The sequence below is a fragment of the Ruegeria sp. CDSC052 genome (assembly GCF_059610685.1).
This window is the reverse complement of sequence record NZ_JBXWOB010000005.1, coordinates 1-111,690: the sequence shown is the minus strand read 5'-3', so window position 1 is coordinate 111,690 and position 111,690 is coordinate 1. Positions and strand designations below refer to the sequence as shown.

117 protein-coding genes (1 of these 117 only partly in view) are annotated in these 111,690 nt (G+C 57.4%); 54 read left to right on the top strand and 63 right to left on the bottom strand.

Annotated elements, in window-relative coordinates; all coding sequences use genetic code 11:
* The 7 genes from AC2FIM_RS10800 to AC2FIM_RS10770 form a co-directional block, all read left to right on the top strand.
* Positions 1–435 carry the final stretch of an N-acetylmuramic acid 6-phosphate etherase gene (locus AC2FIM_RS10800; protein WP_496677688.1) on the top strand. The gene continues 450 nt to the left of window position 1, outside the view, so the window shows 435 of its 885 coding nt (coding positions 451–885); the start codon falls outside the window, past its left edge; its stop codon occupies positions 433–435.
* A gap of 24 nt (positions 436–459) precedes the next feature.
* The gene (locus AC2FIM_RS10795; protein ID WP_282021497.1) at positions 460–1,713 is read left to right on the top strand and encodes an ABC transporter substrate-binding protein; all 1,254 of its coding nucleotides are present in this window, start codon (positions 460–462) and stop codon (positions 1,711–1,713) included.
* A 65-nt stretch (positions 1,714–1,778) separates the two neighbouring features.
* Positions 1,779–2,693, top strand: coding sequence for a carbohydrate ABC transporter permease (locus AC2FIM_RS10790; protein ID WP_142636674.1), 915 nt, complete (start codon positions 1,779–1,781; stop codon positions 2,691–2,693).
* A gap of 10 nt (positions 2,694–2,703) precedes the next feature.
* Complete coding sequence (locus AC2FIM_RS10785; protein ID WP_271949335.1) at positions 2,704–3,543, top strand: carbohydrate ABC transporter permease; 840 nt, start codon at positions 2,704–2,706, stop codon at positions 3,541–3,543.
* Positions 3,540–4,574 (top strand): Gfo/Idh/MocA family protein, encoded by a 1,035-nt coding sequence (locus AC2FIM_RS10780; RefSeq protein ID WP_271949334.1) that lies wholly within the window; start codon positions 3,540–3,542, stop codon positions 4,572–4,574. The genes AC2FIM_RS10785 and AC2FIM_RS10780 overlap by 4 nt, the downstream gene beginning before the upstream one ends.
* On the top strand, positions 4,571–5,566 hold the full coding sequence (locus tag AC2FIM_RS10775) for an ABC transporter ATP-binding protein (RefSeq protein ID WP_142636668.1): 996 nt from the start codon (positions 4,571–4,573) through the stop codon (positions 5,564–5,566). Before AC2FIM_RS10780 ends, AC2FIM_RS10775 begins: the two co-directional genes overlap by 4 nt.
* 206 nt (positions 5,567–5,772) lie before the next feature.
* On the top strand, positions 5,773–7,662 hold the full coding sequence (locus tag AC2FIM_RS10770) for a PhoX family protein (protein WP_271949332.1): 1,890 nt from the start codon (positions 5,773–5,775) through the stop codon (positions 7,660–7,662).
* A 47-nt stretch (positions 7,663–7,709) separates the two neighbouring features.
* Here the strand turns inward: AC2FIM_RS10770 and AC2FIM_RS10765 are convergent, their stop codons facing one another.
* Together AC2FIM_RS10765 and AC2FIM_RS10760 are read right to left on the bottom strand one after the other, a co-directional pair.
* Positions 7,710–8,276 carry a tetratricopeptide repeat protein gene (locus AC2FIM_RS10765; RefSeq protein WP_271949329.1) on the bottom strand — a complete coding sequence of 189 codons (567 nt, stop codon included), beginning with the start codon at positions 8,274–8,276 and terminating at the stop codon, positions 7,710–7,712.
* 30 nt (positions 8,277–8,306) lie between these two features.
* Positions 8,307–8,789, bottom strand: coding sequence for an Lrp/AsnC family transcriptional regulator (locus AC2FIM_RS10760; protein WP_271949327.1), 483 nt, complete (start codon positions 8,787–8,789; stop codon positions 8,307–8,309).
* A gap of 108 nt (positions 8,790–8,897) precedes the next feature.
* Between AC2FIM_RS10760 and putA the strand changes: the two genes are divergently transcribed.
* Positions 8,898–12,299: a bifunctional proline dehydrogenase/L-glutamate gamma-semialdehyde dehydrogenase PutA gene (gene putA / locus AC2FIM_RS10755; RefSeq protein ID WP_496677683.1), complete on the top strand. Its 3,402-nt coding sequence runs from the start codon at positions 8,898–8,900 to the stop codon at positions 12,297–12,299.
* A gap of 42 nt (positions 12,300–12,341) precedes the next feature.
* Positions 12,342–13,085 (top strand): rhomboid family intramembrane serine protease, encoded by a 744-nt coding sequence (locus AC2FIM_RS10750; RefSeq protein ID WP_281972692.1) that lies wholly within the window; start codon positions 12,342–12,344, stop codon positions 13,083–13,085.
* On the opposite strand, the gene AC2FIM_RS10745 is transcribed toward AC2FIM_RS10750, so the two are convergent.
* Positions 13,050–13,892, bottom strand: a complete 843-nt coding sequence (locus tag AC2FIM_RS10745; protein WP_281972691.1) for an IclR family transcriptional regulator — start codon at positions 13,890–13,892, stop codon at positions 13,050–13,052. The genes AC2FIM_RS10750 and AC2FIM_RS10745 overlap by 36 nt on opposite strands.
* A 189-nt stretch (positions 13,893–14,081) precedes the next feature.
* Here AC2FIM_RS10745 and bhcA point away from each other — a divergent pair, with 189 nt between their 5' ends.
* Genes bhcA through bhcD form a run of 4 tightly spaced genes read left to right on the top strand, consistent with a single transcriptional unit; the run spans position 14,082 to position 18,424 of the window.
* Entirely contained in the window at positions 14,082–15,272 is a 1,191-nt protein-coding gene (gene bhcA / locus AC2FIM_RS10740) for an L-aspartate--glyoxylate aminotransferase BhcA (RefSeq protein WP_496677681.1), read from the top strand.
* Between the two features lie 11 nt (positions 15,273–15,283).
* Positions 15,284–16,255: a beta-hydroxyaspartate dehydratase BhcB gene (bhcB, locus tag AC2FIM_RS10735; RefSeq protein WP_496694737.1), complete on the top strand. Its 972-nt coding sequence runs from the start codon at positions 15,284–15,286 to the stop codon at positions 16,253–16,255.
* 11 nt (positions 16,256–16,266) lie between these two features.
* Positions 16,267–17,430, top strand: coding sequence for a 3-hydroxy-D-aspartate aldolase BhcC (gene bhcC, locus AC2FIM_RS10730; protein ID WP_496677677.1), 1,164 nt, complete (start codon positions 16,267–16,269; stop codon positions 17,428–17,430).
* 13 nt (positions 17,431–17,443) lie between these two features.
* Positions 17,444–18,424, top strand: a complete 981-nt coding sequence (gene bhcD / locus AC2FIM_RS10725) for an iminosuccinate reductase BhcD (RefSeq protein WP_496677675.1) — start codon at positions 17,444–17,446, stop codon at positions 18,422–18,424.
* Positions 18,425–18,478: 54 nt separating this feature from the next.
* On the opposite strand, the gene AC2FIM_RS10720 is transcribed toward bhcD, so the two are convergent.
* Positions 18,479–19,264, bottom strand: coding sequence for an inositol monophosphatase family protein (locus AC2FIM_RS10720; protein WP_142636646.1), 786 nt, complete (start codon positions 19,262–19,264; stop codon positions 18,479–18,481).
* A gap of 96 nt (positions 19,265–19,360) precedes the next feature.
* Positions 19,361–20,266, bottom strand: a complete 906-nt coding sequence (locus AC2FIM_RS10715) for a LysR family transcriptional regulator (RefSeq protein WP_142636644.1) — start codon at positions 20,264–20,266, stop codon at positions 19,361–19,363.
* 93 nt (positions 20,267–20,359) lie between these two features.
* Between AC2FIM_RS10715 and metF the strand changes: the two genes are divergently transcribed.
* Together metF and AC2FIM_RS10705 are read left to right on the top strand one after the other, a co-directional pair.
* A complete protein-coding gene (metF, locus tag AC2FIM_RS10710) occupies positions 20,360–21,226 on the top strand; it encodes a methylenetetrahydrofolate reductase [NAD(P)H] (protein WP_271949306.1) in 867 nt (288 codons plus the stop codon).
* 213 nt (positions 21,227–21,439) lie between these two features.
* Entirely contained in the window at positions 21,440–22,102 is a 663-nt protein-coding gene (locus AC2FIM_RS10705; RefSeq protein ID WP_142636640.1) for a J domain-containing protein, read from the top strand.
* Positions 22,103–22,155: 53 nt separating this feature from the next.
* Here AC2FIM_RS10705 and AC2FIM_RS10700 read toward each other — a convergent pair whose 3' ends face one another.
* Positions 22,156–22,674 (bottom strand): YHS domain-containing (seleno)protein, encoded by a 519-nt coding sequence (locus AC2FIM_RS10700; RefSeq protein WP_142636638.1) that lies wholly within the window; start codon positions 22,672–22,674, stop codon positions 22,156–22,158.
* 246 nt (positions 22,675–22,920) lie between these two features.
* Between AC2FIM_RS10700 and yghU the strand changes: the two genes are divergently transcribed.
* Positions 22,921–23,799: a glutathione-dependent disulfide-bond oxidoreductase gene (yghU, locus tag AC2FIM_RS10695; RefSeq protein ID WP_271949300.1), complete on the top strand. Its 879-nt coding sequence runs from the start codon at positions 22,921–22,923 to the stop codon at positions 23,797–23,799.
* Positions 23,800–23,844: 45 nt separating this feature from the next.
* On the opposite strand, the gene AC2FIM_RS10690 is transcribed toward yghU, so the two are convergent.
* Together AC2FIM_RS10690 and AC2FIM_RS10685 are read right to left on the bottom strand one after the other, a co-directional pair.
* Positions 23,845–24,633, bottom strand: coding sequence for an SseB family protein (locus AC2FIM_RS10690; protein ID WP_271949298.1), 789 nt, complete (start codon positions 24,631–24,633; stop codon positions 23,845–23,847).
* The gene (locus tag AC2FIM_RS10685; RefSeq protein ID WP_271949296.1) at positions 24,626–25,213 is read right to left on the bottom strand and encodes a uracil-DNA glycosylase family protein; all 588 of its coding nucleotides are present in this window, start codon (positions 25,211–25,213) and stop codon (positions 24,626–24,628) included. The genes AC2FIM_RS10690 and AC2FIM_RS10685 overlap by 8 nt, the downstream gene beginning before the upstream one ends.
* 228 nt (positions 25,214–25,441) lie before the next feature.
* On the opposite strand from AC2FIM_RS10685, the gene AC2FIM_RS10680 reads away from it, so the two are divergent.
* From AC2FIM_RS10680 to AC2FIM_RS10665, 4 genes are read left to right on the top strand one after another with little or no spacing between them, the layout of a single operon-like run.
* Positions 25,442–26,101 carry an ABC transporter ATP-binding protein gene (locus tag AC2FIM_RS10680; protein WP_142636630.1) on the top strand — a complete coding sequence of 220 codons (660 nt, stop codon included), beginning with the start codon at positions 25,442–25,444 and terminating at the stop codon, positions 26,099–26,101.
* Complete coding sequence (locus AC2FIM_RS10675) at positions 26,079–27,653, top strand: KpsE/RkpR family capsule polysaccharide export protein (protein ID WP_496708123.1); 1,575 nt, start codon at positions 26,079–26,081, stop codon at positions 27,651–27,653. The genes AC2FIM_RS10680 and AC2FIM_RS10675 overlap by 23 nt, the downstream gene beginning before the upstream one ends.
* A 5-nt stretch (positions 27,654–27,658) precedes the next feature.
* Positions 27,659–28,492: a 3-deoxy-8-phosphooctulonate synthase gene (gene kdsA / locus AC2FIM_RS10670; protein ID WP_142636626.1), complete on the top strand. Its 834-nt coding sequence runs from the start codon at positions 27,659–27,661 to the stop codon at positions 28,490–28,492.
* Positions 28,493–28,506: 14 nt separating this feature from the next.
* A complete protein-coding gene (locus tag AC2FIM_RS10665) occupies positions 28,507–30,003 on the top strand; it encodes a phosphomannomutase/phosphoglucomutase (RefSeq protein WP_271949287.1) in 1,497 nt (498 codons plus the stop codon).
* Between the two features lie 31 nt (positions 30,004–30,034).
* Here the strand turns inward: AC2FIM_RS10665 and AC2FIM_RS10660 are convergent, their stop codons facing one another.
* Positions 30,035–31,993, bottom strand: coding sequence for an AsmA family protein (locus AC2FIM_RS10660; protein ID WP_496677666.1), 1,959 nt, complete (start codon positions 31,991–31,993; stop codon positions 30,035–30,037).
* A 96-nt stretch (positions 31,994–32,089) separates the two neighbouring features.
* Here AC2FIM_RS10660 and rimO point away from each other — a divergent pair, with 96 nt between their 5' ends.
* Positions 32,090–33,478 carry a 30S ribosomal protein S12 methylthiotransferase RimO gene (gene rimO / locus AC2FIM_RS10655; RefSeq protein ID WP_496708122.1) on the top strand — a complete coding sequence of 463 codons (1,389 nt, stop codon included), beginning with the start codon at positions 32,090–32,092 and terminating at the stop codon, positions 33,476–33,478.
* Positions 33,479–33,512: 34 nt separating this feature from the next.
* On the opposite strand, the gene AC2FIM_RS10650 is transcribed toward rimO, so the two are convergent.
* Positions 33,513–33,869, bottom strand: a complete 357-nt coding sequence (locus AC2FIM_RS10650; protein WP_496708121.1) for a diacylglycerol kinase — start codon at positions 33,867–33,869, stop codon at positions 33,513–33,515.
* Positions 33,870–34,000: 131 nt separating this feature from the next.
* Complete coding sequence (locus AC2FIM_RS10645; RefSeq protein ID WP_142636616.1) at positions 34,001–34,189, bottom strand: hypothetical protein; 189 nt, start codon at positions 34,187–34,189, stop codon at positions 34,001–34,003.
* A 226-nt stretch (positions 34,190–34,415) separates the two neighbouring features.
* On the opposite strand from AC2FIM_RS10645, the gene AC2FIM_RS10640 reads away from it, so the two are divergent.
* A complete protein-coding gene (locus tag AC2FIM_RS10640; RefSeq protein WP_142636614.1) occupies positions 34,416–34,658 on the top strand; it encodes a CDGSH iron-sulfur domain-containing protein in 243 nt (80 codons plus the stop codon).
* On the opposite strand, the gene AC2FIM_RS10635 is transcribed toward AC2FIM_RS10640, so the two are convergent.
* The 5 genes from AC2FIM_RS10635 to AC2FIM_RS10615 form a co-directional block, all read right to left on the bottom strand.
* Complete coding sequence (locus AC2FIM_RS10635) at positions 34,659–34,916, bottom strand: DUF6455 family protein (protein ID WP_271949278.1); 258 nt, start codon at positions 34,914–34,916, stop codon at positions 34,659–34,661.
* Complete coding sequence (locus tag AC2FIM_RS10630) at positions 34,913–35,185, bottom strand: DUF6455 family protein (RefSeq protein ID WP_271949276.1); 273 nt, start codon at positions 35,183–35,185, stop codon at positions 34,913–34,915. The genes AC2FIM_RS10635 and AC2FIM_RS10630 overlap by 4 nt, the downstream gene beginning before the upstream one ends.
* Positions 35,186–35,195: 10 nt before the next feature.
* Positions 35,196–35,447, bottom strand: a complete 252-nt coding sequence (locus tag AC2FIM_RS10625) for a DUF6455 family protein (RefSeq protein WP_271949274.1) — start codon at positions 35,445–35,447, stop codon at positions 35,196–35,198.
* A 70-nt stretch (positions 35,448–35,517) separates the two neighbouring features.
* Positions 35,518–35,886: a YigZ family protein gene (locus AC2FIM_RS10620; RefSeq protein ID WP_496677662.1), complete on the bottom strand. Its 369-nt coding sequence runs from the start codon at positions 35,884–35,886 to the stop codon at positions 35,518–35,520.
* Positions 35,883–36,590: a M48 family metallopeptidase gene (locus AC2FIM_RS10615; protein ID WP_271949271.1), complete on the bottom strand. Its 708-nt coding sequence runs from the start codon at positions 36,588–36,590 to the stop codon at positions 35,883–35,885. Before AC2FIM_RS10615 ends, AC2FIM_RS10620 begins: the two co-directional genes overlap by 4 nt.
* 122 nt (positions 36,591–36,712) lie before the next feature.
* Between AC2FIM_RS10615 and AC2FIM_RS10610 the strand changes: the two genes are divergently transcribed.
* Positions 36,713–36,958, top strand: coding sequence for a DUF8831 family protein (locus AC2FIM_RS10610; protein WP_496677661.1), 246 nt, complete (start codon positions 36,713–36,715; stop codon positions 36,956–36,958).
* Here the strand turns inward: AC2FIM_RS10610 and AC2FIM_RS10605 are convergent.
* Entirely contained in the window at positions 36,949–37,224 is a 276-nt protein-coding gene (locus AC2FIM_RS10605) for a DUF167 domain-containing protein (protein WP_271949266.1), read from the bottom strand. The genes AC2FIM_RS10610 and AC2FIM_RS10605 overlap by 10 nt on opposite strands.
* Positions 37,225–37,360: 136 nt before the next feature.
* Here AC2FIM_RS10605 and AC2FIM_RS10600 point away from each other — a divergent pair, with 136 nt between their 5' ends.
* A complete protein-coding gene (locus tag AC2FIM_RS10600) occupies positions 37,361–37,939 on the top strand; it encodes a nitroreductase family protein (protein WP_271949263.1) in 579 nt (192 codons plus the stop codon).
* Positions 37,936–38,634 carry an EI24 domain-containing protein gene (locus AC2FIM_RS10595; protein ID WP_185956679.1) on the top strand — a complete coding sequence of 233 codons (699 nt, stop codon included), beginning with the start codon at positions 37,936–37,938 and terminating at the stop codon, positions 38,632–38,634. Before AC2FIM_RS10600 ends, AC2FIM_RS10595 begins: the two co-directional genes overlap by 4 nt.
* Before the next feature lie 3 nt (positions 38,635–38,637).
* Here the strand turns inward: AC2FIM_RS10595 and AC2FIM_RS10590 are convergent, their stop codons facing one another.
* Positions 38,638–38,913 carry a DUF1467 family protein gene (locus AC2FIM_RS10590; protein ID WP_142636598.1) on the bottom strand — a complete coding sequence of 92 codons (276 nt, stop codon included), beginning with the start codon at positions 38,911–38,913 and terminating at the stop codon, positions 38,638–38,640.
* 17 nt (positions 38,914–38,930) lie between these two features.
* Entirely contained in the window at positions 38,931–39,335 is a 405-nt protein-coding gene (gene mce, locus AC2FIM_RS10585) for a methylmalonyl-CoA epimerase (protein WP_271949260.1), read from the bottom strand.
* A 134-nt stretch (positions 39,336–39,469) separates the two neighbouring features.
* Between mce and AC2FIM_RS10580 the strand changes: the two genes are divergently transcribed.
* Positions 39,470–40,186 carry a response regulator gene (locus AC2FIM_RS10580; RefSeq protein WP_496708119.1) on the top strand — a complete coding sequence of 239 codons (717 nt, stop codon included), beginning with the start codon at positions 39,470–39,472 and terminating at the stop codon, positions 40,184–40,186.
* Positions 40,187–40,381: 195 nt separating this feature from the next.
* On the opposite strand, the gene aspS is transcribed toward AC2FIM_RS10580, so the two are convergent.
* From aspS to AC2FIM_RS10560, 4 genes are all read right to left on the bottom strand, one after another.
* Positions 40,382–42,157 (bottom strand): aspartate--tRNA ligase, encoded by a 1,776-nt coding sequence (gene aspS / locus AC2FIM_RS10575; protein ID WP_496708118.1) that lies wholly within the window; start codon positions 42,155–42,157, stop codon positions 40,382–40,384.
* Between the two features lie 79 nt (positions 42,158–42,236).
* Positions 42,237–42,908: a CPBP family intramembrane glutamic endopeptidase gene (locus tag AC2FIM_RS10570; protein ID WP_142636590.1), complete on the bottom strand. Its 672-nt coding sequence runs from the start codon at positions 42,906–42,908 to the stop codon at positions 42,237–42,239.
* The gene (locus AC2FIM_RS10565) at positions 42,905–43,552 is read right to left on the bottom strand and encodes an aminotransferase class IV family protein (protein ID WP_142636588.1); all 648 of its coding nucleotides are present in this window, start codon (positions 43,550–43,552) and stop codon (positions 42,905–42,907) included. The genes AC2FIM_RS10570 and AC2FIM_RS10565 overlap by 4 nt, the downstream gene beginning before the upstream one ends.
* Positions 43,507–44,634, bottom strand: a complete 1,128-nt coding sequence (locus AC2FIM_RS10560; RefSeq protein WP_142636586.1) for an aminodeoxychorismate synthase component I — start codon at positions 44,632–44,634, stop codon at positions 43,507–43,509. The genes AC2FIM_RS10565 and AC2FIM_RS10560 overlap by 46 nt, the downstream gene beginning before the upstream one ends.
* Positions 44,635–44,811: 177 nt before the next feature.
* Here AC2FIM_RS10560 and carB point away from each other — a divergent pair, with 177 nt between their 5' ends.
* Positions 44,812–48,156 carry a carbamoyl-phosphate synthase large subunit gene (carB, locus tag AC2FIM_RS10555; RefSeq protein WP_496708116.1) on the top strand — a complete coding sequence of 1,115 codons (3,345 nt, stop codon included), beginning with the start codon at positions 44,812–44,814 and terminating at the stop codon, positions 48,154–48,156.
* 60 nt (positions 48,157–48,216) lie between these two features.
* Here the strand turns inward: carB and AC2FIM_RS10550 are convergent, their stop codons facing one another.
* Genes AC2FIM_RS10550 through AC2FIM_RS10540 form a run of 3 tightly spaced genes read right to left on the bottom strand, consistent with a single transcriptional unit; the run spans position 48,217 to position 52,780 of the window.
* Positions 48,217–51,267 (bottom strand): efflux RND transporter permease subunit, encoded by a 3,051-nt coding sequence (locus AC2FIM_RS10550; RefSeq protein ID WP_281972672.1) that lies wholly within the window; start codon positions 51,265–51,267, stop codon positions 48,217–48,219.
* 11 nt (positions 51,268–51,278) lie between these two features.
* Entirely contained in the window at positions 51,279–52,316 is a 1,038-nt protein-coding gene (locus AC2FIM_RS10545; protein WP_281972671.1) for an efflux RND transporter periplasmic adaptor subunit, read from the bottom strand.
* Positions 52,313–52,780: a MarR family winged helix-turn-helix transcriptional regulator gene (locus AC2FIM_RS10540; protein WP_496708115.1), complete on the bottom strand. Its 468-nt coding sequence runs from the start codon at positions 52,778–52,780 to the stop codon at positions 52,313–52,315. The genes AC2FIM_RS10545 and AC2FIM_RS10540 overlap by 4 nt, the downstream gene beginning before the upstream one ends.
* 166 nt (positions 52,781–52,946) lie before the next feature.
* On the opposite strand from AC2FIM_RS10540, the gene AC2FIM_RS10535 reads away from it, so the two are divergent.
* Positions 52,947–54,071, top strand: a complete 1,125-nt coding sequence (locus AC2FIM_RS10535; protein ID WP_271949238.1) for a beta-ketoacyl-ACP synthase III — start codon at positions 52,947–52,949, stop codon at positions 54,069–54,071.
* Positions 54,072–54,291: 220 nt separating this feature from the next.
* Here the strand turns inward: AC2FIM_RS10535 and AC2FIM_RS10530 are convergent, their stop codons facing one another.
* Complete coding sequence (locus AC2FIM_RS10530; protein WP_142636888.1) at positions 54,292–54,753, bottom strand: hypothetical protein; 462 nt, start codon at positions 54,751–54,753, stop codon at positions 54,292–54,294.
* A 353-nt stretch (positions 54,754–55,106) separates the two neighbouring features.
* Here AC2FIM_RS10530 and AC2FIM_RS10525 point away from each other — a divergent pair, with 353 nt between their 5' ends.
* Positions 55,107–55,685 (top strand): thymidine kinase, encoded by a 579-nt coding sequence (locus AC2FIM_RS10525; protein WP_142636576.1) that lies wholly within the window; start codon positions 55,107–55,109, stop codon positions 55,683–55,685.
* On the opposite strand, the gene AC2FIM_RS10520 is transcribed toward AC2FIM_RS10525, so the two are convergent.
* From AC2FIM_RS10520 to AC2FIM_RS10500, 5 genes are all read right to left on the bottom strand, one after another.
* Positions 55,682–56,632 carry a 2-hydroxyacid dehydrogenase gene (locus tag AC2FIM_RS10520; protein ID WP_496708114.1) on the bottom strand — a complete coding sequence of 317 codons (951 nt, stop codon included), beginning with the start codon at positions 56,630–56,632 and terminating at the stop codon, positions 55,682–55,684. The genes AC2FIM_RS10525 and AC2FIM_RS10520 overlap by 4 nt on opposite strands.
* Positions 56,632–56,970, bottom strand: coding sequence for a tRNA-binding protein (locus AC2FIM_RS10515; protein WP_282021513.1), 339 nt, complete (start codon positions 56,968–56,970; stop codon positions 56,632–56,634). Before AC2FIM_RS10515 ends, AC2FIM_RS10520 begins: the two co-directional genes overlap by 1 nt.
* Positions 56,963–57,778 carry a pyrroline-5-carboxylate reductase gene (proC, locus tag AC2FIM_RS10510; RefSeq protein WP_496708113.1) on the bottom strand — a complete coding sequence of 272 codons (816 nt, stop codon included), beginning with the start codon at positions 57,776–57,778 and terminating at the stop codon, positions 56,963–56,965. The genes AC2FIM_RS10515 and proC overlap by 8 nt, the downstream gene beginning before the upstream one ends.
* Before the next feature lie 36 nt (positions 57,779–57,814).
* Positions 57,815–58,315, bottom strand: a complete 501-nt coding sequence (locus AC2FIM_RS10505) for a type III secretion system chaperone family protein (RefSeq protein WP_142636568.1) — start codon at positions 58,313–58,315, stop codon at positions 57,815–57,817.
* A gap of 308 nt (positions 58,316–58,623) precedes the next feature.
* Positions 58,624–58,872: an accessory factor UbiK family protein gene (locus AC2FIM_RS10500; RefSeq protein WP_142636566.1), complete on the bottom strand. Its 249-nt coding sequence runs from the start codon at positions 58,870–58,872 to the stop codon at positions 58,624–58,626.
* 97 nt (positions 58,873–58,969) lie between these two features.
* Here AC2FIM_RS10500 and lgt point away from each other — a divergent pair, with 97 nt between their 5' ends.
* From lgt to pgeF, 3 genes are read left to right on the top strand one after another with little or no spacing between them, the layout of a single operon-like run.
* Positions 58,970–59,851 carry a prolipoprotein diacylglyceryl transferase gene (gene lgt, locus AC2FIM_RS10495; protein ID WP_271949224.1) on the top strand — a complete coding sequence of 294 codons (882 nt, stop codon included), beginning with the start codon at positions 58,970–58,972 and terminating at the stop codon, positions 59,849–59,851.
* Positions 59,851–60,918, top strand: coding sequence for a class I SAM-dependent methyltransferase (locus AC2FIM_RS10490; protein WP_271949223.1), 1,068 nt, complete (start codon positions 59,851–59,853; stop codon positions 60,916–60,918). The genes lgt and AC2FIM_RS10490 overlap by 1 nt, the downstream gene beginning before the upstream one ends.
* Complete coding sequence (gene pgeF / locus AC2FIM_RS10485; RefSeq protein WP_496677646.1) at positions 60,915–61,673, top strand: peptidoglycan editing factor PgeF; 759 nt, start codon at positions 60,915–60,917, stop codon at positions 61,671–61,673. The genes AC2FIM_RS10490 and pgeF overlap by 4 nt, the downstream gene beginning before the upstream one ends.
* 241 nt (positions 61,674–61,914) lie before the next feature.
* Here pgeF and AC2FIM_RS10480 read toward each other — a convergent pair whose 3' ends face one another.
* Positions 61,915–62,094, bottom strand: coding sequence for a hypothetical protein (locus tag AC2FIM_RS10480; protein ID WP_185956677.1), 180 nt, complete (start codon positions 62,092–62,094; stop codon positions 61,915–61,917).
* A 305-nt stretch (positions 62,095–62,399) separates the two neighbouring features.
* On the opposite strand from AC2FIM_RS10480, the gene AC2FIM_RS10475 reads away from it, so the two are divergent.
* Positions 62,400–63,182, top strand: a complete 783-nt coding sequence (locus AC2FIM_RS10475; protein ID WP_271949219.1) for a Hint domain-containing protein — start codon at positions 62,400–62,402, stop codon at positions 63,180–63,182.
* Positions 63,183–63,298: 116 nt separating this feature from the next.
* Here AC2FIM_RS10475 and AC2FIM_RS10470 read toward each other — a convergent pair whose 3' ends face one another.
* Positions 63,299–63,799, bottom strand: a complete 501-nt coding sequence (locus AC2FIM_RS10470; RefSeq protein ID WP_142636556.1) for an Lrp/AsnC family transcriptional regulator — start codon at positions 63,797–63,799, stop codon at positions 63,299–63,301.
* A 225-nt stretch (positions 63,800–64,024) separates the two neighbouring features.
* Between AC2FIM_RS10470 and trxB the strand changes: the two genes are divergently transcribed.
* The 4 genes from trxB to AC2FIM_RS10450 all read left to right on the top strand — a co-directional run bounded on the left by trxB (position 64,025) and on the right by AC2FIM_RS10450 (position 69,105).
* Positions 64,025–64,966 (top strand): thioredoxin-disulfide reductase, encoded by a 942-nt coding sequence (trxB, locus tag AC2FIM_RS10465; protein WP_271949214.1) that lies wholly within the window; start codon positions 64,025–64,027, stop codon positions 64,964–64,966.
* A gap of 4 nt (positions 64,967–64,970) precedes the next feature.
* Entirely contained in the window at positions 64,971–65,438 is a 468-nt protein-coding gene (locus AC2FIM_RS10460; protein WP_271949211.1) for an RES family NAD+ phosphorylase, read from the top strand.
* A gap of 60 nt (positions 65,439–65,498) precedes the next feature.
* Complete coding sequence (locus tag AC2FIM_RS10455) at positions 65,499–67,169, top strand: adenylate/guanylate cyclase domain-containing protein (RefSeq protein ID WP_271949208.1); 1,671 nt, start codon at positions 65,499–65,501, stop codon at positions 67,167–67,169.
* Between the two features lie 217 nt (positions 67,170–67,386).
* Positions 67,387–69,105: a bifunctional sulfate adenylyltransferase/adenylylsulfate kinase gene (locus AC2FIM_RS10450; RefSeq protein WP_142636548.1), complete on the top strand. Its 1,719-nt coding sequence runs from the start codon at positions 67,387–67,389 to the stop codon at positions 69,103–69,105.
* A gap of 57 nt (positions 69,106–69,162) precedes the next feature.
* Here the strand turns inward: AC2FIM_RS10450 and AC2FIM_RS10445 are convergent, their stop codons facing one another.
* From AC2FIM_RS10445 to AC2FIM_RS10430, 4 genes are all read right to left on the bottom strand, one after another.
* Entirely contained in the window at positions 69,163–70,023 is an 861-nt protein-coding gene (locus AC2FIM_RS10445) for a hypothetical protein (RefSeq protein ID WP_496708112.1), read from the bottom strand.
* Complete coding sequence (locus AC2FIM_RS10440) at positions 70,023–70,907, bottom strand: PhzF family phenazine biosynthesis protein (protein WP_496706697.1); 885 nt, start codon at positions 70,905–70,907, stop codon at positions 70,023–70,025. Before AC2FIM_RS10440 ends, AC2FIM_RS10445 begins: the two co-directional genes overlap by 1 nt.
* 92 nt (positions 70,908–70,999) lie before the next feature.
* Complete coding sequence (locus AC2FIM_RS10435) at positions 71,000–71,224, bottom strand: DUF1150 family protein (protein WP_142636543.1); 225 nt, start codon at positions 71,222–71,224, stop codon at positions 71,000–71,002.
* A gap of 5 nt (positions 71,225–71,229) precedes the next feature.
* A complete protein-coding gene (locus AC2FIM_RS10430) occupies positions 71,230–71,643 on the bottom strand; it encodes an Hsp20 family protein (protein ID WP_142636541.1) in 414 nt (137 codons plus the stop codon).
* 163 nt (positions 71,644–71,806) lie between these two features.
* Here AC2FIM_RS10430 and AC2FIM_RS10425 point away from each other — a divergent pair, with 163 nt between their 5' ends.
* The 4 genes from AC2FIM_RS10425 (at position 71,807) to AC2FIM_RS10410 (ending at position 74,415) form a co-directional block, all read left to right on the top strand.
* Positions 71,807–72,031 (top strand): YdcH family protein, encoded by a 225-nt coding sequence (locus AC2FIM_RS10425; RefSeq protein ID WP_037308505.1) that lies wholly within the window; start codon positions 71,807–71,809, stop codon positions 72,029–72,031.
* Between the two features lie 76 nt (positions 72,032–72,107).
* Positions 72,108–72,593, top strand: coding sequence for a 5-(carboxyamino)imidazole ribonucleotide mutase (gene purE / locus AC2FIM_RS10420; protein WP_271949196.1), 486 nt, complete (start codon positions 72,108–72,110; stop codon positions 72,591–72,593).
* On the top strand, positions 72,590–73,345 hold the full coding sequence (locus tag AC2FIM_RS10415) for an NAD(P)-binding domain-containing protein (protein WP_496677633.1): 756 nt from the start codon (positions 72,590–72,592) through the stop codon (positions 73,343–73,345). Before purE ends, AC2FIM_RS10415 begins: the two co-directional genes overlap by 4 nt.
* Before the next feature lie 2 nt (positions 73,346–73,347).
* On the top strand, positions 73,348–74,415 hold the full coding sequence (locus AC2FIM_RS10410; protein WP_142636535.1) for a 5-(carboxyamino)imidazole ribonucleotide synthase: 1,068 nt from the start codon (positions 73,348–73,350) through the stop codon (positions 74,413–74,415).
* A gap of 1 nt (position 74,416) precedes the next feature.
* Here the strand turns inward: AC2FIM_RS10410 and AC2FIM_RS10405 are convergent, their stop codons facing one another.
* The 6 genes from AC2FIM_RS10405 to AC2FIM_RS10380 all read right to left on the bottom strand — a co-directional run bounded on the left by AC2FIM_RS10405 (position 74,417) and on the right by AC2FIM_RS10380 (position 80,268).
* On the bottom strand, positions 74,417–75,568 hold the full coding sequence (locus AC2FIM_RS10405; protein ID WP_496677631.1) for an alpha-D-ribose 1-methylphosphonate 5-triphosphate diphosphatase: 1,152 nt from the start codon (positions 75,566–75,568) through the stop codon (positions 74,417–74,419).
* Positions 75,565–76,338, bottom strand: coding sequence for an alpha/beta fold hydrolase (locus AC2FIM_RS10400; RefSeq protein WP_142636531.1), 774 nt, complete (start codon positions 76,336–76,338; stop codon positions 75,565–75,567). The genes AC2FIM_RS10405 and AC2FIM_RS10400 overlap by 4 nt, the downstream gene beginning before the upstream one ends.
* A gap of 38 nt (positions 76,339–76,376) precedes the next feature.
* On the bottom strand, positions 76,377–77,219 hold the full coding sequence (locus AC2FIM_RS10395) for a DMT family transporter (RefSeq protein ID WP_496677628.1): 843 nt from the start codon (positions 77,217–77,219) through the stop codon (positions 76,377–76,379).
* A gap of 239 nt (positions 77,220–77,458) precedes the next feature.
* Positions 77,459–79,099 carry a chaperonin GroEL gene (gene groL / locus AC2FIM_RS10390; protein WP_142636527.1) on the bottom strand — a complete coding sequence of 547 codons (1,641 nt, stop codon included), beginning with the start codon at positions 79,097–79,099 and terminating at the stop codon, positions 77,459–77,461.
* A 55-nt stretch (positions 79,100–79,154) separates the two neighbouring features.
* Positions 79,155–79,442, bottom strand: a complete 288-nt coding sequence (locus tag AC2FIM_RS10385) for a co-chaperone GroES (RefSeq protein WP_120632017.1) — start codon at positions 79,440–79,442, stop codon at positions 79,155–79,157.
* Between the two features lie 151 nt (positions 79,443–79,593).
* Positions 79,594–80,268 carry a DUF2161 domain-containing phosphodiesterase gene (locus tag AC2FIM_RS10380; RefSeq protein WP_142636525.1) on the bottom strand — a complete coding sequence of 225 codons (675 nt, stop codon included), beginning with the start codon at positions 80,266–80,268 and terminating at the stop codon, positions 79,594–79,596.
* Positions 80,269–80,404: 136 nt separating this feature from the next.
* On the opposite strand from AC2FIM_RS10380, the gene AC2FIM_RS10375 reads away from it, so the two are divergent.
* From AC2FIM_RS10375 to AC2FIM_RS10345, 7 genes are all read left to right on the top strand, one after another.
* Positions 80,405–81,385, top strand: coding sequence for a TraB/GumN family protein (locus AC2FIM_RS10375; RefSeq protein WP_282021526.1), 981 nt, complete (start codon positions 80,405–80,407; stop codon positions 81,383–81,385).
* A gap of 100 nt (positions 81,386–81,485) precedes the next feature.
* A complete protein-coding gene (locus tag AC2FIM_RS10370; RefSeq protein WP_142636520.1) occupies positions 81,486–82,406 on the top strand; it encodes a manganese-dependent inorganic pyrophosphatase in 921 nt (306 codons plus the stop codon).
* Between the two features lie 127 nt (positions 82,407–82,533).
* Entirely contained in the window at positions 82,534–83,409 is an 876-nt protein-coding gene (locus AC2FIM_RS10365) for an HAD family hydrolase (RefSeq protein ID WP_496677625.1), read from the top strand.
* A 100-nt stretch (positions 83,410–83,509) separates the two neighbouring features.
* Positions 83,510–83,953 (top strand): MaoC family dehydratase, encoded by a 444-nt coding sequence (locus AC2FIM_RS10360; protein ID WP_074736482.1) that lies wholly within the window; start codon positions 83,510–83,512, stop codon positions 83,951–83,953.
* Between the two features lie 58 nt (positions 83,954–84,011).
* Positions 84,012–84,944 carry a bifunctional riboflavin kinase/FAD synthetase gene (locus tag AC2FIM_RS10355; protein ID WP_142636514.1) on the top strand — a complete coding sequence of 311 codons (933 nt, stop codon included), beginning with the start codon at positions 84,012–84,014 and terminating at the stop codon, positions 84,942–84,944.
* Positions 84,941–85,414 (top strand): YcgN family cysteine cluster protein, encoded by a 474-nt coding sequence (locus AC2FIM_RS10350; protein WP_142636512.1) that lies wholly within the window; start codon positions 84,941–84,943, stop codon positions 85,412–85,414. The genes AC2FIM_RS10355 and AC2FIM_RS10350 overlap by 4 nt, the downstream gene beginning before the upstream one ends.
* Complete coding sequence (locus AC2FIM_RS10345; protein ID WP_142636510.1) at positions 85,414–86,448, top strand: threonine aldolase family protein; 1,035 nt, start codon at positions 85,414–85,416, stop codon at positions 86,446–86,448. The genes AC2FIM_RS10350 and AC2FIM_RS10345 overlap by 1 nt, the downstream gene beginning before the upstream one ends.
* A gap of 16 nt (positions 86,449–86,464) precedes the next feature.
* Here the strand turns inward: AC2FIM_RS10345 and AC2FIM_RS10340 are convergent, their stop codons facing one another.
* Positions 86,465–87,277 carry an alpha/beta fold hydrolase gene (locus tag AC2FIM_RS10340; RefSeq protein ID WP_142636508.1) on the bottom strand — a complete coding sequence of 271 codons (813 nt, stop codon included), beginning with the start codon at positions 87,275–87,277 and terminating at the stop codon, positions 86,465–86,467.
* A gap of 9 nt (positions 87,278–87,286) precedes the next feature.
* A complete protein-coding gene (locus AC2FIM_RS10335; RefSeq protein WP_142636506.1) occupies positions 87,287–87,889 on the bottom strand; it encodes a 2-hydroxychromene-2-carboxylate isomerase in 603 nt (200 codons plus the stop codon).
* Between the two features lie 108 nt (positions 87,890–87,997).
* On the opposite strand from AC2FIM_RS10335, the gene AC2FIM_RS10330 reads away from it, so the two are divergent.
* Positions 87,998–89,017: a ribose-phosphate pyrophosphokinase gene (locus AC2FIM_RS10330; protein ID WP_142636504.1), complete on the top strand. Its 1,020-nt coding sequence runs from the start codon at positions 87,998–88,000 to the stop codon at positions 89,015–89,017.
* A 60-nt stretch (positions 89,018–89,077) separates the two neighbouring features.
* Complete coding sequence (gene rpiB / locus AC2FIM_RS10325) at positions 89,078–89,530, top strand: ribose 5-phosphate isomerase B (protein ID WP_142636502.1); 453 nt, start codon at positions 89,078–89,080, stop codon at positions 89,528–89,530.
* 14 nt (positions 89,531–89,544) lie between these two features.
* Here rpiB and AC2FIM_RS10320 read toward each other — a convergent pair whose 3' ends face one another.
* The 7 genes from AC2FIM_RS10320 to AC2FIM_RS10290 all read right to left on the bottom strand — a co-directional run bounded on the left by AC2FIM_RS10320 (position 89,545) and on the right by AC2FIM_RS10290 (position 95,913).
* The gene (locus tag AC2FIM_RS10320; RefSeq protein WP_142636499.1) at positions 89,545–89,895 is read right to left on the bottom strand and encodes an H-type lectin domain-containing protein; all 351 of its coding nucleotides are present in this window, start codon (positions 89,893–89,895) and stop codon (positions 89,545–89,547) included.
* A gap of 114 nt (positions 89,896–90,009) precedes the next feature.
* On the bottom strand, positions 90,010–90,420 hold the full coding sequence (locus AC2FIM_RS10315; RefSeq protein ID WP_142636498.1) for a F0F1 ATP synthase subunit epsilon: 411 nt from the start codon (positions 90,418–90,420) through the stop codon (positions 90,010–90,012).
* A gap of 12 nt (positions 90,421–90,432) precedes the next feature.
* On the bottom strand, positions 90,433–91,857 hold the full coding sequence (gene atpD / locus AC2FIM_RS10310) for a F0F1 ATP synthase subunit beta (RefSeq protein WP_142636495.1): 1,425 nt from the start codon (positions 91,855–91,857) through the stop codon (positions 90,433–90,435).
* Positions 91,858–91,877: 20 nt separating this feature from the next.
* Complete coding sequence (locus AC2FIM_RS10305; RefSeq protein ID WP_271949166.1) at positions 91,878–92,753, bottom strand: F0F1 ATP synthase subunit gamma; 876 nt, start codon at positions 92,751–92,753, stop codon at positions 91,878–91,880.
* 15 nt (positions 92,754–92,768) lie between these two features.
* Positions 92,769–94,307 (bottom strand): F0F1 ATP synthase subunit alpha, encoded by a 1,539-nt coding sequence (atpA, locus tag AC2FIM_RS10300; RefSeq protein WP_271949164.1) that lies wholly within the window; start codon positions 94,305–94,307, stop codon positions 92,769–92,771.
* Positions 94,308–94,868, bottom strand: a complete 561-nt coding sequence (locus AC2FIM_RS10295) for a F0F1 ATP synthase subunit delta (protein ID WP_142636489.1) — start codon at positions 94,866–94,868, stop codon at positions 94,308–94,310.
* A gap of 310 nt (positions 94,869–95,178) precedes the next feature.
* The gene (locus AC2FIM_RS10290) at positions 95,179–95,913 is read right to left on the bottom strand and encodes a class I SAM-dependent methyltransferase (protein WP_142636487.1); all 735 of its coding nucleotides are present in this window, start codon (positions 95,911–95,913) and stop codon (positions 95,179–95,181) included.
* Positions 95,914–95,974: 61 nt separating this feature from the next.
* Here AC2FIM_RS10290 and gloB point away from each other — a divergent pair, with 61 nt between their 5' ends.
* Together gloB and clpA are read left to right on the top strand one after the other, a co-directional pair.
* A complete protein-coding gene (gene gloB / locus AC2FIM_RS10285) occupies positions 95,975–96,742 on the top strand; it encodes a hydroxyacylglutathione hydrolase (protein WP_496708110.1) in 768 nt (255 codons plus the stop codon).
* Between the two features lie 174 nt (positions 96,743–96,916).
* Positions 96,917–99,241 (top strand): ATP-dependent Clp protease ATP-binding subunit ClpA, encoded by a 2,325-nt coding sequence (clpA, locus tag AC2FIM_RS10280; protein WP_142636483.1) that lies wholly within the window; start codon positions 96,917–96,919, stop codon positions 99,239–99,241.
* 137 nt (positions 99,242–99,378) lie between these two features.
* On the opposite strand, the gene AC2FIM_RS10275 is transcribed toward clpA, so the two are convergent.
* The 3 genes from AC2FIM_RS10275 to AC2FIM_RS10265 all read right to left on the bottom strand — a co-directional run bounded on the left by AC2FIM_RS10275 (position 99,379) and on the right by AC2FIM_RS10265 (position 102,843).
* Positions 99,379–101,058 carry a peptidoglycan -binding protein gene (locus AC2FIM_RS10275; RefSeq protein WP_271949158.1) on the bottom strand — a complete coding sequence of 560 codons (1,680 nt, stop codon included), beginning with the start codon at positions 101,056–101,058 and terminating at the stop codon, positions 99,379–99,381.
* Between the two features lie 3 nt (positions 101,059–101,061).
* The gene (locus AC2FIM_RS10270) at positions 101,062–102,243 is read right to left on the bottom strand and encodes a biopolymer transporter ExbB (RefSeq protein WP_142636479.1); all 1,182 of its coding nucleotides are present in this window, start codon (positions 102,241–102,243) and stop codon (positions 101,062–101,064) included.
* A gap of 69 nt (positions 102,244–102,312) precedes the next feature.
* Positions 102,313–102,843 carry a gamma-glutamylcyclotransferase gene (locus tag AC2FIM_RS10265; RefSeq protein ID WP_142636477.1) on the bottom strand — a complete coding sequence of 177 codons (531 nt, stop codon included), beginning with the start codon at positions 102,841–102,843 and terminating at the stop codon, positions 102,313–102,315.
* A gap of 67 nt (positions 102,844–102,910) precedes the next feature.
* Here AC2FIM_RS10265 and AC2FIM_RS10260 point away from each other — a divergent pair, with 67 nt between their 5' ends.
* Positions 102,911–103,912 carry a DUF2125 domain-containing protein gene (locus tag AC2FIM_RS10260; protein ID WP_142636475.1) on the top strand — a complete coding sequence of 334 codons (1,002 nt, stop codon included), beginning with the start codon at positions 102,911–102,913 and terminating at the stop codon, positions 103,910–103,912.
* On the opposite strand, the gene AC2FIM_RS10255 is transcribed toward AC2FIM_RS10260, so the two are convergent.
* From AC2FIM_RS10255 to AC2FIM_RS10240, 4 genes are all read right to left on the bottom strand, one after another.
* Positions 103,909–104,628, bottom strand: a complete 720-nt coding sequence (locus AC2FIM_RS10255) for an extensin-like domain-containing protein (RefSeq protein WP_271949154.1) — start codon at positions 104,626–104,628, stop codon at positions 103,909–103,911. The two genes, AC2FIM_RS10260 and AC2FIM_RS10255, sit on opposite strands and share 4 nt — an antisense overlap.
* Positions 104,625–105,545, bottom strand: a complete 921-nt coding sequence (locus AC2FIM_RS10250) for a prephenate/arogenate dehydrogenase family protein (protein ID WP_271949152.1) — start codon at positions 105,543–105,545, stop codon at positions 104,625–104,627. Before AC2FIM_RS10250 ends, AC2FIM_RS10255 begins: the two co-directional genes overlap by 4 nt.
* Positions 105,542–106,627 carry a histidinol-phosphate transaminase gene (gene hisC / locus AC2FIM_RS10245; protein WP_496677614.1) on the bottom strand — a complete coding sequence of 362 codons (1,086 nt, stop codon included), beginning with the start codon at positions 106,625–106,627 and terminating at the stop codon, positions 105,542–105,544. Before hisC ends, AC2FIM_RS10250 begins: the two co-directional genes overlap by 4 nt.
* Positions 106,628–106,692: 65 nt before the next feature.
* A complete protein-coding gene (locus AC2FIM_RS10240; protein ID WP_282027584.1) occupies positions 106,693–108,108 on the bottom strand; it encodes an aminotransferase class V-fold PLP-dependent enzyme in 1,416 nt (471 codons plus the stop codon).
* A gap of 103 nt (positions 108,109–108,211) precedes the next feature.
* On the opposite strand from AC2FIM_RS10240, the gene AC2FIM_RS10235 reads away from it, so the two are divergent.
* A complete protein-coding gene (locus tag AC2FIM_RS10235; protein WP_142636466.1) occupies positions 108,212–108,673 on the top strand; it encodes an Lrp/AsnC family transcriptional regulator in 462 nt (153 codons plus the stop codon).
* 129 nt (positions 108,674–108,802) lie between these two features.
* Here the strand turns inward: AC2FIM_RS10235 and rpsD are convergent, their stop codons facing one another.
* From rpsD to AC2FIM_RS10220, 3 genes are all read right to left on the bottom strand, one after another.
* Positions 108,803–109,423, bottom strand: a complete 621-nt coding sequence (gene rpsD / locus AC2FIM_RS10230) for a 30S ribosomal protein S4 (protein WP_058279997.1) — start codon at positions 109,421–109,423, stop codon at positions 108,803–108,805.
* Positions 109,424–109,636: 213 nt separating this feature from the next.
* Complete coding sequence (locus AC2FIM_RS10225; protein WP_282027585.1) at positions 109,637–110,140, bottom strand: hypothetical protein; 504 nt, start codon at positions 110,138–110,140, stop codon at positions 109,637–109,639.
* 282 nt (positions 110,141–110,422) lie between these two features.
* Positions 110,423–111,430, bottom strand: a complete 1,008-nt coding sequence (locus tag AC2FIM_RS10220; RefSeq protein ID WP_496708105.1) for a helix-turn-helix domain-containing protein — start codon at positions 111,428–111,430, stop codon at positions 110,423–110,425.
* Between the last annotated feature and the right edge of the window lie 260 nt (positions 111,431–111,690).

The window sequence follows — 111,690 nt, the reverse complement described above, 5'->3', positions numbered from 1 at the left end:
CGTGCAAAAGGCGCGACCTTGATCGGCATCGCCAATAACGCCAACAGCCCCCTGCTGATACAGGCCAACATCCCGATCCTGCTTGCCACACCGCCCGAATTGATCTCTGGATCAACTCGGATGGGCGCGGGAACGGCACAAAAGATCGCCTTGAATATGCTGTCGTCGCTGATGGCGCTGGACCTTGGCCACGTACATGGCGGCATGATGGTCAACCTGCGCGCAGACAATGACAAACTGCGCGCCCGCGCGGCCGGAATCGTCACCCGCATTGCCGAGGTGGACACAGACGCAGCAAAGCGCGCACTGGAAGCAACGCGCGGTGATGTGAAGCCCGCCGTGCTTGTCGCCGCAAAAGGTGTTTCGGCATCCGAAGCCACCGAACGCCTACGAACATCAGACGGAATCCTAACGGCCGCACTGGCCATAGAATAATAACCATCAATCGGGAGAATATGGATGACTAAGAATAGCTTGAAACTTGCTCTGCTAGGCACGACGCTGATGGCGTCGGCTGCCTATGCGGATGATGTGACCCTGACCATCGAGAGCTGGCGAAATGACGACCTGACCCTATGGCAGGACCAGATCATCCCTGCGTTTGAGGCCAAACACCCCGGCATCAAAGTGCAATTTACACCCTCGGCCCCGGCAGAATACAACGCTGTCCTGAACTCGAAACTGGATGCGGGCTCGGCTGGCGATCTGATCACCTGCCGTCCTTTCGATGCATCACTGGCCCTCTATGAGGCCGGCCACCTGAGCGACCTGTCGGGTGTCGAAGCGATGAACAACTTCTCGGATGTCGCCAAGTCGGCCTGGCAAACGGATGACGGCTCGGCCAGTTTCTGCGTTCCGATGGCGTCGGTGATCCACGGGTTCATCTATAACAAGGACGCGTTTGCCGAACTGGGTATCGAAGTTCCCACAACCGAGGACGAGTTCTTTGCCGCCCTCGACAAGATCAAGGAAGACGGCACTTATATCCCGATGGCGATGGGCACCAACGACCAGTGGGAAGCCGCCACTATGGGTTATAACAACATCGGCCCGAACTATTGGAAAGGCGAAGAGGGCCGCCAGGCGCTGATCGCGGGCGAGCAAAAGCTGACCGATGAAGCCTGGACCGCCCCCTATGCCACCCTGGCCCGTTGGGGCGCTTATCTGGGTGATGGATATGAGGCGCAGACCTATCCCGACAGCCAGAACATCTTTACCTTGGGTCGCGCAGCCGTCTACCCTGCGGGATCCTGGGAAATTTCGGGCTTCAATGCGCAGGCCGATTTCGAAATGGGCGCCTTTAAGCCGCCAGTCCAGAATGCGGGCGATACCTGCTATATCTCGGACCACACCGACATTGGCATTGGTATGAATGCGGCCACCGCGAATCCCGAAGCTGCCGAGACGTTCCTGGCCTGGGTCGCAAGCCCGGAATTCGCCGAAATCTTCGGCAACGCCCTGCCTGGCTTCTTCCCGCTCTCGAACACTCCGGTCGAGCTGCAGGACCCGCTGGCCAAGGAAATCGTAGGCTGGCGCGAAGAGTGTGAATCGACCATCCGCTCGACCTATCAAATCCTGTCGCGTGGCACACCGAACCTTGAAAACGATACCTGGGGCGCTTCGGTTGCCGCCATCAAAGGCGCAAAATCCCCCGAGGAACTGGGTGCCGAACTGCAGGAAGGCCTGGCCTCCTGGTACGCTCCGCATCAGTAAGCTGATCCATACCCGGGCGGTGCCGACCGCCCGGGTAACTCCGACACCCCTTTGAAAGCAATCCCATGACCCGCCCCCGCATCCGCTGGCATATCGTTGTATTTCTGGCACCTGCCGTACTCGTCTATACCGCTGTGATGATTTTCCCGCTGTTCAACACACTGCGCCTTGCACTGTATACAGAGGTTGATCAGGCTCGCGTGTTTGTCGGATTGCAGAATTTCCGGACGCTGTTTTTCGATCCCAACTGGTCGGATCAGTTCTGGAATGCTCTGGGTAATAATTTTTGGTTCTTCCTGATCCATATGTTGGTTCAGAACCCGATCGGCATCGCGCTGGCCGCCCTTCTCAGCCACCCCCGTCTACGGTTTGCGGCCCTCTATCGCTCGGCGATCTTTATTCCTACGATCCTCAGCTTTGTAATCGTGGGCTTTGCCTGGAAACTGATCCTGTCGCCGATCTGGGGCATTGCGCCTTCGATGCTGGATGCTGTTGGGCTTAAGTCCCTCTTTGCACCGTGGCTGGGCAAAGAGGAATACGCACTGACCACGCTGGCGCTGATCTCGGTCTGGCAGTTCGTAGGCATCCCGATGATGCTGATCTATGCCGCCCTGCTGACCATCCCCGAAGAAATCCTTGAGGCCGGAGAGATCGACGGCATCACCGGGGCCTCGGCCTTCTGGAAGATCAAACTACCGCTGATCCTGCCCTCGATCGGGATCATCTCGATCCTGACCTTTGTGGGAAATTTCAACGCATTCGACCTGATCTATGCCTCACAAGGCGCGCTGGCGGGGCCGGATTTCTCAACCGATATTCTGGGCACCTTCATGTACCGCACCTTCTTTGGCTTCCAGTTGCAGCTGGGCGACCCGCATATGGGGTCCGCCATCGCCGGGGCCATGTTCGCAATCATCCTGGTGGGCGTCTGTATCTATCTGTTCGGCATCCAGACCCGGATGCGCCGGTATCAACTGTGAGGGCCAAGTGATGAACAAAGCACGCCATAACCCCCTCAACACCGTAGCGATGCACGCTGGGCTGATCCTGTATACGCTGATCGCTCTGTTCCCGGTCTTTGTGATCCTGATCAACAGCTTCAAAACCCGCCGGTCGATCTTTCGCGAACCGCTGGCCCTGCCCAACGCAGACAGTTTTTCGCTGATCGGCTATGAGACGGTGATGAAGCAGGGGGATTTCTTCCTTTACTTTCAGAACTCGATGATCGTCACCGTGGCGTCGTTGTTCTTTATCCTGCTGTTCGGTGCCATGGCGGCCTATGCGCTGTCCGAGTACCAGTTCAAAGGCAACCTGCTGATGGGCCTGTATCTGGCACTGGGGATCATGATTCCGATCCGCATCGGCACTGTCGCAATCCTTGAGATGATGGTGGCGACCGGGTTGGTGAACTCACTTTGGGCGCTGATCCTGGTCTATACGGCACAGGGTTTGCCGCTGGCAGTGTTCATCCTGTCCGAATTCATGCGGCAGGTCAGTGACGATCTGAAAAACGCCGGGCGCATCGACGGGCTGTCGGAATATACGATCTTCTTCCGACTGGTGCTGCCACTGGTGCGGCCCGCCATGGCGACGGTGGCGGTGTTCAACATGATCCCGATCTGGAACGATCTGTGGTTCCCGCTGATCCTGGCCCCGGCTGAGGAGACCAAGACCCTGACGCTGGGCAGCCAGGTCTTTATCGGTCAATTTGTCACCGACTGGAACGCGGTCCTGTCAGCCTTGTCGATGGCAATCCTGCCGGTCCTGGTTCTCTATGTCATATTCTCACGCCAGCTGATCCGCGGCATCACGTCAGGGGCTGTCAAATGACACGTGTTCTGATCGCAGGTCTTGGCAATATGGGGTTCAGCCACGCGCTGGCCCATCACCATCACCCCGACGCCCAGATCGTGGCGTTGGTGAACCGCTCGGGGCACGTTGAGTACCCTGATCTTGCCGAATACCCGGCCTATTCCGATTTCGAAACCGCGCTGGCCAAAACAAACCCGGATCTGGTCGTGATCGCCACCTATTCCGACAGCCATGCGGATTATGCCTGTGCGGCGATGGAAGCCGGGGCGCATGTCTTTGTAGAGAAACCGCTGGCCACCAATGTCGCTGATGCGCGGCGCGTGGTCGAAACCGCCATCCGACTGAACCGCAAGCTGGTTGTTGGCTACATCCTGCGCCACCACCCCTCGTGGGTGCGGCTGATTGCCGAGGCCCGCAAACTGGGTGGGCCTTATGTATTCCGCCTGAACCTGAACCAGCAATCCAACGGTGCGGAATGGGAGACGCATAAAGCGTTGATGCAGACCACCTCGCCCATCGTGGATTGCGGCGTTCACTATGTCGATGTGATGTGCCAGATCACTGATGCCCGGCCCGTCCGTGTCCACGGAATGGGTCTGCGGCTGTCCGATGAGATCGCGCCCGACATGTACAATTACGGGCAATTTCAGGTGGTTTTCAATGACGGCTCGGTCGGCTGGTATGAGGCCGGCTGGGGCCCGATGATGTCGGAAACCGCATTCTTCGTGAAAGATATAGTGTCGCCCAACGGTTCGGTCTCGATCACCGACGGGAACAAGGGCGCCTCGGCGGATATCGACGGCCACACAAAGGTTGGCGGTCTGCTAGTCCACACACCGCAAGGCGACCACACAATCGACATGCCCGGTGAACCCGGTCACCAGGAACTATGCGATGCCGAACAGGGCTATATGCTGCGCGCCATCGCCGAAGACATAGACCTGACGCGTCATATGAATGACGCTGTCCAATCCCTTGCCATTTGCCTGGCCGCAGATGAAAGCATCCGCACTGGCCAGCCCGTTTCCTTTGAGGAGCAAGCGACATGACCGCCCTGACGCTGAACAAAATCAATAAATCCTTCGGCAATGTGCATGTCCTAAAAGACATCACGCTTGAAGTCGAAGACGGCGAGTTTGTCGTCTTTGTCGGCCCTTCGGGCTGTGGCAAATCCACCCTGTTGCGGGTGATTGCCGGGCTCGAGGATGCATCGTCCGGTGAGATCAACATTGGCGGGCAGCAGGTCAATCTGGTGCCGCCATCCAAGCGCGGCATTGCGATGGTATTCCAAAGCTATGCGCTCTATCCCCACCTCAGCGTTCGGGGCAATATGACCCTTGCACTGAAGCAGGAAAAGCAGCCCAAATCGGAAATCGAAGGCCGCGTGGCCAAAGCCAGCCGGATGCTGAACCTGGAACCCTATCTGGACCGCTTCCCGTCCGAACTGTCAGGCGGTCAGCGTCAGCGGGTTGCCATTGGCCGCGCCATCGTGCGCGAACCCAAACTGTTCCTGTTTGATGAGCCTCTGTCCAATCTGGATGCCGCGCTTCGCATGAATACGCGAATCGAGATCGCCAACCTGCACCGAGCACTGGACGCCTCGATGATCTATGTTACCCACGACCAGACCGAAGCCATGACCCTGGCCGACAAGATCGTTGTTCTGCGTGACGGCCGGGTAGAACAGATCGGCAGCCCGATGGAACTGTATAACAATCCCGCGAACCAGTTCGTAGCAGGGTTCCTCGGCTCTCCGTCAATGAATTTCTTGCCGCAGGGGTTGCTGAACGAAAGCGGTCAGAACACGATTGGCATCCGGCCCGAGGACCTGTTTGTTGCAGATGACGGACCACTCACCGCGCGTGTCAGCCATGTCGAAAAGTTGGGCGGAGACACAAATGTCATCGCGCAGATCAATGAACACGCCATAACCGCCCGGCTGTTTGGCCAGCATGCGATATCCGAAGGGCAGGAATTGCGTTTCGCCTATTCACCGGACAAGGCCTATCGGTTCACTGCGGACGGTCAGCGCCTTACCTGACCGCTTTTCCTGGCAAAAAACCAATAAAAACAAGATGTCATCAGCCCGTTTTGACGGACTGATCCAATCGGCGTATCCTAACGCATCCAAAGTTTATCTGTTTCCTGAGTATCCCGGCACCATTGTTAATGGTGCTGTTATTACCCTGTCACAAATGCCCCCTAAATCCGTTTCATCGACTTTTCACAGACAGCCAGGAGCAATCCATGAAAGACGTTGACCCTACCACACTTTCCGCCGACGATTGGGACGAGCTGCATTTCCCCCGCCCCGAAGAAAACGACTTTGACCGCGTTGTCGAAAGCGCAATTTCCCGCCGTGGATTTCTGGCGGGTGTCGTGGCCTTTGGCTCTGGCGCGGCTGCGATGGGTACTGGCCTACTTGGTTCGACCTCGGCGCAGGCACAGGCAGCATCCCGGTTCGCCTTCACCCCGATTCCCGCACAAACTGATGGCACCGTCCATGTGCCTGAAGGGTTTGAGTGGAAAATCTTGATGCGCTGGGGCGATCCGCTGTTTTCGGATGCCGATGGCTATGACATCGCCGAGGGAGGTCCGGTCGAGAGCTCGGACCGAATATTTGGCGAGAATACAGACGGGATGCATACATTCACGTTCCAGGGCCACCAGCTGATCGCGATCAATCACGAATATCCCAACGGCAAGATCAACCTGCCCGCTGCGCAGGAAGGTGTTCCGGCCAGTGCTGACGACGTGCGCAAACTGCAGAACCTGCAGGGTGTGACCGTGATGGAAATCACCGAAGGCCGCGAAGGTTGGTCCGTGGTCAAGGACAGCCCGTTCAACCGGCGCATCCACCACAACACTGAGATGAACATCGTCGGCCCCGCTGCCGGCCACGACCTGCTGAAGACCGAGGCCGACCCGACCGGCACAACCTCGCTGGGCACCATGAACAACTGTGGTGCAGGCAAGACGCCCTGGGGCACGTATCTGACCTGCGAAGAGAACTTTAACGGCTATTTCGGGTCCAGCGACGAAAACGCCAGCTACGATCAAAAGGTCGCGGACGGCTTCAAGCGCTATGGCGTCAAAGCCGAAAGCTGGAATGGCTACGAACTGTTCGATCCGCGGTTCGACACCTCCAAAAACCCAAACGAGCCGCACCGAGTGGGATGGATCGTTGAAATCGACCCGACCAAACCGGACAGCACCCCGGTCAAACACACCGGTCTTGGCCGTTTCAAGCATGAGAATGCCGAGGTGACTCTGGCCGCTGATGGCCGCGTGGTTGTCTATATGGGTGATGATGAGCGGGGCGAGTATCTGTACAAATTCGTCTCGAACGGCACCTATCAGCCCGGCGGCGAAACCCAGAATCTGTTGAACGACGGCACGCTTTATGTGGCGAAATTCGATGACGACATGACAGGCACCTGGCTGCCGCTGACGCCGGATGCAACCGGCATGGATGCGGCGGATATTGCGATCTTCACCCGATTGGCGGCATCCAAGGCGGGTGGCACGACCATGGATCGCCCTGAATGGGTGGCGTCCAGCCCGGTAGCGGTCGAAGCCTATTGCTGCCTAACCAACAACAAGAACCGCGGCGTGAAACCAAATGCCGGGGGTGATGATACGTCGACCAACGGCCCCAACCCGCGTGAGGCCAACAAATATGGCCAGATTGTCCGCTGGAAACCCGCCGATGACGATCACGCAGCCGACGCGTTCGTCTGGGATCTCTATGTCATGGCGGGAAATCCGACGGTGCACTCTGACGCCCGCGCCGGGTCGGCCAATGTGAACGAGGGCAACCTGTTCAACTCACCCGACGGAATGACCATTGACTCGACTGGTCTGGTCTGGATCCAGACCGACGGCAACGACGACAACGAAGAAGACTTTGCAGGCCACGGCAACAACCAGATGCTGGTCGGCGATCCGGTCACTGGCGAAATCGCCCGTTTCATGACCGGTCCGAAAGGATGTGAGGTCACGGGGCTGGCTTGGTCCAGCGATCTGCGCACCATGTTTGTCGGCATTCAGCATCCCGGCAGCGAATGGCCGGATGGTGGCACGCCGCGCTCATCGGTGATCACGATCAAGCGCACCGATAACGGGCTGGTCGGTTAAGCTGTTCCAGATTGTCCCCGGTCATATGGGTCGGGGACGTCTTTTCCTCAGATATCCTTACCCGGCGGCTCCAACGGTCCGCCCGGAGCCATCAGGTGGCGCTCGGACAGCCAGGGGTTAAGCTCCAAGGCATGTGACAGTGCCGCACGGGCTTCATCGATCCGATGCAAGCCAAGCAGTGTCAGGGCGCGCCCGCTGATCGCCGCGACATGGTTCGGAGACAGCTCGATCGCCTTGTCCAGATCCGGCAGTGCAGATGCGAAATCCTGGCTAAGATAATATGCAAAGGCGCGCTGATTGTACCCCTCGGCATAGTGCGGGCAGTATTCGATGAGCTTGTCAAACTCCTCGATGGCGCCCCGAAGGTCCCAGCCACTGCGGCGGGTCATGCCCCGGTCCAGAACGGCCTGCGCAACAGCGTCGGGCGCATCGGTCCAGAACTCCCATAATTGATTGGAAAATGTCTGGGCTTCGGCCTCGTTTCCAACATCCTGAATTTGCGCGATTACGGCCGAGATGCTTTCGGTATGATCCGGCGAGGACGGGCATTCTTCAGACCAGGCGACACCCGGAGGGGCCGCCAACACTAGCAGAGGGAACACAAAACGCTTCATACGCGTATGGTGACGCGCTCGCGCAATTCGTCAACCCACCCTGTCCAAAGCGCCTGAAACAACGGTTTCCTTAACTGCCTCCATCGCCACAAAGGTCGAGGTATTCGCCACATGCGGAAGCGAGGATATCTTCTCAGCCAAAACGGCGCGGTATTCCGACATTGAACCAGTGCGGATTTTCAGCAGATAGTCGAAATTCGACGCGATCATATGGGCTTGCTCGATTTCGGGCACCTTGCGGACTGCGGTGTTAAACTCGGCCAGTGCCTTCTCTCTCGTGTCGGTCAGGCGCACCTCGACAAAAGCCACATGGTCCAGCCCCAGTCGGATCGGGTCCAGTAAGGCGCGATACCCGGTGATCACCCCGCTAGCCTCAAGTCGCTTTAGACGTGCCTGGGTTGGGGATTTCGACAGCCCGATCCGCCGCGCTAGGTCGGCAACTGATATGCGCCCATCCTCTGAGAGAATCGCCAAGATCGCTCGATCAAACCGATCCAAATCCGGAAAGCTCATTTGCACGGCATTATCCCCTAAAAACAGTCCATCCGACCAGATGAATTAAAAAATACGGCAATCGTCCTGAGAAATCGACATTATATTCAACAAAAGCCTGGAGGATTCATGTCACACAGCCTGAGCACCCATATCGACAGCCAAACCTACGCTGATCAAACCGCCGTTCTCGACAATCTTATCGATCATGCCGCGCTGTCTGAAACTGATCGCGCCCAAATCTGTGCGGCAGCCGCCCAGCTTGTGCGTGATATTCGATCCAGTACATCGCCGGGCATGATGGAGGTGTTTCTGGCCGAATATGGCCTGTCTACCGATGAGGGCGTGGCGCTGATGTGTCTGGCCGAAGCGCTGCTGCGCGTGCCGGATGCCGACACGATCGATGCTCTCATCGAAGACAAGATCGCGCCGTCCGACTGGGGCAAGCATCTTGGGCAATCCTCCTCGCCGCTGGTGAATGCCTCGACTTGGGCGCTGATGCTGACCGGTAAAGTCCTCGACGACGGCAAGCCCTCGCCTGTCAGTGCCCTGCGAGGTGCGATCAAAAGACTGGGTGAACCGGTTATCCGCACGGCCGTCGGGCGCGCAATGAAGGAAATGGGTCGTCAGTTCGTGCTGGGCGAGACCATCCAGTCGGCCATGGAACGTGCCAGCGGGATGGAGGCCAAGGGCTATACCTATTCCTACGATATGCTGGGTGAAGCCGCACGGACCGAGGCCGACGCGGCCCGATATCATTTGTCTTATTCCCGTGCCATCACCGCCATTGCAGAGGCCTGCACCCATGATGACATTCGCGCCAATCCAGGCATCTCGGTAAAGCTGTCAGCACTGCACCCCCGGTATGAGTTGGCCCAGGAACAGCGAGTGATGGCCGAGCTTGTCCCGCGCCTGCGCGCTCTGTGCCTTTTGGCCAAAGCCGCTGGCATGGGCCTGAACATCGACGCCGAAGAGGCCGACCGCCTGTCGCTGTCCCTGCAGGTCATCGAAGCGGTGATGGCCGAGCCTGCACTCGCAGGATGGGACGGGTTCGGAATTGTGGTTCAGGCCTATGGTCCGCGTGCTGGAATCGCTCTGGACGCGCTCTATGGAATGGCCGAGCGCTATGACCGCAAACTGATGGTGCGGCTGGTCAAAGGCGCCTATTGGGATACCGAAATCAAGCGCGCTCAGGTTGAAGGCGTAGAGGGTTTTCCGGTGTTTACCAGCAAGGCCGTGACCGATGTCTCCTATATTGCTAATGCGCGAAAATTGCTGGGCATGACCGACAGGATCTATCCGCAGTTTGCCACCCATAACGCCCATACGGTCAGTACAATTCTGCAAATGGCAACTGATCAGCCTTTCGAATTTCAGCGGCTGCACGGGATGGGAGAAACCCTGCACCATCTGGTTAAGAACGCAAACAACACACGCTGCCGCATATATGCGCCTGTCGGGGCCCATCGTGACTTGCTGGCCTACCTGGTGCGGCGACTGCTTGAGAATGGTGCAAACTCTTCATTCGTGAACCAAATCGTGGATGATACTGTTCCCCCAGAGGAGGTTGCGGCCGATCCGTTTCTCACTCTCCTCGAACCGGCGCGCGCCATTCCAACCGGACCCGAGCTGTTTCAACCCGAGCGGCCCAATTCGCAGGGGTTTGACCTGCGGCACATTCCCACTTTGGACCGGGTCAACGCCGCGCGGGACGCGTTTCGGACGCATCACTGGTATGCGCGCCCGTTGTTGTCCGGCGATGCGCGGCCCGATGACGATCAGCCCATCGTCAACCCCGCACAGTCGCGGGATCGCCCCGGTGCCGTTGCCCCGGCCAGCGCACAAGATGTCGAGCTTGCTTTGACTGCAGCCACCCCCTGGCAGGTAGTGGCAGATCAACGCTCGCAGGTTCTGAATGCCGCCGCCGACCTTTACGAGACCCATTTCGGTGAACTTTTCGCCCTGCTGGCCCGTGAGGCTGGTAAGTCCCTGCCCGATGCAGTCGCCGAACTGCGCGAGGCGGTAGATTTCCTGCGCTATTATGCGGCGAATATACCCGACGCAGAACCAGCGGGTGTGTTCACCTGTATCAGCCCGTGGAACTTTCCGCTGGCCATTTTCACCGGTCAATTATCCGCCGCTTTGGCCACTGGGAATGCGGTATTGGCAAAGCCCGCACCGCAGACACCATTGATCGCGCATCGCGCCGTTGAATTGCTGCACGAGGCCGGAGTGCCACGCAGCGCGCTACAGTTGCTGCCGGGCGGTCCATCGGTGGGCGCAGCCCTGACCTCGGACCCGAGGGTGTCGGGAGTGGCCTTTACCGGCTCGACCGGGACCGCCCTGAAAATCCGTACAGCCATGGCCGGAAACTTGCGACCGGGAACGCCTCTGATCGCGGAAACCGGTGGTCTGAATGCGATGATCGTGGACAGCACCGCCCTGCCCGAACAGGCGGTTCAGTCGATCATCGAAAGCGCATTCCAATCAGCGGGACAAAGGTGCTCGGCGTTGCGCTGTCTTTATGTCCAAGAAGACATTGCCGATGATCTTCTGACTATGCTGACAGGGGCCATGGACGCGCTGCTGGTTGGCGATCCCTGGTTGATTTCAACCGATTGCGGCCCCGTGATCGACGAAGATGCCCGCCTTGGAATCGCTGATCACATCGCATTGGCACGGTCCGAAGGGCGTGTCCTGAAAGAGATGTCCGTCCCTGGCGACGGCACGTTCATCGCCCCAACCCTTATCGAAATCCCCGGCATTGCCGAGTTGGAGCGCGAGGTGTTTGGCCCCGTCCTGCATGTAGTGCGGTTCAATTCCTCGGAGTTGGATCAGATCATCGCCGATATCAACACCACAGGATACGGGCTGACCTTTGGCCTGCACACACGGATCGACGACCGCGTTCAGCACATCACCGAAGCTGTTCATGCCGGAAACATCTACGTCAATCGCAACCAGATCGGCGCCATAGTTGGATCGCAACCCTTTGGCGGCGAGGGTCTGTCGGGGACCGGCCCAAAGGCGGGCGGGCCGAACTACCTGACCCGTTTCTGCGCCCCGGACCGGCAGGTCAGTCCCGAGCAATGGTCCACCGATATGACCGATCTACCATTGCCAGAAGGAAAATCTGCTGAGATCAAGGCGCGGTTGCTGCCCGGTCCGACGGGTGAATCGAACCGCCTGAGTGAATTCTCACGCGCACCGCTATTGTGTATGGGTCCCGGAGTTGAAGCCGCACAAGCGCAGGCCAACGCGGTCAAAGCACTGGGCGGGCGGGCTATCACTGCTATCGGCGCGTTAGACCTGCACCGGCTTGAAAACCTGACTGGCTTCTCGGGCGTTTTGTGGTGGGGCGACGACGCAACCGGTCAGGAAATCGAGCGTCATCTGTCCCGGCGTGCAGGCCCGATCATCCCTCTGATCCCCGGCCAGCCAGATCGCACCCGCGTTCTGGGAGAACGACATGTCTGTGTCGACACCACTGCTGCGGGTGGGAATGCCGCATTGCTGGGGGGTGCGGCCTAAACAGGCCTTGACGCTGGGCAGCCAACCGCCCAGCGTCGCACCATGTTTCCAATTCGTGACCATAACCCTTCGGGACGCACACCGTATGTCATCTATCTGTTGATGGCTGCAAATATCCTGATTTTCCTCAGCTATGCGGGAAGCATGGAGAACCAGCGGCTGATCACCCAGCTGTATACCGACTATGCGGTGGTGCCCGCCCGGATTACGGACGGCTATACGCTTGAGACCCTCGTGACCTCGATGTTCCTGCATGGCGGCTGGATGCATCTGGCAGGAAACATGCTGTTCCTGTGGATCTTCGGCGACAACCTCGAAGACGAGATGGGCCACCTGCCCTTTCTGCTGTTCTATCTTGCCGCCGGTATCGGGGCCGGTCTGATCCACGTCGTCACAGCGCCACAATCTCTGGTCCCTACGATTGGTGCGTCTGGCGCAATAGCTGGCGTCATGGGTGGCTATTTGTTGATGTTCCCCAAAGCGCGCGTGGACATCCTGCTTGTTCTGGTGATCTATTTCCGTGTCTTCTCGATCCCGGCGTTTGTCATGCTAGGCGTGTGGCTGGGTATGCAGTTCATTGGAAGCCTGTCCAGCAACCCCGACGAGGGCGGCGTCGCCTATTGGGCCCATACCGGGGGCTTCCTTGTTGGTTTGCTCTTGTGCATACCCCTTTGGTTGCGGCGCGGCGCGAGTGACTATTGGAACCGCACCCATGGGCATCCGCCCCATCCAGAGCACGAATACAAGCTGTCACAATCCCGCATCCCCCGCATCCCGCGCCGGTAAGCGCCCACCGCTGAGCAAGGTAACCTCTTGCGCGGCGGCTTGTACCAATCGGCCCAATTCCGGCGCGCGTTCAGTGCTGAACCGGGCGGTAGGGCCAGATACGGAAATGCCCGCACAGGGTTCCCCCCGGTCGTTGAAGATGGCCGCACCGATGCATGACATCCCCTCGTATCGTTCCTCCCGATCATGCGACCACCCGCGGGCCCGGGTCTGATCCAGATCGCTTTGCAGTGCATCGCCGGGCACCAGTGTTTGAGGCGTGAAGACCTTTGTGTCCAACGTGCCCAGCGCTTTGATCAATGCAGCCTCGTTCAACGCGGCCAAGATCGCCTTACCGGTGCCCGAGGCATACATCGGTGTCCGCGCGCCCGGAGGAAAAAAGGCCCGGATCGGATTGGCCGTTTCGACCTGCCCCACAAACACCACTTCGGCCCCGTCCGGAACGGCCAGATTCGCCGTTTCGCCGCTATCCTGCATCAGCCGGCGTAAAATGGGCCTTCCGATTTCGATAACACCATTACGGCGTAGAAAGGACGCTCCGGTGCGATAGGTCTCGATCCCGATCATCCATTCTTGACGCTCTTCATCAAAGGCGACGAAACCGTGCTTCTGCAGCGTCACCAGAATTCGGTGTGTTGTGGCCGTGGGCACATCAACTTCGCGCGCCAAATCGCTGAGTGCTGCGCGTTCCAGACTGGCTACTGTGGTCAAAACGCTAAGCGCCCGATCCAGCGATTGCATGGTCCCGGCCGAGCTTTCCTTGAACAGCGATTTTGGTCTGCCGCGTGGCCTTTTCTGCGTTTCCATCCCAGGCATTTCCTTTCAGCTGTCCAAAGTTTCTCGCGTCCGGATTTCTTGTACGTAAAAATGAAAAACGGAAAAGTATAATATATCAGTAGCTTAATATTTATCCTCAATAAATGAAAATATTTTTCAAGAAAATTGCGTAATGCAGCTTTTTCCCGGACACTTATCTCCAAAGCAGAGGAACAAGCCATGTCGAACCAAAACCCGGTTTTCATTCCCGGCCCGACCAACATACCTGATAGATTGCGCCTGGCCATGCAGGTCCAGACGCAGGATCATCGCGCGCCGGACTTTGTCCAGACATTTGCACCCGTACTGGAAGACACCAAGAAGGTCTTTGATACCGCTGCGGCCCAGATCGTTACCTTTCCCGCCAGCGGCACAGGTGGATGGGAGGCTGCAATCACCAACACGCTCAGCCCCGGTGATAAGGTCCTGATAGCGCGCTATGGCGTTTTCAGCCACCGCTGGATTGATCTGTGCACACGTCACGGGCTTGACGTTCAGGTCATCGACTGCCCTTGGGGCAGCGGCGCTCCCGCTGACCAATTTCAGACGGTTCTGACTGGGGACAAAGAGCATGAAATTCGCGCCGTTCTGGTCACTCATAATGAAACGGCGACAGGGGTGCTTTCGGATATCGGGGCTGTAAGGCGGGCGATGGATGCCGCCAATCACCCGGCGCTTTTGATGGTGGACTGCGTCAGCTCTTTGGCCTCTGTACCGTTCGAGTTCGACCGCTGGGGCGTCGACATCGCAGTTTCGGGATCGCAGAAGGGATTCATGCTGGCCACTGGCATGGCCATCCTTTGCGTCAGCCAGAAAGCGCTGGACGCGATGGAAACCGCAGAGCTGCACCGGACCTTTTTCGATTTCCGGGATATGATGGCGGCCAATGCGACCGGAGGGTTTCCCTACACACCACCTCTGCAACTGATCTACGGGCTGCGTGAAAGCCTGAAGATGCTGTTTGAAGAAGGCTTACCTAATGTTTACGCCCGTCATCATCGGCTTGCCGAGGGTGTCCGGCGCGCCGTCGATGCTTGGGGGCTGGAACTGGTTGCTCAATCGCCAGACCTTTACTCGGACACGGTCAGCGCAATCTACGTGCCCGAAGGGTTCGACAGCAACATTCTGACCGACCATGCCTTTAACACCTACGGGATGTCCTTTGGTGTTGGCCTGGGCCAGTTGCACGGCAAGGCGTTCCGTATCGGGCATCTGGGCAGTCTGACAGATGCGATGGTCCTGTCCGGACTCTGTACGATCGAGATGGCAATGGCCGATCTAAGCTATCCGATCACGTTGGGCTCTGGCGTCGCCGCAGCCCAGGAACACTTTCGCGCCACACCCGGCAACCGAACCGATGCCGCGGCGTAAGGAGAATGACAATGTTGGATCACCCCTCTGCCGCGGATCTGACGATCGAGGACATGCGTGTCGCGCATGATCGGATCAAACCGCATATCCGCCGAACTCCGGTCATGGTTTCGGACCACCTGAATGACCTGACCGGCGCGCAGCTGTTCTTCAAATGCGAAAATTTCCAAGAAGCCGGGGCCTTTAAGGTGCGTGGGGCCTGCAACGCTGTATTCGGCCTTGCAGACCATTTGATGCCCAAGGGTGTCTGCACGCATTCCAGCGGCAACCACGCCTTGTCTTTGTCTTATGCGGCCGGCCGCCGCGGTATTCCGTGCAACGTGGTCATGCCGCGCACAGCCCCGCAGGCCAAGAAGGATGCAGTTCGCCGATATGGCGGTACAATCACCGAATGTGACCCTTCGACAAGCTCGCGCGAAGCAACATTTGCCGAGGTTCAGGCCCGAACCGGTGGCGAATTTGTTCACCCCTATAACGACCCGCGTGTGATTACCGGTCAGGCCACCTGCTCCGCCGAACTGCTGGAACAGACTGGTGGTATGGACGCCGTTATCGCGCCCATCGGCGGTGGCGGCATGATTTCAGGCACCTGTCTGACGGTTTCGAACCTTGCGCCCGAGACCGCAATTTATGCAGCGGAACCGGAACAGGCGGATGACGCTTACCGGTCCTTCAAGGCCGGTCATATCATCGCAGATGACGCCCCCAAGACAGTCGCGGATGGGCTGCTGGTGCCCCTGAAAGAAAACACCTGGCATTTCGTATCCAACCACGTGACCGATATTTTTACCGCCTCGGAAGAGGAAATCATCGAAGCGATGAAACTGACCTGGAAGCACCTGCGCGTGGTGATGGAGCCGTCTTCGGCGGTTCCTCTGGCAACCATTTTGAAGAACCCAGAGGTTTTCCGAGGCAAGCGCATTGGCGTCATCGTGACCGGTGGCAATGTAGACTTGGACAAACTGCCCTGGCTGAAAGGGTAAGGAGAAACAACATGAACAAGACCGTAAATTTTGAAGACCTCGAGGTCGGCTTCGACATCCCTGCCGCGATCGGCATGGACGAAAGCGAGATACAGACGCCTTGCCTGATCCTTGATCTGGACGCGCTAGAGAGCAACATCCGAAAGATGGGCGATTTCGCAAAGGCCCATGGGATGCGCCATCGTGTTCATGGCAAGATGCACAAATCGGTCGATGTGGCCAAGCTGCAGGAACGGTTGGGCGGTTCGGTCGGCGTCTGCTGTCAGAAAGTGTCGGAAGCCGAGGTATTTGCCCGTGGCGGCATTACGGACATCCTTGTATCCAACCAGGTGCGCGACCCGGCCAAGCTTGACCGACTGGCACGGCTGCCCAATTTCGGCGCACGTATCATTGTCTGCGTGGACGATATCGACAATATCTCCGACCTTTCGGCTGCCGCTTCGCGTCACGGTACAGAACTGGAAGTGTTCATCGAGATCGACTGCGGCGCAGGGCGCTGTGGTGTAACCACGACACCGGCGGTCATCGAGATTGCCAAAGCTGTGCAAGCAGCGCCAAATCTGAAATTCACCGGCATTCAGGCCTATCAGGGTGCGATGCAACATCTCGATACCTATGAGGCCCGTAAAGAGAAGCTGGATGTTGCCATTGCCATGGTCGAAGACGCTGTCGCCGGGTTGAAAGCAGAAGGGATCGAGTGCGAACTGGTTTCGGGCGGAGGCACCGGTTCCTATTACTTCGAAAGTAACTCGGGCGTTTACAACGAATTGCAATGCGGCTCTTACGCCTTCATGGACGCGGATTATGGGCGGATTCTGGATCAGAACGGCCAGCGGATTGATCAGGGAGAATGGGAAAATGCGCTGTTCATCCTGACCAGCATCATGAGCCATGCCAAAGCAGACAAGGCCATCTGCGACGCCGGCCTCAAGGCGCAATCGGTCGATAGCGGCCTGCCCTTTGTGTTTGGGCGTGATGATGTCGAATACCTCAAGTGCTCGGACGAGCATGGGGTTATCGGGGATCCAGACGGCGTACTGAAGGTCAATGACAAGCTGAGGTTGGTGCCGGGCCACTGTGACCCCACCTGCAATGTCCATGATTGGTATGTGGGCGTACGGGGCGGCAAAGTCGAAGCCCTGTGGCCGGTCTCGGCCCGCGGGAAAGCCTATTGAGATGAGGGATGTTATGAAAAGCGACGGCCTGCTGATTGTAGGCGAAGATCTGTGCGAGAAACTGGTAGGACGCCAGCAGGCCTTTGACGCTGTACAGGCTGTGTTCGGTGCGATGGCTAAAGGTGGCGCGTGGAACTTTCCCGTTATCCGCGAGGCTTTGGGCCATGCCGACGCTCTCTATGGGTTCAAATCGGGATTTGACCGCGACGGTCAGGTGCTGGGCCTCAAATCCGGTGGATACTGGCCGGGCAATGCGGCGAAGGGCCTGACCAACCACCAATCCACGGTGTTTCTGTTCGACCCCGATACCGGGCGATTGTCCGCGCTTGTCGGGGGCAATTACCTGACAGCGGTGCGCACAGCGGCCTCTTCGGCGGTTTCGATCGCGCATCTGGCGCGGCAAGACGCAAGAGTACTTGGTATGGTCGGGGCCGGACATCAGTCAACTTTCCAGCTGCGGGCGGCGGCGGAACAGCGCGACTTCGAAAAGGTCATTGCCTGGAACCCGCATCCCGACATGCTGCCCCGCCTTGCAGCTGTGGCCACTGAGGTTGGGTTGGAATTCGAGGCCGTCAGCCAACAGGAGCTTGGCGCACAGGCGGATGTGATCATCACCATCACCTCGGCTTTTGAGCCGCTCTTGATGAAAGACTGGATCAAGCCCGGCACGCATCTGGCTTGCATGGGCACCGACACCAAAGGCAAACAGGAGGTTGACGCGGATCTCGTCGCTGCGGCGACTGTCTTTACCGACGAGGTCGCCCAGTCCGTGACAATCGGCGAGGCCCAACATGCCATCAGCCTTGGCTCCTTGACCGAGGATGCTATCGCGCCCATCGGCGCCGTCATCAATGGTGACCACCCCGGTCGGACAAGCGACGATCAGATCACTCTGTTTGATGGAACCGGGGTCGGGTTGCAGGATCTTGCAGTCGCCTCAGTCGCTGCACGATTGGCTGAAGAGGCGGATCTAGCCCAGCGCGCGACCCTCTGAAACGAAAAAGCGCGCCTCAATCGGGCGCGCTTGCTTGACCTGTCTGTTGCTGGCTCAGCCCCGGATGACCTTGGAAAACTGATCAAAGATGGGCTCGTTGGAACAGATGACCTCGCCGTCCTCCAGCACGTTACCTTCCGGGTTCAAAGCCTGCACAAAGCCACCGGCCTCTTTCACGATGATGATCCCGGCGGCAACATCCCAGGCATTCAGACGGCGTTCCCAAAAGCCTTCATACCGGCCAGCAGCAACATAAGCCATGTCCAGCGCTGCCGCGCCCCACCGACGTACACCGGCGCAGACTGGCATCAGACGTGCCAGATCCTGCAGGGTCGCTGGCAAGTCAGACCGTCCGCCAAAAGGCAGCCCGGTCGAAAAGATCGACTCGATCATGCGGTGACGACCCGAAACGCGGATACGGGTGTCGTTCATCCATGCGCCTTCGCCATTTTCTGCAAAGAACATCTCGTCCTTGGCGGCGTCATAGATCACACCGGCAACAATTTTGCCTTTATGTTCCAACGCGATCGAGATCGCCCAGTGCGGTAGGCCGTGCAGAAAATTCGTGGTGCCATCCAGCGGATCCACAATCCAGCGGCGGGTGGGATCTTCGCCGGCAATCTCGCCGCCCTCTTCGGCCAGCCAGCCATAGGTCGGGCGCGCGCCAAGCAGTTCCTCTTTCAGGATCGCCTCGGCTGCAATGTCTGCCTTGGACACAAAATCCCCGGCGCCTTTCATCGACACCTGAAGGTTCTCGACTTCACGAAAATCCTTGACCAGTGAACGCCCCGCTTTGCGCGCGGCTTTGATCATGATGTTGAGGTTTGCACTGCCAACCATTGTCCAAAGGCTCCTGTCCGGTCAAACCGCGCGTATACTGGGGCAATGCGCCCTTGCCAAGAGGAATGATACGCATAGCAGACCCGCGTTTTGTGCCTATTGCTCCTGCAGCTTGCGCGCCTCGGTTTTGGCCAGCTTGATCAGCTCTTGCACAAAGGGTTTCTCAAGGTCCTCGGTGCGCACTGCAGCATAAAGGCGACGGGTAATGCCCGCCTTAGTCAGCGGGCGGGTAACATAGTCGGAATTATACTTCACCTCACGCACGACCCAGTCCGGCAGCACAGATATCCCCCGGTTCGATGCGACCAGCAACAGGATCACTGCGGTCAGCTCAACCTGTCGGATCGCGGCCGGTTCGACCCGCGCGGGGATCAGCAACTGGCTGAACACATCCAGCCGTGTGCGTTCGACCGGGTAGGTGATCAGGGTCTGGCCGCGAAAATCTTCGGCCTCAATGAACTCTTTCTGGGCAAGCGGGTGTGTCGAAGCCGCGACAAACACCGCGTCATAGTCAAAGAGTTCGATGAATTCGACACCGGGCAGATCTTCTGGGTCCGAGGAAACAACCAGATCGACCTCTTCTTTTTGCAAAGCCGGCAAGGCATCAAAGGCTAGGCCGGGGCGGATATCGACATCCACATCGCCCCAGGATTTACGAAAGGATTCCAGCACCGGGAACAGCCACTCAAAACAGGCGTGGCATTCAATGGCGATATGCATACGGCCCGTGCGCCCGTCGCGCAAAGAAGAGAACTCCTGCTGTGTCGCCTCGACCTGCGGCAGGATCTGCTCGGCCAGGCGTAACAGCCGCAAACCGGCCGCCGAAAGTTTCATCGGTTTGGACCGGCGCAAGAACAATTCGACCCCGGCCTGATCCTCTAGGCCTTTGATTTGATGGCTCAACGCGGATTGAGTGATGTTCAGTTGATCTGCGGCACGGGCAAGCCCGCCACATTCATGGATCGCCTTGATCGTACGCAGGTGGCGGAATTCGATATGCATTGCGTGGAACTCATGTTGTTCTTGAATAATATGAGTTTGTCTCACAATGCGTTAGCTGGCACAAGGGTCAGAGATTTCACCCGTGAGGCCGAGATGACAAGACCAGAAGTTTCATTTGAATTTTTCCCGCCACAGACGCTTGAGGCTTCATTCCGCCTTTGGGATACGGTGCAAACTCTGGCACCGCTTGAACCGCGCTTTGTTTCTGTCACCTATGGCGCGGGGGGCACCACGCGCGAGCTGACGCGCGATGCGGTGGCCACATTGCACAAGTCCTCTGGCCTGCCTGTTGCTGCACATCTGACTTGTGTGGATGCGTCACGTCAGGAAACACTGGAAATCGCAGATACCTTTGCTCGGGCGGGCGTGGAGAACATCGTCGCCTTGCGCGGTGATCCGCCCAAGGGTCAGGATCGGTTCGCGCCGCACCCGGAAGGGTTCGCGGACTCGGTCGAATTGATCGAAGCACTGGCAGAAACCGAGATGTTCAGTATCCGTGTTGGCGCCTATCCGGACAAACACCCGGAAGCACAGGATTTTGCCGCCGATATCGACTGGCTAAAGGCCAAGCTGGACGCTGGGGCCGACGAAGCCCTGACTCAGTTCTTCTTTGAGGCCGAGACATTTTTCCGTTTCCGCGATGCCTGTGAAAAGGCAGGGATCGACAAGCCCATCGTTCCGGGCATCCTGCCGATCGAAAACTGGAAAGGGGCGCGCAACTTTGCCCGCAGATGCGGGACACATATTCCGGATTGGATCGAGAATGCCTTTGAGAAGGCCATTCGTGACGACCGCGAAGACCTGCTGGCCACCGCATTGTGCACAGAACTTTGTTCAGACCTGATCGAGGGCGGAGTGGACAAGCTCCACTTTTACACCTTGAACCGGCCGGAACTGACCCGGGATGTGTGCTTTGCCCTTGGAGTCACACCAAAGGCCGAGCTTCAGAACGTCGCTTGATATCCGCTTGTTTCAGACTGTGCACCCGAGGCGAAAACCCCGGGTGTTTTTGCGGAATAAGTTGGGATTACCCTGCCTGACTGGGCCACTTGAACAATCCAACTGAAGCCTTAATCATTGTCGCGATAAACCGTTCAATTCTGTTACAAATTTGACTTTAGCAACCGCCCATTCATTGTGGGGCCGTATAGTTTGTTTATGAGTGAATTTAGTATGGAACCTTTTGACAAGGTTAGTGCCCGCGCCAATGCCTTCGGCACACTTGGTCTGGCTCAAAGCGCCAGTTCAGATGACATTCGAGAAGCCTGGCGCAACATCGCATTCGAAGCCCACCCCGACAAGAATGGCGGAGACGGTGCGGCCTTGGCCAACGCCAAGGCGGCCTATGATTTGCTGCGCAGCGAGGGGCTGGCTGGGAAAGGTCTGGCGGGCTCGGCGGCGGGGAAACCACGCCGCCCCCGATTGCGCAAACGCGTTATTCAGCTGGAAACCCAAGATATTGATGCCTGTCGTGCAATGCTGAATACGGCGCTGCCCCACTTGCAGGACACCCCGGTGGACAGTCAAGATGCGGATCGCCTGCAAGATGCTGACCACATTCCGGACGCTGTCGGCTTGCATGGCCGCAACCTGACTTATTTCATTTCCGCACCTGTCTGCGAAGGTGCTAACCGCGTCGCATTGCCGACGAGTGTTCTCGCTGGCTCCAAGCGCGTCAAGACAGAGATTCTGAGCTTTCAGTCCAAAGATGCGGGCACTGGCGAAGTTGTCGTACCCGTTGCGCTTGCGACCAAGAAATTTCCGGGCGCCCGCAGCGTGCGGATCAGATTCAACGCCGACCAGCAAACGCAGGATGAGTACTGGTTGGCCGGATGACAAACAAAAAGCCCGGCAAATCAATGCCGGGCTTTGCATCCGTTGCAGAACTCTCAGTTTGCGACCGGGCCTTCGGAGGTAAACTTCGGGATCACGCTGCTGGAGGCCCCGTCGGCCTCGATGCCCGGCCAGTTTCCTTCAGCCAGATTGATATTGCCGGGAATATCTTCTTCAAAGAACCCGACAACCACATCGGTAATGTTCAGATACAGCTTGTCATCAACAATCCGCCACAAGTTCGGGTTCGCAGGCACCTTGCCACCGCGTGACACGCCATAGGCGCAGTGACCGTCATATTGCGGCGCATAATAAGCAGGGTTTTCCAGGAACTTGTCCCGGTTCTCTTCGGTCGAGAATGCCCAGGTAACGCCGTTGTATTCGGCCGTAATATCTGACCTTCCGCGAACGGCTTCGGGCTGTGATTGACCGACAGCAACCTGATCCAGACTGCGATAGGCAACCACGTCATATCCCGACACCGCATAGCCGGTGCCGTCCACATACTGATCACCTGCAAGGGCAGGCATGGCAAATGCCAAGGTCGCAGCTAAGGTCCAGGCAAATCGTTTCATAAGGGCGGTCCTTTTTTATTGGATGGGTGATCGGCCCGGAATACGGGGCTGTGCAGAGAATAGGTGATTCCTCGATCGAACGCAGTCCCGCTCGCGTCGCTGTGACATCGAATGAGAAAACGTGAAGTCTTTTGCACTGAATGTTACAAAATCTTCCCAACGGGCAGGGTTGGACTTTGCCCTTTGCAATATTAGCTGTTGAAGCGAACGGATAATTCACCCGAACTTTGCTGAGAAAGGCAAGAAATGAGCGAGCAATCGACCTATACGCCCCCGATGGTCTGGACATGGGATAGCCAAAACGGCGGACAATTCGCTAATATCAACCGCCCGATTGCGGGGGCAACTCATGACAAGGATTTGCCTGCTGGGCGCCATCCTCTGCAGCTCTATTCGCTTGCTACTCCGAACGGGGTAAAAGTAACCGTCATGCTGGAAGAGCTTCTGGCGCTAGGCCATGAAGAGGCCGAGTATAACGCCTGGCTGATCAACATCGGCGAGGGAGATCAGTTTAGTTCGGGCTTTGTAGAGGCCAACCCGAACTCTAAGATCCCTGCCCTGTGGGATCGGTCCGGTGAAAAACCTGTGCGCGTGTTCGAAAGTGCCTCGATTCTGTTTCACCTGGCTGAAAGGTTCAACGCTTTCCTACCCGAATCCGGGCCCGAACGGACAGAGGTGATGAACTGGGTTTTCTGGCAAATGGGCAGTGCACCATATCTGGGTGGCGGGTTTGGCCATTTCTACGCCTATGCGCCCGAGAAATGGGAATATCCCATCAACCGCTTTGCCATGGAAACCAAGCGGCAGCTGGATGTTCTGGATCGGGAGCTGTCCGAGAAAACCTATATCGCAGGCGAGGATTACTCTATCGCCGATATCGCGATCTGGCCCTGGTACGGACAACTGGTTCTTGGGCGCCTGTACAGCGCAGCCGAGTTCCTGGACGTCGAATCCTACAAGAACGTCATGCGCTGGGCCAAGGAGATTGACGCCCGTCCCGCCGTGAAACGCGGTCGCATGGTCAATCGTGCCTTCGGCGAAAAGCATACACAGCTTCACGAACGCCACGAGGCCGGCGACTTTGAAACGCGTACACAGGACAAGCTGGAGCCGGCAGCCGAGTAAACAAACCGGGCTTCGCGGATCAATCTGCGAAGCCCCATTCCGCCATTACTTAAGCAAAGGCGGTTTGTCCCGATCGCGCCCAGGAGCGATATGCGCATTCACACGCGCCTCAGGCTGCGGCAGATCGTACCGCAAACCCACCCGCGCCAAAGACGCTGCGGCCGTGTCACTTGATTTGAAAAAACCTACGTCCATTGCCCCAGCTTCGACCCCGGAAAAGGTAAGCGCTTCGGACGCGGCCTTAGCCAGAGCTGTCTCTGCCCCTTCGACGGCATCGACAAAACCCAGCAAATGCCCGAACCTACCTTCAGCCGTTTTGGTGCTGACAAGATAGGCGGCTTGCGCCAACCCAATGGCCGTAGCCAGCTTGGCGTCCAAAGCTGTCAGCAGTTCGTCGGGCAACCCCGATGGAGCCAGGAACTCGGACAGGTGCTGTTGCACCTCTTCGGGACCATGCTGCAAAGTTTCCATCAACCAGCCCAATGCCTCGGGCGGGATCAACATCGAGGACGGGGCAACCTCGAGGTTCAACCCCAGCCCGATCCCCTGCCCCGACAACATAGACGATAAAACCCGCCCCGACAGCGCAACATAGGGCACCGGGCGGTCTGCGAAGCGGGCCAGCCGGTCTTCGCGATCGAATGCCAGCACAAAACGCCCGTCTGCCACGTCGAACAATTCGGGCGAAATATTCTCGTTCTTTGCCTCTTCCGTCAGCATCAGGAACAGCTCACTGTCAGCCAGCCGCTCAAAGAAACGCAGACGGGCCGCATCATCCTGCGGAGCGGCCTCAGCCGCGGCATGGGCGGCGTCCAGAGCCGAAATCTCAGTCATTCAGAACCTCTTGCACCCGTGCACGCAAAACCGGCAACAGATCGGCTTCGAACCACGGATTTTTCTTCATCCATGCCGTATTCCGCCAGGACGGATGAGGCAAGGCAAAGATCCGCGGCGCATAGTCCCGCCAGTTGCGGACGGTTTCGGTGACTGACCCACGTGACTTCAGGTGATATCTATGGGCGTGCCCCCCGACAAGAATGGTCAACGGCACAGGCCCAAGATCCGCCATGACCCGATCATGCCAAGTCTGACCGCATACTGGCGGAGGAGGCAAATCTGCCTTGCGCGCATCATAGCCGGGAAAGCAAAACGCCATTGGAACGATCGAGACACGTGAACGGTCATAAAACAGCTCCTCATCAACACCCAACCACGCCCGAAGCCGATCACCGGAAGGGTCGGTAAAAGGGCGACCCGACGCATGCACTCGTGCCCCCGGAGCCTGACCACAGACTAAAATGGGCGTGTCTTTGCGGAACCAGACAATGGGTCTTGGTTCATGCGCGGTTTCAGTTGCCGCAAATCGGTCAGCACAAATACGGCAGGCCTCTATTTCTTTTTCGAGTGGGTTCATGAGATCGCAATCAGTGCCGCATCAGATGGTTGGTGTTCTGAAAGCAAGATAGGTAACACACATCCAGACGCCAACAGATGCAAAAGTCACATTACCAAAAACGACCCCCGGAACGCATTGATCATTTGTTTCATAATTCGACATAATGTGGCCTATATGGCGCCGTAGAGGTACCGTTCTTTCGCCGATCCGAACGGCGCAACAACAAGATAAACCCGCAGGCCTTGGATGCTTGAGTTTGAAAATGTCAGCAAGTCCTTTTGGACCGGGACGCGCCGAAAGGTGATTCTGGACAGAGTGTCTTTTCGCGTCGAACTTGGCACATCCATCGGTATTCTGGCCCCGAACGGTACCGGGAAAACCACCCTGATCAACATGATGGCCGGACTAGAGAAACCCGACGAAGGGGTCATTCGCAAATCCTGCCGCGTCTCTTTTCCGATGGGATTTACCGGCGGAGTTTCAAACAAGCTGTCGGCTCTGGAGAACTCGCGCTATATCGCCAAGATCTATGGTATGGACCCGGACTATGTCGAGGCATATTGCAGTTGGCTGTGTGGCCTGGGTGAATATTTCAATCAACCGCTGGCGACCTATTCATCCGGTATGCGGTCGCGGTTCACATTCGCGTTGATGCTGGCTCTGGATTTCGACATGTACCTCATCGACGAAGGGATGCCGGCCACAACGGATGTTGAATTCAACAAAAAGGCAGGCGACATTCTGCAGGAACGGCTGCGCACGACAACACTGGTCATCGTCTCTCACAACCCGGCCCTGCTTGAAAAATTCGCGCGTCAGGCGGCGGTATTAGTGGATGGTCAGCTTCACTTGTTCGAAACCTTGGAAGAGGCAAAGCAGTTATATGACTACCAAACCCAGGGCTGATAAATACAACTGGCGCCGCAAACGGCGGTCTGCGGGAAATGCCGAAACGCGCGAAGACGCGATCTCGCGTATTCGCCAGGCCACAAAGGCGCCCGGCCCAGAAAATGAACCGCCAGTAGGGACCGAGATCGACGCTATCAAACGCGAAGGACTGACCGGCCGCCAACTGCGGATGGCACGTCGTCTTGCCCAGAAAAACGGTCTTGCGGCGACTTCGGACTATGATGCAGTTCGGTTGTTGCGCAAAAAGGGAATTGATCCGTTTGAACGCTCCAGTCTGCTGAACCTTGCCTCGGAAAAGAAAACTTCGGACGAGCAGACGAATGATCGCATCACGATCCACCTGCCCCAGACCGTGAAAGATGCACCAGAGAACTTGCCCGGACCCGAGATGAGCCCGGCTGAGCGGCGTGAACGTGAAATCGGACAGATTCAGAGGGACATCGCCCGCCGCCGCCGTCGCAAACTGTTCGCTCTGTTTGCGCGGCTTGCGGTCTTTGTCCTGCTACCTACCTTTGTCGTGGGTCTCTATTTCTATCGGATCGCGACCCCAATGTACGCCAGCAACTCTGCCTTTCTTATCCTTCAGGCGGACGGGGGCGCGGGCTCTATCGGAGGGCTTCTGGCAGGGACCCAATTTGCGACCACGCAGGATTCGGTTGCCACCCAGGAGTTTCTGGAATCGAAAGATGCGCTTGAACTTTTGGACACAGAGGCCGGTTTCGCCGATGTGTTCAAACAGGACTGGATCGACCCCATTCAGCGATTGTCCCCAGACGCCAGTCTCGAAGAGGCTTACAAGCTGTACAAACGCATGATCACGGTCGGATATGACCCGACCGATGGCCTGATCCGGATGGAGGTGGCGACACCTGACCCCCAGACTTCGGCCGCGTTTTCACGAGAACTGATTTCCTATGCCGAGCAACGGGTAAACGCGCTGACCGAAAAGAAACGCGAAGACCAGATGAAAGATGCCCGGGAAGGGTTTGTAAGCGCTCAGGAAGAACGCAAGAAAGCTCAGGAAGACCTGATCGAGCTTCAGCTGCAAGGCGCAATCCTTGACCCTGAAAGCGTCATTGCCGGGTTGCGGGGCCGCATAAACGAAATCGAGACGCTTATTCAGGACAAAGAACTGCAGCTTGCAGCCTTGTTGGACAATCGCCGCCCAAACAAAGCCAAGGTGGATGGCGCACAGGCCGACATCGCACGGCTTACGGTTGTGCTGGAGGAATTGAACGCCGAAATGCTGGATGTCTCTGCCGGCGAGAATTCGCTGGCCAGGCTGAGTGTTCGGATTCAGATGGCACAGGCCGATCTGGCCGCTCGGGATATGATCCTGCAATCAGCTATGCAGCATATGGAGACAACCAGGACCGAAGCCAATCGTCAGGTTCGGTATCTGACGGTTTCCGTCAATCCTGTTCCCAGTCAGGAACCCAGCTATCCGCGCAAGTTCGAAAATACGATTTTGGCTTTCCTGTTGTTTGCTGGTATCTACCTGATGATCTCGCTTACCGCGTCGGTCCTTCGTGAACAGGTATCCTCGTAAGACACATGAAACATGTAAAAATCTCCGATCTCACGGTCGGCAATGATCTTCCGCTGACGATCATCGCCGGTCCCTGCCAACTGGAAACTGCCGATCATGCCCAAATGATCGCAGGAAAAATGAAAGAGGCCTGCGACGCCGCCGGGGCGCAGTACGTCTTTAAAGCCTCGTACGACAAGGCGAACCGAACTTCGCTGTCGGGTGCGCGAGGTATGGGAATAGACACAGGGCTCAAGGTTCTGGATGACATCCGCAAAACCTTGGGTATTCCAGTGCTGACTGACGTACATACCGAAGCCCAGTGCGCGATTGCGGCCGAGGCTGTGGACGTGCTGCAAATCCCTGCCTTTCTATGCCGACAAACAGATATGCTGCTCGCAGCTGGCGAAACCGGCAAGGCGGTTAATGTCAAAAAAGGACAGTTTTTGGCCCCATGGGAGATGGGCAACATCGTGAGCAAGGTCGAAAGCACTGGGAACACAAACATCCTACTGACAGAACGCGGAACTTCGTTTGGATATAATACGTTGGTCGCTGACATGCGCGGCCTGCCGCAGATGGCCAAAACGGGATACCCGGTCGTAATGGATGCCACACACTCGGTACAGCAGCCTGGCGGCAAAGGTGGTTCAACTGGTGGGCAGCGAGAATTCGCGCCTGTGATGGCCCGCGCTGCGGTTTCGCTTGGCATCGGTGCGGTTTTTATCGAAACCCATCAGGACCCTGATACTGCACCTTCCGACGGTCCTAATATGATCCCATTGGACCAGATGCCGCAGCTCATCGATACATTGATGCGTTTTGATGCGTTGGCCAAGGCCAACCCTATCCAGATCTGAACAAGAGTATTCCCATGACCAAACCCAACCCCGAGGTGACTCCGAACACCTGGAGCTTTCTGCGCGACGCAATGATCAAGCCAACCGGCTTTCGCGAATATGATGCCCGCTGGAAATATCCAGAAGAGATCAACCTGCCGGGCATGACCGCACTGGGGTTGGGTCTGGGCACACAGATGCGCAAGCGTGGGATTGAACCCGTGATTGCTGTAGCCAATGATTATCGTGATTATTCTCTGGCCATTAAAAATGCCCTGATCCTGGGCCTGATGCAGGCGGGAATTCAGGTAAAGGATATCGGTCCGGCGCTTAGCCCGATGGCCTATTTCGCTCAGTTCCATCTGGACGTTCCAGCGGTGGCCATGGTCACGGCCAGCCACAATCCAAATGGCTGGACCGGGGTCAAGATGGGGTTTGAACGTCCCCTGACCCATGGCCCGGACGAGATGTCGGAACTGCGAGACATTGTTCTGAATGGCGAAGGGCAGACCCACCCTGGCGGGTCCTACGAATTCGTTGATGGCGTGAAAGAGGCCTATATCGACGATCTGGTCGGCGATTTCAGAATATCCCGACCTCTCAAAGTGGTCTGTGCCACAGGGAACGGCACAGCATCCGCCTTTGCCCCGGAAATCTTTGAACGCATGGGGGTCGAAGTCGTGCCCAGCCATAACCAGCTGGACTATACCTTCCCGCATTACAACCCGAACCCAGAAGCGATGGAAATGCTGCACGACATGTCCGATACCGTGAAAGCCAGCGGTGCCGACATGGCGCTGGGGTTCGATGGTGACGGTGACCGCTGTGGCGTTGTGGATGACGAGGGGGAGGAGATTTTTGCTGATAAGGTCGGCGTGATCATGGCCCGCGATCTGGCCAAGATTTACCCCAATGCCACCTTTGTCGCCGACGTGAAATCAACCGGCCTTTTTGCCAGCGACCCCGAGTTGAAGGCCCGCGGGGTCAAGGCAGATTATTGGAAAACCGGCCACAGCCACATGAAGCGGCGAGTCAAAGAGATCAACGCGCTGGCTGGGTTCGAAAAGTCGGGGCATTACTTTTTGGCCGAACCGATTGGCCGTGGCTATGATTGCGGCATGCGCGTCGCGGTTGAGATCTGTAAACTGATGGACCGCAACCCGGACCAAAGCATGTCCGACCTGCGAAAGGCACTACCGAAAACATGGTCGACACCGACCATGTCCCCCTATGCAGCGGATATCGAAAAATACGACATACTCGACCGTTTGGTCGCAAAGCTGGTCGCCAAATCCGAGGCCGGAGAGACGCTAGCAGGTCGCCCGATCAAAGAAGTGGTCACTGTCAACGGTGCCCGAGTCATTCTGGACAATGGCAGCTGGGGGTTGGTCCGCGCCTCGTCGAATACGCCCAATCTGGTGGTCGTCTGCGAAAGCAGCGAAAGCGAAGAAGAGATGCGTGCCATTTTTGCGGATATCGACGCGGTTATCCGAACCGAACCGGGTGTCGGAGATTACGACCAGACCATCTGAGCGTTGGTGTCGGGGCGCTGGCCCCGACACTTCAATTTCCGCCAAACAGCTTAAGCAGTCCTTTCTTGGCCTCGTCCTCAAGCTTGTTCTTCAGCGCATCCTCGACGCTGTCCCCGTCAGTCCCGGCCGTACCGGTATCGCCGCCTATCTTGTCGATGACTTTCTTTTTGACATCATCCTCAAGCTCTTTGACCTTTCCTCCGGCGGCCGCTTCGATCACCTTGGTCAGGTCCGGCTTGATCGACGGATTGCTCCATGGTCCAACGATACGCACCGGAACCGACAGGCCCTCTCCCGAATTCGCACGCAGAGCGACCGGCGTGAACAGATAGTCGATATTGCGCGCTCCGATCCCGACTTTTCCTTTGCCATCCGCGCGGAAATTGTCCAGCGACATCAACAAATCGTTGTTCTGCAAAACGCCCTGATCAATGGTGAAGCTACCCGTCAGGCTGTTGAACACGGTGGTGCCACCCGATCCTTTGCCTCGTCCCATCAGACGATCAAGGTCAAAGCCCGATATCAGCCCCTTTCCTACATCCAAGCGGCCCTTACCGCTGAGAGAACGCATGATCTGATTCTCATTCTGGCCAACGCCCAGAAACTCGAATGATCCTGACCCGGTCCCGGACAGCCGCTCGACCCCGACCAAGGCTGTCAGAGCTTGTTTGAGGTCAATGCCCTTGGCCTTTATCTTGCCGCCAACGGACAACCCATTCCGATTATTGGCCACCACCTGCCCGTTCAGCGTTCCGGAAAACAAGGTTGCCGGGTTCATCTCCAATGCAGCCCGAGACCGGTCCAGCCGCATTGTCAGGTCGCTGGGGCCAAGCGTCAGCTCGGGCAGCGCGATAGATTTGGCTGTCAGTCGAATTTCACCATTGGCCAAAGCCAGCGCCGAGGCGTCGATCGGTTCCCTTGACCACCCCTCCGAGGCAGCACCCGCGCCGGAACCGCTGGAACTGGACGAGACCGTCTGACCACTTTGATTATAGCGAGAAAGATCAAGATCACTGGCATCCAACCGAGCAGTGATCTGTGGCGGGTTGGAAATTACAATATCAACTTCGCCTGTAAAACGGTTACTGTCGAGTGAAGCCACCAGATCGCGCACAGATATGCGGCCATCTCTGGTATAAGTCATTTGCCCCGACACATTCGCAGCGCGGCCCAACCCGTGCGGCACTCCAACGCCCTCCTGACCGAACGCGGCCAGCATTTTTTCCGTGTCTTTGGTTTTCAACTGCAGCTTGCCGTCCATCTCTCCGGCAAGGTTGACGCGCCCGTCAAATCCGATGTCACCACCAGGGGCCGCAAGTGCAAGTTCAATCTCGGATGCCGCGCCCGTGGCATAGGCCGGCAAGTCGGGTATCTTGATATCCACGCGGGCCTCACCGCCCGGAACCGGCATTTGTGCATCCAGAACCATGGGGGCCGAGACTGCTGGCCAACTGGCAGACAAATCCACATCTGCGACATCAAATCGGGCCGATCCATTTTCAACAAAGATCAGACGCGCCTGAGTCAGTTTCAGATGCTCCAGTGTCACCGCACGCGATGCATCGGCCGGTTTTGATCCACCCGAGCCGCTGGCTGTCGGGGCGACGGCCGTGTCAAACTCCCAGTTTCCGCGCCCGTCTGACAGTTCAAGTCTGAGGGTCGGATTCTCGGCAATAATCCGTTTGATCAGCACATCGCCGGACAAAATGGCCAAGGTATCGACCCCAACCGCCAGGCTTTCGGCGCTCAGCATCGGCTCAGACCCCGCCCACGAGGCATTTCCGAAGGAAACCGCCCCGGTTTCCATGCCCAGCACAGGCCAGAAGGACAGCTTAACGCCCCCCGACAGTTTCAGATCACGCCCGGTTTGTGCCTTGACCTGCTCGGCCAGAATGGTCGCCAACTTGTCGCCCGGCATCAGCAGCAGTGCGCCGATGACAAGACCGACCACAGCCACCAAAAGGAACAGGATGCGCATTAGCCATTTCATTTTCTGCTCTCCGACTTATTTGGCACGCTATAAAAAGATCATTCAAAGACGGCAGCGCATTTGCAAGGGGAAGCTTTCCCCACTATATGCCGCGCCATGACCACAAACCCGCCAAACCTCCGCCCCGACCTGGCACCTGCTGCCCGGATCACTGATACACCACGTCCGAACCAGCCGACCATCGGCATGGTATCGCTGGGTTGCCCCAAGGCTTTGGTCGACAGCGAGCGGATTCTGACGCGCCTAAAGGCCGAAGGATACGGCATCTCGCCGGACTATTCAGGCGCGGATGCCGTGATTGTGAATACCTGCGGATTTCTGGACAGCGCCAAGGCGGAGTCTCTCGATGCCATCGGCGAGGCTTTGGTAGAAAACGGCAAGGTTATCGTAACCGGATGTCTAGGGGCCGAACCCGACTACATCCGCGAACATCACCCCCGTATCATGGCCGTCACCGGACCACATCAGTACGAGCAGGTGCTGGATGCGGTACACAAGGCCGTGCCACCTGATCCCGACCCCTTCGTGGATCTGCTGCCTGCGGCCAACGTTCAACTGACGCCGCGCCACTACAGCTATCTCAAGATATCCGAGGGCTGTAACCACAAATGCAAGTTCTGCATCATCCCGGACATGCGCGGCAAACTGGCCAGCCGTCCGGCGCATGCTGTTCTGCGCGAGGCGGAAAAGCTGGTCGATAACGGTGTGCGCGAATTGCTGGTGATTTCGCAGGACACCTCGGCCTATGGGTTGGACCGGAAATACGATGTGAACCCCTGGAAAGACCGTGAGGTCCGCAGCCATATCACCGATCTTGCGCGCGAATTGGGACAGCTGGATGCGTGGATTCGCCTGCACTATGTCTATCCCTACCCGCATGTGCGTGAGCTGATCCCCCTGATGGCGGATGCGGGCAGTAACGTCCTGCCCTATCTGGACATTCCCTTCCAGCACGCACACCCGGATGTTTTGAAACGCATGGCCCGCCCTGCTGCGGCCGCCAGAACACTGGACGAGATTGCCGCCTGGCGCGCGACCTGTCCTGATATCACGCTTCGTTCCACCTTTATCGTGGGCTACCCCGGCGAGACCGAGGCCGAGTTCCAGACCCTGCTGGACTGGATGGATGAGGCGCAGTTGGATCGCGTCGGTTGTTTTCAGTACGAAAACGTCGACGGAGCCCGCTCTAACGATCTTCCTGACCATGTGCCCGCCGAGGTCAAACAGGACCGCTGGGAGAGGTTCATGGAAAAGGCTCAGGCGATTTCCGAGGCCAAACTGGCCGCAAAGGTCGGCCAGACCCTGCAGGTCATCGTGGATGAGATCGATGATGAGGCCGCGACCTGCCGCACCACCGCCGACGCGCCCGAGATCGACGGCAACCTGTTCATCGACGAAGGGTATGAGGCCCTGAAACCGGGCGACATTGTCTCGGTCGAGGTGGACGAGGCCGGGGAATATGATCTATGGGGCAAGCTTCGCTAACCACATCTAACTGAATTGACCGACCCAGCGGCAGTCAGAAAAGGCTCAACAGCCCGATAACCCAGGCCAATCCGCCAGCCAAAGCAGTCAGTGCCACCGCAGCGCTGGCGGCGTCTTTGGCTTGCCCGGCCAATAGATTGTGTGCGGTCGAAGTATGATCCACCGCCCGTTCGATCGCCGTGTTGAACAGTTCGGCCACCAGAACCAACAGACCGATCACCAGTATCAGAGCCCGAACGCCATCGCTCAGGGGCAGCCACAGGGCCAGACCCGCAGAAACAAGATTAGCGCAGACCCAAGCCCGGAACGAGTATTCACCGTGCCAAGTGGCAGCCAATCCCTGCCAGCTCCAGCGGATGCGGTCCTTTAGATGGGTGACAAGTTTTCTCATGCGACCTCGGTAATTCAATAGGTCAAACAGAAACCCGAACACCGTATGACAGGCAATAAAAAAGCCACCCATAGGGCGGCTTTTTTGTTCGATTGTGCGGGCGGCTATGTCGGAATCCGCCCGCGAAAATCTTATTGAGCAGTCGGATTACATACGGTCTGACCTGCTTCGGTCGTCGCCAGATCTGTCCCTGCCGGGCAGCTCGGCGTGCCGTATTTGTCATAATCTGGGGTAATGTATACCGGTGTCGGCTCTTCCTGTTGCGAGCAAGCAGCCAGAACCAGGGCAAACGCACTAACGGCAGCAAATTTGAGTTTCATGTCCGTCATTCCTCTAATTAATTTCTGTTATTGCCCTGAACATGGGGCCGACTTCACAATACGGTGTGGTTGGTAATTTTGCAATAAAATCAACAGCGCGTTTGCGAAAGCAGGCAAAACCATGCCGGGGGGATTGCCTATGGAATGGGTGCCGCGTGGCAGCTACTGCTTTCGGCACATCTGTTCAGGCGATAGACTGGGGAAAGTCAGCGAACGGAGAAACCAGATGCCAGAAGGTCCAGTCATTGCGCAAAAAGCGCCCTATCCAATCGAAGTAACCGAAGGAAAAAGCTATTTCTGGTGCTCGTGCGGCCGGTCCAATCGGCAGCCATTTTGTGATGGATCTCACAAAGGAACCGGCTTTGAACCGGTCAAGTTCACGGCTGATACCAGCAAGAAACTCTTCTTCTGCGGCTGTAAAAACTGCGCTAACCCTCCGTTTTGCGACGGGACACATTCCAAGATCTGATCACTTCAGCCGGTTGAAAACCTGGCTATTTACGCAGAACCCGGGCGCTGAACGGGGATCAGATTGCTGCGCCGCCAGCCATATCGTGCATTTCTCGTGACAGTCCGAGGCCCGGCAACGCGTTACCATCTCGGCGTATTCATCCGGGCTCAACCGCCCGTCGGACATGGCTTCGGTCAACGAGATCTTAAGGCATCGGGCAACGGATCGAGTTAGCCAAAAGTGCTTTTCCACGTCGCCCAGTACAGCGTGTTTCATCCCAATTCCTGCATTTGTATTACTTTCAACGCGGCGAATTGATGTTTGTTCGGGCAGGTTTGCGGTGCTCCTGCAACATCTGGATGTCTTTCCATCCAATCCGGGCAGGCAGCCGCCCAGCCACATCCCTGACACAGGCGGATCATTTCAGCCCAGTCTTCCTGACTTAGCCGACCTTTATTGTGGGCCCGCACAATATCCGTACCCGTCGCTTGCCCCATCCTCAACACAAGGCGCAAATGGGTCATGAGGTGTCCAAGGCGCGGCATTGCGGCCCTCCTAAGGGATCAACTTGCTTAACAAATCCTGGTTCCGGCAATATTCGGGGGTCTGCGCTGCCAGAACCGGTTGATTCAAAAATGATTGGCAATGGCCCGGGTTCGGGCAATCGGTGCATCGCAGAACCGCATCGGTAATCTGATCCACCGATATATGTCCAGCGATTGCAGATTCCTGCAGATCCACCCCCAGCTTGCCAGCCATACGGTCAAAAAGACCAGCATGATGCCTAAGCGTTTCGCGATCGGGCATTGGCATTCCTTTCCGTTTCGCTTTGTCCGATCAGACTAGCAATACGAAACAGCCCAAGCCTTGACGCAGGTCAAAGTCCCAATTCCAGTTCGTCCAGATAAGCCCGTGTTGCATCCTGCACCCGTCGGAATCGATCACCGCCCAGCTTTTTTCCGCCATACCATCGAGTGACAATGACGATATGACCGCTCAGTTCGGCCCTTTCCAGCATGCGCAGAATCACCATTCCGGCACCGCTTTCCCCGTCATCCGCCTTGAGCGCACCAGTAAGCAGGATTGCGGCCCAGGTATTGTGCGTGGCCTTGGCATAGCTTTTGTCAGATTTCAGGTCCTGCAGGACAGCTGCCACCTCGTCCCGGGAACTGACCAAAGCGCCGGACACGGCATATTTCGATCCGCGGTCCGTCAAGACAACCCCCAACCGTTTCAGTCCCGTCATTGTGTCAGCCCAAGCTGCCGTGAGGTTTCCAAAACAATTTCGACGCGCTGAGCATTCGGTGGATGGGTGCCTAGAAAACGATCGCCCGGGTCAGGAATTCGGGCAAAATAGCGGGCTCCTAACAAGGGATTATAACCTGCCCGGTGCGTGATGATCGTTCCCAACCGGTCCGCTTCCAGTTCAAAGTCCTTGACATATATCTGGGCACCCACCTGCGCGCCCAGCTTCTGCGCCTGTTCAAGATCGGCGTCATTTGCCCCCGCTATGCGTGCAAGCTCGCCAAAAATCGCGGCGCTTTCTCGTGAGTTTTCGGACTGGCGGGGAATATGGCGCAGGATGTGATGAGCAGATTCATGCCCCATCACAAAGGCCAGTTCATCGGCGTTTTCCACCGATTGAATCATCGCGCGGGTGAAGATTATGACTGGTTGATTGTCGTCATCCAAGGTTTGAAAAGCATTTGCTGGTGCGCGAGGGTTCAGATCAACCACGATCGAAAAATCGCAGTTGCTGACATTACTGCGCCGCTTGCACTCTGCGCGCGCCACATCCCCGACCCTTTGACTGATTTCGCGAAAGGTCAGCACATCGACCTGAAAATCAGTTGAAGGTTGTTGCCATTCCTCTACCGGCTGAACGCGTAACGAACCGGTGTCACAGGCCGACAGAACCAGACCAAATATCATCAAGATCAGGCGACGCATACTATTTCCTTTGGTCCGGTCATGCCTTTTCGTCGAACATAGCCCGACACAAGGCGGTTCGCCACCGGACGATTTCCCAAGAACGGGTTGCATTGCAATGTTCCGCCCGGCAAGCTGGACACATGTTTTCGATTGAGCATGAATTCGACTCGACGGTCATAACCCTGGTGGACGAAGGCGAAATGCCTTTGAACGAGGATGTGGTTATTAACAATTTTGCAGAATGCGTAACGCTGGAACAACTGGATCCGCGCACTGACCAGGTTCAGAAGATTACGCTTTCGCCCGAACAGGTTCGTGATCTGGCTGCGGCACTGGATCTGCCCGAAGGTGTTTACCAAATTCGCGAAACCCCCGGTCAGGCCTGACACACAAAGACTTTCTCGCGCGATGTCTGGCCGCGCTTCAGGATCAGTTCGGACGGAGCAACCCCCAGCGCCACCGCCAGAAGCTCACGTGTGGCTTCATTTGCCCTGCCGTTTTCGGGCGGTGCAGTGATATATATTCTGATCGTTCCGTCCCGAACCAAAATCCTGTCTGCTGCGGCTTTCGGGGTAACCCTGACCGCAATCTCAGCATTCGGTGCAACACGGTCGCGCAGGTCTGGAAGATTTCTTAGTTTCGGTTTTCCCATTGGCACCTTCTGTTAACAAAGACCCTTGCACGGTTGGGCGGGGAATGAAATTGATCCAACTGGTCCAGCCGATTGCACTTGAAACTCGCCAGACGTTCAACCAGATACAGACAGCCTATGTAAAGGAAGTTAACATATGTCCTTGAAGAATCCGGCCGCTTTTGAGTTTCTGCAGACCCGTCGGTCGCGCCCAGCCAAAACGTTGATTGAACCAGCCCCCGACCGTGAGCAGCTGATGCCCCTGCTGACCGCAGCAGCCCGCAGCCCGGATCACGGAAAACTGGAACCCTGGCGGTTCATCGTGCTTGAAAAAGGCGCAATGGGGCGCCTGTCGGGGCTAACGCAGGAATGCGGTGAGGCGCTTGGCAAATCCCCTCAAGACATTGAAAAAGCGCGCGGACAGTTTGATTTAGGCCATCTCGCCGTCGCTGTGATCGAGGTTCAGAAGCCTTCGGAAAAGATTCCAGCCATCGAGCAGACCTATTCAGCTGGGGCTGTTTGCCTTGCTTTGCTGAACGCTGCTTTGACCGCAGGATGGGGCGCGAATTGGTTGTCTGGCTGGCAAACCCACGATCCAGAATTCTGTCGCAAGGCGTTTGGATTACGGGATAACGAGAGTGTTGCCGGTTTGATCCATATCGCGACCGAGGGCTCGACCCCGCCCGAACGCCCCCGCCCGGATGTTGATGCCCTGACCGAATGGGTCACAGAATGATCATCCTCAACGCCTTTTTTTCAGCGCTTGGTCAGATCGGAGACCCGAAATTCCGCGGGGTCCTGCTTCGGGGCATTGGTCTGACCATTCTTATGCTGATCGCAGCCTGCGCCGGTGCAATTTGGCTGATCAACCGGCTGTCAGGGGACGAGATATCGCTGCCATTCATTGGTGCAGTTCCCTGGCTGAATGACGTCCTCAGCTATTCCGGCATTTTCCTGGTGCTGATCCTGCCAGTGTTTCTGATGATTCCCGTCGCCTCAGCCATCACGTCTGTGTTTCTGGACGATGTTGCACAAGCTGTTGAGGACAGGCATTATCCGAGCCTGCCTGCGGTTCCACGCATCCCAATAGGCGATGCGATCACTGACGCGCTTGGTTTTATGGGTGTGCTGATTGTGGCCAACCTTCTGGCGCTGATCCTTTATGCGATCTTCACGCCACTGGCCCCGTTTATCTTTTGGGCGATGAACGGATTTCTGCTGGGGCGTGAGTATTTTACGCTGGCAGCCATGCGCCGTATCGGGCGTGAGGGCGCGCGAAAACTGCGGGCACAACATTCGTCAACAATTTGGCTTGCGGGCACGTTGATGGCCATCCCACTGTCTATTCCGCTGGTGAATCTTGTGATCCCGATTATCGGAGCTGCTACATTCACGCATATCTTTCATAAGCTGTCAGGGCCAACGCCCTGACGCCTAGTTTCGCGGTTCCATTTGATTTAGCCAATCGAAATCCCGTACCGAAATCACGCCCGAAATAATGATCCCTGCAATGATAGCCCAGAGCACGACCGACACCCCGGTGGTGATCCATAGCTTTTTCTTCATGTGATGCACTTCCGGGGCCCCTGAATGGGTGCCGGGAACGACCTCGCCCAAATCACCCTGGGTCTTGATGCGGATCGGCAGAATCACCAAAAGCGTCATGAACCAGATGACGGCAAACAGAACCAGTCCTGCAGTGATCGTCATGTGTACACCTCCGGTGTCTATACTTGTTCCAACTCGACCAGACAGCCGTTGAAATCTTTGGGATGCAGGAAAAGAACCGGTTTCCCGTGCGCGCCGATCTTGGGTTCACCGCTACCCAGCACCCGGGCGCCGGTTTCTTTCAGGTGATCACGCGCGGCAATGATATCCTCCACCTCATAGCAGACATGATGGATTCCGCCGGCGGGGTTCTTCTCTAGAAAACCGTTGATCGGGCTGTCATCGCCCAGAGGATAAAGCAACTCGATCTTGGTGTTGGGCAATTCAATGAACACCACAGTAACGCCGTGATCAGGTTCATCCTGCGGCGCGCCAACCTTGGCACCTAAAGCGCTGCGGTACTGTTCAGACGCCGCCACAAGATCAGGGACGGCAATGGCAACGTGGTTTAAGCGGCCAATCATGGAACTCTCCTACCTTCTGCGTTGCAGCGGTTATGGGGACAGATCAGGCAAAGGACAAGTGCGCCAAATTGCCGTTAACCCCGTGTTAGCCAGAAGTTCCTAGCGTGAAGCATCTGCTGAATAGGAGTTCTGCCATGGACGATTCGAGCCCCTTCACCGCACCCGCACAGCCAACGGCCACGCGGCCGCTGCTGGGACAAACCATTTTGGTTGTTGAGGACAGCCGCTATGCCTGCGACGCTATCCGGTTAATGTGTTTGCATTCGGGTGCGCGGATCAGGCGGGCCGATTGCCTGAAATCCGCCCGACGCCATCTTCAAATCTATCGGCCTTCTGTGATCTTGGTGGATATGGGACTACCCGATGGCTCTGGTGCTGATCTGATTGCCGAATTGGCCATGACTACGCCCCGGATCGGAGCGATCCTGGGCATGTCAGGCGACGACAATTCAGAAACCCTTGCGACAGAGGTTGGCGCGGACGGGTTTCTTGCCAAACCGCTTAACTCACTGTCCTATTTCCAGTCGTCTATTCTGAATTGTCTACCTGAAGACCGCCGCCCCTCCACGCTCCACGCCGTTCGGGATGAGGTGATATGCCCCGATCCTATGGCCTATCAGGACGACATGGCACATATCGCCGATGTTCTGGCCGGACCGAATGACCACCGGTCACTGGACTATGCGGCCCAATTCCTGCGCGGCGTTGCCCGTGATGCGGAAGATACGGTTCTGGCCGAAGCCGCCCAGCAGTTGGCAGCCTCACGCGCCGCAGGTATGCCCATCACCGCTCTGACAGCCCAAGTTGCGGGAATAGTGCAGGCCCGTCTGGAACAGCGCGAGGCTATCTGAAGTGACAACCGCATATCTAATTACCGCATCGCTCCTTTGTCTGTGGGCATACAGACAGACACGCGTCAGCGCGCGTGACATTCGGAACAGCCGCGAGAGGAAAAAGGACCATTTCCTGTAAACCCGCTAACAGAGAATTGGAAATGGGTTGAAAACAGAAAAAAACCGCCACAGGCGACTGTGGCAGGTTTTCTATCAGTCCTGAGGGATAATCCGCAGGCCCAACTCCATCAGCTGGTCCGAGGCCGGGTCGGACGGTGCCTGCATCATCAGATCCTCGGCACGCTGGTTCATCGGGAACATCATGACTTCGCGGATATTGGCTTCATCGGCCAAAAGCATCACGATCCGGTCGATACCAGCTGCACAGCCACCGTGCGGCGGGGCGCCATAGTGGAAGGCGTTGAACAGCGCGCCAAAGCGGGATTTCACCTCATCCGCGCCGTAGCCAGCCAGCTCAAAAGCCTTCAGCATGATCTCGGGCTTGTGGTTCCGGATCGCGCCCGAGACCAGCTCGTATCCGTTACAGGCCAGGTCATATTGATAACCGCGCACGTCCAGAGGATTGCCGTTCAGCGCCTCCATCCCGCCCTGCGGCATCGAGAAGGGGTTGTGTTCAAAGTCGATCGCACCGGTTTCTTCGTCTTGCTCATAGATCGGGAAATCGACGATCCAGGCAAAGGCAAAGCGGTCTTTCTCGGTCAGGTTCAGTTCATCACCGATCACATCGCGCGCCCTGCCGGCCACCTTTTCAAAGGCTTTCGGTTTGCCGCCCAGGAAGAACGCAGCGTCTCCGACGCCCAGACCCAGTTGCTGGCGGATCGCCTCGGTCCGTTCAGGACCAATGTTTTTGGCCAGTGGACCGGCGGCCTCCATCCCTTCGCCCTGATCGCGCCAGAAGATATAGCCCATGCCGGGCAGACCCTCTTTCTGAGCAAAGGCGTTCATGCGGTCGCAGAACTTACGGCTACCACCGGTCGGCGCGGGGATGGCGCGGATTTCGGTGCCTTCCTGCTCCAGCAGCTTCGCGAAAATCGCGAAGCCAGACCCGCGGAAGTGGTCAGAGACCACTTGCATTTTGATAGGGTTCCGCAGATCGGGCTTGTCGCTGCCATACCACAGCGCCGCATCTTTGTAGGAAATCTGCGGCCAGTCCTGATCGACTTTACGGCCGCCGCCGAACTCTTCGAACACACCGGTCAGAACCGGCTGGATCGTGTCGAACACGTCCTGCTGTTCGACAAACGACATCTCAAGGTCAAGCTGGTAGAAATCGGTGGGCGAGCGGTCGGCACGCGGGTCTTCGTCACGGAAGCAGGGCGCGATCTGAAAATACTTGTCGAAGCCCGACACCATGATCAGCTGTTTGAACTGCTGTGGGGCCTGTGGCAGCGCGTAGAACTTGCCCGGGTGCAAACGCGACGGCACAAGGAAGTCGCGCGCGCCTTCAGGCGAAGATGCGGTGATGATCGGCGTCTGATACTCGCGGAAGCCCTGATCCCACATGCGTTTGCGCATCGAGGCGACAACGTCCGAACGCAGGGTCATGTTGTTCTGCATCGCCTCGCGGCGCAGGTCCAGGTAACGATAGCGCAGGCGCGTTTCCTCAGGGTATTCCTGATCGCCGAACACCATCAGGGGCAGCTCGTCAGCGGCGCCCAGTACTTCCAACTCGCGCACGTAAACTTCGATCTCGCCCGTGGGCAATTTCGCGTTCACCAGATCGGCGGCGCGCGCTTTGACTGTGCCATCGATACGGATACACCATTCCGAGCGGACTTTTTCCAGTTCGGCGAATGCCGCGCTGTCGCCGTCGCACAAAATCTGTGTGACGCCGAAATGATCGCGAAGGTCGATGAATAGAACGCCGCCGTGATCTCGGACCCGATGCACCCAGCCAGACAGGCGAACGGTTTCACCGACATTGGCGGCAGTCAGAGCGGCGCAGGTGTGGCTGCGATAGGCGTGCATGGATCATATCCCTTCGGGCGCAGAATTGGTCGGGCCGATACACCGCGTCAGACTGGGAAAGTCAAGGCAAGTCGCACCGTCAAAACGGCCTTTGCACGTTGCCTGAGTAGAAATAGATGCCCAGACCCACCGCAAAGATGATGTTCCCCGCGATGGCATGCAGCAGAACCGCATAGAAAAACGATCCGCGTTTGCGATAGGCCCAGGTGAACAGCAACCCTCCGGCAAATGTCATCAGAGCTACGATCCAGCTCCAATACATCAGATGCGCAAGCGAGAAGAGCGATGCATTCAGCAGATAAGCTGTGCGTCCATTGGGCAGGATTGCGTGGTAGCGACGAAAGAACAGCGACCGGAACAGCAGCTCTTGCGGCAGGGCGGAAACGAATGGGTAAAACACCCAAATCATCGCCAGCAGCTCGGGTTGGTTGTGCAACAGGAAAAAGGCAGCTTCGGGACGGGTCAGTCGTACTAGCGCAACACAAAACAGTGTCATTCCCACAGCAAAGCCGGCGACTTCGGGCCAGGACCAGTTGCGCCAGCTATATCGCAATTCCGCCCAGGCAAATCCGTGCGTGAAATGCAACAACACGATCCCGATGGCCGTAAAGGTAAACAGCGATGGAAACATCCAGTTGGGCGGGAAAAGTACGGCAATCAGCACAGGTACGGCGATGAAGAACAAACCGAATTCCAGTCGCAACCAACGGGAAGGTGCTGCGGCTTCAGCCCAATCGGTTTGCCTGTTCACAGTACCGCCAATTCTGCCCAGATCAGGCCTCGCAAGGAATTGCCCATCCAGAACCATTCCGCGCTTTGCAGGTCGGTCATGGTCAGCACCGCCTCGCTGACTTTATTATTTTCCAGCAAGTCTTCGCGCAAAATTCCGGGAAGCAAGCCGGAGGACAAGGGCGGCGTCAGGCAACGACCATCGGGCATGTCCAGAAAGATGTTAGTAATGGTGCCCTCGCACACTTCGTCACGCTCATTCAGAAACAGCCACTCATCTACGCCCTCGGGCAGTGCCGCCCGGGCCCGGTCATAAACATCGCGCTGCGTCGTCTTGTGCTGCAACCAGATATCAGAGGCGGCAAGCCTCGTATTGGAAACTGCGACCCGCCAGACGGACGGGTTATCCGCCAGTGCACCAGTTGTCACGCCAAACCCGCCACTGATGTCCATCGTCAATCGACAGCGCAACGAGGTTGAACCCGCAACTTGGTCAAGCGTTGCAATCGCGCGCCCTGCATCGAAAGGAAGCCCCAATGCCCGTGCCGAACGCTCCATCCGGGCTAGGTGTTTTCCAACACGCACAAACCCGCTCTCTGGCCGGAATGCCAGCGTTTCGATCAGACGGAAGTCAGGGTCAGCTGGTGGGCGAAACGTGCCTTCCATAGCGCTTCCTCATATTCGGATGGGGCTGTGCTGTCCCAGACGACGCCCCCACCCACATTCAGCGTGGCCTTGTTGCCCTCGACCATCAGCGTGCGAATAGCCACGTTGAACTCGGATCGCCCGTCTGGCGCGGCCCAACCGATAGCACCACAATAGATATCGCGTGGCCAGGGTTCGAGATCGGTCAAAATCTCCATCGCGCGAATTTTGGGCGCGCCTGTGATCGAGCCGCAGGGAAACAACGCGTTTAGGATATCGGAAAGTTCTGCCCCAAGATGCAGCTGTGCCTGCACCAGCGAGATCATCTGATGCACGGTTGCATATGTTTCGACCTTGAATAGCTCGGGTACCTTTACGGACCCCGGCAGCGCAACCCGGCTGATGTCATTGCGCAGAAGGTCAACGATCATGAGGTTTTCAGCGCGGTTCTTCTCGTCTCTCGACAAGAAATCGCGGCGGCGCGCGTCCTCGGCCATGTCTTCGCTGCGGGGTTGTGTGCCCTTCATCGGGCGGGTTTCGATCGTCCGATCTGCACCGGTGCGAAAGAACAACTCTGGCGAGCGGCTGAGCAAATCGGGCAAATCATCCTGCTGAACCAGCGCTCCGTGACCGACCGGCTGGCCCACAGCCAACGCCGCATAAAGCGCGGCGCTATCCCCTTGCAATGTCAGGTCAATGGGGAACGTCAGGTTGGCCTGATAGATATCCCCTGCCCCGATCGCATCGTGGACCAGCTGAAAGGCGCTTGCATATCTTGCCTCGTCCCAGCGCGGTGTGAATTCGGCAACACCGCCTAGGGGTGCGGGCAGATCGCACTGGCCTGGCGCATCATAGGCACCGAAACACAGCAGTGGCAGGCGGCGGTCAGTAGGCATCCGGTCCAACAGGCGGGGTTCCAACGCATATCCAAGCTCATAGCTTGCATAACCGGCCAGCCAGGCCCCATCCGCGCGTGCCTCATCCAGCGCCGCCAACGCCTGTGGCACGTCTTCCGCTTTGTCTGCGCGGATCACCCGGTCTGGCCGTTCGAAATAAGTTCCCGATCCGGCCGGCCCCTGATCAAAACGAATACGCACGTGCATCCTCATTTGTCGTGCTGCGCGGTATAGACAATACGGCGGTAAGGGAAAGAGGGGAAAGCGGCAATTTCGCCCCTGTTTCCGATACCTCTTGAACCTTTTGGCGCGGTCCCTATAACGCAGAACAATTTGGGCACGCGGGCGGTGCCCTGACTCGCAGTTAACCGAAGGAAACAGGCTATGCCGAGAAGAACCGACATCCAGTCGATCATGATCATCGGGGCGGGCCCCATTGTCATCGGTCAGGCCTGCGAATTCGACTATTCAGGCGCACAGGCCTGTAAAGCCCTGCGCGAAGAAGGATACCGGGTCATTCTGGTAAACTCAAACCCGGCGACAATCATGACCGATCCCGGTCTGGCCGATGCCACTTATATCGAGCCGATCACGCCCGAAGTTGTCGCCAAGATCATCGAGAAGGAACGCCCCGACGCCTTGTTGCCCACAATGGGTGGGCAGACCGGACTGAACACCTCACTTGCACTGGAAGAGATGGGCGTACTGAACGAGTTCGGTGTCGAGATGATCGGTGCGACCCGCGACGCCATCGAAATGGCCGAAGACCGCAAACTATTCCGCGAAGCGATGGATCGGCTGGGCATCGAAAACCCCAAGGCCACCATCGTTACCGCCCCCAAGCGCGACGACGGCTCCACCGATCTTGATGCTGGCGTCCAGATTGCCTTGGGCGATCTGGAAGACATCGGCCTGCCTGCCATCATTCGCCCCGCCTTTACCATGGGCGGCACCGGCGGCGGTGTGGCTTATAACCGCGAGGATTATATTCACTTCTGCCGCTCGGGCATGGATGCCTCGCCGGTAAACCAAATCCTCGTCGATGAGAGCCTGCTGGGTTGGAAAGAGTATGAGATGGAGGTGGTACGCGACACGGCCGACAACGCCATCATCGTCTGTTCCATTGAGAATATCGATCCGATGGGTGTGCATACCGGCGACTCGATCACCGTGGCCCCTGCCCTGACACTGACCGACAAAGAATACCAGATCATGCGCAACGGCTCCATCGCCGTTCTGCGCGAGATTGGGGTCGAGACTGGCGGTTCGAACGTACAATGGGCGATCAACCCCGAAGACGGCCGAATGGTCGTGATCGAGATGAACCCCCGCGTGTCGCGTTCGTCCGCGCTGGCGTCCAAGGCGACCGGGTTCCCGATTGCGAAGATCGCGGCCAAGCTGGCTGTTGGCTATACGCTGGACGAGCTGGACAATGACATCACCAAGGTCACGCCCGCCTCCTTCGAGCCAACCATCGACTATGTCGTGACAAAAATTCCGAAATTTGCGTTCGAAAAGTTCCCCGGCTCTGAACCTTACCTGACCACGGCGATGAAATCGGTGGGTGAGGCCATGTCCATTGGCCGCACGATCCACGAATCGATGCAAAAGGCGCTGGCCTCGATGGAATCCGGCCTGACTGGCTTTGATGAAGTAGAAATCCCCGGCCTGAACGTTGGTGTCTGGGACGAGGTCAGTGACAAAGTCGCGGTGATCAAAGCGATCAGCAAGCAAACCCCCGACCGTCTGCGCACCATCGCGCAGGCCATGCGTCACGGTTTGACCGATGATGAGATTTTTGGGGTCACCAAATTTGACCCTTGGTTCCTGGCCCGCATCCGCGAGATCATCGAGGCCGAGCGTCAGTTGCGCAAAGACGGCCTGCCGGTGACCGAAGAAGGCATCCGCAGGCTGAAAATGCTTGGCTTTACCGATGCGCGCCTGGGCAACCTGACAGGCCGTGACGAAGGCAATGTACGCCGCGCCCGCCGCAATCTGGGTGTTAACGCAGTATTCAAGCGCATCGACACTTGCGCTGCCGAGTTTGAGGCGCAGACGCCCTATATGTACTCAACCTACGAAGCCCCTATGATGGGTGATGTTGAGTGCGAGGCGCGCCCGAGTGACCGCAAGAAAGTTGTTATCCTGGGCGGCGGCCCCAACCGGATCGGTCAGGGGATCGAATTCGATTATTGCTGTTGTCACGCCTGCTTCGCACTGACCGATGCGGGCTATGAGACCATCATGATCAACTGCAACCCCGAGACCGTGTCGACCGACTACGACACCTCGGATCGGTTGTATTTCGAGCCTCTGACCTTCGAGCACGTGATGGAAATCCTGACGAAGGAACAAGAAAACGGCACGTTGCACGGAGTAATCGTGCAGTTCGGCGGTCAGACCCCGCTGAAACTGGCAAATGCGCTGGAAGAGGAAGGCATCCCGATCCTCGGCACCACGCCGGACGCCATCGATCTGGCCGAAGACCGTGAACGCTTCCAGGCGCTAGTCAACGATCTGGGCCTGAAACAGCCCAATAACGGCATTGCCTCGACCGACGAGCAGGCGCTGAAAATCGCCGAGGATATCGGCTTTCCGCTAGTGATCCGCCCGTCCTATGTACTGGGTGGCCGCGCGATGGAAATCGTGCGCGATATGGACCAGCTGCGGCGCTATATCAACGAGGCCGTGGTGGTCTCGGGCGACAGCCCCGTGCTGCTGGACAGCTATTTGGCGGGCGCGGTTGAACTGGATGTCGACGCCCTGTGCGACGGCACGGACGTACATGTCGCAGGCATCATGCAGCATATCGAAGAGGCTGGCGTGCATTCGGGCGATAGCGCCTGTTCGCTGCCGCCCTACTCGCTGTCGAAAGAGGTGATTAGCCGGATCAAGGATCAGACTTTCAAGCTGGCCAAGGCGTTGAACGTTGTCGGCCTGATGAATGTACAATTTGCGATCAAGGATGACGATATCTACCTGATCGAAGTCAACCCGCGCGCCTCACGCACCGTGCCATTTGTGGCCAAAGCCACGGACAGCGCCATTGCCTCCATCGCAGCGCGTGTGATGGCCGGCGAGAAGCTCGCGGATTTCCCGTTGCGCCCGGCTTACAAGACCGTGGACGACACCAAGATCGCCGACCAGATGACACTGGCAGACCCGGATATGCCGTGGTTCTCGGTGAAAGAGGCGGTGCTGCCCTTCGCCCGGTTCCCCGGCGTCGACACTATTCTGGGGCCTGAGATGCGCTCGACCGGAGAAGTCATGGGCTGGGACCGCGACTTCCCCCGCGCCTTCCTCAAAGCACAGATGGGTGCGGGAATGGTGCTGCCATCCTCGGGACGTGCGTTTATTTCGATCAAGGATGCCGACAAGACGCCTGCCATGCTTGAGGCCGCACAGGTTCTGGCCGCACAGGGCTTTGCCCTTGTCGCCACCCGCGGAACGCAAAGCTGGCTGGCCGAGCACGGTATTGCCTGTGATCTGGTCAACAAGGTCTACGAAGGTCGCCCCGACGTGGCTGACATGCTTAAAGATGGTCAGGTACAGTTGGTGATGAATACCACCGAAGGTGCACAGGCGGTCGAGGACAGCAAGGCCATCCGGTCCATCGCGCTCTATGACAAGATCCCATATTTCACCACCGCCGCCGCCAGCCACGCTGCCGCGTTGGCGATAAAGGCGCAGGCCGAAGGTGATGTCGAGGTCAGGTCCCTGCAAGGCTGACCTTCTCCCACTACACCAGAATAAAGCAAAACCCCCGGTCCATGACCGGGGGTTTTTCATTTAGACAACCGGCTGCGGTGGTTTCTTGCGCCGTTCCTCCGGCAGGAAGAACACCATGTAGAACACGGGGGCCGCCACCATGGTAAGGACCGTGGCAAAGGCCAGACCACCCATGATGGTCACCGCCATCGACCTGAAGAACGCATCCGTCAACAACGGAGCCATACCCAAAATCGTCGTGATTGCGGCCAGCATCACCGGGCGCAAACGCGAGACCGAAGCCTCGATGATCGATTCACGCAGCCCCTGCCCGGTTGCACGTACCAAATCGATCTCTTCGACCAAAACGATACCATTCTTGATCAGCATCCCCGATAGGCTAAGCAGTCCCAGTAGCGCCGTAAATGTGAACGGCAGACCCGTGCCCAGCAGACCGATCACCACTCCGTTTACCGACATCGGTACCAACAGCCAGATAATGATCGGCTGACGAATGGCGTTGAATATCAGCACCGAAATCAGAACCATGATCAACAGGCTCAACGGCAACTGACGACCCAGGCTTTTATTTGCATCGCCAGCATTCTCGAACTCTCCACCCCATTCCAGTCGATAGCCCGCTGGCAGCTCCATGCTTTCGATGGCTGTGCGGACTTCGGAATGAACCTGCGCAGCTGTCAAATCCGGCGGGATGTCGGCCCCTACCGTAATGGTCAGCACACGATCCCGGCGGTGAACCAGCGTATTGAGTGCCTTATATTCGAACCTGTCGACCATCTGCTCGATCGGTACGAATTTCTGCGACTGGTCCGAGAATACAACCTGATCCACGATCGAATAATCCCCGTCCACCGGGCGGCGCAAGATGATCGGAATCAGGCGGTCGCGCTCGCGGAACACACCACCGGTGATCCCATCGGTCGAGAATTGCAGAGTCGCCGCGATATCTTCGCGCGACACCCCAGCGGTCTGCGCCCGTTCGGTCGCATAAATTGGCTGGACAGCCAGCCCTTGTTCGCGCCAGTCGTGATAGACGTTCAGCGCATTGGGCGAGGCCGCGCGCATCGTCTGCACAGCCTCATTCGCAAGTTGCCGAAGCACCGCCGGATCGCTTCCCGAGAAACGGGCCTGAATTGGATCACCGCCGCCAGGACCAAAGACCAGCCGCTTGGTGCGGAACTTGCCTTCGGGGAACTGCGCCGAGCCAAACGCCTCGAGATCCGCCCGCAAAGCCGGAATGTCATCCAATGTTTCCGTCCGGATGATCATGTGACCGTAGCTGGGGTTCGGTTTTTCCGAAGAGTAGGTCAACAAAAAACGAGTTGCTCCTTGCCCAACAAATGTCGTGACAGATACCACATCGTCCCGATCCGCCAGCCAGTTTTCGAAAACAGCCATATCCTCGGCGGTGCGCGCAATGGGTGTGCCCTGCGGCAGGTTGTAATGCACGAAAAACAGCGGTGTATTCGAGTCTGGAAAGAACTGTTGTTTGACCAAGCCAAATCCTGCGAAACAGACCACCGTAATGCCCACCAGCATTGCAATCACCATCCAACGGAACCGCAGCGCCCAGTTTAGGATCGCGCCATAAACACGGAACATGATCCCGCCATAGGCATCAATTTCACCTTCTTTGCCCTGCTTGAAGAAATAGTGCCCAAGCATCGGAGTCACCGTCAGCGCCAGGGTCCAGCTCAGCAGCAGCGATATCCCGATAACAGCAAATAGCGAAAACAAGAACTCACCCGTCGCATCAGGGCTAAGACCAATCCCGGCAAAAGCCATGATGCCAATCACCGTTGCTCCCAACAGCGGGATTTGCGTTTTGGCCGCAGCCTCATCCGCCGCATCGCGCGAGTTCTTGCCGCGCAGCATTGCAATCTGCATTCCTTCGGCCACCACAATGGCGTTGTCCACCAACATACCCATCGCGATGATCAAAGCGCCCAGCGAAATTCGTTCCATCTCGATCGAGAACAATGCCATGAACAACAACGTGCCAACCACGGTCAGCAACAGAGTTGTTCCCACAACCACAGCCGCGCGCCAACCCATGAACAGCGCCAAAACCGCAACAACAATAGAGACCGACAGCGCGAGGTTCACCAGAAAATCGTTCGATGCCTGCTCAACAACGACGTGCTGCTGGTAAATCGGCAGGATTTCGACACCATAGGGGATCTGAGAATCCAACTCGGCAAATTTCGCGTCAGCACGCTTGCCGACCTCAACGATATTATCAGTCGAAAGCCCAGCGATACCCAGAGTGAAGGCTTCGGTCCCGTTGAACCGGATGATGACATTGGGATCGGTTAGGCGACCACGATGTACATTCGACATATCGAACAGGTTGATAACCTGGCCCTGCGATCCAACAGAAAGGCCAGCTATGGCGGAAACCGTATCGGACCCTTCGGCGGTTAATATCGCGGTCCGGCCATCTTCTGATCGCAATGACCCCGACGAGTTTACCGAGTCCGCATTTGTAATCGCGTCGGTAAGCGCCTGCAGAGGCACGTTCTGGTTCACCGAAATAGACAGGTCGGGTTCGATAAAGATCGCCTCTTGCGGCAGCCCCATCACCTCGACATCCGCGACACCGTCAACCGTCAGTAGTTCGCGCCGAAGAAATGTGGAAAGCTCATGTTTTTCAGCGTCCGAGAAGCCCTCGGCCGTGACCGCATAAAACAAGCCAAACACATCGCCAAACCCGTCATTGACCAGCGGTTCACCCACCCCCGATGGCAGCTCCCGTGAGGCGTCACGGACTTTGGCGCGCAATTTGGTCCAGATCTCCGGTAGCTCGGTCCCATCATAGGCTGAGTTAATCTCGACCTCGATCAGCGAAAAACCGGGCTGGTTCATTGATGTGATTGTCTTGACCTCGCCCATCTGCTGGATGGCGGATTCCAGTGGCTCTGAAACCTCCAGCGCCACTTGTTCAGCCGTTGCCCCCGGATACTGGGTAGCGATGACGGCGTTTTTGATTGTGAAGGCTGGATCTTCCAGACGGCCAAGCGACAGAAATCCCCAGATGCCGCCGAACAAGGCGATCAGGATGACCAGCCATGTATAGATAGGGCGATCAATGGATGCGCGTGCGATGTTCATCAATCCGCCCCTTAGTTGGCAAGGCCGGTAAAGCGGCGCACCACCTGACCGTCAATCAAAACGTCGCCGCCGGCGACAACGATTTCTTCCCCGTCACTTAGGCCGTCCAGTACGTTGACATCACCGGTTTCCGTGGGCTCGATGGTAACGGGGACGCGGCGCAGTGTCCCTTGGTCAGCCCCAGTCGGAGAAAACACCATTACGCCCAGCGCCCCTTCGACATCGGCCACAATGGCTGTAGGCGGAACAAAGATCCCCCGTTTCTGGTCCTTGACCCGAACGGTCACAGTAGCCGACGAACCAGGCAGAATTTGCAGCCCTTCAGGCGGTGTCAGGCCAAATTGGATGCGGAAGGTTTGACCGACACTTGAAGATTCAGCATCGAATTCGCGGATCTGAAGCGGGAAGACTTCGTCGCTCACCGGAAATTTCGCGGTGATGGTGATGTCATCCTGCTGGCCTGACCGTTGAAACAAAATTTCGGGTACGTCGACCTCAATCCGAAGTTCGGACATATCATGGATGCGCACGATCGGGGTACCTGCGGAAACAGTGGTAAAGGCCTCGACCGCCCGGCTGGACACCAGCGCGTTAAACGGTGCCGTCAATGTCGCCTGTTCCAGGTCGTATAGCGCGTCACGCACAGCGATATCAGCCAGTTGCGCCGCAGTCTCAGAGTCGTCCACAGCCACTTGGCTGGCCGCAGTTCCCCGCAGCCGAGACAGGCGGGCCAGGGTCCGATCCGCCTGATCTTTCTGCAGAACGGCACGATCATAGCGGCGCTGGAACGGCTCGCGATCCAGCTCGGCGATCAGCTCACCCTTGGGGATGACAAATCCTTCAGCCACTGGCATTTCAATGATCTGTCCAGCCACCTGAAAGGCCAGATCAACCGTTTGCCGCGCAGCGACGCGACCAAAGAACTGACGTGTGAACCCAGGTGTGGTTTCCTTTACCACCATCAGCTTTACCGGCTTGGCAGCTTCTTCAGCCATGATTGAGCTGGAGAGAATGGTCAGGGCCACGCCCAAAGCAGAGATCAGTTTCATTTCTTCAGTCCCTCGGGAATTCCAGTTTTCAGTATGTTTTCCCGGATCTTCCGGGCCAGTCTTGCGAATTCTGCCGTTTCATCTTTGGTCAGTCCGGACGCGCGCTGAAACAGGGCGCCCGCTTGGGCCACAAGCATCTGGCGTGTTTCTGTGCCTTTTTCGGTCAAAACCAAAAGCCATGCCCGGCGGTCCTCAGGGTCGCGTTCGCGCCTCAGATAGCCCGCTTTTTCCAAGGCATCGGCGGTCGACGTGATTGTCGAAGGAACTGACAGCATGTCAGCCGCTAAAACGCCCATGCGCCTGGGCTGATCCAATTTGATCACCATATGGCATTCCTGATGGCTCAGCTCTATTTCGATGGCATCGAAGCTCTCCTCGAGCTTCCAATAGAGCGCATACACACCCATCATCGCCTGCATCTCGGGGCTTAAGCGATGCAACAGAGTGTTATGATCATGGGCCATGGGATGATTCCTTGCAGAATTTGACGCGTATATACTTCGAAAAACGAACTATTCAAGAACTGAAGCTCAATTTCCAACCAAGCTTAACATTCCCTCGGGTCAATCTCTCTTGAACAATACCAATCATAACGGCATTTTGGGTGAATCCAGAAATCCAGGACCCAACATGTATACGCCAGCAATCACCGGCTCGGGTGTTTTCACGCCAGATAATGTCATTACGAATGCCGAGCTCGTTTCGGCCTTCAATGCATATGCCGACAAGATGAACACCCAGAACGCAGATGCGATTGCCGCTGGTGACGTTGAACCGATGCAGCATTCGTCTGAAGAGTTCATTCTGAAGGCCTCCGGAATCGAGAACCGCTATGTGATGGACAAAGCGGGCGTTCTGGATCCCGACGTGATGCACCCGCTGTTTCGTCAGCGCTCTGACGATGAACCTGGCATCATGACCGAAATGGCCGTTGACGCCTGCAAGAAAGCGCTGGCACAGGCTGGGCGCAACGGGGACGATGTTGATCTGGTAATCTGCGCGGCTTCGAACCATGAACGGGCTTATCCTGCAATCGCGATCGAGATCCAGCAGGCGCTGGGATGCAAAGGGTTCGGATTCGACATGAACGTTGCCTGTTCTTCGGCCACGTTCGGCATTCAGGCGGCGGCGGATATGGTCAGGTCCGGTTCGGTAAAATGTGCGCTTGTGGTAAACCCCGAGATTTGCACGGGCCACCTGGAATGGCGTGACCGAGATTGCCACTTTATTTTTGGTGACGTGGCAACGGCCACCGTGATCGAACGGATCGAGGATGCGACCGGACCGCATTTCGAGATTTTGTCGACCAGCTGCGCCACGGATTTTTCCAACAACATCCGAAACAATAATGGCTTCCTGCGTCGCACTCGGCCAGAGGGATTGACCGACCGCCGCGATATGCAGTTCATGCAAAACGGCCGTAAAGTGTTCAAAGAGGTTCTTCCAATGGTCAGCAAGCACATTGCCGATCACATGGACGCCGAAGGGATCAGCAACGCCGATCTCAAACGTCTTTGGCTGCATCAGGCGAACAAAACGATGAATGATTTCATCGGTAAAAAAGTCATGGGCCGCGAACCCGCCCCCGGAGAGCAGCCAAACATCCTGCAAGACTATGCGAACACGTCCTCGGCTGGGTCGATCATCGCATTTTCGAAATACTCTGACGATTTCACCGATGGCGAGATCGGCCTTATCTGTTCCTTCGGAGCAGGGTATTCCGTGGGTTCGGTAATCGTGAAACGGCACGGTTAAGACAACACTCCGCGCAACCACAAATTCGTACAAGAAAGCCGGGCTTATTCTACCCTGCTTGGTTGTTTGATCCTTGTTTCAGCACTGGCATCACCCCGTCCAGCGGCAAGCGGCAAAAGCCCCAGCATGCGAGCGTTCAGATCGGGTCAAGTTTGACCTAGCATGTCATGAGTATCGGTACGCACACCAAACTGGATCAAGACACGCAACTTCCCTTGCCTCAGCTCACGCTTTCTTCTTCCAGGTGCAGCTTCATCTCGATCAGAACATGCTGCAGCAGGCTGGTTTCCTTCAACAGGCGTTTGGCCTCGTTCACCGTGATGATACCGTCTTCGATAGCTGACTGATATTCGGTCATAAGCATGGCAAAGCGTTGGCTCAACGCGATGACATCCGAATTCACACCTCCGGTGCGAGGAGCGTCCGTGTTGCGGCCATCATATGACAGCGTAATGTTCTTGAGGTCGGCCAACGCCGACGTCACATGCGGAAAGTTGGCCACCGCTTCAAGGCGTGCAACCGCATCAACCGGCATGAACCGATCAGCATGCTCTGCATTATCTGAATAATATCGGCCAAGCGTGGCTTTGGATTTACCCGTGATCTCGCACGCGGACTCAATTCCAACGTCCTTGACCAACGCTTCGGTGTGCTTTTTGAGATAGGCCCCGATATCTGCCATGTTTTTACCTTTGCTACCTGCCTTCCCCACTACATCTGCCATTGCGGGGGAAAGGGAAATGAAATTTCCCATACCTGATTCATAATTGAAATGCGATATGTTGGCTATCCCTCAGATATGCGAGGGTTTTGTGAGTGAGTGGCGGCAATAATGCCGGTAGCGAGTGATAGCGGGGCACATATTAGCCCCGCTTCGTTTAGGCCGCTTATAGGCCGAAGGCGTCGCTGTTGTGAGTGCAGGGGCTCCATCCCCAAAGAGCGTGAGCTCATCCCCTAACTGGACAACGGCGGCGTCGCTCATTTCGCCACATGAGATGGCTTGCCCAGGCGGGGCTGGCGAATTAGACCCGAGCCATGGCAAAACTTTACTTCAACTACTCGACTATGAACGCGGGCAAATCGACCGTGTTGCTGCAGGCCTCGCATAATTATCGCGAGCGCGGCATGGATACTTACCTGATGACGGCTGCATTGGATGGGCGCGCCGGTGCTGGGAAAATTGCCTCGCGGATTGGGATATCATCCGAGGCTGATACTTTTGACACCGATGATGATGTTTTCGCCATGATCGAAGCCCGTCTGGCGCAAGGCAAAATTGCATGTGTCTTTATCGACGAAGCCCAGTTCCTGACCGAAGATCAGGTCTGGCAACTGGCCCGCGCCGTAGATGACCTGAACGTGCCGGTGCTGGCCTATGGGTTGCGGGTCGATTTTCAGGGCCGGCTGTTTCCCGGGTCGGCCGCCTTGCTGGCGCTGGCGGATGAGATGCGTGAGGTTCGCACGATCTGCGAATGCGGCCGCAAGGCAACAATGGTGATTCGTCAGGACGAGAATGGAAATCCCATCACCCAGGGTGCTCAGGTTCAAATTGGTGGCAACGAAACCTATGTCTCGCTGTGCCGCAGGCATTGGCGCGAGGCCGTGGGCACCTAAACCGGATTTGGCAGCGGACGCCCCTGAACAAAGGCCGCAACATTATCTAGCGCCATGTGCCCCATATCGCTGCGGACCTCCTCAGTCGCGGTACCCAGGTGGGGCAGCAGGGTCACGTTCTGCAAATCTATCAGAGCTTGCGGCACTGCAGGTTCGAATTCGTAGACATCCAGACCCGCACCCGCGATTTGCTTTTCCTGCAACGCCGAAATCAGGGCCGATTCATCCGCTACCTCTCCCCGAGAAATATTGATCAGGATGGCAGCAGCGTTCATCGCCTGCAGCACCTGCGCATTGATCAGATGCCGGGTTTCGGCACCGCCCGGCACAGCCAGGATCAGGAAATCGACACCGGCAGCCAAAGCTTTGAGGTCTGGGACATAATCCGCCGGAAACTCTAACTCCTTTGGACTGCGCGATTGATAGGCGACGTGCATACCAAACCCATAGTGGCAACGTCGCGCGATGGCTTGCCCAATGCGCCCCATGCCCACAATGCCGACCCGTTTGCCGGTCACGTGATGGCCCAACATCTGTGTCGGGTGCCAGCCCTGCCAAAGGTTTGAACGTACCAGCCGTTCGCCTTCTCCGGCGCGGCGGGCCGTGGACAGCAGCAATGTCATGGCAATATCGGCCGTAGCGTCAGTGACAGCGCCAGGCGTATTGGTCACCGCGATTCCGGCCTGACGGGCCGCCTCCACATCTATGTGATTATACCCAACCCCAAAGTTTGCCAGCAGTTTGCACCGCGGTTCCGGCACCTCAGCAAAGATCTGGGCAGAAAACAGGTCGCCCAAGGTCGGCACCACCACATCGAATTCGGACAGCGCATGCCCCATTTCCTCGGGTGACATCGGCAAGGTTTCACTGCGCATCTCTGCGTCAAACTCTGCGCGTGCACGTGCTGCGACAGAGGCGGTCATCGGTCGGGCAATGAACACACGCATCAGTGCATCCGCCCACCGGTTGGAACCTTGCCATCCGGCCCGATCAGGACGATCTCACCAGTCTCATCGGGCAATCCCAAAACAAGCACTTCGGACATGAACTTGCCGATCTGGCGCGGAGGGAAATTTACCACCGCCATCACCTGCTTGCCCACCAATGAGGCGGGATCATAATGCGCAGTGATCTGGGCCGAAGTTTTCCGCTCGCCGATGTCTCGTCCAAAATCGATCCACATCTTGATCGCTGGCTTGCGCGCTTCTGGGAAGGGCTCGGCGCGGATAACCTCGCCGACGCGAATGTCGACCTTGAGAAAATCGTCGAATGTAATTTCACCCACGAGACAGCTCCTTGGACCGATCGGTTGCGGCTTTAACAGCGCGGTGCAGCAGGTCGGGAAAACCGAATTCGTCGTGCATCAGGACCTCAAGCGCGGCCTGCGTGGTTCCATTAGGCGAAGTGACATTGACGCGCAGTTGCGAAGGGTCCTCGTCAGACGCCATGGCCAAGGCCCCTGCCCCGGCGACCGTGGACTTGGCCAGCCTCATCGCCAAATCATGTGGCAGGCCCTGAGCCTGACCCGCAGCAGCGAGCGTTTCTATAAGGTGGAATACATATGCAGGGCCGGACCCGCTCAGCCCGGTAACGGCATCAATCTGCGCCTCATCCTGCAATCTGACCGTCTCACCGACCGCAGATAGCAGGTTTTCGGCTAGGGCCAGATCCGCATCCGAAACAGCAGAATTTCCAATCAACGCTGTGATTCCCTGTCGGATCGCCGCCGGGGTGTTCGGCATGGCACGCACGATTGGTGTTTTCTGGCCCAACACCTCTTCGAATGTGGAGATTGAGGTGCCCGCCGCGACCGACACGAACAGGCTGCGCCCGCTGCCCAAGGCTGTAATTGCGGGCAGCGCATCGCCCATCATCTGCGGCTTTACCGCGACCAGCACAACTGCAGGCCCCTCGGGTAGCGGGGTATTGATGTTGACGCCCGACGATTTCAGCCAATCCGACGGGAAAGGGTCAATCACCCAGACTGACGAGGCAGGAAGGCCATGCTCTAACCACCCGGCAAGCATGGCCGATCCCATCTTTCCGCATCCCAAAAGCACCAGCCCCTGTTCGGCGACGCGTGACATGTCCATGATTGCCCCTCCGCTTATTTGGCTCGGGGCAAAGCTTTACGCGCGGCCGTAGGCCTCTGCAATGGCGACTTGCATCGCGTCTTCCGGGGTACGGTTGCCCCATGTGACCAGTTGGATCGCGGGATAATAACGCTCGGCGCTCAGGACCGCTGCAGTGATCATCGTATCAATCTGTTCCGGGCTGGCCATCTGACCACCCGCAAGAACCAGACCGTACCGGTAAACCATCAGCTTCTGATTGGCCCAGTATGTGAAGGCCCCGGCCCAGCACTGATCGTTCATCTTGTTCAGCAGTTCATAAAGCTCGGTCTCGCGCGCCTCAGGTGGCTCCATCTCGAACGAGCATACCATACGCAGCGTTTCGTCATAATTCGACCAGGCTAGCGTAATCGAGTAGGTGCGCCACTGTCCTTCGACAGCCATTGCGATCTGATCATCCCCGATCCGATCAAAGTCCCAATCGTGATGTTCGGCAAGATGTTCAACAATGTCGATTGGATGAAGGTCTTCTTCAAGAAACTGCTCGGAAAGGGCCATAATGCCACCTCACTAATTTCTAGCACTTCGGGGCTGGCAGCGCCCCAGCGCTAGTTGCCTGCTCTACAAGCCGGGCTTCCCCCATAGGCCTGTACTAAATATGGTGCGCTGTGGGTGATGGCCTGACAACCCCCATTTTTGGGGATAACAGCAATAAGTTGTGGATAGCTGGCAACGGGGATCAAAATATTGGCATCAGATGCAGCTTTGTCTTGATTAATTCCCGCAAGACGGCATGATGCACAACACCGCACAACCCAGAACCGGATTGCGCGGCGTTTGTCTTTTTTCGAAAATTTCGCGGGGGATTATTCGCCCAGCTTGGCTTCCAACGCTGCAATGCGCGCCTCGAGCGCTGTGTTTTCCTCGCGCGCTTTCTGAGCCATGGCACGGACAGCGTCGAATTCTTCGCGTGTGACGAAATCGCGATCAGCCAGCCAACGGTCGATCATCGACTTCATGGCGTTCTCCGCCTCGTCCTTTGCGCCTTGGGCAACACCCATGGCGTTGGTCATGAGTTGGGAAACATCATCCAGAATCTTGTTGCGGGTTTGCATGGTTATCCTCCGATTTGGCGGTTGGTCTCTATATGGGGAATGATTGGCGCAGGCTCAAGGTTGACTTAACCCTCAAAGCCCGGGCAATGAGACGCACATGCAGGCTGTTCTGAATTTCCCCGATCTGTCGCCCGAACTTTTCTCGATCTCGCTGTTCGGGATGGAGTTCGCACTTAGATGGTACGCCCTCGCCTATATCGCTGGGATTGTGATTGCATGGCGCCTGGGGGTGATCGCCCTAAAGCGCCCCGCCCTGTGGCCCGACAAGGCGCCACCTATGCAACCCGCCCAGCTTGAGGATCTGATCACCTGGATCATTCTGGGCGTGATTCTGGGCGGGCGACTTGGGTTCGTGCTGTTTTATCAACCAGCCTATTACCTTTCGAACCCGATCGAAATTCTGATGGTCTGGCAGGGCGGCATGGCCTTCCACGGTGGATTGCTAGGCGTCGTCGTGGCCTCATATATCTATGCAAGACGTCACCAAATTTCGATTTTGCCGCTTGCTGATCTGATCGCGCATACCGTGCCGCCTGGGCTGTTATTGGGTCGTGTCGCGAATTTCATCAACGCCGAACTGTGGGGAAGGCCCAGCGACCTGCCCTGGGCCTTTGTATTCCCTGGTCCTGCCGCCCAAAACTGCCCGACGGTTATTGGTCTTTGCGCCCGCCACCCCTCTCAGCTTTACGAAGCCGCGCTTGAGGGGTTGCTGCTGGGTGCCTTGCTCTTGTGGTTGGCCTATCGGCGCCACGCTTTCCTACGGCCCGGTCTGGTCACAGGCGTGTTTATGGCGGGCTATGGCGCATCGCGTTTCATTGTCGAGTTTTTCCGGCAACCCGATGCACAGTTTGTTTCGGCCGGAAATCCGCTTGGACTTGCCTGGCAAATGGGCGGCTACGGCCTGACCATGGGCCAGTTACTGTCTTTGCCAATGATTGCCTTTGGCCTTTGGCTGGCATCACGCGCTAAGGCCAAGTGATGACCCTCGCCAACCTCTTACAGGCACGTATCGCACAAGACGGCCCGATGAGTGTAGCCGACTATATGACCGAATGCCTGCTGCACCCGACACTGGGATATTACTCCACCCGCGACCCCCTTGGCCCGCAGGGCGATTTCATCACCGCCCCGGAAATCAGCCAGATGTTTGGCGAACTAATCGGGCTCAGCCTTGCGCAATGCTGGATTGACCAGGGGCGTCCGGGCCGTTTCACGCTAGCGGAGCTGGGTCCCGGGCGCGGAACGCTGATGGCTGACATGCTGCGTGCAACACAGGGCGTGGATGGCTTTCACCCGGCGGCAGATATTGTACTGCTTGAGGCCTCACCAACCCTGCGCGCCATTCAGGCAAAGACGCTGGATGCCTATGCTCCACGCTGGATTACATCGGTCACCGATCTACCCGATTCCCCGCTTTTTCTGGTGGCAAACGAGTTCTTTGACGCCCTGCCCATTCGCCAATTCATCCGCGATGACAGCGATTGGCGGGAACGTTTGATCGGGATGAAGGACGAATCACTGGCTTTTGGCCTGGGGCCGCGGTCGCCACAGATCGCTTTGAAGAACCGGCTTGAGGACACGCAGGATGGGGATCTGGTCGAGCTTTGCCCTTCGGCCATACCGATCATCACTGTGATCGCCGGACGGATCGCGACACATGGCGGGGCCGGACTGATCCTGGATTATGGCGACTGGCATTCGCTTGGGGATACTTTTCAGGCGCTACATGCCCACAAGCCGATAGACCCGCTTTCCAGCCCCGGACAAGCTGATCTGACCGCCCATGTGGACTTCGAACCTCTAGCGAGCGCAGCGCGAGCGGCAGGCTGCGCCCATTCGCGCCTGACACCCCAAGGCGTTTTTCTGGAACGGCTGGGCATCACTGCGCGGGCGCAAGCATTGGCGAAACCACTCAGCGGGTCCAAGCTTGAGGCGTTAGTAGCCGCACATCGCCGGTTGACGCACCCAGAGGAAATGGGAAACCTGTTCAAAGTACTGGGCCTGTACCCATCTTATGCCGCATTACCACCGGGACTGGAATCATGACGCTGGAAATTCTGACTTCGGATCTCTTGTCATCCGTACGCCATGGTTTTTTCTGCCGCCGAGGCGGGGCCTCATCCGGGGTATTTTCAGGGCTCAACTGCGGTCATGGATCATCTGACCAGACCGAGGCTGTCGCGATAAACCGTAACCGCGTAGCGGATGCGATGGAGGTCGATCCCGGATCCCTTATCGGGGTGCATCAGGTGCATTCACCGACGGTCATAACTGTTGATGGTCCAATCGACGGGGAAAAGCCTAAAGCAGACGCGTTGGTTACGGCCTATCCCGGGCTGGCGCTGACCATCCTCACGGCGGATTGCCAACCTGTTCTTTTTGCCGACACCCACGCAAAAGTGATAGGAGCTGCACATGCGGGTTGGCGCGGCGCGCTAGACGGTGTGCTTGAGGCCACGTTGGACTCCATGGAGGCGCTAGGAGCACGGCGCGAGAATACAGTGGCTGTCATAGGGCCCACAATCTCTCAAACTGCGTATGAGGTCGGACCCGAGTTCCTAGAAGAATTTGCCACTGAATCATCAGAAAACCTGCGATTCTTCGCAAATGGAACGGGTGATCGGATGCAATTTGACCTCCCGTCCTATGGGCTGCACCGGTTACGTCAGGCTGGTGTCGGGCATGCAGAGTGGATTCGTCATTGCACCTATTCGGACCCGAACAGATTCTATTCGTACCGCCGATCGGTTCATGCAAAAGAAGCCGACTACGGCCGCCTGATTTCCGCAATCAAACTGTGACGCGCGTCCTGATTGTGGCGAAATCGCCGCTTTTTCGCCACATTTGTTGTGTCTATATGAGTCGCCAAAATTAGGTTTTATTGCCCTCTCTCAGATGGTTATCTGCATATTTCCGAATGTGAGCGCGGCTAGATTAAGAAAAGGAAACAACCAACTTTCTTTTGTCCCAGATTCAACCCGCGTCAGCCTTATGGCCGCCTCAATATGGCGACACGTTAGGCTCAGATTGGGTCGTTAGGCACTAAGCCTTGAACGAGTAGGACAACAGGATGAAACAAAGATCCCGCTTTCTCAGCGCTGTTCTGAAAGCGTCCAGAGAGCAAAAACTGGAGATGCCGTGGAAGCGGGTTTCCAGCCGTTCTGCCAGTGTGGCGCGCCGTTTGGCTTCGCGACGCTGATTAGACAGGCCTACCAAAGCCATTCTGCCGGCTTTGAGGGTCAAGACACACAGCGGGGGTGCTCCGATCCGGTGTGTGGCGCTTCACAGACGCTTTCTGTGAATGTGTTTAGGAGTTTGTGTGCGTAGACAATTTTCGTCTGCGAGTTGTGAGTTTGTCTGGGGGGTCAATGTGTTGACCAAGAGTTTGCGAAATTCCATCGCACCGCGCGGCCGTTACAGCCGACGTCTCGAAGTCGCCATAGCATTCAAGACAAAGAAAACCGATCAGGCGGGCCTGTACGGGGGTTCAGCCTTCCTGAGCGGATGTTTGAGGGGACGGAATTAGTATGACTATTCCACATTCTTTGGCCCGCGCCGCCAGAAACGCCGTCGATACGTCGACAATGCTGCGCGAGATTCCAAGAAATACAACAAAACAAAAAGCGCAGCTGCGGCGCTATGAGGTCAGTTCATTGTTGAGCAATGGCGAGGTATCCCAAACCCGCCACATCGCGCCAGCGCTGCCCATGTTCGAGGATGCGTTTTGTGCCTTTACGCGGGGTTCGCTTGTCGAAACCGAAAACGGGCCGATAGCGATCGAAGATCTTTTACCTGGCGATACGGTTTTGACCCAGAATGGAACTTCGGAAACCGTGGTCTGGAAGGGCTCGGTTACTTTGATCCCCGGGCGCGAAGACTCGCGTGGTCGCACGCGCCCGCTGACACGCATCATGGCGGATACCTTCGGAATGCAAAAACCGATGTCAGGCGTGACTGTCGGTCCGGCTGCGCGTCTGTTAGGCACCCCAGCACATCTGCGGCACTTGTATGGCGGATCTCCTGTTTTGACGCCCGCACACGAGTTTCAAGACGGGATGGGCGTCATCGAGATGCTACCGCCTACCCCAATCGAATTGTTTCACATCTGTCTGAAACGCCATTCGGTTATCAAGGTAGACGGATTACAGTTTGAATCATATCATCCAGGCGTAAATGCGGTTCGGATGATCAGCCATTCGCTTCGCTCAATCTATTTGAACTTGTTCGAGCATGTCGAATCGCTGAATGACTTTGGCCCGCTGCAGTTACCGCGTGCCGGAGATGGAGAGGTGGACGCAATCACTGCCTGAGTTTTAACCAGTACTGCAAAGTGGGGGCTTTATGCAGATTTTAATTAGTTGGGTGTTGTTTCTGGTTGTCACGGCGATTCTGCCGCCGTGCACCAGCCGTCACAAAAGGATGCGCTTTACGCCGTCCGGTTCATTCGTTCTTCCAGGACGTCAAACGGTACACCGGGCTCGTCCTTAGCGCCGCGTATCACAAGTGAGGTTTTAACGCTGGCTACGTTTGGCGTGGTCAGCAACTCGCCTGTTAAAAACTGCTGAAAGCTGCTGAGATCAGGAGCGACGCATTTCAGAATAAAATCCACTTCGCCGTTCAGCATGTGGCATTCACGGACAAGTGGCCATTCGCGGCAGCGTTCCTCGAATGCGCTGAGTTCGGCTTCGGCTTGGCTTTCCAATCCGACGCTTGCAAAGACCTGAACCTCAAAACCCAGCTCACGCGCATTCACTTCCGCATGGTATCCGCGGATAAGGCCCGAGTCCTCCAAAGTACGCACGCGCCGCAGGCACGGAGGCGCGGAAATTCCCACACGTTTCGCGAGCTCTACATTGGTCATGCGACCGTCTGCCTGCAATTCTGCCAGAATCTTGCGGTCAATCTCGTCCAGCCGTGTCGCGACCATAAAAAGCTCCTGAATTTTCGGTTGTTATATCAGCACCCAAGGGATGCGCAATAATGTTTCGCGTTTGCGCAATATTCTTTGGTTTTCCAGGTATTTTTCTAGCGCGAGTTGTGAAACGGATTCTCCGATACGGCACGAAGGGGCTTTAAGCGCCTCAAGGGGGTCGCTATATCCATTCGCCAAGGGGCCGCAGGCCCGTATCAGGCAGATCGAGTTGGGGGTATCATGGCCGAAACGAAACACACCAGGGTTCTGATAATCGGGTCAGGGCCTGCCGGTTATACTGCGGGCGTATATGCCAGCCGTGCGATGCTGGAACCGATCCTGGTTCAGGGCATCGAGCCGGGCGGACAGCTGACGACCACCACCGAGGTCGAGAACTATCCCGGTTTTACCGAAGTCCAGGGGCCTGATCTGATGATCAAGATGCAGGAGCATGCCGCCGCGATGGGGTGCGAGATCATCGGCGACATCATCAGCGATCTGGATGTCTCGAAACGCCCGTTCACCGCAAAGGGCGACAGCGGCACCATCTACACCGCCGATGCGGTCATTCTGGCCACTGGCGCGCGGGCGAAATGGCTGGGATTGTCCTCGGAAGAGAAGTTCAAAGGCTTTGGCGTTTCCGCCTGCGCCACATGCGACGGGTTCTTCTATCGCGGGCAGGAGATCGTTGTAATCGGCGGCGGCAATACCGCCGTGGAAGAGGCGCTGTTTCTGACCAACTTTGCCAGCAAGGTCACCTTGATCCATCGCCGCGATGAATTGCGCGCCGAAAAGATTCTGCAGGATCGGCTGATGAAGAACGACAAGATCGAGCCCCTGTGGTTCCACGAACTGGACGAGGTCATCGGAACCGATGCGCCTTTGGGTGTCGAAGGCGTGCGCGTCAAGAATGTGAAAACCGGTGAGATTCGCGAAATCCCCTGTAAAGGTGTTTTCATCGCCATCGGCCACGCACCCGCGAATGAGCTGGTCAAGGACTCGCTGGAAACCCATATGGGCGGCTATGTGATCACCAAACCGGGCTCCACAGAAACCTCCATTCCAGGTGTCTTTGCTGCCGGAGACCTGACAGATCACATCTACCGTCAAGCCGTTACCAGCGCCGGGATGGGCTGTATGGCCGCGCTGGATGCTGAACGGTTCCTGGCCGAGCAGGATTAATCAGGTGATCGAATTCTCCGGCCCGATCTGGAGAATTCTGTTCCTCTCACAGATAGACGCCCCTTTGGCCCCAGCACGGGCGCCAGAGGGGCGTTTTCATTATACGGGCCAATTCGCGCTTTATTCTTCGCTGAGCGCTGAGGGTGCCGAAGTAGCCATCAAACGCTATGTCTGCCCATCCGATCCACCACGCATTCTTCAAAAATGCCGGATCACCGGCGCTCGGCTGGTAGATCTGCGGGGGCGCAGCGAAGCCTCGGTCGTGTGGCAGGATACCCACGAAAAAGAAGGCGCCTCACCCACCTGGCTATTTTCGGATGACGCCCGCGCCAAAGGCGCCGACGGCTTGCTATACAGCTCGCGATCCCGGCCAGAACTCAGTCATGCGGTTTTGTTTAGCACCTCGCCAGAGGTAGTGTGCCTGGATGGGGATCCGCATCCCTGGTTGCCGGGGCATAGAGGCTTCGCTTGACCCCCGCTCTGCGCCGTTACAGACTCTGAGATGCGAGCAAAACGAACACAGGTGAACCGAGTGAAAAGCGTACTATGGCAAGGCGGGTGGGCTACCCGGCTGAGGATCATGAGCGGCCTGATCCTGTTCATCTTTGCCTTCTTTCACTTCATCAATATCGGTCTGGGACTGTTTCATACTGATTATCTCCACGGAATGCAGAAAGGCCGCCATGTCATTACGCGCAATAACATCGGCAGCGCGATTCTATATCTGGCCTTGCTCGTGCATTTTGGGCTGGCGCTGTATTCGTTAGCTCAGCGCAGAACCATGCGAATGCCTTTCAGTCTGGGGCTACAGGTGGTGCTTGGATTTGTGATTCCACTGCAACTGATCTCGCACCTTGTTCACACCCGATACGCACATTCAGTTTTCGGGGTTAATGATGAGATGGGTTATATCATCGCGCTAATGTGGCCCAGCTATGCAATCTGGACACAAAGCCTGCTTTTGCTGGTGGTTTGGGTCCACAGTTGCATCGGTCTTCACATGTGGCTGCGCCTGACATCCTGGTGGCAAAGGACGCTACCTTATTTGATCGGGCTCGCCGTGTTCATTCCGTCTTTCGCTCTGGCAGGTCTTTTGACAGAGGGCCGACGCATCTGGGCTGATTTCGCCGACCCGTTTCTGCGCGATCAGTATATAGAACATTACAACTGGCCATCGCCCGAGGCATTTCAGGCTCTGATGGGTGTGAGGCAAGATACGCTGCTTGCATTCGGGCTGGCGGTTGGCGCTACATTGCTTGTGTTTCTGGTGCGCAAAATTTTGCGACGCCGGCATTCGGTGCGCATCAAATATGTGGAAGGCCCCGAAATTGTGGCCGAAAAAGGCATGACTCTGCTTGAGATTTCTCAGGCCAACGGCATTCCCCACACTGCGCTATGTGGTGGCAAGGGGCGCTGCACCACCTGTCGCGTTATTGTCGAGAATGGTGCAGATCAGCTCCCCGTCCCCAGTGAGATCGAGGCCCGCAGCTTGGCTGCCGTAAAAGCACCCGAAGGCGCACGCCTGGCCTGTCAGATCCGCCCGACCGAGCCAATCACGGCCTTTCGGATGTACAATCCCGGTAGCGGTCGCAATCGCGCCCATGCCAGTCAGGGGCAGGAACGTAAACTGGCGGTGCTGTTTCTGGACATGCGTGGGTTCACGGCACTGACCACCGGGCAGTTGCCCTATGACATCGTTTTCCTGCTCAACCGGTTCTTTGACGCCATCGTACCAGCCATCACCTCGGATGGGGGTGTGGTCGACAAGTATATGGGTGACGGGCTGCTGGCAGTGTTTGAAACCACCGATGCTGCAAGTTCAGCACGGGCCGGGATGAAAGCTGCAGCCAATGTCAGCCGCGCATTGCAACGGTTCAACGAGCAACTCGAAACCGAGGGCAGCCCGCTTATCCGCATTGGAATGGGGTTACATCTGGGCGATCTGGTTCTGGGCGAAATCGGCGCCGTGGGCACTGCAAGCCGCACGATTATCGGCGACGCCGTGAATGTCGCCAGCCGATTGGAGGCCGAGACCAAGGGGTTGGGTGTCGAGCTTTTGGTTTCGGGCGATCTGCTGAAGGCAGCGGGGCATGACGGTTGGCAGAACGATCTGCGCCCCTTCCAGTTGCGTGGGGTAACAAGGCCAATTTCTGCCCTGCCGGTCGAACGTGCATCCGACCTCAGCCCCAAGATTGCCGCCTGAGAACACACTCATTCAAACCGGTCTATTTGGCCTTGATCCAAGGGATTGTCGTCGGGTTTCGCGTCAAAATGTGGAAAATCCTTCCAATCCGGAGAAAAACCGCGCATATCGTCCTTTGTTTCATAAATCCATCTGGACTTCACCCGGCCGCCGGGGCACATGCCCGGCAAACGCCCCTGAATCACTGGCCAATCCATCCTTCGACAAGAGAATTCCCATGACGATGTTAAGCAATCTGGCGCCGATCTCTGAACTTTATGTTTCGTACGAGTCCGCACAGAAACTGAAAGTAGAAGCTGCCGACCTGACAAGCTGGGACCTGAGCCCTCGTCAGATCTGTGATCTGGAACTGCTGATGAATGGCGGGTTCAACCCGCTGAAAGGGTTCCTAAGCGAGGCCGATTACGACAATGTCGTCGAAAACATGCGCCTGGCCGACGGCACCCTTTGGCCGATGCCAATCACGTTGGATGTCAGCGAAGACTTCGCTGAGGGCATCAAACTGGGTCAGGACATTGCACTGCGCGACCAAGAAGGTGTCATTTTGGGCACCATGACTGTGACCGACCGCTGGACGCCGAACAAGGCGCGCGAGGCGGAAAAGGTCTTTGGCGCAGATGACGATGCTCACCCGGCGGTCAACTACCTGCACAACACTGCGGGCAAGGTTTACTTGGGCGGTCCTGTTGTTGGTATCCAACAGCCCGTTCACTATGACTTCCGCGCTCGCCGCGACACACCGAACGAGCTGCGCGCCTATTTCCGCAAGCTGGGTTGGCGCCGTATTGTTGCGTTCCAAACCCGCAACCCGCTGCACCGCGCGCATCAGGAACTGACCTTCCGCGCCGCCAAAGAGGCGCAGGCCAACCTGCTGATCCATCCGGTTGTTGGTATGACCAAGCCGGGCGACGTGGACCACTTTACCCGCGTACGTTGCTATGAGGCTGTTCTGGACAAGTACCCGGCCTCGACAACTTCGATGTCACTGCTGAACCTGGCGATGCGTATGGCAGGCCCGCGCGAGGCGGTGTGGCACGGGTTGATCCGCGCCAACCACGGCTGCACGCATTTCATTGTCGGCCGTGACCACGCAGGCCCCGGCAAGAACTCAGCCGGCGAAGATTTCTATGGCCCCTACGACGCACAGGATTTGTTCCGCCAGTTCCAGGATGAAATCGGCGTCGAAATGGTCGATTTCAAGCACATGGTCTTTGTGCAGGAACGCGCTCAATACGAACCGAATGACGAGATCGCAGACAAAGACAACGTCACGATCCTGAACATCTCCGGCACAGAACTGCGCCGCCGTCTGGCCGAAGGCCTGGAAATCCCCGAATGGTTCAGCTTCCCTGAGGTTGTGACCGAACTGCGCAAGACCAAACCGCCGCGCAGTCAGCAGGGTTTTACCGTATTCTTCACCGGTTTCTCCGGCTCGGGCAAATCGACCATCGCCAACGCGCTTATGGTAAAGCTGATGGAGATGGGCGGTCGTCCGGTGACCCTGCTGGATGGTGACATTGTTCGTAAGAACCTGTCATCGGAACTGGGCTTCTCGAAAGAGCACCGCGACCTGAACATCCGCCGCATCGGCTATGTGGCCAGCGAGATCACCAAGAACGGCGGCATCGCTATCTGTGCCCCAATCGCACCCTACGCCACGACCCGCCGCGCCGTCCGCGAAGATGTCGAAGCGTTCGGCGCTTTTTGCGAGGTTCACGTGGCCACCAGCATCGAAGAATGCGAACGCCGCGACCGCAAGGGCCTGTACAAGCTGGCGCGTGAAGGCAAGATCAAGGAATTCACCGGAATTTCCGATCCCTACGACGTACCTGCCAATCCTGAGTTGAGCGTCGAGACCGAGAATGTGGACGTAGACAACTGTGCCCACCAGGTTCTGCTCAAGCTGGAAAGCATGGGTTTGATCGCCGGATCGTAACCTGCGCAAAGAATCAAGCAAAAGGCCCTCGGTTTCCGGGGGCCTTTTGCTATTGGATTATAGTTCTGCCCGAATGGCGGCGACGGCGCGTCCTTCGAAATCACCAAACTCGGCCGCTTTGGACTGGCTGGCCCGCAGGGCATCTAGACGCGCGGCATAGTCATCGACCGAAGCGGCTTGAATCGCACTCCGAATGTCGGCCTCGGAATCGCACAGGATCATCCCGGATGTGTCGAAGAAATCACCAATATTGGGACAGCCCCAATAGATCGGCACTGTCGAGCACAAGATCGCGTCTGTCAGCTTTTCCGAAAAGTAATTCCGCTCCCGCACATTCTCGATCACCACCGAATAGCGATATGGGGCCAGCCCGTCAGACTTCAGGTCAAACGGAGTATAGCCACGCCCCATAATATCGACATCTGCCCCGGATTCACGAACCCAGTCGATCACGGAATGGCGCAGCTGATGTCCTTCGAGATCACGTTTGGCCGAGGCGATCAAAGAACAGGATTTGGATTTCTCGACCAAAAGTTCTCGCCAATCAGGCACCATCGTCACGCCATAAGGCAGAAACACGGCGTTTGGGATACCTTGCAACAAAACATCATGAAAGGTCAGCACCCGGAAGAACCGCCGCCACGTATAGCGCAACATGCGATCATGTTTGGCATGGATGGCCGAAGGCTCTCCCATCATCAAAGATATCCGCGCACGTGTTCCCCGACGAAGACGCAGATGTACGGTGGAATTGGGGTACATGATCAGATGGTCCGTGTGCGCAAGATCGCCCACTGTTTTTCCGATCAGACGATCCGGGCAACCTTCGGGCCAGGTCAGTTCCGACAAAGGAACCGTGGCCAGTTTCGGCCCTAACCGATGCCCATAGGGCAATATGGCGATTGCAGGTTCTGTCATCATCCGGCATCTGGCAAATTGACCTGACCCCGCATCAGAATATGCCCGCGACCGGCGACCTTGATGCCTGTCATCGCATCCGATGGGCCAGCTCGGGTAACAGTCGCCTGACCGGGGCGCCCCATATCATGGCCTTGCTCGGCAATAAAAACGTCCTTTGGCATCAGCCCATGTTTCCAGAGATACGCCGCCATCGCACCTGTGGCAGATCCGGTAAACGGATCCTCGGGCGGGCTGGGCGGGGCCAACAGCAATCTCGAGAATGTATCGCCTGCTTTGGTCGCGCCTTTGAGCGTTACAAGAAAAGGTTCGGCCATATCGGAGCCGGAAAAGCCCGCCTTTTCGGCAATCTCGCGCAAAGGCCTTTCGACCAGTTTTGCCGCGCGCAGGGCGTCGTGATCACGAAGAACAGTGACACAGAAGGGCAGCCCGGTAGAAACAAATTGCGGCGGCGAGATAATCGCCTCTTTGGGCAGGCTGATGGCAGAGGCGACCAGCTCGGCGGGAACATAGGCGCCGAATTGTGGTGCAATCTGCGTCATCTCGATTTCATCACCGCTGATGCAGATCGAAACGATCCCCGCGCCGGTTTCAAGCGTCAGGGTATTGCCTTGCAGCATTCCTCTGGACTGTATTGCAGCTACGGTTGCGATCGTGGGATGCCCGGCAAAGGGGATTTCGCGACTGGCCAGAAAATAACGAACCCGGAAATCGGCCACATCGGACGGGCCAGTAAAGGTGCATTCAACCAAGGACGTCTCGCGCACATAGGCCATGCAGACGTCTTCGGACAGAGCTGCCCCACCATGAACAACAGCGCACCCATTGCCACCAAAGGCGCGATCGCTGAAGGCGTCTACCCAGTCAAAGTCGAACCAGTTCATGTGTCGTGCACTCCGATATTCGAACCATCATAGGTTCGACTGTCTCGCCCGACAGGCCATGGATGTCACGAGGAAAACGTACGGAGGCCGCTTTAGTGCACGGCCACCGGTGAAAAATCATGCTCGCGCGCCAGGTTAAACGCCAGCTTGCGATCAGCAACCAGTGCCAGTTGCTGGCCGTCGGCATCGTGTACCGCATATAGCAGGCTCAGATCTCCGGCCTGTTCGCGAACTTCCCGAGGTAGATCGGCGACTTCAACTGTTTTGACATAGACGATCCGATCGCCTTCGGCGTTGATTTCAAACGGTGTATTCATTGCTCTTACCCCTTCCTTATGTTGATCGTTTGCACCACGGTTTCGGGCACGGCGCGGGTCAGATCCACATGCAGCAGACCATTTTCAATGATCGCCTCGCCAACCTCGACCCCATCGGCCAACACGAACATGCGCTGAAACTGACGTGCCGCGATCCCACGGTGTAGAAAGATACGTCCTTCGCTGTCGTCGCGCTGACGTCCCCGGATCACCAACTGTCGATCTTCGATGGTAATCGACAGGTCCTCTTCTGCAAACCCGGCCACGGCCAAGGTAATGCGGTAGGAAAAATTCGAGGTCTGTTCAATATTATAGGGCGGATACCCCTCATTTCCGGCCTTTGCAGACCGCTCCAGAAGGCGTTCCAACTGCTCGAACCCCAAAAGATGCGGGTATGAGCCCAGAGTAAGTTTAGACACGTATTTTCGTCCTTTATTGCCAAAGCGACGTGTTGTGCGGCCCCATTCTGGCAACCGCGTATAATAGAATATGGGAATATACAGCGATGTCCACAAGGTCTGGCCGGATCAAGCCTGACACACTATCTTGTGTGACAAGCACCACAACAACTCTGAGTCGCCAATGAACGCGCCCACCGATCTTTCGATGAAAACTGATGAGGTTCTGCGGGTAGAGCTGGAAGTTTTTCGCCGTCAACACCGTGATCTTGACGAAGCAATCGAGGCGCTTCAGGCCACTGGCACCTCGGATCAACTGACGATCAAACGATTGAAAAAGCAGAAACTGCGCCTGAAAGACATCATTCGCCTGATCGAAGACCGCCTGACCCCGGATATCATCGCCTGAGACATCTGAACCGCATTGCCACAAAGGCGGATTTGGCTATAGTTCGCGCTCTTTTGGAAGGCAGGGACGCAAGCGGATGAGCGACGTTAAAGTGGGGATCATCATGGGAAGCCAGTCAGACTGGTCCACGATGAAAGAAGCCGCAGATATTCTGGATGAGCTGGGCGTAGCCTATGAAAAACGCATCGTTTCAGCGCACCGCACCCCAGATCGCTTGTGGGACTATGGCAAGACTGCTGTCTCGCGCGGATTGCAGGTGATCATTGCAGGGGCCGGCGGGGCCGCGCATTTACCGGGTATGATGGCCTCGAAAACACGCGTTCCTGTGATCGGCGTTCCGGTGCAGACGCGGGCACTGTCTGGCGTCGATTCGCTCTATTCCATTGTTCAGATGCCCAAAGGGTTTCCGGTTGCGACTATGGCGATCGGGTCGGCAGGTGGTGCCAATGCGGGATTGATGGCCGCTGGCATTCTGGCGCTGCAGGATAACGCTCTGGCCGACCGGCTGGATGCCTGGCGCGACGCGCTATCGGCCTCAATCCCCGAAGAACCCGAGGGATGAGCCGGATCGGATTCATCGGCACGGGCCATATTGCGGCCCCGATGGTGCGTTTTTTGGCCCGTAAAGGGCACGAGATCTCCGTGACAGAACGCAATGACCAGGTTTCAACCGCGCTAAAGGCTGAACTGGGTGTGTCTGTCACGACGCCACAGGCCGTGATTGATGCATCCGAGATCGTGTTCCTGTGCCTGCGCCCACATATCGCTGCGGACGTTCTGGCCGCCTTAACGTTTCGATCCGACCATCAGATTGTCTCGGTCATGGCAGCAGTCTCGAAAGATGAACTAACCGAGCTCTGCTCTCCGGCGCCGGCAATCGTGCAAACCATTCCGCTGGGATTTTTGGAAGCCGGTGGCTGCCCGCTGGTCGCTTTCGGCAACGATCAACTGCTGGCCGATTTGTTCGCACCGGAAAACCCGGTGATCAAGGTCGCAGATGAGGCGGCACTGAACGCCCATTTCGCCATTTGCGCCATGGTCCCCGGCCTTCTGGACCTGATGGCGACCGGAGCAACTTGGCTGGGAGACACAACCGGAGACGCAGCCGGGGCCGAATTCTACACCACCCAGTTGGTATCGGGCTTTCTGCACGCGATGGATAAGAAGGCCGCAGGCCGCCTAGAGGCCGAACGCGATGCGCTGGCCACTGACGGCACGCTGAGCCTGCAAATGACACAGACCCTGCAAGATCAGGGCGCGCACAAGGTATTGCACGCAGCACTTGGCGCTATTGGCAAACGTTTGGAGAGTTGAGAATGGTGGAAATGCTTGCCCCCGGCGCGACAATCGGGATTTTGGGCGGCGGTCAACTGGGCCGTATGCTGTCCGTTGCTGCAGCCCGGCTGGGTTTTGTGTCGCATATTTATGAACCCGGTGCGACCCCGCCTGCGGGTCATGTGGCGGATCGTGTGACCACCGCCTCTTATGATGATGCCGAGGCCCTCAAGGCCTTTGCCGAAGCAGTCGATGTCATCACCTATGAGTTCGAGAACATCCCCACCGAAGCACTGGACATTCTGGAAGTCCACCGCCCCATCCGCCCGGGGCGCGAGGCGCTGCGGGTCAGTCAGGATCGACTGAACGAAAAGGCTTTCTTGCAAGGTCTGGGCCTGAATACCGCACCCTTCGCCGATATCACGGATCTGGACAGCCTGAAGGCTGCGATTGACCAGATCGGCACCCCTGCCATCCTGAAGACCCGCCGATTTGGCTATGACGGCAAGGGACAGGCCCGGCTACGCAGCCCCGATGACGCTGAAACTGCTCTGGCAGACATGGCGGGTGCGCCTGCGATCCTGGAAGGCTTTGTCGATTTCAGCCATGAGGTTTCGATCATTGCCGCGCGCGGATTGGATGGTCAGGTCGCCTGTTTCGACCCCGGTGAGAACGTGCATCGCGATGGCATTTTGCATACCACCTCCGTCCCTGCCCGCCTGCCCGCAGCAAAGCGCACAGATGCGATCCTGTTGGCGGCAAATATCCTGAACGCCTTGGACTATGTCGGCGTCATGGGGGTCGAGTTGTTCGTGACCCCGCAGGGTCTGATCGTGAACGAGATCGCACCGCGCGTGCATAACTCGGGCCATTGGACACAGAATGGCTGCGCGGTGGATCAATTCGAGCAACATATCCGTGCCGTGGCAGGCTGGCCTCTGGGCGACGGGCAGCGTCATTCAGACGTGGTGATGGAGAACCTGATCGGCGACGATATGGACCGCGTACCTGAACTCGCGACCGAACGTGATGTTGCGCTGCATCTTTATGGCAAGGCCGAGGTGAAGGCAGGCCGCAAGATGGGTCATTTTAACCGCATCACGCGGTAAATCAGCCGACAAACCGCGCGGCGATATCCCCGGCCATATAGCTGACGCGCCCGGCAGCCAGCGTTGCCGCGACACGGTTTGTATCTGCCTCCAGAATGACCAGATCGGCACGCTGCCCGGGGGTGAGCGTGCCGCGATCTTGCAACCCAAGTACGCGGGCTGGCCCTGACGACACCAGCGCCCATGCGCCCGCCATGTCCAGAAGGCCGGATTTGGCCAGCATCAAGGCTGCCCGGCGCGGGCTGGGATAGTGATAATCCGAGGCCAGTGCATCGCACAGCCCCATCGCAATCAGGTCCAGCGCGCTAACATTCCCTTTATGCGACCCGCCGCGCACCACATTGGGCGATCCCAGGATGATGTGATCCCCGGCGGTGCGGGCGGCCTCGGCGGCTTCCAGCGTTTCAGGGAACTCTGAAATCCGCGCGCCCCGCGCGCGCCAATCGGCGCGAGTTTGGGCTGTGGCGTCATCGTGGCTGCCCATCCGGACGCCCTGCTTTGTCAAAGCAGTACAGAGTACATCCAGTGCGGTATACACCTCATCCCGGCGAGCATGCATCGACAGCAGCATTTCGAAATGCACCTCGGGATTGCGACCGGCCTTGAGCGCCTGTCCGGTCAGACGCGGGGGCTTACGCCCCTCAGCCAGACGGTCATGCGGCAGGTGGTCGTTGAACACGACATAGGGCACCTGCCAAGCCGCAATCTTTTCTGCCAGTCCGGCGTAATTGTCCAGCATATGCGTTTCGAACCGAAGCTGGGGCATCAGATCGGTGACGGTGTGGTCCTTGACTGCCGCAATGGCATCAAACACCTGCCCTGCGAACTCAGGCCCGCGCACCCCACCTTCCCAACTGTAAAACTGGGCCAGAACGGCTGTGGTGATGCCATTGGCCGCCAGTTCAGCCTCGACCGAGAGGATCCCTTCGTTCATCTGCTTCATGGCACCGCGACGGGGCGCGATGTGCCGTTCAAACCCATCACCATGCAGGTCGATAATACCGGGCAGAACCAGATATCCTGACAGGTCGATCTGCTGCCCGGCAGGGCCTGTCTGAACCACGCCATCGGCAATAGACAGATCGGCATCCGTCAGCCCCTCGTCGGGCAGAAGAACCTCTGCACCGGTCAGGGTCAGGCTTAATGCGGTCATTGCGTGGACTCCGAGTCAGGTTCCGAGCAATCCTGTCCGATGCAGATCTCGTCAATAGCTTCCATCACCCCGTCAAGCCAGGTGATCTGCGGGTCGAACTGGCCGAATTCGATGAAGTGCAGGGCCTGAGCCATGACCCGCGGATTGTTCATCATGAACGTGTGGGTCACCGGCAGAACCAGGTGATCAGTCATTCCTTCGACCTTGGTGCTTTCAACCGAAACCTTACCGTCATCAGGCCCATCAATCAGTGAAGAAAATACCGGGTTTAAGGAGTTTTCGCCGGCGATAACACCTAGTTCAAAATCCACCGGCGGTAGACGACCCGGGATCCCTTCGGCGCCTGTGCCCAGTTGAAGGCCCGCAGGTCCGTTGAGATAGCCGAACACCTCCCACGCGCTAAGTTCATCGACCAGTTGGCTGCCCTGATTGGGCGGCCCCAGCATGACGACACGACCCAGGTTTTCCGGGCTATGATCCTTGAGCCAATAGCGCAACAAAATGCCGCCCATCGAATGTGCCACCACATTGACAGTGTCATCGCCACAAGACGCAAAGGCATCAGGAATGGTTTGTTCGGCCAGTTCGGGAATACCGATCTCGGTCGAGGGATAGCCCGGGCGCACAACCGAATAGTCATGTGACTTGAACAGCTGCTCCATCACGGTGAAAGAGGCCTCGGTCCGCGCAAGACCATGCAACAAGACCACGCATTTCGCGCTGGCCGCGGCGGGGAGCAGAAAGATAAGCAGGGCGATCAGAATTTTCATAAGCGCCAGATAATGCCTTAGCGCCGCTGATGAAAGCCCTACCCCCGCTGACGTCGCAGCACCGCCAGCGCGATGCCGCCCAACACCAGCGCTGCGCCAATCAAAAGCCGGGCCTCTGCTGTTTCGCTCAGCAAGAGGACACCGCCCAGAATAGCAATCACGGGCACGCTCAACTGCACTACAGCTGCAACGGTCGGCGCCAGTTGGGGCAAAACACGGTACCACAACGCATATCCCAGCCCAGAAGTGACCGCCCCGGATATTGCCGACAGCAGCAAACCGGTGCCCGTCATCTGCCAACCTCCGCCGAGCAACAGCAAAGCTCCGGCCGTCACCGGAAGGGCAATAACGAAATTCGCCGCCGTCCCGGCAAGCGCATTTGGCTCGGACCGTCCCGCCAGAGAATATGCTGCCCAGCCAATCCCGGCAGCGCACATCAGGGCGGCTCCGACCGGATCCACCTGAACCGTGCCCGACGGCCAAAGCACATAGGCGAGGCCACCCAATGCAATCGCCGCCCCCAGAAGTTGCTGTCGTGTCGGTGAATTTCCAGTCACGGCAGTGGCCACGAACATCGTGATTTGCACTATCCCAAATAGGATCAAGGCGCCGAGCCCGGCATCCAGTGTAAGATAGGCGATCGAGAACCCGATCATGTAAAGCGACAAGGCGCCAGCGCCAATGAACCGGCGAGGGCTGCGCAACGGCAGGCTGCCGCCACGTATCAGAACCAGCACCGCCAGCATCAGCGCCCCTGCCAGAACGCGCATAACCGCAAACCCCGCCGGGTCGCTATCGCCGCCTTCAACGGCCATCCGGTTCAGAATGGAGTTCGCTGCAAAGGCGCACATGGTGAGGGCGGTCAGAAGGAACAGTCGCATATCAACCCGATATCGGTTTCACACCGGTTTGGGTACTCACTTTCCTGAAGGGACCGGTTAGACCGTCGACCTCGGAACAGTTTGAGCCACAGTTTCAGTTATAAGCGGCGTGCCAAAACGAAACGGGGCCGCCCGAAGGCGACCCCGTTCCTTAGCTCTGCAGCTCCCCTCTGGGCAGTTTGGCTATACTGCCAAGCGCCTGTGGGGCCGCCGGAATTCGCCTAAGCGAATTCGACGTTTTACATCATGCCGCCCATGCCGCCCATGTCGGGCATGCCGCCGCCAGCAGGTCCATCTTTCTGCGGCTTGTCAGCAACCATTGCTTCGGTAGTGATCAGCAAGCCGGCAACCGACGCTGCATCTTCCAATGCGGTACGGACAACTTTGGCCGGGTCAATCACGCCGAATGCGAACATGTCACCATATTCTTCAGTCTGCGCATTGAAGCCAAATGCCACATCGTCGCTTTCGCGAACTTTGCCCGCAACAACCGCACCGTCGACACCTGCGTTTTCAGCGATCTGGCGCAGAGGCGCTTCGATTGCCTTACGAACGATGTTGATGCCTGCGTCCTGATCAGCGTTTGCGCCTTGCAGAGTGTCCAGTGCTTTACCGGCCTGAACCAGAGCAACACCGCCGCCCACGACAACGCCTTCTTGAACAGCAGCGCGGGTCGCGTTCAGAGCATCGTCCACACGGTCCTTACGCTCTTTCACTTCAACTTCGGTCATGCCGCCGACGCGGATAACAGCAACACCGCCTGCCAGTTTGGCAACGCGCTCTTGCAGCTTTTCACGGTCGTAGTCCGACGAGGTTTCTTCGATCTGGGTGCGGATCTGAGCAACACGCGCTTCGATCTCGGCTTTTTCGCCAGCACCGTCGACGATGGTGGTTTCGTCTTTGGTGATTTCGATTTTCTTGGCAGTGCCCAGCATGTCCATGGTCACGGACTCAAGCTTCATGCCCAGATCTTCGCTGATGACCTGACCGCCGGTCAGGATTGCGATGTCCTGCAGCATGGCCTTACGGCGATCGCCGAAGCCCGGTGCTTTGACAGCAGCAATTTTCAGGCCGCCGCGCAGTTTGTTTACAACCAGAGTTGCCAGCGCTTCGCCTTCAACGTCTTCTGCAATGATCAGCAGCGGCTTTTGCGACTGGATCACTTGCTCGAGCAGCGGAACCATCGGCTGAAGCGAGGACAGTTTCTTTTCGTGCAACAGGATCATGCAGTCTTCGAGGTCTGCAACCATCTTGTCAGCGTTGGTGACAAAGTAAGGCGACAGGTAGCCGCGGTCGAACTGCATGCCTTCGACAACATCGGTCTGGGTTTCCAAGCCTTTGTTTTCTTCGACGGTGATAACACCTTCGTTGCCGACCTTCTGCATCGCGTCTGCGATTTGCTGGCCGATCTCGGTTTCACCGTTGGAAGAAATGGTGCCAACCTGAGCAACTTCAGCCGAGTCCTTGACTTCACGCGAGGCGTTCTTGATGCCTTCAACAACCTTGGCAGTTGCCAGGTCGATGCCGCGCTTCAGGTCCATCGGGTTCAGGCCCGCTGCAACCTGCTTCAGACCTTCTTTGACGATGGACTGAGCCAGAACGGTTGCGGTGGTGGTGCCGTCGCCGGCCTCGTCATTGGTGCGGCTGGCGACTTCTTTCACCATCTGCGCGCCCATGTTTTCGAACTTGTCTTCCAGTTCGATTTCCTTGGCAACCGAAACACCGTCTTTGGTGATGCGCGGTGCGCCGAAAGATTTGTCCAGAACCACGTTGCGGCCTTTGGGGCCCAGGGTCACTTTGACAGCGTCGGCCAGGATGTTCACACCTGCCAGCATGCGGTTACGGGCATCGGTGTCGAACTTGACGTCCTTAGCAGCCATGTCGTTTCTCCTTGAGAAAATGTATTGGGATGAAGATCAGAGGAAGCGCGTGGGCTTACTCGATGATCCCCATGATGTCGCTTTCTTTCATCATCAGCAGCTCTTCGCCGTTGACCTGAACCTCAGTGCCCGACCATTTGCCGAACAGGATCTTGTCGCCAGCTTTTACAGCCATTGCGATCAGCTCGCCGCTGTCCTTGCGTGCGCCTTCGCCGGTCGCAACAACTTCGCCTTCGCTGGGCTTTTCTTTTGCGCTGTCTGGAATGATCAGACCACCAGCGGTTTTCTCATCGCTTTCGGTACGGCGAACCAACACGCGGTCATGAAGCGGTTTCAATGCCATCTTTGCAGCTCCTTGGGCTCAAAGTTTATTTATCCTCCCCTCACCTTGCGGTGAGGCGTTAGCACTCGACCCTTGCGAGTGATAACGGCGTATAGCTAGGGGGTCGAAATCCCTGAGTCAACAAGCGTGAAGAATTTTTTATCCTTGGGACTCAGTCAGGCTGATCCCAGCTATAGGCCCAGTGCTTCAGACCCTCTTGTCCGGATTCCGACAAGGCGTAGACACCTTTTGCAATTTTGTCGAACCAGCCATAATGGTTTTCGCGCATCAGCCGGGTCGCAATCGAAACACCGGTTGCCTTAGCAACATCTGCCCCTTTTGTGGCACCACATTCTGCAAGATGCGCCGCACAGCGCAAAGCATCCTGACGATAGGCGGTGACGAGGCCGTGGCGTGTGGCGCCGCCTGCGTTCGGATCACCTTCAAGCCTGTCAAACTCGCGCAGCAGCCGCGCTGTTTTGGCCTTGTCCTTTCGCGGGGCGTAGGGCCCAGGGTCACAATGCACCTCGACAACGCCATCCGCCCGAACAGTTATCAGGCCAAGGCCCAACCTTCGACATAGCGCCGTGTTGTCCTTCAACGCCCGCCTGGCCGTGCGTCCGCGGGGCTTGAGAACACAGATATAGACATTTTCAGTAACCTTCAGTCGGGTGATTGCCTGGTGAAACAGCGCCAATGAGAAACGCAACTTCAACTCTACAATCACAGGCTCTTCACCCTCACGAACAGCCATGACATCGACCGCACCGACCTCGCCTTTGACGGTATAGCCCTGACGCTCTAACAGCGCCTTGATTGGGGGGTAGAGATCCTGCTCGCGGTCCATGTGGCTCATGCTATTCGAATTACTGTGGAATGCCAGACACAGATCAGGTCAGTGTCCATCCTGGCAGGTTGAACACCGGCCTTGGCCCAGGCAAGGTCGCACCCCATATAGGGATTGATCCAACCAGGATGGTACGATGCGTTTTTTGATCTTTTTGGCTTGTCTGCTGGTACCTTTCTCGGCCCAAGCGGCCTGCGAGGGGCGCGACCTGAGGTCTGACCTAAGTCCAGAGGCGCAAGCTGATTTGCAGCAGGCTTTGGCCGACTTCCCGTACCCGGAAGGCAATCACTGGATCGCGACAAAAGGCGATACAGTTCTGCATCTGATAGGAACGCTGCACACAAACGACCCGCGTATGGACGCCGTCACAGAAAGGCTGGAACCGACACTCAGCCAGGCGGATGCGTTCTATTTCGAAGTGACCCAGGACGAAATGACTGCATTTGAACAGGAACTGGCCAAAGACCTCAGCCCTGTTCTGATCACCTCAGGTCCCACCCTGATTGAGCTGATGCCGGAAGAAGACTGGGCCGCCCTGTCCAGCGGCCTGGCAGAGCGTGGCATCCCCAGTTGGATGGCTGCAAAAATGCGCCCCTGGTTTCTGAGCATGATGCTGGGTGTCCCCCCATGCATGACCGAGAATCCGGAAGCCAGCTATGGAATGGACGCGCGCCTGACCGACATGGCCGAAGCCCATGACATCCCCCAGTACTCTTTAGAGCAGATTAATGATCTGATGGCGATGTTTGACCAGCACCCGATCGAAAAGCAGGTGCAATCACTGATCCGCATGGCCAGTGCCTTTGAAAGCAGCGAGGATCAGCTGGCGACTATGGTCAATGCCTATCTGGAAGAAAAGCACGCAGAGATCATCCAATTTGCCAGACTACAGGGGCTTGAAACATCCGGTCTGTCGCAAGAGGTTTTCGACGAAGAGTGGTCCAGTTTCGAACAGCAACTTCTAGTCGGGCGCAACAACAACTGGATGCAGCACATATTGGCCATTCAGGACCAAACGGTGGTCATTGCTGTGGGCGCCGGACATTTGGGCGATGACCATGGTCTGTTGAACCAATTGGAACAGGCTGGATACACGCTGAAACGTGCCGCTTTTTAGGCCCGGCCTTACCCTTCGTCGCTGTTTACGCAGGGGCGGGTGACAAGTGTGCCAGACCACCCTATAAGGCGCCCAAATCTACTCTCCTCAGGACGCTGAAATGACAACCCTCGTATTTGGACATAAATCCCCCGACACTGATTCCACCGGTTCGCCGATCCTGTGGTCGTGGTACATGAACGAAATCAAAGGCGAACAGGCCGAGCCTGTCCTGCTGGGCGAACCCAACACTGAAGCAGCCTTTATGCTGCAGCACTGGGACCTGCCCAAGCCGCGCATCATCACAGACGTAGAGGCTGACGCACCGGTTGTTATTGTCGACACGAACAACCCCGCCGAGCTGCCCGCCAGCATCAACGGCGCCGATATCCGCGCCATTATCGACCACCACAAACTGGTCGGCGGTCTGGAAACCAAAGGCCCGATCGACATCACCGTGCGGCCGCTGGCCTGCACCGCCACTATCATGGTCGACATGATCGGCGACGATGCCGCCAAAATGCCCGATGCCATCAAAGGCGCGGCGCTGACCTGCATCCTGTCGGACACGTTGGAATTCCGCTCGCCCACCACAACCGCGCATGACCGCGCGGTGGCCGAAAAACTGGCCGCGGATCTGGGTCTGGACGTCTCGGCCTATGCTGCAGAAATGTTCGCGGCCAAATCAGATGTGTCCTCATTCTCGGACGCCGAGCTGATCCGGATGGACAGCAAGGAATACGAAGTCGACGGCACCAAATTCCGCGTTTCGGTTCTGGAAACCACAGCACCGGGTGTCGTGCTGGACCGCAAAGACAGCCTTGCGGCGTCGATGGCCGACGTAGCCAAAGAGGACGGTGTCGATCAGGTATTGCTGTTCGTGGTCGATATTCTGAACGAAGAAGCCACCCTGCTGGTTCCCAACGATCTGGTCAAAGCCGTGGCCGAGAAAAGCTTTGACGCCTCGGTTGATGGCGACGTGGTCGTTCTGCCCGGGATCATGAGCCGTAAGAAACAGATCATTCCGAACCTCAAGGTCTGATTCCAAAATCACCAAAGGCGCCTTGATCGGGCGCTTTTTTTTGCTAGGCATTGCCCTTACTGGCCAAACACCACACGCACTGTCTTAGGCTCAAACGACACTCTTTCCAGATCAATGGGGGCCCATCATGACGCAGATCATCCACGCATTGCCCGAGGTTTCCAGCCGTTATAAGGCCCTGTTCGTCGATCTTTGGGGCTGTGTACACAATGGCATCACTGCTTACCCCGAAGCGGTTGCGGCCCTGCAGGCCTATCGCGCGCAAGGCGGCATTGTTGTCCTGGTGACCAACTCTCCCAAGCCGCGTGCTGGAATCGCCACCCAGCTGGCGCAATTCAATGTCCCAGACGACGCCTATGACACGATTGCAACCAGCGGAGATTCGGCCCGGTCGGCCATGTTCCGGGGCGCAGTGGGCGAAAAGGTCTATTTCATGGGCGAATGGCAGCGGGACGCGGGATTCTTTGAACCGCTGAAGTTGTTGGACCACCCGATTCATATCGAGCGCGTGCCGCTAGCCGAGGCAGAGGGCATTGCTTGTTGCGGCCCCTTCGATCCTATGGCCGATCCGTCTGTGAACCGCGCTGATTTCCTGTACGCCAAACAAAAGGGGCTGAAGCTGCTTTGTGCCAATCCCGATATTGTGGTGGACCGCGGCGAGGTTCGGGAGTGGTGCGCTGGTGCATTAGCCAGGCTTTATACGGAAATGGGTGGCGAAAGCCTATATTTCGGAAAGCCTCATCCGCCGATCTATGATCTTGCCCGCCGCAGGTTGCAGGAACTTGGCCACGACATCCCCGATGGGGACATTCTTGTCATCGGAGACGGTCCGCACACCGACATTCTGGGTGGAATGGGGGAAGGCATTGATTCTCTTTTCATCTCGGGCGGGCTAGCCGCGGCCGAGACAAAAACCGAGGCACATCCGCATCATGAATCCCTAACTGATTATATTCAAAAGGAAAAGATAAATCCGACCTATACGATCGGCCGCCTTAGGTAGTCAAAAAAGGCTTGATTTTCTGCAGTTGCAAAGTAATAAAGTTTCCCAACAGGGGTGACTTTGATTTTTTTGTTGCCCGATGAATTCGAGTGAGGGCAACATGTTGGATAATCTTCCACGCGGCACGATCTGTATTGAAGACATCGAGATGGGCATGTCCCGTCACCTTCGCAAAGTGGTGACGGACGAGGATATCGAAATGTTCGCTCAGGTGTCGACCGACAGAAACCCCGTACATCTGGACGACGATTACGCCCGCGACACGATCTTCGAGGGGCGCATCGCGCATGGGATGCTGACCGCGGGTCTGATCTCGGCCGTGATCGGCGAGCAGTTGCCGGGCCACGGCACAGTTTACATGGGGCAGTCGCTGAAGTTTCTCGCTCCTGTTCGCCCGGGTGACATGGTCTATGCCGAGGTCAAGGTGATCGACATTGATTTTGCCAAGCGTCGAGTCAAGCTCGATTGTCACTGCGCAGTGGATGGCAAGAAGGTGCTGGTCGGCGAAGCCATGGTGCTGGCCCCGTCGCGCAAATTCGACTGAGCATTTCCGGGGGTTTCAGACCCTTGAACAAGCGCGCCTGTCCCGCTAGGCAGTCGCTATGCGCATCATTCGTGACCTCCAATTCATCGAACCCCAAGATCGCGGCGCCAGCGTGGCGATCGGGAATTTCGACGGCGTTCATATCGGCCACCAATCTGTGATCGAACTGGCCCGCAGCGCCGCGCCGAGTGCACCTTTGGGCGTACTGACATTCGAGCCGCATCCCAGAGAATATTTCGCCCCGGACACCCCGCCCTTTCGCCTGATGCGCGGCAATGCCCGCGCGCACCGGTTAGCAAAACTGGGGGTCGAAAAGCTGTATGAGCTGCCGTTCAATGCCGCATTGGCTGGCCTGACGCCCAGGGAATTCGCCCGCAACGTAATCTGCGACGGGCTCGGCCTGTCGCATGTCGTCGTCGGTGCCGATTTCTGTTTCGGCAAAGGCCGCAGCGGCACCGCTGATGACTTGGTGCTCTTTGGGCAAGAGATGGGGTTCGGTGTCACCATCGCTCCGTTGATGGAGCGGTCCGAAAATGTCGTTTCATCCACTGCGATCCGTACTGCACTGACCGAGGGCCGCCCGCAGGATGCCGCTACTATGTTGGGTCACTGGCACCGGATCGAAGGCGAGGTGATCGGAGGAGAACAACGGGGCCGTGAACTGGGATTTCCCACCGCAAACATGTCCATTGAGGGGCTGCATCCGCCAAGATTCGGCGTCTATGCCGTTCTGGTCGATGTTCTGGATGGACCTCATCTGGGCAGCTATCAGGGCGCAGCCTCGGTTGGGACGCGACCGATGTTCAATGGTGAGGTCCCCAATATCGAAACCTTCCTGTTCGACTTCTCGGGTGACCTTTATGGCGCGACCCTGTCGGTGGGTCTGGTAGAATACCTGCGCCCCGAGATGACCTTTGACAGTCTGGACGGCCTGATCGCGCAGATGGATGCCGACTGCGACAAGGCCCGCGGCCTGCTGGCGGACCGATGACAACGGATCCGATCGACCGCACCGGCCTGGCCCCCAGGTTCTGGGAACGAAAACCGTTAACCCGCATGAACCAAGCTGAATGGGAAGCTTTGTGCGATGGCTGCGGCAAATGTTGTCTGAACAAACTGGAAGATGAAGACACCGGTGAGGTTGCCCTGACCTGCGTCGCCTGCCGTCTGTTGGATGACGAAAGTTGCCGCTGCACCCAATACGATATCCGCCACCAATTTGTGCCGGAATGTATCGTGATGACGCCGGGCAATATCAACGATCACGCCTATTGGCTGCCACAGACCTGTGCCTATCGCCTGTTGTGGGAGGGCAAACCCCTACACGATTGGCACCCGTTGATTTCGGGCACACCGGACAGCGTTCATGCCGCCGGAGTCTCGGTGCAGGGTCGGACCGTGTCCGAATTCGAAACTCCGCTGGAAGAGTGGGAAGATCATATCATCGAGGAGCCCAGCTAATGTACTTTGCCTCTGACAATTCGGGGCCGGTTCACCCGGCGGTCATGGAAGCGCTGAATGCTGCCAATCAGGGCTATCAGATGGCCTATGGAACCGACACCTTGATGAATGAGGTCCGGGATCGCATTCGCGGGGTGTTCGAGGCACCTGGCGCCGCCGTGTATCTGGTGGCCACCGGGACGGCCGCGAATTCGCTGGCGCTGGCGACGCTGGCGCAGCCGTGGGAGACGGTGTTCTGCTCACCCGTGGCACATATCCACGAGGATGAGTGCAACGCGCCCGAGTTTTACAGCGGCGCCAAGCTGACGCTGGTTCCGGGCGCGGACAAGATGGCGCCGGACGCGCTGCGCGGCTCGATTCTGGCCGAAGAAACACGCGGCGTGCATGGACCGCAGCGCGGACCTGTATCCATTACGCAGGTGACCGAACGAGGGTCTGTTTACACCCTGTCAGAATTGCAGGCGCTCTGCGCCGTGGCCAAAGAGTATGGGCTGCCAGTCCATTTGGACGGTGCGCGTTTATCCAACGCCCTTGTTGCGTTGAACTGCTCACCCGCCGAGATGACGTGGAAAGCAGGCGTGGATGCGGTCAGTTTTGGCGGGACCAAAAACGGGCTGATGGGCGTCGAAGCCGTTGTCTTCTTTGATGAAAGCAAAGCCTGGGAATTCGAATTGCGTCGCAAGCGCGGGGCGCACCTGTTCTCCAAGCACCGCTATCTGTCCGCCCAAATGGCGGCGTATCTGCAGGATGATCTGTGGCTGACACTGGCCCGTCAGGCCAATAACAACTGCGCCCGTCTGACCGAGGGATTGCGCTCCAAAGGTGCCTCTTTCCTGCACGCGCCGCAGGCGAATATGATTTTTGCCCAGTTTTCACGCGCCCAACACAAGCAACTGCATGCCGCAGGTGCTGTTTACCACTTGTGGGGGGCAGAGCTGGACGGGGCAGATGACAGCGAAATTCTAGCCTGTCGGCTGGTTTGTGACTGGTCCATCGAGCCTGCGCAAATTGATCGGTTCATCGCGCTCTTGTAACGACGCGCCCGAAGCTTCAGGCAGTGGCAGGCAGTCTGTTCCAAAAAGCCTCGATCAGAGCGCCGGTCTCTGTCGGGTGAGAGATCGGAGCCATATGCCCTGCCCCTTCGATCACGGCGCTTTCGGCCATTGGAAGACGGGATTTCAATCCAGAGTTTATCGCGACCATCACTGGGTGGGTGAGCGCCCCATGCAGCAGCAATACCGGCATATTGGCGTGTGCGATCCGCTCGGGCCGTAGCAAACCTTTGGAATCCATTATCAGTTCGTTTTCGACCTCGGATACCAGATGAATTCCACGCACCATCCCCGCCCGTGCAGTTTCGGGCATGTCTGACCAACGCGGTCCCCTATCTCCGGCCCACAACCGGTTGAACAGCCTTGCCGCCAGAGGTTCGTCGCCTGATGCAAGCGCGTCCATACAGGGTTGGGCAACATGCGCGTATTCCGCCACAAGGTCCGGGGCATCCTGCTGAGCAACGGCAAAATACACCGGTTCTATCAGGGCGACACTGCGAACCAACGCGGGATGCTCGACCGCCAGCCGCAAGGCTATCGCCGCGCCAAAGGAATGCCCGATCAGATCCATCGGCTCGGTCAGATGTTCAAGTGTGGCTTCGGTCAGCCGGTCATACAGATCCCCCTGGCGATCCCAGTCCGGGCTGCGCCCATGGGACAGCATATCCGGTGCAATAAAACTTGCCTGCCCTTTCATCGCCGCGGCTAGGCCTGCCCAGACCCCGGAATGAGCAATGGTGCAATGCAAGGCCAGCACAGGGCGATCACCCTGCCCCAACTGCGTGACATGCAGGTTCTGCGCAACGGCCATTATGTTGTCCTATCCCTTCAGCCCGGCCAGATGCCTGTCCAGATCGTCCAACCTGTCTTGGCCCCAGAACCGCTGATCGTCTTCCGTTATATAGAACGGAGCTCCAAAAACTCCGCGTTCCACGGCTTCTTCCAGATTGGCGGTATAGGTCTCAGCCCCGAGCAGCAAGCCGCTATCGGCCAGATCCGGGGAAAACCCAGCGTCAGCCAGGCAAGCGCGGATCACGTCGTCTTGCGCGATGTCCTTTTCCTCGGCCCAGCAGGCGCGCACAAAGGAATGCACCAGCTGCCCCACATCCCCTGACTCGTCCTGAATGGCGGCGATGATCGCGTATGAGGACGGCGCCGCATTGGTGGGCCAATGGGCCGGTTGCAGGTTGAACGCCATACCCAGCTTTTTTGACTGTCGCTGCATTTCTTGCGTCCGGTATTCGATGCGCGAGATATGGCGGTCCTTGGGCGGAACACCTCCCGTACGTCCGAACAGGGCGACGATATCAAGCGGCTTGTAGTTGATTGTCGCACCATGTTTGGCCGCAATCTCTTCCAGGCGCAGTCCCGCCAGGTAGGTGTATGGCGAGAGTGTCGCAAAATAGTAGTCAATTTGGGCCATGTTCACTTTCTCCGCAGCGTTATCTTTGCTGGACGGTAAGGCCATGCTAAGCGGTGTCAACATCACGAATCTGTCACATTTGCCATTGCTGCCCGGGGACCTCAGCCGATGCCGACACTTCACGAACCCAAGTTAATCGCTGGGAACGCTAATCTTCCGCTTGCCGAATCCATTGCACGCCGAATGAGCCTGTATCGCGGCGTCGATCAGGGTCTGGTCGATGCCCGGGTCGAACGGTTTAACGACGGTGAAATCTTTGTCGAAGTGTTCGAGAACGTGCGCGGCGAAGATATGTTCATCGTCCAGCCCACCTCGAACCCGGCCAATGACAATCTGATGGAGCTGCTCATCATTGCTGATGCGCTGCGCCGTTCGTCGGCCCAACGGATTACCGCCGTGATCCCCTATTTCGGCTATGCCCGCCAGGACCGCCGCACCAAGGCCCGCACACCGATCAGCGCCAAGCTGGTGGCCAACATGCTGACTGGCGCCGGGATCGAGCGCATCCTGACCATGGATCTGCACGCAGCGCAGATTCAGGGGTTCTTCGACATGCCTGTCGACAACCTTTATGCCTCGCCGATCTTTGCGCTGGATGTGAAACATCAGTTCAAGGACAGCCTCGACGAGATTATGGTCGTTTCGCCCGATGTGGGCGGCGTGGCCCGGGCGCGCGAGTTGGCCAAGCGGATCAACGCCCCGCTGTCGATCGTGGACAAACGCCGCGAAAAAGCCGGCGAAGTCGCTGAGATGACCGTAATTGGCGATGTCAGAGACAAGATCTGTTTGATCGTGGACGACATGTGCGACACGGCCGGTACTCTTTGCAAAGCGGCGCAAGTACTGCTGGATAATGGTGCGAAAGAAGTTCATTCCTACATCACACACGGCGTCATGAGCGGCCCTGCGGTCGAACGCGTGACCAATTCGGTGATGAAATCTCTGGTGCTGACCGACACGATCCAGCCGACAGAAGAAATAACCAAGGCCAAGAACATCCGCATCGTGCCCACAGCCCCGATCTTTACGCAGGCTATCCTGAATATCTGGAACGGCACCAGTGTATCGTCACTGTTCGAGGATAAGACCCTGACGCCGATCTACGAGTCGATGTATCATAGGGATTGATCGAACGCGGCGGCCCGGGGGCCGCCTCTTTTCTTTCTGCAATACAGGTCGGAGTTTACCGTGACAGCCTCAAAACGCATTGTTCTATCCAGCGACCACGCAGCTATCGAATTACGCCAGGCGGTTGCCTCTCATATTGCGGCCCAGGGATGGGACGTCGTCGATATCGGCCCCAAGACACCTGAGAGCACCCATTACCCTGTTCATGGCAAGGCCGCCGCCCAAGCAGTGGCTTCCGGGGATTGTCAGCTTGGCATCGTTCTGTGTGGAACGGGTCAAGGTATCATGATGGCGGCCAACAAGGTCCCCGGCATTCGCTGCGGTGTCTGCTCGGATGCCTTTTCCGCACGCATGATCCGCCAGCATAACGACGCCAACATGCTGTCTGTCGGCGCCCGGGTCGTGGGTGAGGGTCAGGCGCTGGATATAGTGGATGCGTTCCTGTCAGCCGAATTCGAAGGCGGACGGCATGCACACCGGGTCGCCATGATAGAGGCATCGGACGAGTCTTAAACCCAAGGCTGGCTTCACAGAATATCCCAGTCATCCTCATGTGGCACCTCGCCGAACGCTGTCCAAGATATTCGGATGCGCGCGATGCGGGTATCCGACCAGGTACGGAACACCGCAGCAAATCCCTCGGGCGTGATGTCCTCGGCCTTGACCTCGGCGCGCAATGCCGAAGATGTATCAACATCCCACAGTGACACGCTGATCTGTACAACAGGCGCGGAACGGAATGGCTGGCTGAATTCTATGTCCGAGCGTCGTTCGCGCGGCCCCTCGCCTGTCCACATGTCACCGCCATCTGCGAAGTCGGAGAACAGCACAACTTCGCCTTGGTCGATTCCAATCGGATGGGTACTAAAAGTCTGCATTTTGTCGTCTTTTATAAAGAATTACGGAACCTTAGACCGCCCTTCATCCAAAATCACCACAAAAAAACGGCCCCGCACAGGCAGGGCCGTTTCTAAATCTACATGTCCTGAAACTTACAGGCTCATATGTGTCCCAAGAGCTTCCATATCGGCCAGCAGCTTGGCCGCATCGTCGACGACTGATTGATCGTCGCCGCCTTTGGCCGCGTCATGCGACGCACGTGCCTCGGCGATCAGATCGTCCAGATGCGCGCGGGTCACTTCAGAGACCGGAATGGCCTTTTCGGCCAGAACCGACATGCTGTCGCCATTGATCTGGGCAAACCCGCCGGTGACCAGGTATTCGCTGGACCCTTCGGGTGCCTCGACCTTTAGCAGACCGGGGCGCAACGTGGTGATGGTGGGGGCATGATCGGGCATCGCCGTCATGTCCCCGTCCGCGCCGGGAAGCTGGACCGCAGTCACCGCGAGCGAAGCAAGGCTCCGCTCGGGGCTGACGAGGTCAAAGTGCATCGTGTTTGCCATCAGGTGTGCTCCTTAGGCGGCTTCTGCGGCCATCTTTTCCGCTTTGGCGATCACTTCATCGATGCCGCCAACCATCAGGAAGGCTGCCTCGGGCAGGTGATCGTATTCGCCGGCCACAACGGCCTTGAACGACGCGATGGTGACATCCAGAGGAACCTGAACACCAGGCGAGCCAGTGAAGACTTCGGCCACGTCAAACGGCTGCGACAGGAAGCGTTCAATCTTACGGGCACGGGCCACGGTCAGTTTGTCTTCTTCCGACAGTTCGTCCATGCCGAGGATCGCGATGATGTCCTGCAGCGACTTATAGCGCTGGAGGATCTGCTGAACGTCGGTCGCAACGGTATAATGCTCTTCACCGACGATGGCCGGGTCGAGCAGACGCGAGGTCGAGTCGAGCGGGTCAACGGCAGGGTAGATACCCTTTTCCGAGATCGCACGGTTCAGAACGGTGGTCGCATCCAAGTGTGCGAACGAGGTGGCCGGCGCAGGGTCGGTCAAGTCATCCGCAGGAACATAGACGGCCTGAACCGAGGTGATCGACCCGGATTTGGTCGAGGTGATGCGTTCCTGCATCGCGCCCATGTCGGTCGCCAGTGTCGGCTGATAGCCCACCGCCGAAGGAATACGACCCAGCAGAGCCGAAACCTCGGAACCCGCCTGCGTAAAGCGGAAGATGTTGTCGACAAAGAACAGAACGTCGGCACCGGTTGCATCACGGAACTGTTCCGCCAGGGTCAGACCCGACAGAGCGATCCGCATACGGGCTCCCGGAGGCTCGTTCATCTGGCCGTAAACCAGCGCGATTTTCGAGTCTTCCAGCTTGTCGGGAACGATAACGCCGGATTCAATCATCTCGTGATACAGGTCGTTGCCTTCACGGGTCCGCTCACCAACACCGGCGAACACGGACACGCCAGAGTGCACTTTGGCGATGTTGTTGATCAGTTCCATGATCAGAACGGTTTTGCCAACACCGGCGCCGCCGAACAGGCCGATCTTACCGCCTTTGGCGTAAGGGGCCAGCAGGTCAACAACCTTGATGCCGGTCACCAGAACTTCGGATTCAGTGGCCTGATCCGCGAAATCCGGCGCGTCCTGGTGGATGGAGCGCGTTTCGGTGGTTTCCACGGGACCTTTTTCGTCGATGGGCTCGCCCACAACGTTCAGGATACGGCCCAGGGTGGCGTTGCCGACCGGAACCGCGATGGGTGCGCCGGTGTCCGTGACTTCGGCACCACGTACAAGACCTTCTGTCGCGTCCATCGCAATGGTGCGGACAGTGTTTTCGCCCAGGTGCTGTGCCACTTCCAAAACCAGCTTCTTGCCGTTGTTGGTGGTGTCCAGCGCGTTCAGAATTTCAGGCAGTGCGTCATCGAACTGCACGTCGACGACGGCCCCGATAATCTGAGTGACTTTGCCTTTTGCATTCGCCATGTTTCGTCTCCGGTTTGTCTCTACAGCGCTTCGGCGCCGGAAATAATTTCAATCAGCTCGTTGGTGATCACGGCCTGACGCGAACGGTTGAACTGGATCGTCAGCTTGTCGATCATCTCACCCGCGTTGCGTGTCGCGTTGTCCATCGCGGACATCCGTGCACCCTGTTCCGAGGCCCCGTTTTCGAGCAGTCCCGAGAAGATCGCAGTCGCAACCGCCTTGGGCAGCAGATCGGCCAGGATGGCCTCTTCGCTGGGCTCGTAATCAAAGACCGCGCCGCTGTCGTCCCCTTCGACATCCTCGAACGAGGCAGGGATGATCTGCTGTGCCGTCGGGGTCTGGCTTACGACGTTGACGAACTTCGAGTAGAAGATCGTGGCTACGTCGAACTCACCCGCGTCGAAACGGGACAAAACGTCCTTCGCAATGTCCTGCGCGTTGGTGTAACCCAGCCGCTTGACCTCGCTCAGGTCGACATGTCCAACGAACAGATCGCCATAGTCGCGCTTGATTGCGTCGCGACCTTTCTTGCCGACGGTCAGTATCTTGACCGTTTTGCCCTTGGCCTTCAGCTCATATGCTTTGGCGCGGGCCAGCTTGGCGATGTTCGAATTGAAGCCGCCACACAGGCCGCGTTCAGCTGTCATGACAACCAGCAGATGGACATCATCACTGCCCGTACCCCGGAGCAGCTTGGGGGCGCTGTCGCTGCCCCCGACCGATGCCGCCAACCCCGCCATCACGGCATTGAACCGTGCGGCATAGGGGCGCGAGGCTTCGGCAGATTCCTGGGCGCGGCGCAGTTTTGCAGCCGCGACCATCTGCATGGCCTTGGTGATCTTGCGGGTCGATTTGACCGACTCGATCCTGTTTTTTAGATCCTTAAGATTTGGCATGTGCCCGCCTCTCCCTTAAGCGAAGGTTGCGGCGTATTCGTCCAGCGCAGCCTTGATCTTGTCGGAAGCGTCGCCCTTGATCTTGGGGTCCTCGTCCGTGATCCACTGAAGCAGATCCGCGTGCTTGCCACGCAGATGCGACAGCAGGCCAGCTTCATAGCGGCCAACGTCGGATACGTCGATCTTGTCGAGGTAACCGTTGGTGCCGGCAAAGATGACGCATACGATTTCAGCGTTGGTCAGCGGTGAGTACTGCGGCTGTTTCATCAGCTCGGTCAGACGCGCACCACGGTTCAGCAGCTGCTGGGTTGCGGCGTCAAGGTCGGAACCGAACTGCGCAAAGGCAGCCATTTCACGGTACTGAGCCAGTTCCAGCTTAACCGGGCCGGCAACCGACTTCATCGAGTTGGTTTGAGCCGAGGAGCCCACACGCGAAACCGACAGACCGGTGTTCACAGCAGGACGGATACCCTGATAGAACAGCTCGGTTTCCAGGAAGATCTGGCCGTCGGTGATCGAGATCACGTTGGTCGGAATAAACGCCGAAACGTCGCCACCCTGGGTTTCGATAACCGGCAGAGCCGTCAGCGAGCCCGCGCCAAAATCTTCGTTCAGCTTCGCCGAACGCTCCAGCAGGCGGGAGTGGAGGTAGAAAACGTCGCCAGGATAGGCTTCACGTCCGGGCGGACGACGCAGCAGCAGCGACATCTGACGATAGGACACGGCCTGTTTCGACAGGTCATCATAGATGATCAGCGCGTGGCGGCCATTGTCACGGAAGAACTCAGCCATCGCGGTCGCGGCATAGGGTGCCAGGAACTGCATCGGCGCCGGATCGGACGCGGTTGCGGCCACAACGATCGAATATTCAATCGCACCGGATTCTTCCAGTTTCTTCACCAGCTGAGCAACGGTCGAACGCTTTTGGCCGATGGCCACATAAACGCAGTACAGCTTCTTGGACTCGTCGTCGCCTGCTGCTTCGTTGTACACTTTCTGGTTCAGGATCGCGTCTAGAGCAACGGCAGTTTTACCGGTCTGACGGTCACCAATGATCAACTCTCGCTGGCCACGGCCAATCGGGATCATCGCGTCGACCGATTTCAGGCCGGTTGCCATCGGCTCGTGAACCGATTTACGCGGGATGATGCCCGGCGCTTTGACGTCTGCAACGCCGCGCTCGGTGGATTCGATCGGGCCCTTGCCGTCCAGCGGGTTGCCCAGGCCGTCAACAACACGACCCAGCAGACCGTTGCCGATTGGCACGTCCACGATCGAGTTGGTGCGCTTAACAGTGTCACCTTCTTTGATGTCACGGTCAGAACCAAAGATAACAACACCGACGTTGTCGCTTTCCAGGTTCAGCGCCATGCCCATGATGCCACCGGGGAATTCGACCATCTCACCGGCTTGCACATTGTCCAGGCCGTATACACGGGCAATCCCGTCACCGACGCTCAGCACGCGACCGATTTCGGCCACTTCGGCTTCCTGACCAAAATTCTTGATCTGGTCCTTCAGGATTGCAGAAATCTCTGCAGCTTGGATTCCCATTTATCCGACCTCTTTCATTGCATTCTGTAGGGAGTTGAGCTTGGAGCGGATCGAGCTGTCGATCATCTTCGAGCCCACTTTAACGACAAGACCGCCGATGAGGCTTTCATCAACGGTCGCATTTATTGTCACGGTCTTGCCCACACGCTCGGACAGCGTTTTGGACAGTTTATCCATCTGTGTCTTAGTCAGCGCCTTGGCCGAGGCGACATCGGCGGTCACTTCGCCACGCTCTTCGGCCAGCATGTCGCGCAGAACCTGCACCAGTTGCGGCACAACGAACAGACGGCGTTTCTGCGCCATCAGACCCAGCGTGTTGCGCAGGATGGCGTTCAGACCCATCTTGTCGGCAATCGCTGTAATCGCGCCTTCTTGTTCAGCGCGCGATACCAGAGGCGAGGCGATCAGGTCGCGCAGATCGGCACTGTCGCCCAATGCTGCTGCCAGATCGTTGATTCCGGTTTCCAGACCTGCCAGGTCTTTATTCTCTTTAGCGATCTCAAAAATCGCTGTGGCATAGCGCTCGGCGATGCCTGTGGAAATCGAAGCTGGTTCGGACACGTCCACCCTTCCGATATTTTGGGCCCCGAATTCGCGTTGCGGCAGCTACCCGGGGGCGTGAAGAAACCCCGTCCATAAGGCCGGGGATCAAAATCAACGGGGATGTAGCAGAGGTAAACCCAGCTAGCAACATATTATCACCATGGGCACCTTATCCACAAAGCGTTCTATTTCAGATACTTAGCTTGGGTGCGACCCTTTTATACGGCTGATGAGGGTGAAAAATGTTACCAAACCGCAAGGTTTTGCGATTCCTGCAGCCATTTTCGCGTGTTTCGGCGTTATGATGGAAGCTAGTACAGGCGTTGCGCTAGGCTGGCTTGAGCAGGCCATCCAGCGCCTTGATCTGACGGCGCCCTGTCGCTTTGGTGACGGTTCCGCTGGGTGGTCTGATTTGCTTTGTCGCCTCAACCATCAGAACGCCGCCTGCCATGATCGTCGGCAAACGCTGGCCAGTTTTCTCTATCAGGCTGCCGGATTTCAACCAGAACCGACGGAAGGACGGAGGCAAATACAAGGCGGAACAATAGTTATCCGTCATAAAGTGATGCGCTCTAAGCTGACTTTCCAACTGCGAGGCAGAATAAGGGCGCCCGAATCCAAATGGCGTTCGATCGGTCCGTGACCACAGCCCCGCACGGTTCGGTACGATAAAAAGCGCCCGTCCACCGGGACCAAGCACACGCCAGCATTCCGCCAGCAATTCGGCGGGACGTTGTGACGTTTCAAGTCCATGCATCACCACCAGCTTGTCCACATGGCCCGTTTCAATCGGCCACAAGGTCTCTTCCGTCAAAACAGATACGTTGGGCATTCCCGCAGGCCAGGGCATCACCCCCTGCGGCCCGGGCATCAGCCCGATGACGCGGCGCGCATCTTTCAGGTATGGCCGCAACAACGGCACAGCAAAGCCAAACCCTACGACGGTTTGACCTTTGGCCTCGGGCCACAGATCAATCATTCGCCCACGAATGGCCGCCTGCGCTGCACGACCAAGAGTGCTGCGGTAGTAGAAATTCCTCAGATCCTGCACATCAAGATGCATTGCGGACACCTGGCCAATCGGATTAGCTGAGCGCAGTCTAGCAACGAAAGGGCAAAAGGCCATGCCTCTTGAGATCGTCACCATCCCATGTCTCAGCGATAACTACGCATTTCTGGCGCATGACGCGGTTAGCGGCAACACCGCATTAATCGACGCGCCTGAAAGTGGCCCGATTCTGTCAGAACTGGAACGACGTGGCTGGGGCTTGTCTCATGTGTTGCTCACGCATCACCATTTCGACCATGTCGACGGGTTGCCGGCCATTTTGGAACAGCACCCGGCGACGGTGATCGGCGCGGCAGCCGACGCACATCGCCTGCCACCTTTGAATCAACAGGTCAATGACGGCGACAGTTTTGAAATCGGCGGGGAACCCGTCCTTGTTCTGGACGTTTCGGGGCATACTCTTGGTCACATCGCCTTTCACATGCCGCAAAGCGCGGTGGTCTTTACCGCCGACAGCCTGATGGCAATGGGTTGTGGACGCCTGTTTGAAGGCACCGCACCGCAGATGTGGGAATCGCTGTGTAAACTGAGCGCCTTGCCGGATGACACGCTGGTTTGTTCAGGGCACGAATACACGCAGTCCAACGCCAAATTCGCTCTCACCGTCGATCCAGGAAATTCTGCGCTGCAGAAACGCGTCGCAGAAATTGACAGCACCCGAGCCGCCCAACAGCCTACGGTTCCCTCCACTCTGGCGTTGGAAAAGGCCACTAACCCCTTCCTGCGCGCTGCTGACCCGGCGATTCAGGCGCACCTGGGTATGGCAGGCGCCGAACCAGCCAAAATTTTTGCTGAAATCAGGGCTAGAAAAGATCGGTTTTGATACCTATTTCACCTACTTCACAGCCACGGTCACAACAAATGTGACTGTCAAGAGCAAGAAAACCCTTGAAGCCGGGCTCTGATCAACCAAACTCTAATAGTATGAGGACATGGTTGGGATGGGGATCCGGCCTTCAGCCCGCCCCCTTCTGACCCAAGACAGAGGAGCACCCGCGTGCCTTCATTCTCGAGCACACTAGAACAAGCCATCCACGCGGCCCTGGCGGCTGCGAATGAACGGCGACATGAATTCGCAACGCTGGAGCATCTGCTTCTGGCATTGTTGGAAGAGCCCGATGCGATCCGCGTGATGAAAGCCTGCAGCGTCGATCTTGACGAATTGCGCAGCACTCTGGTGGAATTCATCGACGAAGACCTATCGAACCTTGTCACCGATATTGACGGGTCCGAGGCTGTACCGACAGCCGCTTTCCAACGTGTGATCCAGCGCGCTGCGATCCATGTTCAAAGTTCGGGCCGGACCGAAGTGACCGGGGCGAATGTTCTGGTCGCGATCTTTGCCGAACGCGAAAGCAACGCAGCCTATTTCCTGCAGGAACAGGATATGACCCGGTACGATGCGGTGAATTTCATCGCCCATGGTGTGGCCAAGGACCCGGCCTACGGCGAAAGCCGTTCGGTATCGGGCGCGGATCAGGCAGAAGAGGAAACTCCGGCCAGCACCGCCGATGGCGAGCAAAAAGAAAGCGCGCTGGGGAAATACTGCATCGACCTGAACGCGAAATCGCGCGCGGGCGATATCGACCCGCTGATCGGTCGTGCCGATGAGGTTGAGCGCTGCATTCAGGTGCTATGCCGCCGGCGCAAGAACAACCCGCTTCTGGTCGGTGATCCGGGCGTTGGCAAAACCGCAATCGCAGAGGGACTGGCATTTAAGATCATCTCTGGCGAGGCCCCCGATGTCCTGTCAGAAACCACCATCTATTCGCTGGATATGGGTGCATTGCTGGCGGGCACCCGCTATCGCGGTGATTTCGAAGAACGCCTGAAAGCGGTCGTGACCGAGCTTGAGGATCACCCAGACGCGGTTCTGTTCATTGATGAAATCCACACCGTCATCGGTGCCGGTGCCACCTCGGGCGGGGCAATGGATGCCTCGAACCTGCTGAAACCGGCCCTTCAGGGTGGAAAACTGCGCACTATGGGTTCGACCACCTACAAAGAGTTTCGCCAGCATTTCGAAAAGGATCGCGCGCTCAGCCGCCGGTTCCAGAAGATTGACGTGAACGAACCTTCGGTCGAGGACAGCGTAAAAATCCTGCGCGGTCTGAAGCCCTATTTCGAAAAGCATCACGAGATCAAATATACAGCCGACGCGATTAAAACCGCGGTCGAGTTGTCAGCACGCTACATCAATGACCGCAAGCTGCCCGACAAGGCGATCGACGTGATTGACGAAGCCGGTGCAGCCCAGCATCTAGTTGCTGAAAGCAAGCGCCGCAAGACCATCGGCGTCAAAGAGATTGAGGCCGTTGTTGCCAAGATCGCCCGCATTCCACCCAAGAACGTCACCAAGGACGATGCCGAGGTTCTGAAAGACCTTGAAAAGTCGCTCAAACGGGTGGTCTTCGGACAAGACGTGGCGATTGAGGCGCTGTCCAGCGCCATCAAACTGGCGCGCGCCGGTCTGCGCGAGCCGGAAAAGCCCATCGGCAACTATCTGTTTGCTGGCCCAACCGGTGTGGGAAAGACCGAAGTCGCGAAACAGCTGGCGGATACGCTGGGAGTGGAACTGCTGCGTTTTGATATGTCGGAATACATGGAGAAACACGCGGTCAGCCGCCTGATCGGTGCGCCTCCGGGCTATGTCGGGTTCGACCAAGGCGGTTTGCTGACTGATGGCGTCGACCAGCATCCGCATTGCGTTCTGCTGCTGGATGAGATTGAAAAAGCCCACCCGGACGTGTTCAACATCCTGCTGCAAGTGATGGACCACGGAGAGCTGACCGACCACAATGGTCGCACGGTGAACTTCCGCAACGTGGTGCTGATCATGACCTCGAATGCAGGGGCGCAAGAACAGGCAAAGGCGGCCATCGGCTTTGCCCGCGACCGCCGCGAAGGTGAGGATACCGCCGCGATCGAACGTATGTTCACACCGGAATTCCGCAACCGTCTGGATGCTGTCATTTCCTTCGCGCCGCTGCCGAAAGAGGTCATCCTGCAGGTGGTCGAGAAGTTCGTGCTGCAGCTTGAAGCACAGCTACTGGACCGCAATGTGACCATCGACCTGACGCCAAAAGCCGCCGAATGGCTGGCCGACAAAGGCTATGACGACAAGATGGGCGCACGCCCATTGGGACGCGTCATTCAGGAACACATCAAGAAACCTCTGGCCGAGGAGCTGCTGTTCGGTAAGCTGGCCAAGGGCGGTGTCGTTCGCGTCTCGGTCAAGAAGGGAGAGCTGGATCTGGACATTTTTGGCCCCGATCAACCGCGCATCCCTGGCGACAAACCCCCGCTTCTGACTGCAGATTAAAAGCAGCGCGTCAAATCAAAGCCCGGCTTCTACGCCGGGCTTTTTTCTTGCCTAAGCCGTGTCACCTGTCTCAAAAGAAAACCTCAGGGGCGCCCGGAAAACCACCCAACTCTGACAATGGGCCTTCCTTGCTGCAATTAGCGCTCGGTCAGCTTCAATTCGATCCGGCGATTCTGAGCGCGCGCTTCTGGGGTGTTTGCGGGGTTGAAGGGTTGGAATTCACCAAAGCCATTGGCCGCCAGACGTTGCGGTGGAATACCCAGCGCATCGACCATATAACGGACAACCGACAAGGCGCGTCCCTGGCTAAGCTCCCAGTTGTCCCGATAGCGGCCAGTTCCGGCCAGCGGGACATTGTCGGTATGGCCGTCCACGCGAATAACCCAGTTCAGGCCTTCGGGAATTTCAGCCGCGACACCGCGCAGTATATTGGCCACCTTGGCGATCTCAAGCTGACCCTTGGGCGACAGCACTGCTGATCCTGTATCGAACAGTACTTCGGACGAGAACACAAACCGATCGCCTTCGATCCGAACGCCTTCCTGATTACCCAGCACATCGCGCAACCGGCCGAAGAATTCAGAGCGATATCGCTGAAGATCCTCGGCCTGCGCCGTAAGTTCTTGGTTCTGGCCCGAAAGGGCTTCGGCCTCGGCCTCAAGCCGGGCGCGCTCGGCCTCTTCCAACAAACGGCGGCGACGCTCTTCCGAAGCGGCGCGGGCGAGTGCGGCGTTCAGATCCTGACCTAATGTTTGAATACGAATATCAGCGGCGGCGTTGCGGTCTTCGTAATCGTCCAGCAAGGCCTGCAATCCACCCAACTGCTCGCGCAGGGCTGCCATCTGCTGGTTTAGCAAGGCAGTCTGACGCTGCGCCTTTGCTGAAACGGCTTTCTCGGCAGAGATTGCCTCACGCGCAACGGCCAGCAAGGCTGCGCGTTCTTCGGCCAATGTACGCTGTATCTGCTCCGCTGTCAGAGCGTCGGTTTGGGCGGCCAATGCCGCTTGCAGCTGGGCCTGCAACTCCTGACTATCAAGTTCACCAAATTGCCGCTCGAGCTCAGCCTTGGCAGCTTGCGCAGCGGCCAACAGGGTCAGGGTTTCTTCGGCTTGCTTGCGTTGCGCTTCCAGAGCCAGCGTCATAGCGGTCAGTTCCGCATCCGCGTCCTGCAGACGATTGCGCAGGTTTTCGGCCGCCGCAGCTTCGGCCAGGCGCGCGGCCTCTTCGGCGTCAAGTTGGCCTTCAAGCTCGGTGACCAATGCGGCCTGCGCGGCCTCATTTTGTTCCAGATCCGCCACCAACGCTTCAAGCGCTTCGCGGCGGGCAGCATCAAGCCGGGCGGCCTCGGCCTGGGCATCAACCTCGGCACGGCTTTGGGCAAGGGCCAGGTTCAGGGCCTCTTGTTCATTCAGCAATTCCGAACGCTCAGATTCCAGTGAGGCGATAACCCCCAGCGACCGCTCTTGATCGGCCAACAGAGATGCGACCTGTGCTTCGAATGACGTGATCCTGGTTTCCGCCTGCGCCAGATCTTCCTCGGCCTGCGTCAGGGTCGCATTCAGCGCCCCTAACCGGGCCTGAAGGCGGCTGTTTTCCCGTTCTTCCAACCCAAGCGCACCGGCAAGGGCCGCCACTTCGCCGGACAGGGCGGTCAGTTCATCCTCTTGCCCCGAAATCGTCTCGCGCAGCACGAATTGCACCACCATGAAGATGGTCAACACAAAGGTCAGCACCATCAACAGCCCGGTCATCGCATCCACGAAACCCGGCCAGACCGACCCCTGAAACCGCTGACCTGTGCGACGGGACAGAGCCATGGATTACTCTCCTTCCGGAGCGGTTCGAACGGCGCCTCGGGGCAATGTAAGAGCTTTGACCAAAAGTTCGATGTCCTTGCGCAGCTCGCTCATGCTTTCTTGGCGGCCTGCTGAAATTTCTTCGAGGATACGCAGCAACTGAACATCCATCGAGCGCAGGCGCATGCGGCTTTCTGCGTCTATTCCTTCGCTGGTCCCCTGTTCTCGCAGATGATCCAGCAGAGCGTCCTGCCCCAGTGCGACACGTTCCAGCGCAGCGGTGACATTCTCGGTCTCAGACTGACGCTGGTTCATATCTCCGATTGCGCCGACAAGATGCCCCAGCTTGCCCGACAGCTCGGCCCGGTCGGCTTCCTGCGCCGAAAACAGGTCCTGCAGGGCGTTCATCTGTTCGGACATTGCATCCAGAACCGGTGTCAGAACCGCCAGTTCGGTGCTGCTGCCGTCATCGCCTGCTGCAAAGCCGACACGGGTGATCGAGGACAACCATTCTTCGAGCTCTCGATAAAACCGGTTCTGCCCGTGGCCCGCGAACAGTTCCAGCAACCCCACAATCAGTGATCCGGCAAGACCCAGCAACGAAGACCCAAAGGCCACGCCCATTCCCTGCAGTTGGGTTTCAAGGCCAACCATCAGGCGATTGAACACGGCCAGCCCTTCTTCGCCATCCTGCGGATTGAGACTGCGGATCGTGTCGACAATAGCGGGGACCGTCGTGGCCAAGCCAAAAAACGTTCCCAAAAGCCCAAGATAGATCAGAACATTGGTGATATAACGCGTGATCTCACGCTCTTCCTCGACCCGTTCGGCCACCGAATCCAAAATAGACCGGGTCGAACTGGAACTGATCTGCGACCGCGCACCCCGGTCCCGCAGCAGCGACGCCAGCGGTGCCAAAAGCTGAGGCGTGCGCGCGTCCTCATGAACAACGCCACCAACGAAGGACTCGATCCAGCGCACCGAACCGATCAACTGTGTCACCTGATAAAAACAGGCAATTACGCCGACGAAAAATACCAGAAGGATAAAACCGTTCAGATACGGGTTTGCATAGAAAACCGGCAAAACGTAAGGCAGCGCCATGAAGATGCCCATACCAGCCAGGCCGATCGCCACAAGCATCGTTACGATCTGACGAATGGGTTGCGAGAAATGCGGTCTCGCGCCCTGTTGTGCCTGCGCCATGCGCGTTTTTCCCGGTTCTTTTCTGCTCTGACGCGAATCTACCGAAAATCTGCCGGTGACGCCAAGGGTTTATGAGGTAATGCTTCGCACCCGTTGCGCTAACCACTCAAGATCGGGATCACGCAGACCAATCTCGGTCAGATGTTCAGCTGTGTTATAAAGGTATTCGGTATTTGGACCGCGCCCGCCGACAGCATGGGCAATGATCTGCGCCTGGTCTTCCAACGGCATGCCCCCGCAATACTGCACGTGATCTGCGTCGATAACATAGGTGACAGCCGTTACGACCTCGTCCGTTTCCAAATGCACATCAAGCATCTTTTCGACATAGGCCGACGAGATCAGCTCGCGCTCGCGCAGTTCATGCAAGGTACGCTCTTCGTGGCCTGCCTCGACGGCGAGGGCCAGACCTTTGCACAGGGTGTCACGCTGTTCATCCAACGCCAGAACAAGGCCGGGTTTCTCTTCGGTTCCGCGGTGATGAATCGAACTCATGCAGAAAGACCGCGCATATCCATTCAGGGTTGCGCGTTCGCTGCGGGACACGGGAAAGCCGGGATTCCACAGCAGCGACCCATATCCGAAAACCCACATCGTCATAGCACTGGTCCTTGCCCGTTTGCGCCTATAAACATCAATTTCAAGGCGGGAAAAAGGGCCATTAGCAATGCGCGGGCTAATACGAGTAGTCATTTTCATCACTGCGATCTGGAGCGCCTATTGGTTCGTCGCCGGATATGGATTGCGCAACGCGATCACAACTTGGTTCGACAACCAACAAGAAAGAGGCTGGCTGGCCGATTTTTCGGACGTAGCCACAGCAGGCTATCCATTCAACCACGTCACCCGACTGAACAGCCCCGCTCTGGCCGACCCGGTCAACGGCACCGCCTGGAGCGCCGACTGGATCGAATTCCAAAGCCCCGCGATCTGGCCGGGTCGACAGGTTCTGCGTTTCGCGGAAACGCCGCAGCTGCTGTCCTATTTCGATCAAACGTCGACCATCGTTGCAGCTGACCTGCAGGCCGAGCTGCAGTTGCAACCTGGTGTCGCGCTGGTGCTAGAGAAAATGTCTCTGACTGCCGGACCATGGTCCGTTGCCAATGATGCTGATTTGCTAGCAGCGGGAACCACGCTTGGTCTGGTGATGGAGCAAACCGAAAATCCTCAAGCCTATGCGATCAGCGCGCGGATCGATGGCTTTTCCCCCGGCGATGATCTGCGCGCCATGATGCATTCCGCCACCACACTGCCCCAGACATTCGATGCGCTGGAAATGGATATGGTCGCCACCTTTGACAAACCGTGGGATCGATCTGCACTGGAACAAAGCCGACCTCAGCCCACCCGGATCGACCTGCGTCTGGCTGAGATGAAATGGGGTGCATTGCGCCTGTTCGCTGCCGGAGAGCTGGACGTAGACGATCAGGGTATTCCTACCGGAGAGATTTCGATCAAGGCCGAAAATTGGCGTGAGATGGTTGCCATGGCCAACGCCGCAGGGGCCCTGCCCGATCAGGCGGTAGACCCTGTGACACGTGCCCTGAAATTCATGGCTGGCTTGGGGGGCAATCCCGATTCGCTGGATCTGCAGTTGAACTTCCGTGAGGGCTATGTGGCGCTTGGCCCGCTACCCCTTGGTCCGGCCCCGCGGTTGATCCTGCGTTAACGGCAGTACGGGCCACGGCGATACCGGGCTGTGTCCAAGTGAAAATGATCCCGGTGATACCGGTCCGCATTCGGGCCAAGTACCGTTCCGAACGGCCCGCAGGCGGCGCGCCAGATCTTGGTCAGTTGCTTCTTTGACGGGTTCTTGCGCCAACCGTTCAGAACGGTCACAACCTCGCCATTCGCCATCTTGAAACCTGATATGTCTATGGCCCGGCCCTTACCGTGTTCCGATATCCGCGCACCCTTGCGGTTGTTGCGCGTTCGGCATGCGTAGTGGGCCGCGACCTGCAGTTCGACAACGGGACCGCGCCTTTTGAAGGTGGGCTTCACGCTTTTCTCGACCCATTGGTTCAGCGCAATTGCTGTGCCGCAATCCATGGTGGACGGACGGCTAAGCGCCACACCAGAAACTGAGGTGATCTGTACCGCTTCCTTGATCCCGCAGGCTTTGATCTTGCCGGGAACATTACCCACCGGCTTGCCCTGAATTTCGATATTCCCGCAGACCGATGTTTTGCGCAGCTTACGCTTTTTGAACAGCACCTGCTGTACCAGCGTATTCGGTTGCAACTCTGGCTGCATCCCGACCGGAGCGGCAAAGGCCAGAACCGGTTGGTCATCGGGGGTCAACAGGTGTTCAGATGGCGTTGCATTCCCCATTGTGGCACCAAGTACCAACCACCCAATCGACAGAACGCTCCAGCCGCGCCTCATGGGTTGGTTTTCCCGCGACCAAAATCCGGCGCGTCCGTATCCTGCCCGGCATCAATGATCCCGCGCCGGATCGCACGTGTGCGGGTAAAATAATCGAACAGCTGATCGCCGTCACCTGTACGAATGGCCCGCTGCAGCGCAAACAGTTCTTCAGTGAAACGCCCCAATATCTCTAGCGTCGCATCCTTGTTGGTCAGAAACACATCGCGCCACATAGTCGGGTCCGAGGCCGCGATCCGGGTGAAATCCCGAAAGCCCGCGGCCGAGTATTTGATGACCTCGCTATCGGTCACACGGCGCAGATCATCCGCTACGCCGACCATCGTATAGGCGATAAGGTGTGGCGCATGGGATGTAACCGCCAGAACCAGATCATGGTGGTCGGCATCCATCTCATCAACATTCGACCCCAACCCCGTCCACAATGAGCGCAGGCGCGCGACGGCCTCCGGGTCCGAGCCCTCAACCGGCACCAAGAGGCACCACCGATTGTCGAACAGCTCGGCAAATCCGGATTCAGGGCCGGAATGCTCGGTCCCGGCCAGCGGATGCGCTGGGATAAAATGTACACCCTGCGGGATATGAGGCGAGACATCCTGAATGACATGCCGCTTGACCGAGCCCACGTCTGAGACGGTCGCGCCCGGTTTCAGGACAGGGGCAATCTCTTGCGCAACTGCGCCCATCGCTCCGACCGGCACGCATAGAACCACAAGGTCTGCGCCCTCAACGGCCTCTTGCGCGGTGTCGCAGATCCGGTCGCATAGGCCAATCTTGCGCGCGGTGTCGCGCGTGGCCTCGGACCGGGCATAGCCGGTTACTTCGGCGGCCAATCCAGCACGTTTAATCGCCCAGAACATCGACGATGCGATCAGGCCCAACCCGATCAGCGCAACGCGGTCATATACCTGGCTCATGCGGCGCCCCCTTTGAAAGCGGTTATGGCCGCAACGACACGGCGACAAGCCTCCTCGTCCCCAACCGTGATCCGAAGAGCATTTGGCAGGTTATATCCCGCCACGCGGCGCACGATCAAACCCTGTGTCTTGAGGTAATCGTCGCACGCTTCGGCCTCGGCCTGATCCTTAAAGCGGGCGAGAATAAAATTGGTGCTGGACGCATCCGAAGATACGCCGATTTTGGACAACTGGGCCGAAAGCCAAACCCGCAAGCGTGCGTTTTCGCTGTGGCAAAAGGTCAGGTACTCTTCGTCCTTTATGGCGGCTTCGGCAGCAGCCAACGCAGTCAGCGACAGGTTAAAGGGCTGGCGTACCCGGTTCAGCACATCAATGATCTCTTGCGCCGCATAGCCCCAACCGACCCGCATCCCGCCCAGTCCATAGATCTTGGAAAAGGTCCGCGTCATGATCACATTCTCGAACCGATCCACCAGAGCGCGGCCTCCGTCGAACCCTTCGACAAACTCGGCATAGGCGCCATCAATCACCATCAGACAAGTCTGCGGCAAGCTTTCGGCCAGTCGGATAAGATCAGCCTCGGGGATCATGGTCGATGTCGGATTGCCCGGATTGGTCACGAACACGATCCGGGTCTGGTCAGTCACAGCGGCAAGAATGTTGTCCACATCCACGTGACGATCGGTTTCAGGCACCATCACCGGAGTTGCCCCCGCCATCCGAGCGATGATCGGGTACATCGAAAATCCGTGTTCGGTATAGATAACCTCATCCCCCGAACCGGCATAAGCCTGTGCCACGAATTGCAGCACCTCGTCACTGCCCACGCCGCAGATAATGCGCGCTGGGTCCAGCCCGTGGCGTTCGCCAATGGCCTTACGCAGACTGGCGTGATCTGTACTGGGATACCGATTCAGGGTGGCCGCACTGTCCCGTACTGCCTCGATCGCTTTGGGGCTGGGGCCAAAGGGGTTTTCGTTCGAGCTCAACTTGATCACATGGTCGACCCCCGCCACCTTCGACTGGCCGCCCTGATAAAGCGCGATGTCCATAATGCCGGGTTGAGGGGTGATCTGGGTCATAAGAGGCTCCGTATTTAGAAGCCCCTCATACCCGTCTCAAAGCGTTGAGAAAAGCGGCAATTCCCTTATGCCGCCTTGAAGCGGGCTGTCGCCGGGTCGGCGTCGTAAAAGGGAGTAAACTCTTCGGTCCGCCGGGACAGGTCATTGACGCTGTCGATGATGAAGCGGACAGTCTCTTGGGACATCAGATATGAAAAGTTCAGACGCACCCAACCGGGTTTTTTCAACTCTTCTCCAGCACCAAGCGCCGCATGCAACTGCTCCGAGGCTGCACGATCAATACCCAGCAACCGATGGGCATAGGGCCCGGCACAAGCACACCCACCCCGGGCTTGAATGCCATAAACATCACTCAGCATCCGGGTGAATAACTGCTGGTGCACCGGCTGACCTTTACTGTCATGAACAAGAAAGGAAAAAATAGGCAACCGATGTGGATTGTCCGCGCCCAACAAGGTCAGACCTGGGTTATCTCCCCACCCTTCCAATGCCATCTGGTTGTAAAGCGCCTCGCGCCTTGCGATTTCGTCTGCGCCAACTGCATCTTTGACCATGAAAGCCAACGCGGCACGGATGTCGCCTATGACATTCGGCGTTCCCGCCTCTTCGCGCGTTGCAAGATCGGCGCTGTAGTCATGCCCCCAAGGGGACACGAAACTCACAGTGCCACCACCGGGCCAGCTGGGGCATGTGCGCTGCACAACGTTTTGATTGACGATCAATACACCAGACGCGCCGGGCCCACCGGCAAATTTATGAGGAGAGACCACGATCGCATCCTTGCGCGCATCCGCCGGGCCCATTTCCATTGGCAGATAAGGCCCACCGCCCGCATAATCCCAAACCGCTACAGCGCCATTAGCCTTGAGCAGCCGCGTAACCGGGTCGGGATCAGTGATTATGCCCGTCACATTCGAAGCGGCCGAAAATGATCCGACGATCAGATCCGCATCCGCGTTTTCAACCAAGGCACGCTCTAAAGCCGACAGATCGACACCCCCTTCGGGTGCTTCGGGGATTTCAATCACCAGCGCTTTGCTTTCCCGCCACGGCAGGATGTTCGAATGGTGCTCATATGGGCCGATCATTACCACTGGTCGTGCAGCAGCCTCGATCCCCAACAGATTGACCAGCCGGTTGAGACCCGCTGTAGCGCCCGATCCCGTAAAGATCACCGCATCATTTTCCCCGGCGCCAACAATCCGGGAGATTTCCGCACGGGCCTCGCGGCGCAGTCGGGTCATGTAGGCCCCGCAATAAGACGCCTCGGTGTGGCTGTTGGCATAAAACGGCAACACATGCGCGGCCACAAAATCCTCGACCTGCTTCAATGCGCGACCCGACGCGACATAATCCGCGTAAACCAAAGGTATGTCCCCGCGCAGCCCCGGGATCATAACATTCTCGCCGATTAAGCCATCGCGCAACGTGTCGCTACGAACAGCAGCTTCAATGTCAGAACGAAATTGGGAAAGTGTCATTATACGGACTCCGAAGTTTCCCAATAAATATGATTGATATGTGTTGTGTATATAATGCATATTTTTAGATGGTTTTCATAAATCTTGTGTCATATGATTTGGAATGTCCAAAAATCTAGATCATATTGACCACCGCCTGCTGCGTGAACTGCAAACCGACGCTACGCTGTCCCAACGTGAACTGGCCGACCGCATCGGGCTGTCGCAAAACGCCTGCTGGCGTCGGCTGAAGGCCCTGAATGATCAGGGCGTCATCATCGGATCGACAGCGCAAATCGCGCGCGAAAAACTAGGGCTGAGCCTTGTGGTCTTCGTCATGCTGCGTACGCGGCACCACTCGGCCGAGTGGTTACAGGCCTTTCGCAGGCATGTTCTGACGATACCAGAGGTCGTGGACTTCCACCGCATTGGCGGCGACTACGACTATCAGCTCAAGGTTGTTACGCAGGATATGGCTTCGTACGACAAGGTCTATCAACGCCTCATCGAAAAAGTCGAGCTGGACAGCGTAACTTCATATTTCGCGATGGAGGCAATTGCAGAAGGACGACCCTTGCCAATCTGATCCGCTCTTTATTTGGTCAAAAAAATTGCTCGGGGGGCATCGCGGCTGGTCGTGATTGGGGGCAGAGCCCCCTAAAACGAAAAAGGCCGCGCAACCGCGCGGCCTTTCGAATTTCGATTTCGGCGAAGATTAGTTCTTCGCGTAGAATTCGACAACCAGGTTCGGTTCCATCATGACAGGGTAAGGCACATCGCCCAGACCCGGTGCGCGCACGAAAGTCGCGGTCATTTTCGAGTGGTCGGCGTCGATGTAATCAGGAACGTCACGCTCGGCCAGAGCAGCAGCTTCAAGAACAACGGCCAGTTGCTTGGACTTGTCACGTACTTCGATGACGTCGCCTTCTTTGACACGGTAGCTGGGGATGTTGACCCGCTTGCCGTTCACTGTGACGTGGCCGTGGTTCACGAACTGACGCGCGGCGAACACGGTCGCGACGAATTTGGCGCGATAGACGACGGCGTCCAGACGGCGTTCCAGCAGACCAATCAGGTTTTCACCGGTATCGCCGTTGACACGAACAGCTTCGGCATAGATGCGGCGGAACTGCTTTTCGGTCAGGTCGCCATAGTAGCCCTTCAGCTTCTGCTTGGCGCGCAGCTGCAGACCGAAGTCAGACAGTTTGCCTTTCCGGCGCTGACCGTGCTGACCAGGGCCGTATTCACGACGGTTGACCGGGGATTTCGGACGACCCCAGATGTTTTCGCCCATCCGGCGGTCGATTTTGTACTTGGCAGACGTGCGTTTGGTCACGGCTGATCTCCTTCTTAAGGTCGAGGCCCTAATAGGCCACTATGAAGGGCGTTGTCCTCTTGAGGTTTCCCTCATGACAGGCCTCCCCTTGCGGGGGCCACCAACACCAATGAAGCCGCGCTTATATCCGCAGCGCTGGCAGAGTCAACATGCCGAACGGAAGGAACCGAAACTTTCTGAAATTCGATTCAAAGACGGCACCACTAACGGGATTTAGTCCGCTAAAGTGGCACCGTTTACAGTTGCGCGTAGGTTCGCGACACCAGTGTACTGGAACTGAGTGGCCTTGCGATGAAACGCGACGACAGTTCCGTCCTGCTCTGCAACTTCACCACTCTGATGCTTGATCTGAGTATATGCGCTGATCCAGAATTCCTGATCGCGTGAAGGACAGCCGCTTTCAAACACCAGCGACGGGCTTTCATCATCATCGGAAACGACCAGTAACGCTGAAAACCGTTGCGCCCCGTTCATAAGCTCGAGCGTTCCGACGACATTATCCGAAAAAGTCGTGGCAGAAATAACGCGCCCGATTGTACCTGATGCAAATGCGTTTTTACGCCCGACAACTTCAGCGCTGCCTGCCAGCATCGATGCCTGACCGCGCCAGGACCAGGCCGACCCTACATTTAAAAATGCCAGAGGTGCCGCCTCTAGTCCATCAATCTCTGTCTGCGACCATGAAATGGCAACACGCCCGTTTACCCCGGTATTCATTTTACCGCCCGTACCCCTCAACAAATCACTGCCCGATGGCCAAGGGTTTATCAGTGACGATTCCGGCAGAAAAGGGACGGAATTGCAGCAATCACGAGAATGTTGCAGAACAGAATCAGAATCCGGATGCAGAAACCCGCGTTTCAAAGACTTAAAGGATCACACTGAGCCCGAATGTCGGTCTGCCCTGCATTCGGTCTGATCAGGCTTTTTTCGATTCGCCGATCACAGCGGATTTAGATTTCAAATGCGTGCGCCCTAATCGGCATACTGCACGAGCCGTCAGTTCACCAGCCCCCGATCCGCCATTCCACCGGAAAAGCGGAGGCTGCGGATATCTTCCGGCATTGTCTTGTACTGGTCTCGAAAAGCACGTTTCAGTGACGTTGTAGACGAAAACCCTGTGGCGGTGGCAATCTCGATTTGTGGCAAATCCGTAAACCGCAGCAGGCTATGCGCACGTTCCAAACGCAATTCTCGGTATGTGGTCAATAGCTTTGCCCCCGTCTTGTTCAGAAACCGTCTCTGAAGCTGCCGGGTTGAAGTGCCAACCATGTTCGAAAGGTCCGTGATCCTGAGTGGCTCTTCGACATGGTTCAGCATTGCCTCAACCGCTGACATAACCAGGTGATCCCCGCCCGCACGATGGATCAAGCGATTGGCAAGCTGGCTTTCGCAGTCCCGCTTGGGTTCGGACAGGCCGATAAACCCGCGCAGGTTATCTGCCATGTTCTCACCATGGTCCAACGAAACAAAATCCGCCAACAAACGCAGCGTACTCAGACGTGTCGTCGCGCTATGCGTGCGCCCGCGCGCCGCCAGATATGTGCCTGTACCACAGTTGGTCAAACCTGCTTCACGCGCTGCTGCATCGAAGTTGGGGTGAATGGCCGCGACTGTTTTTTCCGACAATCTAATCTGGGCCAGCAAAAGCACGGCACCACCGACAAGAATGGTCCGTGGCGAAAGGTTCAGAACTTGTGAGACCCATGTTCTTTCGGCGTCGGACAACGTCCAACAATCCGAAAAATCGCCCCAGAAAACAGCCGCTCTCCCGGTCCAGTACTGCGGTCCTCCTACGGACCCCGCACCAGCCAAACGCAGATTAACGACATAGGAATGGTCGCCGGTCAGGTCGCTCAGGGCATGATAAAATTCCCTGATCATCTCGGCCGAGGCAAATGCACTACTATCGCGCACGATCACATCGATGTTGTGGGTTCGCACGAACGCAGCAGAGGTTGGCTCAGCCAGATAGGCTTGGTCATTTTCGAAGATGCAATGCTTCATGTCTCCCCCGCTGAAAAGCCTGGGCCACAGGCAAAGGCATATGGCCCGGGATGGATCAGCCCGCGGACAGTGCGTGGGCTGATCTGGTTGTCGTCTGTTTACTCTGCGGCTTCTTCGTAAGCGTCCATTGGTGGGCATGTGCAGATGAGGTTTCGGTCTCCGTATGCGTTGTCGACGCGGTTGACGGGGGACCAGTATTTGTCGACGCCCATGGAGCCCGGGGGGAAGCAGGCCTGTTCGCGGGTGTATGGGCGGTCCCA

Bases quoted from the DNA above. Each gene is read 5' to 3' on its own strand.
- AC2FIM_RS10250 (WP_271949152.1), bottom strand. From the start codon at position 105,545: ATGAGCCAGGTATATGACCGCGTTGCGCTGATCGGGTTGGGCCTGATC.
- AC2FIM_RS10405 (WP_496677631.1), bottom strand. From the start codon at position 75,568: ATGACCGCATTAAGCCTGACCCTGACCGGTGCAGAGGTTCTTCTGCCC.
- pgeF (WP_496677646.1), top strand. From the start codon at position 60,915: ATGACGCTGGAAATTCTGACTTCGGATCTCTTGTCATCCGTACGCCAT.
- AC2FIM_RS10545 (WP_281972671.1), bottom strand. From the start codon at position 52,316: ATGAAACTGATCTCTGCTTTGGGCGTGGCCCTGACCATTCTCTCCAGC.
- mce (WP_271949260.1), bottom strand. From the start codon at position 39,335: ATGATTGGCCGCTTAAACCACGTTGCCATTGCCGTCCCTGATCTTGTG.
- AC2FIM_RS10580 (WP_496708119.1), top strand. From the start codon at position 39,470: ATGGACGATTCGAGCCCCTTCACCGCACCCGCACAGCCAACGGCCACG.
- AC2FIM_RS10235 (WP_142636466.1), top strand. From the start codon at position 108,212: ATGTCCAAAAATCTAGATCATATTGACCACCGCCTGCTGCGTGAACTG.
- AC2FIM_RS10705 (WP_142636640.1), top strand. From the start codon at position 21,440: ATGGAACCTTTTGACAAGGTTAGTGCCCGCGCCAATGCCTTCGGCACA.
- AC2FIM_RS10415 (WP_496677633.1), top strand. From the start codon at position 72,590: ATGAGCCGGATCGGATTCATCGGCACGGGCCATATTGCGGCCCCGATG.
- AC2FIM_RS10650 (WP_496708121.1), bottom strand. From the start codon at position 33,869: ATGAGAAAACTTGTCACCCATCTAAAGGACCGCATCCGCTGGAGCTGG.
- AC2FIM_RS10600 (WP_271949263.1), top strand. From the start codon at position 37,361: ATGTCCTTGAAGAATCCGGCCGCTTTTGAGTTTCTGCAGACCCGTCGG.
- AC2FIM_RS10445 (WP_496708112.1), bottom strand. From the start codon at position 70,023: ATGACAGAACCTGCAATCGCCATATTGCCCTATGGGCATCGGTTAGGG.
- AC2FIM_RS10450 (WP_142636548.1), top strand. From the start codon at position 67,387: ATGACGATGTTAAGCAATCTGGCGCCGATCTCTGAACTTTATGTTTCG.
- AC2FIM_RS10435 (WP_142636543.1), bottom strand. From the start codon at position 71,224: ATGAATACACCGTTTGAAATCAACGCCGAAGGCGATCGGATCGTCTAT.
- AC2FIM_RS10490 (WP_271949223.1), top strand. From the start codon at position 59,851: ATGACCCTCGCCAACCTCTTACAGGCACGTATCGCACAAGACGGCCCG.
- AC2FIM_RS10550 (WP_281972672.1), bottom strand. From the start codon at position 51,267: ATGAACATCGCACGCGCATCCATTGATCGCCCTATCTATACATGGCTG.
- aspS (WP_496708118.1), bottom strand. From the start codon at position 42,157: ATGCACGCCTATCGCAGCCACACCTGCGCCGCTCTGACTGCCGCCAAT.
- AC2FIM_RS10525 (WP_142636576.1), top strand. From the start codon at position 55,107: ATGGCAAAACTTTACTTCAACTACTCGACTATGAACGCGGGCAAATCG.
- proC (WP_496708113.1), bottom strand. From the start codon at position 57,778: ATGGACATGTCACGCGTCGCCGAACAGGGGCTGGTGCTTTTGGGATGC.
- AC2FIM_RS10605 (WP_271949266.1), bottom strand. From the start codon at position 37,224: ATGGGAAAACCGAAACTAAGAAATCTTCCAGACCTGCGCGACCGTGTT.
- rimO (WP_496708122.1), top strand. From the start codon at position 32,090: ATGACCACAAACCCGCCAAACCTCCGCCCCGACCTGGCACCTGCTGCC.
- AC2FIM_RS10745 (WP_281972691.1), bottom strand. From the start codon at position 13,892: ATGGAAACGCAGAAAAGGCCACGCGGCAGACCAAAATCGCTGTTCAAG.
- AC2FIM_RS10775 (WP_142636668.1), top strand. From the start codon at position 4,571: ATGACCGCCCTGACGCTGAACAAAATCAATAAATCCTTCGGCAATGTG.
- AC2FIM_RS10340 (WP_142636508.1), bottom strand. From the start codon at position 87,277: ATGGCCGTTGCGCAGAACCTGCATGTCACGCAGTTGGGGCAGGGTGAT.
- AC2FIM_RS10660 (WP_496677666.1), bottom strand. From the start codon at position 31,993: ATGAAATGGCTAATGCGCATCCTGTTCCTTTTGGTGGCTGTGGTCGGT.
- AC2FIM_RS10610 (WP_496677661.1), top strand. From the start codon at position 36,713: ATGTTTTCGATTGAGCATGAATTCGACTCGACGGTCATAACCCTGGTG.
- AC2FIM_RS10530 (WP_142636888.1), bottom strand. From the start codon at position 54,753: ATGGCAGATATCGGGGCCTATCTCAAAAAGCACACCGAAGCGTTGGTC.
- AC2FIM_RS10315 (WP_142636498.1), bottom strand. From the start codon at position 90,420: ATGGCAAACACGATGCACTTTGACCTCGTCAGCCCCGAGCGGAGCCTT.
- AC2FIM_RS10565 (WP_142636588.1), bottom strand. From the start codon at position 43,552: ATGGAAGGCACGTTTCGCCCACCAGCTGACCCTGACTTCCGTCTGATC.
- AC2FIM_RS10715 (WP_142636644.1), bottom strand. From the start codon at position 20,266: ATGCATATCGAATTCCGCCACCTGCGTACGATCAAGGCGATCCATGAA.
- AC2FIM_RS10320 (WP_142636499.1), bottom strand. From the start codon at position 89,895: ATGCAGACTTTTAGTACCCATCCGATTGGAATCGACCAAGGCGAAGTT.
- AC2FIM_RS10685 (WP_271949296.1), bottom strand. From the start codon at position 25,213: ATGAACCCACTCGAAAAAGAAATAGAGGCCTGCCGTATTTGTGCTGAC.
- kdsA (WP_142636626.1), top strand. From the start codon at position 27,659: ATGAAACATGTAAAAATCTCCGATCTCACGGTCGGCAATGATCTTCCG.
- AC2FIM_RS10335 (WP_142636506.1), bottom strand. From the start codon at position 87,889: ATGGCCCAAATTGACTACTATTTTGCGACACTCTCGCCATACACCTAC.
- AC2FIM_RS10275 (WP_271949158.1), bottom strand. From the start codon at position 101,058: ATGGCTCTGTCCCGTCGCACAGGTCAGCGGTTTCAGGGGTCGGTCTGG.
- AC2FIM_RS10665 (WP_271949287.1), top strand. From the start codon at position 28,507: ATGACCAAACCCAACCCCGAGGTGACTCCGAACACCTGGAGCTTTCTG.
- AC2FIM_RS10540 (WP_496708115.1), bottom strand. From the start codon at position 52,780: ATGGCCCATGATCATAACACTCTGTTGCATCGCTTAAGCCCCGAGATG.
- AC2FIM_RS10225 (WP_282027585.1), bottom strand. From the start codon at position 110,140: ATGAATACCGGGGTAAACGGGCGTGTTGCCATTTCATGGTCGCAGACA.
- trxB (WP_271949214.1), top strand. From the start codon at position 64,025: ATGGCCGAAACGAAACACACCAGGGTTCTGATAATCGGGTCAGGGCCT.
- AC2FIM_RS10590 (WP_142636598.1), bottom strand. From the start codon at position 38,913: ATGACGATCACTGCAGGACTGGTTCTGTTTGCCGTCATCTGGTTCATG.
- AC2FIM_RS10305 (WP_271949166.1), bottom strand. From the start codon at position 92,753: ATGCCAAATCTTAAGGATCTAAAAAACAGGATCGAGTCGGTCAAATCG.
- AC2FIM_RS10380 (WP_142636525.1), bottom strand. From the start codon at position 80,268: ATGGACCGCGAGCAGGATCTCTACCCCCCAATCAAGGCGCTGTTAGAG.
- AC2FIM_RS10560 (WP_142636586.1), bottom strand. From the start codon at position 44,634: ATGCACGTGCGTATTCGTTTTGATCAGGGGCCGGCCGGATCGGGAACT.
- carB (WP_496708116.1), top strand. From the start codon at position 44,812: ATGCCGAGAAGAACCGACATCCAGTCGATCATGATCATCGGGGCGGGC.
- AC2FIM_RS10400 (WP_142636531.1), bottom strand. From the start codon at position 76,338: ATGAAAATTCTGATCGCCCTGCTTATCTTTCTGCTCCCCGCCGCGGCC.
- AC2FIM_RS10410 (WP_142636535.1), top strand. From the start codon at position 73,348: ATGGTGGAAATGCTTGCCCCCGGCGCGACAATCGGGATTTTGGGCGGC.
- AC2FIM_RS10240 (WP_282027584.1), bottom strand. From the start codon at position 108,108: ATGACACTTTCCCAATTTCGTTCTGACATTGAAGCTGCTGTTCGTAGC.
- AC2FIM_RS10220 (WP_496708105.1), bottom strand. From the start codon at position 111,430: ATGAAGCATTGCATCTTCGAAAATGACCAAGCCTATCTGGCTGAGCCA.
- AC2FIM_RS10635 (WP_271949278.1), bottom strand. From the start codon at position 34,916: ATGAAACACGCTGTACTGGGCGACGTGGAAAAGCACTTTTGGCTAACT.
- AC2FIM_RS10640 (WP_142636614.1), top strand. From the start codon at position 34,416: ATGCCAGAAGGTCCAGTCATTGCGCAAAAAGCGCCCTATCCAATCGAA.
- gloB (WP_496708110.1), top strand. From the start codon at position 95,975: ATGCCTCTTGAGATCGTCACCATCCCATGTCTCAGCGATAACTACGCA.
- atpA (WP_271949164.1), bottom strand. From the start codon at position 94,307: ATGGGAATCCAAGCTGCAGAGATTTCTGCAATCCTGAAGGACCAGATC.
- AC2FIM_RS10760 (WP_271949327.1), bottom strand. From the start codon at position 8,789: ATGAGCTTTCCGGATTTGGATCGGTTTGATCGAGCGATCTTGGCGATT.
- AC2FIM_RS10790 (WP_142636674.1), top strand. From the start codon at position 1,779: ATGACCCGCCCCCGCATCCGCTGGCATATCGTTGTATTTCTGGCACCT.
- AC2FIM_RS10395 (WP_496677628.1), bottom strand. From the start codon at position 77,219: ATGCGACTGTTCCTTCTGACCGCCCTCACCATGTGCGCCTTTGCAGCG.
- AC2FIM_RS10425 (WP_037308505.1), top strand. From the start codon at position 71,807: ATGAACGCGCCCACCGATCTTTCGATGAAAACTGATGAGGTTCTGCGG.
- AC2FIM_RS10680 (WP_142636630.1), top strand. From the start codon at position 25,442: ATGCTTGAGTTTGAAAATGTCAGCAAGTCCTTTTGGACCGGGACGCGC.
- AC2FIM_RS10355 (WP_142636514.1), top strand. From the start codon at position 84,012: ATGCGCATCATTCGTGACCTCCAATTCATCGAACCCCAAGATCGCGGC.
- AC2FIM_RS10630 (WP_271949276.1), bottom strand. From the start codon at position 35,185: ATGCCGCGCCTTGGACACCTCATGACCCATTTGCGCCTTGTGTTGAGG.
- AC2FIM_RS10440 (WP_496706697.1), bottom strand. From the start codon at position 70,907: ATGAACTGGTTCGACTTTGACTGGGTAGACGCCTTCAGCGATCGCGCC.
- AC2FIM_RS10535 (WP_271949238.1), top strand. From the start codon at position 52,947: ATGTATACGCCAGCAATCACCGGCTCGGGTGTTTTCACGCCAGATAAT.
- AC2FIM_RS10370 (WP_142636520.1), top strand. From the start codon at position 81,486: ATGACAACCCTCGTATTTGGACATAAATCCCCCGACACTGATTCCACC.
- groL (WP_142636527.1), bottom strand. From the start codon at position 79,099: ATGGCTGCTAAGGACGTCAAGTTCGACACCGATGCCCGTAACCGCATG.
- AC2FIM_RS10765 (WP_271949329.1), bottom strand. From the start codon at position 8,276: ATGAAGCGTTTTGTGTTCCCTCTGCTAGTGTTGGCGGCCCCTCCGGGT.
- AC2FIM_RS10675 (WP_496708123.1), top strand. From the start codon at position 26,079: ATGACTACCAAACCCAGGGCTGATAAATACAACTGGCGCCGCAAACGG.
- AC2FIM_RS10795 (WP_282021497.1), top strand. From the start codon at position 460: ATGACTAAGAATAGCTTGAAACTTGCTCTGCTAGGCACGACGCTGATG.
- AC2FIM_RS10505 (WP_142636568.1), bottom strand. From the start codon at position 58,315: ATGGCCCTTTCCGAGCAGTTTCTTGAAGAAGACCTTCATCCAATCGAC.
- atpD (WP_142636495.1), bottom strand. From the start codon at position 91,857: ATGGCGAATGCAAAAGGCAAAGTCACTCAGATTATCGGGGCCGTCGTC.
- AC2FIM_RS10625 (WP_271949274.1), bottom strand. From the start codon at position 35,447: ATGCCCGATCGCGAAACGCTTAGGCATCATGCTGGTCTTTTTGACCGT.
- AC2FIM_RS10270 (WP_142636479.1), bottom strand. From the start codon at position 102,243: ATGGCGCAGGCACAACAGGGCGCGAGACCGCATTTCTCGCAACCCATT.
- AC2FIM_RS10500 (WP_142636566.1), bottom strand. From the start codon at position 58,872: ATGCAAACCCGCAACAAGATTCTGGATGATGTTTCCCAACTCATGACC.
- AC2FIM_RS10780 (WP_271949334.1), top strand. From the start codon at position 3,540: ATGACACGTGTTCTGATCGCAGGTCTTGGCAATATGGGGTTCAGCCAC.
- AC2FIM_RS10475 (WP_271949219.1), top strand. From the start codon at position 62,400: ATGACTATTCCACATTCTTTGGCCCGCGCCGCCAGAAACGCCGTCGAT.
- AC2FIM_RS10385 (WP_120632017.1), bottom strand. From the start codon at position 79,442: ATGGCATTGAAACCGCTTCATGACCGCGTGTTGGTTCGCCGTACCGAA.
- AC2FIM_RS10470 (WP_142636556.1), bottom strand. From the start codon at position 63,799: ATGGTCGCGACACGGCTGGACGAGATTGACCGCAAGATTCTGGCAGAA.
- AC2FIM_RS10480 (WP_185956677.1), bottom strand. From the start codon at position 62,094: ATGGCTTTGGTAGGCCTGTCTAATCAGCGTCGCGAAGCCAAACGGCGC.
- AC2FIM_RS10690 (WP_271949298.1), bottom strand. From the start codon at position 24,633: ATGACTGAGATTTCGGCTCTGGACGCCGCCCATGCCGCGGCTGAGGCC.
- AC2FIM_RS10700 (WP_142636638.1), bottom strand. From the start codon at position 22,674: ATGAAACGATTTGCCTGGACCTTAGCTGCGACCTTGGCATTTGCCATG.
- AC2FIM_RS10520 (WP_496708114.1), bottom strand. From the start codon at position 56,632: ATGCGTGTGTTCATTGCCCGACCGATGACCGCCTCTGTCGCAGCACGT.
- AC2FIM_RS10290 (WP_142636487.1), bottom strand. From the start codon at position 95,913: ATGCATCTTGATGTGCAGGATCTGAGGAATTTCTACTACCGCAGCACT.
- AC2FIM_RS10770 (WP_271949332.1), top strand. From the start codon at position 5,773: ATGAAAGACGTTGACCCTACCACACTTTCCGCCGACGATTGGGACGAG.
- lgt (WP_271949224.1), top strand. From the start codon at position 58,970: ATGCAGGCTGTTCTGAATTTCCCCGATCTGTCGCCCGAACTTTTCTCG.
- putA (WP_496677683.1), top strand. From the start codon at position 8,898: ATGTCACACAGCCTGAGCACCCATATCGACAGCCAAACCTACGCTGAT.
- AC2FIM_RS10260 (WP_142636475.1), top strand. From the start codon at position 102,911: ATGCGCGGGCTAATACGAGTAGTCATTTTCATCACTGCGATCTGGAGC.
- bhcB (WP_496694737.1), top strand. From the start codon at position 15,284: ATGTTGGATCACCCCTCTGCCGCGGATCTGACGATCGAGGACATGCGT.
- AC2FIM_RS10365 (WP_496677625.1), top strand. From the start codon at position 82,534: ATGACGCAGATCATCCACGCATTGCCCGAGGTTTCCAGCCGTTATAAG.
- AC2FIM_RS10345 (WP_142636510.1), top strand. From the start codon at position 85,414: ATGTACTTTGCCTCTGACAATTCGGGGCCGGTTCACCCGGCGGTCATG.
- purE (WP_271949196.1), top strand. From the start codon at position 72,108: ATGAGCGACGTTAAAGTGGGGATCATCATGGGAAGCCAGTCAGACTGG.
- AC2FIM_RS10595 (WP_185956679.1), top strand. From the start codon at position 37,936: ATGATCATCCTCAACGCCTTTTTTTCAGCGCTTGGTCAGATCGGAGAC.
- AC2FIM_RS10375 (WP_282021526.1), top strand. From the start codon at position 80,405: ATGCGTTTTTTGATCTTTTTGGCTTGTCTGCTGGTACCTTTCTCGGCC.
- metF (WP_271949306.1), top strand. From the start codon at position 20,360: ATGACAAGACCAGAAGTTTCATTTGAATTTTTCCCGCCACAGACGCTT.
- AC2FIM_RS10360 (WP_074736482.1), top strand. From the start codon at position 83,510: ATGTTGGATAATCTTCCACGCGGCACGATCTGTATTGAAGACATCGAG.
- bhcC (WP_496677677.1), top strand. From the start codon at position 16,267: ATGAACAAGACCGTAAATTTTGAAGACCTCGAGGTCGGCTTCGACATC.
- AC2FIM_RS10330 (WP_142636504.1), top strand. From the start codon at position 87,998: ATGCCGACACTTCACGAACCCAAGTTAATCGCTGGGAACGCTAATCTT.
- AC2FIM_RS10645 (WP_142636616.1), bottom strand. From the start codon at position 34,189: ATGAAACTCAAATTTGCTGCCGTTAGTGCGTTTGCCCTGGTTCTGGCT.
- AC2FIM_RS10720 (WP_142636646.1), bottom strand. From the start codon at position 19,264: ATGGTTGGCAGTGCAAACCTCAACATCATGATCAAAGCCGCGCGCAAA.
- AC2FIM_RS10255 (WP_271949154.1), bottom strand. From the start codon at position 104,628: ATGAGGCGCGGCTGGAGCGTTCTGTCGATTGGGTGGTTGGTACTTGGT.
- hisC (WP_496677614.1), bottom strand. From the start codon at position 106,627: ATGACCCAGATCACCCCTCAACCCGGCATTATGGACATCGCGCTTTAT.
- AC2FIM_RS10750 (WP_281972692.1), top strand. From the start codon at position 12,342: ATGTTTCCAATTCGTGACCATAACCCTTCGGGACGCACACCGTATGTC.
- AC2FIM_RS10350 (WP_142636512.1), top strand. From the start codon at position 84,941: ATGACAACGGATCCGATCGACCGCACCGGCCTGGCCCCCAGGTTCTGG.
- AC2FIM_RS10620 (WP_496677662.1), bottom strand. From the start codon at position 35,886: ATGACGGGACTGAAACGGTTGGGGGTTGTCTTGACGGACCGCGGATCG.
- yghU (WP_271949300.1), top strand. From the start codon at position 22,921: ATGAGCGAGCAATCGACCTATACGCCCCCGATGGTCTGGACATGGGAT.
- bhcA (WP_496677681.1), top strand. From the start codon at position 14,082: ATGTCGAACCAAAACCCGGTTTTCATTCCCGGCCCGACCAACATACCT.
- AC2FIM_RS10615 (WP_271949271.1), bottom strand. From the start codon at position 36,590: ATGCGTCGCCTGATCTTGATGATATTTGGTCTGGTTCTGTCGGCCTGT.
- bhcD (WP_496677675.1), top strand. From the start codon at position 17,444: ATGAAAAGCGACGGCCTGCTGATTGTAGGCGAAGATCTGTGCGAGAAA.
- AC2FIM_RS10265 (WP_142636477.1), bottom strand. From the start codon at position 102,843: ATGACGATGTGGGTTTTCGGATATGGGTCGCTGCTGTGGAATCCCGGC.
- AC2FIM_RS10785 (WP_271949335.1), top strand. From the start codon at position 2,704: ATGAACAAAGCACGCCATAACCCCCTCAACACCGTAGCGATGCACGCT.